This window comes from Brevibacillus sp. NSP2.1 (assembly GCF_000470975.2).
GTDB lineage: Bacteria > Bacillota > Bacilli > Brevibacillales > Brevibacillaceae > Brevibacillus > Brevibacillus agri.
Genome location: NZ_CP048274.1, coordinates 4,925,766 through 5,040,758 on the forward strand (window position 1 = coordinate 4,925,766; position 114,993 = coordinate 5,040,758).

The 114,993-nt window shown below is 47.8% G+C and carries 116 protein-coding genes and 5 pseudogenes (2 of these 121 running past the window's edge); 35 read left to right on the top strand and 86 right to left on the bottom strand.

The window, feature by feature from the left end; all coding sequences use genetic code 11:
* Positions 1-572: the end of an MFS transporter gene (locus tag M655_RS23990; RefSeq protein ID WP_007787208.1), read on the top strand. Its footprint begins 757 nt before the window's first position; only the last 572 of its 1,329 coding nucleotides appear in the window; its start codon lies beyond the left edge, outside the window; it ends in the stop codon at positions 570-572.
* 631 nt (positions 573-1,203) lie between these two features.
* On the opposite strand, the gene M655_RS23995 is transcribed toward M655_RS23990, so the two are convergent.
* The 7 genes and pseudogenes from M655_RS23995 to cas5c all read right to left on the bottom strand — a co-directional run bounded on the left by M655_RS23995 (position 1,204) and on the right by cas5c (position 8,641).
* Positions 1,204-2,354, bottom strand: a protein-coding gene (locus M655_RS23995) for an IS3 family transposase (protein ID WP_286085905.1) whose coding sequence is annotated in 2 segments (ribosomal slippage) — positions 1,204-2,099 and positions 2,099-2,354 — 1,152 coding nt in all. Because the reading frame shifts where the segments join, the coding sequence is not laid out codon by codon here.
* An 805-nt stretch (positions 2,355-3,159) separates the two neighbouring features.
* Positions 3,160-3,450: a CRISPR-associated endonuclease Cas2 gene (gene cas2 / locus M655_RS24000; protein WP_005835709.1), complete on the bottom strand. Its 291-nt coding sequence runs from the start codon at positions 3,448-3,450 to the stop codon at positions 3,160-3,162.
* A 9-nt stretch (positions 3,451-3,459) separates the two neighbouring features.
* A pseudogene (cas1c, locus tag M655_RS24005) lies at positions 3,460-4,490 on the bottom strand (type I-C CRISPR-associated endonuclease Cas1c).
* The gene (gene cas4 / locus M655_RS24010; protein ID WP_026558512.1) at positions 4,487-5,146 is read right to left on the bottom strand and encodes a CRISPR-associated protein Cas4; all 660 of its coding nucleotides are present in this window, start codon (positions 5,144-5,146) and stop codon (positions 4,487-4,489) included. The pseudogene cas1c and the gene cas4 overlap by 4 nt, the downstream one beginning before the upstream one ends.
* Positions 5,136-5,996: a type I-C CRISPR-associated protein Cas7/Csd2 gene (gene cas7c / locus M655_RS24015; protein ID WP_026558513.1), complete on the bottom strand. Its 861-nt coding sequence runs from the start codon at positions 5,994-5,996 to the stop codon at positions 5,136-5,138. The genes cas4 and cas7c overlap by 11 nt, the downstream gene beginning before the upstream one ends.
* 15 nt (positions 5,997-6,011) lie before the next feature.
* Positions 6,012-7,925: a type I-C CRISPR-associated protein Cas8c/Csd1 gene (gene cas8c / locus M655_RS24020; RefSeq protein ID WP_026558514.1), complete on the bottom strand. Its 1,914-nt coding sequence runs from the start codon at positions 7,923-7,925 to the stop codon at positions 6,012-6,014.
* Positions 7,922-8,641 carry a type I-C CRISPR-associated protein Cas5c gene (gene cas5c, locus M655_RS24025; RefSeq protein WP_026558515.1) on the bottom strand — a complete coding sequence of 240 codons (720 nt, stop codon included), beginning with the start codon at positions 8,639-8,641 and terminating at the stop codon, positions 7,922-7,924. The genes cas8c and cas5c overlap by 4 nt, the downstream gene beginning before the upstream one ends.
* Before the next feature lie 324 nt (positions 8,642-8,965).
* On the opposite strand from cas5c, the gene M655_RS24030 reads away from it, so the two are divergent.
* Positions 8,966-9,741 (top strand): IS5 family transposase gene (locus M655_RS24030; RefSeq protein ID WP_286085906.1). Its coding sequence is split into 2 segments (ribosomal slippage): positions 8,966-9,293 and positions 9,293-9,741, totalling 777 coding nucleotides; the frame shifts between segments, so codons are not numbered across the junction.
* A gap of 248 nt (positions 9,742-9,989) precedes the next feature.
* Here M655_RS24030 and M655_RS24035 read toward each other — a convergent pair.
* The 17 genes and pseudogenes from M655_RS24035 to M655_RS24115 form a co-directional block, all read right to left on the bottom strand.
* Positions 9,990-10,274, bottom strand: a pseudogene (locus M655_RS24035) (transposase); the annotation flags it as partial.
* A 231-nt stretch (positions 10,275-10,505) separates the two neighbouring features.
* A complete protein-coding gene (locus M655_RS24040; protein WP_026558516.1) occupies positions 10,506-12,926 on the bottom strand; it encodes a CRISPR-associated helicase/endonuclease Cas3 in 2,421 nt (806 codons plus the stop codon).
* A gap of 437 nt (positions 12,927-13,363) precedes the next feature.
* Complete coding sequence (mdh, locus tag M655_RS24045; protein ID WP_026558517.1) at positions 13,364-14,308, bottom strand: malate dehydrogenase; 945 nt, start codon at positions 14,306-14,308, stop codon at positions 13,364-13,366.
* A 68-nt stretch (positions 14,309-14,376) separates the two neighbouring features.
* On the bottom strand, positions 14,377-14,754 hold the full coding sequence (locus M655_RS24050) for a BMC domain-containing protein (protein WP_286085907.1): 378 nt from the start codon (positions 14,752-14,754) through the stop codon (positions 14,377-14,379).
* Positions 14,755-14,764: 10 nt separating this feature from the next.
* Entirely contained in the window at positions 14,765-15,397 is a 633-nt protein-coding gene (locus M655_RS24055) for a hypothetical protein (RefSeq protein ID WP_007786268.1), read from the bottom strand.
* Complete coding sequence (locus M655_RS24060) at positions 15,394-16,047, bottom strand: phosphate propanoyltransferase (RefSeq protein ID WP_026558519.1); 654 nt, start codon at positions 16,045-16,047, stop codon at positions 15,394-15,396. Before M655_RS24060 ends, M655_RS24055 begins: the two co-directional genes overlap by 4 nt.
* Positions 16,048-16,077: 30 nt before the next feature.
* Positions 16,078-16,371: an ethanolamine utilization microcompartment protein EutM gene (gene eutM, locus M655_RS24065; RefSeq protein ID WP_007786265.1), complete on the bottom strand. Its 294-nt coding sequence runs from the start codon at positions 16,369-16,371 to the stop codon at positions 16,078-16,080.
* Between the two features lie 49 nt (positions 16,372-16,420).
* On the bottom strand, positions 16,421-16,720 hold the full coding sequence (locus M655_RS24070) for a BMC domain-containing protein (protein ID WP_051353994.1): 300 nt from the start codon (positions 16,718-16,720) through the stop codon (positions 16,421-16,423).
* Positions 16,720-16,995, bottom strand: coding sequence for a EutN/CcmL family microcompartment protein (locus tag M655_RS24075; protein ID WP_007786263.1), 276 nt, complete (start codon positions 16,993-16,995; stop codon positions 16,720-16,722). The genes M655_RS24070 and M655_RS24075 overlap by 1 nt, the downstream gene beginning before the upstream one ends.
* Before the next feature lie 40 nt (positions 16,996-17,035).
* Complete coding sequence (locus M655_RS24080) at positions 17,036-17,314, bottom strand: BMC domain-containing protein (protein WP_005829009.1); 279 nt, start codon at positions 17,312-17,314, stop codon at positions 17,036-17,038.
* A gap of 16 nt (positions 17,315-17,330) precedes the next feature.
* A complete protein-coding gene (locus M655_RS24085; protein ID WP_081414812.1) occupies positions 17,331-18,827 on the bottom strand; it encodes an aldehyde dehydrogenase family protein in 1,497 nt (498 codons plus the stop codon).
* A gap of 74 nt (positions 18,828-18,901) precedes the next feature.
* On the bottom strand, positions 18,902-19,171 hold the full coding sequence (locus tag M655_RS24090) for a hypothetical protein (RefSeq protein WP_005829010.1): 270 nt from the start codon (positions 19,169-19,171) through the stop codon (positions 18,902-18,904).
* 4 nt (positions 19,172-19,175) lie between these two features.
* Entirely contained in the window at positions 19,176-19,976 is an 801-nt protein-coding gene (locus M655_RS24095; RefSeq protein WP_286085908.1) for an HAD family hydrolase, read from the bottom strand.
* On the bottom strand, positions 19,973-21,349 hold the full coding sequence (gene eat / locus M655_RS24100; protein WP_005829014.1) for an ethanolamine permease: 1,377 nt from the start codon (positions 21,347-21,349) through the stop codon (positions 19,973-19,975). The genes M655_RS24095 and eat overlap by 4 nt, the downstream gene beginning before the upstream one ends.
* A 61-nt stretch (positions 21,350-21,410) precedes the next feature.
* Positions 21,411-22,436 (bottom strand): phosphotransferase enzyme family protein, encoded by a 1,026-nt coding sequence (locus M655_RS24105; protein WP_026558521.1) that lies wholly within the window; start codon positions 22,434-22,436, stop codon positions 21,411-21,413.
* Between the two features lie 53 nt (positions 22,437-22,489).
* Positions 22,490-23,743 carry a class-III pyridoxal-phosphate-dependent aminotransferase gene (locus M655_RS24110; RefSeq protein WP_026558522.1) on the bottom strand — a complete coding sequence of 418 codons (1,254 nt, stop codon included), beginning with the start codon at positions 23,741-23,743 and terminating at the stop codon, positions 22,490-22,492.
* A 50-nt stretch (positions 23,744-23,793) separates the two neighbouring features.
* A complete protein-coding gene (locus tag M655_RS24115) occupies positions 23,794-24,570 on the bottom strand; it encodes a DeoR/GlpR family DNA-binding transcription regulator (protein WP_005829019.1) in 777 nt (258 codons plus the stop codon).
* Between the two features lie 520 nt (positions 24,571-25,090).
* On the opposite strand from M655_RS24115, the gene M655_RS24120 reads away from it, so the two are divergent.
* The 3 genes from M655_RS24120 (at position 25,091) to M655_RS24130 (ending at position 28,647) form a co-directional block, all read left to right on the top strand.
* Positions 25,091-26,236: an IS4 family transposase gene (locus tag M655_RS24120; RefSeq protein ID WP_005837477.1), complete on the top strand. Its 1,146-nt coding sequence runs from the start codon at positions 25,091-25,093 to the stop codon at positions 26,234-26,236.
* A gap of 413 nt (positions 26,237-26,649) precedes the next feature.
* Positions 26,650-27,486: a helix-turn-helix domain-containing protein gene (locus M655_RS24125; RefSeq protein WP_007786247.1), complete on the top strand. Its 837-nt coding sequence runs from the start codon at positions 26,650-26,652 to the stop codon at positions 27,484-27,486.
* Positions 27,487-27,594: 108 nt separating this feature from the next.
* Entirely contained in the window at positions 27,595-28,647 is a 1,053-nt protein-coding gene (locus M655_RS24130; protein ID WP_007786245.1) for an ABC transporter substrate-binding protein, read from the top strand.
* 300 nt (positions 28,648-28,947) lie between these two features.
* On the opposite strand, the gene M655_RS24135 is transcribed toward M655_RS24130, so the two are convergent.
* The 3 genes from M655_RS24135 to M655_RS24145 form a co-directional block, all read right to left on the bottom strand.
* Complete coding sequence (locus tag M655_RS24135; protein WP_197187167.1) at positions 28,948-29,118, bottom strand: hypothetical protein; 171 nt, start codon at positions 29,116-29,118, stop codon at positions 28,948-28,950.
* Positions 29,119-29,203: 85 nt separating this feature from the next.
* Entirely contained in the window at positions 29,204-29,698 is a 495-nt protein-coding gene (locus tag M655_RS24140) for a 2-phosphosulfolactate phosphatase (protein WP_286085909.1), read from the bottom strand.
* Positions 29,699-30,043: 345 nt separating this feature from the next.
* On the bottom strand, positions 30,044-31,066 hold the full coding sequence (locus M655_RS24145) for a hypothetical protein (RefSeq protein WP_005836871.1): 1,023 nt from the start codon (positions 31,064-31,066) through the stop codon (positions 30,044-30,046).
* 225 nt (positions 31,067-31,291) lie between these two features.
* Between M655_RS24145 and M655_RS24150 the strand changes: the two genes are divergently transcribed.
* Positions 31,292-32,437: an IS4 family transposase gene (locus M655_RS24150; RefSeq protein ID WP_025845287.1), complete on the top strand. Its 1,146-nt coding sequence runs from the start codon at positions 31,292-31,294 to the stop codon at positions 32,435-32,437.
* Positions 32,438-32,668: 231 nt separating this feature from the next.
* Here M655_RS24150 and M655_RS24155 read toward each other — a convergent pair whose 3' ends face one another.
* From M655_RS24155 to M655_RS24185, 7 genes are all read right to left on the bottom strand, one after another.
* Entirely contained in the window at positions 32,669-33,562 is an 894-nt protein-coding gene (locus tag M655_RS24155; protein ID WP_007786241.1) for a hypothetical protein, read from the bottom strand.
* Between the two features lie 1,298 nt (positions 33,563-34,860).
* The gene (locus M655_RS24160; protein WP_035423437.1) at positions 34,861-36,129 is read right to left on the bottom strand and encodes a cyclic GMP-AMP synthase DncV-like nucleotidyltransferase; all 1,269 of its coding nucleotides are present in this window, start codon (positions 36,127-36,129) and stop codon (positions 34,861-34,863) included.
* Positions 36,130-36,148: 19 nt separating this feature from the next.
* The gene (locus M655_RS24165; RefSeq protein WP_026558525.1) at positions 36,149-37,243 is read right to left on the bottom strand and encodes an SAVED domain-containing protein; all 1,095 of its coding nucleotides are present in this window, start codon (positions 37,241-37,243) and stop codon (positions 36,149-36,151) included.
* A gap of 202 nt (positions 37,244-37,445) precedes the next feature.
* Positions 37,446-37,856: a hypothetical protein gene (locus tag M655_RS24170; protein ID WP_005837032.1), complete on the bottom strand. Its 411-nt coding sequence runs from the start codon at positions 37,854-37,856 to the stop codon at positions 37,446-37,448.
* 228 nt (positions 37,857-38,084) lie between these two features.
* Complete coding sequence (locus M655_RS24175; RefSeq protein ID WP_286085884.1) at positions 38,085-38,333, bottom strand: hypothetical protein; 249 nt, start codon at positions 38,331-38,333, stop codon at positions 38,085-38,087.
* Between the two features lie 51 nt (positions 38,334-38,384).
* Entirely contained in the window at positions 38,385-38,666 is a 282-nt protein-coding gene (locus M655_RS24180) for a hypothetical protein (protein WP_286085910.1), read from the bottom strand.
* A gap of 14 nt (positions 38,667-38,680) precedes the next feature.
* Entirely contained in the window at positions 38,681-39,070 is a 390-nt protein-coding gene (locus tag M655_RS24185) for a DUF4372 domain-containing protein (RefSeq protein WP_286085911.1), read from the bottom strand.
* A gap of 780 nt (positions 39,071-39,850) precedes the next feature.
* On the opposite strand from M655_RS24185, the gene M655_RS24190 reads away from it, so the two are divergent.
* Both M655_RS24190 and M655_RS24195 read left to right on the top strand, forming a co-directional pair.
* The gene (locus M655_RS24190; RefSeq protein ID WP_005837034.1) at positions 39,851-40,426 is read left to right on the top strand and encodes an SMI1/KNR4 family protein; all 576 of its coding nucleotides are present in this window, start codon (positions 39,851-39,853) and stop codon (positions 40,424-40,426) included.
* Positions 40,427-40,619: 193 nt separating this feature from the next.
* Positions 40,620-41,834: an IS256 family transposase gene (locus M655_RS24195; RefSeq protein WP_286085912.1), complete on the top strand. Its 1,215-nt coding sequence runs from the start codon at positions 40,620-40,622 to the stop codon at positions 41,832-41,834.
* Positions 41,835-41,917: 83 nt separating this feature from the next.
* Here M655_RS24195 and M655_RS24200 read toward each other — a convergent pair whose 3' ends face one another.
* From M655_RS24200 to M655_RS28170, 3 genes are read right to left on the bottom strand one after another with little or no spacing between them, the layout of a single operon-like run.
* On the bottom strand, positions 41,918-43,453 hold the full coding sequence (locus tag M655_RS24200; protein ID WP_286085913.1) for an integrase catalytic domain-containing protein: 1,536 nt from the start codon (positions 43,451-43,453) through the stop codon (positions 41,918-41,920).
* Complete coding sequence (locus M655_RS24205) at positions 43,437-44,294, bottom strand: heteromeric transposase endonuclease subunit TnsA (protein ID WP_051353864.1); 858 nt, start codon at positions 44,292-44,294, stop codon at positions 43,437-43,439. The genes M655_RS24200 and M655_RS24205 overlap by 17 nt, the downstream gene beginning before the upstream one ends.
* A gap of 40 nt (positions 44,295-44,334) precedes the next feature.
* Positions 44,335-44,661, bottom strand: coding sequence for a tyrosine-type recombinase/integrase (locus tag M655_RS28170; protein ID WP_353505609.1), 327 nt, complete (start codon positions 44,659-44,661; stop codon positions 44,335-44,337).
* Between M655_RS28170 and istA the strand changes: the two genes are divergently transcribed.
* Positions 44,620-45,432 (top strand): IS21 family transposase, encoded by an 813-nt coding sequence (gene istA / locus M655_RS24210; RefSeq protein WP_221842538.1) that lies wholly within the window; start codon positions 44,620-44,622, stop codon positions 45,430-45,432. The genes M655_RS28170 and istA overlap by 42 nt on opposite strands.
* A gap of 389 nt (positions 45,433-45,821) precedes the next feature.
* On the opposite strand, the gene M655_RS24215 is transcribed toward istA, so the two are convergent.
* Positions 45,822-47,108 (bottom strand): IS110 family RNA-guided transposase, encoded by a 1,287-nt coding sequence (locus tag M655_RS24215; protein ID WP_221843694.1) that lies wholly within the window; start codon positions 47,106-47,108, stop codon positions 45,822-45,824.
* Positions 47,109-47,156: 48 nt separating this feature from the next.
* Here M655_RS24215 and M655_RS24220 point away from each other — a divergent pair, with 48 nt between their 5' ends.
* Together M655_RS24220 and istB are read left to right on the top strand one after the other, a co-directional pair.
* Complete coding sequence (locus M655_RS24220; protein ID WP_286085914.1) at positions 47,157-47,930, top strand: Mu transposase domain-containing protein; 774 nt, start codon at positions 47,157-47,159, stop codon at positions 47,928-47,930.
* Positions 47,927-48,670, top strand: a complete 744-nt coding sequence (gene istB / locus M655_RS24225; protein WP_197186756.1) for an IS21-like element helper ATPase IstB — start codon at positions 47,927-47,929, stop codon at positions 48,668-48,670. Before M655_RS24220 ends, istB begins: the two co-directional genes overlap by 4 nt.
* A gap of 228 nt (positions 48,671-48,898) precedes the next feature.
* On the opposite strand, the gene M655_RS24230 is transcribed toward istB, so the two are convergent.
* The 9 genes from M655_RS24230 to M655_RS24270 all read right to left on the bottom strand — a co-directional run bounded on the left by M655_RS24230 (position 48,899) and on the right by M655_RS24270 (position 55,144).
* Complete coding sequence (locus M655_RS24230; protein WP_035423398.1) at positions 48,899-49,390, bottom strand: helix-turn-helix domain-containing protein; 492 nt, start codon at positions 49,388-49,390, stop codon at positions 48,899-48,901.
* A 105-nt stretch (positions 49,391-49,495) separates the two neighbouring features.
* Positions 49,496-50,440 carry a PD-(D/E)XK nuclease family protein gene (locus M655_RS24235; protein WP_026558464.1) on the bottom strand — a complete coding sequence of 315 codons (945 nt, stop codon included), beginning with the start codon at positions 50,438-50,440 and terminating at the stop codon, positions 49,496-49,498.
* A gap of 17 nt (positions 50,441-50,457) precedes the next feature.
* Positions 50,458-50,670, bottom strand: coding sequence for a hypothetical protein (locus tag M655_RS24240; protein ID WP_026558465.1), 213 nt, complete (start codon positions 50,668-50,670; stop codon positions 50,458-50,460).
* A 1,750-nt stretch (positions 50,671-52,420) separates the two neighbouring features.
* Positions 52,421-52,651: a hypothetical protein gene (locus M655_RS24245; protein WP_005834438.1), complete on the bottom strand. Its 231-nt coding sequence runs from the start codon at positions 52,649-52,651 to the stop codon at positions 52,421-52,423.
* 58 nt (positions 52,652-52,709) lie between these two features.
* The gene (locus M655_RS24250; protein ID WP_026558467.1) at positions 52,710-53,246 is read right to left on the bottom strand and encodes a hypothetical protein; all 537 of its coding nucleotides are present in this window, start codon (positions 53,244-53,246) and stop codon (positions 52,710-52,712) included.
* Between the two features lie 29 nt (positions 53,247-53,275).
* A complete protein-coding gene (locus tag M655_RS24255) occupies positions 53,276-53,698 on the bottom strand; it encodes a Uma2 family endonuclease (protein ID WP_251255392.1) in 423 nt (140 codons plus the stop codon).
* Between the two features lie 426 nt (positions 53,699-54,124).
* Positions 54,125-54,295, bottom strand: a complete 171-nt coding sequence (locus tag M655_RS24260) for a hypothetical protein (RefSeq protein WP_238503224.1) — start codon at positions 54,293-54,295, stop codon at positions 54,125-54,127.
* Between the two features lie 58 nt (positions 54,296-54,353).
* Positions 54,354-54,485: a hypothetical protein gene (locus M655_RS24265; protein ID WP_274388598.1), complete on the bottom strand. Its 132-nt coding sequence runs from the start codon at positions 54,483-54,485 to the stop codon at positions 54,354-54,356.
* A gap of 266 nt (positions 54,486-54,751) precedes the next feature.
* Entirely contained in the window at positions 54,752-55,144 is a 393-nt protein-coding gene (locus tag M655_RS24270) for a hypothetical protein (protein WP_026558469.1), read from the bottom strand.
* A gap of 114 nt (positions 55,145-55,258) precedes the next feature.
* Here M655_RS24270 and M655_RS24275 point away from each other — a divergent pair, with 114 nt between their 5' ends.
* Entirely contained in the window at positions 55,259-55,693 is a 435-nt protein-coding gene (locus M655_RS24275) for a DUF3888 domain-containing protein (RefSeq protein ID WP_051353988.1), read from the top strand.
* Positions 55,694-55,750: 57 nt separating this feature from the next.
* Here the strand turns inward: M655_RS24275 and M655_RS24280 are convergent, their stop codons facing one another.
* The gene (locus M655_RS24280) at positions 55,751-56,272 is read right to left on the bottom strand and encodes an AbrB/MazE/SpoVT family DNA-binding domain-containing protein (protein ID WP_081414801.1); all 522 of its coding nucleotides are present in this window, start codon (positions 56,270-56,272) and stop codon (positions 55,751-55,753) included.
* Between the two features lie 134 nt (positions 56,273-56,406).
* Positions 56,407-56,661, bottom strand: a complete 255-nt coding sequence (locus M655_RS24285) for a helix-turn-helix domain-containing protein (protein ID WP_026558470.1) — start codon at positions 56,659-56,661, stop codon at positions 56,407-56,409.
* A 165-nt stretch (positions 56,662-56,826) separates the two neighbouring features.
* Between M655_RS24285 and M655_RS24290 the strand changes: the two genes are divergently transcribed.
* The 5 genes from M655_RS24290 to M655_RS28175 all read left to right on the top strand — a co-directional run bounded on the left by M655_RS24290 (position 56,827) and on the right by M655_RS28175 (position 58,626).
* Positions 56,827-57,477 (top strand): GGDEF domain-containing protein, encoded by a 651-nt coding sequence (locus M655_RS24290; protein ID WP_026558471.1) that lies wholly within the window; start codon positions 56,827-56,829, stop codon positions 57,475-57,477.
* 53 nt (positions 57,478-57,530) lie between these two features.
* Positions 57,531-57,734, top strand: a complete 204-nt coding sequence (locus M655_RS24295; RefSeq protein ID WP_026558472.1) for a hypothetical protein — start codon at positions 57,531-57,533, stop codon at positions 57,732-57,734.
* Positions 57,735-57,791: 57 nt separating this feature from the next.
* Entirely contained in the window at positions 57,792-58,127 is a 336-nt protein-coding gene (locus M655_RS24300) for a hypothetical protein (RefSeq protein ID WP_005834419.1), read from the top strand.
* Between the two features lie 106 nt (positions 58,128-58,233).
* Positions 58,234-58,392, top strand: coding sequence for a hypothetical protein (locus M655_RS24305; protein WP_165329014.1), 159 nt, complete (start codon positions 58,234-58,236; stop codon positions 58,390-58,392).
* 114 nt (positions 58,393-58,506) lie between these two features.
* Positions 58,507-58,626: a YgiT-type zinc finger protein gene (locus M655_RS28175; protein ID WP_353505646.1), complete on the top strand. Its 120-nt coding sequence runs from the start codon at positions 58,507-58,509 to the stop codon at positions 58,624-58,626.
* 45 nt (positions 58,627-58,671) lie between these two features.
* Here M655_RS28175 and M655_RS24310 read toward each other — a convergent pair whose 3' ends face one another.
* The 8 genes from M655_RS24310 to M655_RS24340 all read right to left on the bottom strand — a co-directional run bounded on the left by M655_RS24310 (position 58,672) and on the right by M655_RS24340 (position 64,306).
* Positions 58,672-59,034 (bottom strand): NUDIX hydrolase, encoded by a 363-nt coding sequence (locus tag M655_RS24310; RefSeq protein ID WP_005834415.1) that lies wholly within the window; start codon positions 59,032-59,034, stop codon positions 58,672-58,674.
* On the bottom strand, positions 59,003-59,278 hold the full coding sequence (locus M655_RS28415; RefSeq protein ID WP_420796657.1) for a DUF7669 domain-containing protein: 276 nt from the start codon (positions 59,276-59,278) through the stop codon (positions 59,003-59,005). Before M655_RS28415 ends, M655_RS24310 begins: the two co-directional genes overlap by 32 nt.
* Positions 59,279-59,311: 33 nt before the next feature.
* Positions 59,312-59,467: a hypothetical protein gene (locus tag M655_RS24315; protein ID WP_165329015.1), complete on the bottom strand. Its 156-nt coding sequence runs from the start codon at positions 59,465-59,467 to the stop codon at positions 59,312-59,314.
* 17 nt (positions 59,468-59,484) lie between these two features.
* Positions 59,485-60,183 (bottom strand): metallophosphoesterase, encoded by a 699-nt coding sequence (locus tag M655_RS24320; protein ID WP_026558473.1) that lies wholly within the window; start codon positions 60,181-60,183, stop codon positions 59,485-59,487.
* 48 nt (positions 60,184-60,231) lie between these two features.
* On the bottom strand, positions 60,232-60,483 hold the full coding sequence (locus tag M655_RS24325) for a hypothetical protein (RefSeq protein WP_100228563.1): 252 nt from the start codon (positions 60,481-60,483) through the stop codon (positions 60,232-60,234).
* A 217-nt stretch (positions 60,484-60,700) separates the two neighbouring features.
* A complete protein-coding gene (locus tag M655_RS24330) occupies positions 60,701-61,345 on the bottom strand; it encodes a hypothetical protein (RefSeq protein ID WP_005832245.1) in 645 nt (214 codons plus the stop codon).
* 242 nt (positions 61,346-61,587) lie between these two features.
* Positions 61,588-63,843 carry an ATP-dependent helicase gene (locus tag M655_RS24335; RefSeq protein ID WP_026558474.1) on the bottom strand — a complete coding sequence of 752 codons (2,256 nt, stop codon included), beginning with the start codon at positions 63,841-63,843 and terminating at the stop codon, positions 61,588-61,590.
* A gap of 94 nt (positions 63,844-63,937) precedes the next feature.
* Entirely contained in the window at positions 63,938-64,306 is a 369-nt protein-coding gene (locus M655_RS24340) for a DUF6075 family protein (RefSeq protein WP_051353989.1), read from the bottom strand.
* A 149-nt stretch (positions 64,307-64,455) separates the two neighbouring features.
* Between M655_RS24340 and M655_RS24345 the strand changes: the two genes are divergently transcribed.
* The 10 genes and pseudogenes from M655_RS24345 to M655_RS24390 all read left to right on the top strand — a co-directional run.
* The gene (locus M655_RS24345; RefSeq protein ID WP_286085915.1) at positions 64,456-65,229 is read left to right on the top strand and encodes a helix-turn-helix transcriptional regulator; all 774 of its coding nucleotides are present in this window, start codon (positions 64,456-64,458) and stop codon (positions 65,227-65,229) included.
* A 93-nt stretch (positions 65,230-65,322) separates the two neighbouring features.
* On the top strand, positions 65,323-66,468 hold the full coding sequence (locus M655_RS24350; RefSeq protein WP_005837477.1) for an IS4 family transposase: 1,146 nt from the start codon (positions 65,323-65,325) through the stop codon (positions 66,466-66,468).
* Between the two features lie 167 nt (positions 66,469-66,635).
* The gene (locus tag M655_RS24355; protein WP_026558475.1) at positions 66,636-66,896 is read left to right on the top strand and encodes a helix-turn-helix transcriptional regulator; all 261 of its coding nucleotides are present in this window, start codon (positions 66,636-66,638) and stop codon (positions 66,894-66,896) included.
* A 108-nt stretch (positions 66,897-67,004) separates the two neighbouring features.
* On the top strand, positions 67,005-67,409 hold the full coding sequence (locus M655_RS24360) for an SIR2 family NAD-dependent protein deacylase (RefSeq protein ID WP_026558476.1): 405 nt from the start codon (positions 67,005-67,007) through the stop codon (positions 67,407-67,409).
* 256 nt (positions 67,410-67,665) lie between these two features.
* Positions 67,666-68,004, top strand: a complete 339-nt coding sequence (locus M655_RS24365; RefSeq protein WP_081414803.1) for a Sir2 family NAD-dependent protein deacetylase — start codon at positions 67,666-67,668, stop codon at positions 68,002-68,004.
* An 87-nt stretch (positions 68,005-68,091) separates the two neighbouring features.
* Positions 68,092-68,484, top strand: coding sequence for a hypothetical protein (locus tag M655_RS24370; protein ID WP_026558478.1), 393 nt, complete (start codon positions 68,092-68,094; stop codon positions 68,482-68,484).
* Entirely contained in the window at positions 68,481-69,803 is a 1,323-nt protein-coding gene (locus tag M655_RS24375) for a hypothetical protein (RefSeq protein ID WP_242507413.1), read from the top strand. The genes M655_RS24370 and M655_RS24375 overlap by 4 nt, the downstream gene beginning before the upstream one ends.
* 12 nt (positions 69,804-69,815) lie before the next feature.
* Complete coding sequence (locus M655_RS24380; protein ID WP_026558479.1) at positions 69,816-70,325, top strand: hypothetical protein; 510 nt, start codon at positions 69,816-69,818, stop codon at positions 70,323-70,325.
* A gap of 13 nt (positions 70,326-70,338) precedes the next feature.
* The gene (locus tag M655_RS24385; protein WP_026558480.1) at positions 70,339-70,677 is read left to right on the top strand and encodes a hypothetical protein; all 339 of its coding nucleotides are present in this window, start codon (positions 70,339-70,341) and stop codon (positions 70,675-70,677) included.
* Positions 70,678-71,689: 1,012 nt separating this feature from the next.
* Positions 71,690-72,122: pseudogene (locus tag M655_RS24390) on the top strand (IS4 family transposase); the annotation flags it as partial.
* 275 nt (positions 72,123-72,397) lie between these two features.
* Here the strand turns inward: M655_RS24390 and M655_RS24395 are convergent.
* From M655_RS24395 to M655_RS24410, 4 genes are all read right to left on the bottom strand, one after another.
* Positions 72,398-72,562, bottom strand: coding sequence for a hypothetical protein (locus tag M655_RS24395; protein WP_286085917.1), 165 nt, complete (start codon positions 72,560-72,562; stop codon positions 72,398-72,400).
* Positions 72,563-72,588: 26 nt separating this feature from the next.
* Complete coding sequence (locus tag M655_RS24400) at positions 72,589-73,215, bottom strand: MarR family transcriptional regulator (protein WP_005837026.1); 627 nt, start codon at positions 73,213-73,215, stop codon at positions 72,589-72,591.
* A 1,990-nt stretch (positions 73,216-75,205) separates the two neighbouring features.
* Positions 75,206-76,657 (bottom strand): 23S rRNA (uracil(1939)-C(5))-methyltransferase RlmD, encoded by a 1,452-nt coding sequence (gene rlmD / locus M655_RS24405; RefSeq protein WP_026558482.1) that lies wholly within the window; start codon positions 76,655-76,657, stop codon positions 75,206-75,208.
* Positions 76,658-76,780: 123 nt separating this feature from the next.
* Positions 76,781-77,671: a diacylglycerol kinase gene (locus M655_RS24410; protein WP_005832529.1), complete on the bottom strand. Its 891-nt coding sequence runs from the start codon at positions 77,669-77,671 to the stop codon at positions 76,781-76,783.
* A 141-nt stretch (positions 77,672-77,812) separates the two neighbouring features.
* On the opposite strand from M655_RS24410, the gene M655_RS24415 reads away from it, so the two are divergent.
* Positions 77,813-78,784: an ROK family glucokinase gene (locus tag M655_RS24415; RefSeq protein WP_005832531.1), complete on the top strand. Its 972-nt coding sequence runs from the start codon at positions 77,813-77,815 to the stop codon at positions 78,782-78,784.
* Between the two features lie 411 nt (positions 78,785-79,195).
* On the opposite strand, the gene M655_RS24420 is transcribed toward M655_RS24415, so the two are convergent.
* The 5 genes from M655_RS24420 to M655_RS24440 all read right to left on the bottom strand — a co-directional run bounded on the left by M655_RS24420 (position 79,196) and on the right by M655_RS24440 (position 83,135).
* The gene (locus M655_RS24420; protein WP_374993165.1) at positions 79,196-80,128 is read right to left on the bottom strand and encodes a DMT family transporter; all 933 of its coding nucleotides are present in this window, start codon (positions 80,126-80,128) and stop codon (positions 79,196-79,198) included.
* A 60-nt stretch (positions 80,129-80,188) separates the two neighbouring features.
* Complete coding sequence (locus M655_RS24425) at positions 80,189-81,370, bottom strand: ABC transporter permease (protein WP_005832536.1); 1,182 nt, start codon at positions 81,368-81,370, stop codon at positions 80,189-80,191.
* Positions 81,370-82,098 (bottom strand): ABC transporter ATP-binding protein, encoded by a 729-nt coding sequence (locus M655_RS24430; RefSeq protein WP_025847326.1) that lies wholly within the window; start codon positions 82,096-82,098, stop codon positions 81,370-81,372. The genes M655_RS24425 and M655_RS24430 overlap by 1 nt, the downstream gene beginning before the upstream one ends.
* 95 nt (positions 82,099-82,193) lie before the next feature.
* On the bottom strand, positions 82,194-82,661 hold the full coding sequence (locus M655_RS24435; RefSeq protein ID WP_007778605.1) for a hypothetical protein: 468 nt from the start codon (positions 82,659-82,661) through the stop codon (positions 82,194-82,196).
* Positions 82,662-82,781: 120 nt separating this feature from the next.
* Positions 82,782-83,135, bottom strand: a complete 354-nt coding sequence (locus M655_RS24440) for a hypothetical protein (protein WP_005832542.1) — start codon at positions 83,133-83,135, stop codon at positions 82,782-82,784.
* Positions 83,136-83,346: 211 nt separating this feature from the next.
* Here M655_RS24440 and M655_RS24445 point away from each other — a divergent pair, with 211 nt between their 5' ends.
* The gene (locus M655_RS24445; RefSeq protein ID WP_026558484.1) at positions 83,347-85,092 is read left to right on the top strand and encodes an RNA polymerase sigma factor; all 1,746 of its coding nucleotides are present in this window, start codon (positions 83,347-83,349) and stop codon (positions 85,090-85,092) included.
* Positions 85,093-85,235: 143 nt separating this feature from the next.
* Here M655_RS24445 and gatB read toward each other — a convergent pair whose 3' ends face one another.
* From gatB to gatC, 3 genes are read right to left on the bottom strand one after another with little or no spacing between them, the layout of a single operon-like run.
* Positions 85,236-86,672 carry an Asp-tRNA(Asn)/Glu-tRNA(Gln) amidotransferase subunit GatB gene (gene gatB / locus M655_RS24450; RefSeq protein WP_005832547.1) on the bottom strand — a complete coding sequence of 479 codons (1,437 nt, stop codon included), beginning with the start codon at positions 86,670-86,672 and terminating at the stop codon, positions 85,236-85,238.
* A 5-nt stretch (positions 86,673-86,677) separates the two neighbouring features.
* Entirely contained in the window at positions 86,678-88,150 is a 1,473-nt protein-coding gene (gatA, locus tag M655_RS24455) for an Asp-tRNA(Asn)/Glu-tRNA(Gln) amidotransferase subunit GatA (RefSeq protein WP_007778616.1), read from the bottom strand.
* Between the two features lie 33 nt (positions 88,151-88,183).
* Entirely contained in the window at positions 88,184-88,474 is a 291-nt protein-coding gene (gene gatC, locus M655_RS24460; RefSeq protein WP_005836468.1) for an Asp-tRNA(Asn)/Glu-tRNA(Gln) amidotransferase subunit GatC, read from the bottom strand.
* Positions 88,475-88,799: 325 nt separating this feature from the next.
* Here gatC and M655_RS24465 point away from each other — a divergent pair, with 325 nt between their 5' ends.
* The gene (locus M655_RS24465) at positions 88,800-89,093 is read left to right on the top strand and encodes a hypothetical protein (RefSeq protein ID WP_005836470.1); all 294 of its coding nucleotides are present in this window, start codon (positions 88,800-88,802) and stop codon (positions 89,091-89,093) included.
* A gap of 114 nt (positions 89,094-89,207) precedes the next feature.
* On the opposite strand, the gene asd is transcribed toward M655_RS24465, so the two are convergent.
* On the bottom strand, positions 89,208-90,059 hold the full coding sequence (gene asd, locus M655_RS24470; protein ID WP_007778623.1) for an archaetidylserine decarboxylase: 852 nt from the start codon (positions 90,057-90,059) through the stop codon (positions 89,208-89,210).
* A gap of 173 nt (positions 90,060-90,232) precedes the next feature.
* On the opposite strand from asd, the gene M655_RS24475 reads away from it, so the two are divergent.
* Positions 90,233-91,156 carry a sensor domain-containing diguanylate cyclase gene (locus M655_RS24475; RefSeq protein WP_025847320.1) on the top strand — a complete coding sequence of 308 codons (924 nt, stop codon included), beginning with the start codon at positions 90,233-90,235 and terminating at the stop codon, positions 91,154-91,156.
* Between the two features lie 96 nt (positions 91,157-91,252).
* On the opposite strand, the gene M655_RS24480 is transcribed toward M655_RS24475, so the two are convergent.
* From M655_RS24480 to M655_RS24510, 7 genes are all read right to left on the bottom strand, one after another.
* The gene (locus M655_RS24480) at positions 91,253-92,113 is read right to left on the bottom strand and encodes an MraY family glycosyltransferase (RefSeq protein ID WP_237716585.1); all 861 of its coding nucleotides are present in this window, start codon (positions 92,111-92,113) and stop codon (positions 91,253-91,255) included.
* A 201-nt stretch (positions 92,114-92,314) separates the two neighbouring features.
* Positions 92,315-93,862, bottom strand: coding sequence for an L-glutamate gamma-semialdehyde dehydrogenase (pruA, locus tag M655_RS24485; RefSeq protein ID WP_026558486.1), 1,548 nt, complete (start codon positions 93,860-93,862; stop codon positions 92,315-92,317).
* 249 nt (positions 93,863-94,111) lie between these two features.
* A complete protein-coding gene (locus M655_RS24490; protein WP_005836483.1) occupies positions 94,112-95,179 on the bottom strand; it encodes a CamS family sex pheromone protein in 1,068 nt (355 codons plus the stop codon).
* A gap of 31 nt (positions 95,180-95,210) precedes the next feature.
* Complete coding sequence (locus tag M655_RS24495) at positions 95,211-96,065, bottom strand: WD40/YVTN/BNR-like repeat-containing protein (protein ID WP_005836485.1); 855 nt, start codon at positions 96,063-96,065, stop codon at positions 95,211-95,213.
* A gap of 94 nt (positions 96,066-96,159) precedes the next feature.
* Positions 96,160-98,166 (bottom strand): NAD-dependent DNA ligase LigA, encoded by a 2,007-nt coding sequence (ligA, locus tag M655_RS24500; protein WP_005836487.1) that lies wholly within the window; start codon positions 98,164-98,166, stop codon positions 96,160-96,162.
* A 33-nt stretch (positions 98,167-98,199) separates the two neighbouring features.
* Complete coding sequence (gene pcrA, locus M655_RS24505; RefSeq protein WP_005836492.1) at positions 98,200-100,545, bottom strand: DNA helicase PcrA; 2,346 nt, start codon at positions 100,543-100,545, stop codon at positions 98,200-98,202.
* A gap of 101 nt (positions 100,546-100,646) precedes the next feature.
* Complete coding sequence (locus M655_RS24510; protein WP_005836495.1) at positions 100,647-101,447, bottom strand: VanW family protein; 801 nt, start codon at positions 101,445-101,447, stop codon at positions 100,647-100,649.
* Positions 101,448-101,593: 146 nt separating this feature from the next.
* Between M655_RS24510 and M655_RS24515 the strand changes: the two genes are divergently transcribed.
* Positions 101,594-102,709, top strand: coding sequence for a DUF418 domain-containing protein (locus M655_RS24515; RefSeq protein ID WP_005836497.1), 1,116 nt, complete (start codon positions 101,594-101,596; stop codon positions 102,707-102,709).
* 424 nt (positions 102,710-103,133) lie between these two features.
* Here the strand turns inward: M655_RS24515 and kimA are convergent, their stop codons facing one another.
* The 4 genes from kimA to M655_RS24535 form a co-directional block, all read right to left on the bottom strand.
* On the bottom strand, positions 103,134-104,951 hold the full coding sequence (gene kimA, locus M655_RS24520; RefSeq protein ID WP_026558488.1) for a potassium transporter KimA: 1,818 nt from the start codon (positions 104,949-104,951) through the stop codon (positions 103,134-103,136).
* Positions 104,952-105,223: 272 nt separating this feature from the next.
* A complete protein-coding gene (gene pcrB, locus M655_RS24525) occupies positions 105,224-105,916 on the bottom strand; it encodes a heptaprenylglyceryl phosphate synthase (protein ID WP_005833465.1) in 693 nt (230 codons plus the stop codon).
* 17 nt (positions 105,917-105,933) lie between these two features.
* On the bottom strand, positions 105,934-106,224 hold the full coding sequence (locus tag M655_RS24530; protein WP_005833464.1) for a YerC/YecD family TrpR-related protein: 291 nt from the start codon (positions 106,222-106,224) through the stop codon (positions 105,934-105,936).
* A gap of 119 nt (positions 106,225-106,343) precedes the next feature.
* On the bottom strand, positions 106,344-107,408 hold the full coding sequence (locus tag M655_RS24535) for a DUF3048 domain-containing protein (RefSeq protein ID WP_026558489.1): 1,065 nt from the start codon (positions 107,406-107,408) through the stop codon (positions 106,344-106,346).
* 175 nt (positions 107,409-107,583) lie between these two features.
* Between M655_RS24535 and M655_RS24540 the strand changes: the two genes are divergently transcribed.
* Both M655_RS24540 and M655_RS24545 read left to right on the top strand, forming a co-directional pair.
* Complete coding sequence (locus M655_RS24540; protein ID WP_026558490.1) at positions 107,584-108,285, top strand: response regulator transcription factor; 702 nt, start codon at positions 107,584-107,586, stop codon at positions 108,283-108,285.
* Positions 108,282-109,685, top strand: coding sequence for a sensor histidine kinase (locus M655_RS24545; protein WP_005833460.1), 1,404 nt, complete (start codon positions 108,282-108,284; stop codon positions 109,683-109,685). Before M655_RS24540 ends, M655_RS24545 begins: the two co-directional genes overlap by 4 nt.
* A gap of 79 nt (positions 109,686-109,764) precedes the next feature.
* Here M655_RS24545 and M655_RS24550 read toward each other — a convergent pair whose 3' ends face one another.
* Positions 109,765-110,547 (bottom strand): GNAT family N-acetyltransferase, encoded by a 783-nt coding sequence (locus M655_RS24550; protein WP_005833459.1) that lies wholly within the window; start codon positions 110,545-110,547, stop codon positions 109,765-109,767.
* 102 nt (positions 110,548-110,649) lie between these two features.
* Between M655_RS24550 and M655_RS24555 the strand changes: the two genes are divergently transcribed.
* Positions 110,650-112,149, top strand: coding sequence for an IMP dehydrogenase (locus M655_RS24555; protein ID WP_005833458.1), 1,500 nt, complete (start codon positions 110,650-110,652; stop codon positions 112,147-112,149).
* Between the two features lie 67 nt (positions 112,150-112,216).
* Here the strand turns inward: M655_RS24555 and M655_RS24560 are convergent.
* The 4 genes and pseudogenes from M655_RS24560 to M655_RS24575 all read right to left on the bottom strand — a co-directional run.
* Positions 112,217-112,855 (bottom strand): annotated as a pseudogene (locus M655_RS24560) (aldo/keto reductase); the annotation flags it as partial.
* A 154-nt stretch (positions 112,856-113,009) separates the two neighbouring features.
* A complete protein-coding gene (locus tag M655_RS24565) occupies positions 113,010-114,017 on the bottom strand; it encodes an RNA-guided endonuclease TnpB family protein (protein ID WP_286086038.1) in 1,008 nt (335 codons plus the stop codon).
* Positions 114,018-114,091: 74 nt separating this feature from the next.
* Positions 114,092-114,374 (bottom strand): annotated as a pseudogene (gene tnpA, locus M655_RS24570) (IS200/IS605 family transposase).
* 249 nt (positions 114,375-114,623) lie between these two features.
* Positions 114,624-114,993, bottom strand: partial view of a M20 family metallopeptidase gene (locus M655_RS24575; protein ID WP_005836120.1) — the end only. The gene runs 767 nt beyond the window's last position; 370 of the gene's 1,137 nt are visible here — the last part of the coding sequence; the start codon falls outside the window, past its right edge — the gene reads right to left on this strand; the stop codon is at positions 114,624-114,626.

Consider the following 114,993-nt stretch of genomic DNA (forward strand, 5'->3'; position numbering starts at 1 on the left):
TTAACTGCCTGTTCTTCGTTTGCCTAGTTATCCCTTACTTCGCTATCTACACGTTTCTGCCCGCGATTTTGGAAACGATGGGCCTGAGCGAAAACTTCGGTACCGATTTGCTGCTGAACGCCTTGCTCGTCGTCGGTGCCATCCTGGGCATCTGGTTCACCATCAAGTTTTCCCGCCGCGGCTTTTTGATTAGTTCGTTTATCGTTTTGGCCGTGACGCTGTTCCTGTTGACTGTGCTGCCTGAGAGTATGACCTTCCTGATGATTCTCGTTTTTGCCGTCTTTACGTTAATCATGTCCGCCGTCAGCAACCTCGTCGGCGTCTTCCCGGCAGAGAGCTTCCCGACAGAAGTCCGCTCAAGCGGCGTAGGGCTGGCGACATCTTTCAGCCGCTTCGGCTCGGCCATCGGCACTTTCCTCTTGCCAATCGGCATCGACAGCTACGGGATTCACCCGACGATGCTCGCCCTGACAGCCGTTTTGGTGCTTGGCACACTGGTGTCCATCGCCTGGGCGCCTGAAACGAAAAACTTGTCGCTGAGCGAGGCGAGCGATATACAGAAATCTGCTTGATTCGGTCAGTAACGAAAAGAAAAGAGCCGCATCTTCTGCATTTCGCAGGTGATGCGGCTTGTTGTTGTTTGGGGTTGCTGTGCTGGGCAGAGGGTTTGGGGGTGGGGCGATTGTTTCTTGTGGGATGTCGATGGCTTCTTCTTCGGGTTCGCGCTACTTGGGATTTGGGTGAAATGGGGGTGCGAGTAATGAGGGGGCAGGTGGTGTGTTTTACATGCAGGCTTTTGTGCAGGTTATGGAGCATTCGGCTTTTGCTGCAATTTTGGGAAAAATTTTGTTGAGCTCTCCCATAAGTTGAGGCATGGGTGCATGAATCGGCTATTCTGACAAGTGGGGGAGAGGGTTTAGTGCTCTCGTTGCTCGGGTCCTTAATGTAACAAAGATAACAACAAGGGATGACATACAAAAAAACAAAGTTTCAGTCCCCTCGTACCTCGGGTCCTCAATGTAACCGACCTTGGTCGGCATGAACAACTCAGTAATGCCAAGGCTTTGCTTATAGTCAAAGCCCTCAACATTCCGCACTTTTTTCGAGGATTACCTTTCTGTCCAAAAACAGGCCCCATCCTCGAAAACACTTTCTCTCCACTTGAACCACTGTCAATAGATTGGACACATAAAATCGAGAGAATTACACCACGCATCGGTACATATGTTCGTATTGATTGGGCGTGAAGTACCCAATGGATGAATGGATGCGTTTTCCATTATAAAAGCAAGTGATATACTCAAATATCGCTCTTTTCGCTTGTTCTCTCGTTTTGAATTTTTCTAGATAAACGAGTTCTTTCTTCAGTACGCTGTGGAAAGACTCGATGCAGGCGTTATCGTAACAGTTTCCTTTGCGGCTCATGCTTCCGATCATCTGGTATTTCTCCAGACGCTTCTGGTACTCAGTCGAGGCATACTGGCTGCCGCGATCAGAGTGGTGTAAAAGCCCCGGAGCTGGTCGCTGGCGGTTGTAGGCTTGATCTAGCGCGGCGATCACGAGTTCTTTTGTCATCCGCTCCCCCATGTGAAAGCCTACGATCTTACGCGTATACAAGTCCATCACACTGGCTAAATACAACCAGCCTTCGTCTGTCGGGATATAAGTGATATCCGTCATCCAGGCCTTCCCCGGCGCGTTTGCGGTGAACGTTTGGTTTAGCACGTTTTCGGCCACAGGCAAATGGTGCTTCGAATTCGTTGTCACCTTGTATTTCATCACCGTACGGGATTTCAGCCCGAGCCTTTTCATCGTACGAGCGACGGTTTTCTCGGAAACCTGAACCCCTTCCTTTTTCAGTGCTTCCAAGACCTTCTTACTGCCGTACAAACGTCTCGAATCCAGGAAGACCCGCCGGATTTGTTGCTCCAGCTTTTCTCGACGCTTCGCCCGATCGTTCTTCTTACGCCGGGTCCAATCGTAATAACCGCTTCGAGAAACTTGAAACACCTCGCACATCTTCGCGACTCGGAGCTTGGAGCGGTGATCGTGGATGAAAGGGTAGATCAGCGCCGGTCTTTTGCGAAGTAGTGCATCGCCTTTTTTAAGATTTCGTTCTCCTCTTCCAGATCACGAATTCGCTTTTGAAGGTCGCATAGGGCTTTGTCTTCCGGCTTCAGTTGTCCACTGCCTGGAAAGGCTTGATTGACGTCTTGCTTGAATTCAGCGACCCACCGATAGATGGTATTTTCATGAAGCCCCATTTCCCGGGCTACCTGCGCCACCGATTTCCCTTCTTCTTGGATGAGTCGAACGGTTTGAAGTTTGAATTCCCTGTCGTACTTTTTCGTCATGTTGGACACCTCGATTATGAACGCTTTTATTGTCGCACTCTCGATTCTCCGTGTCCAATGTAAAGTCTAGCATCAACTTGCTTTCCGACTGTGTCCTATCATTAGTATTCACTTGCAGAAGTATAATCATGTCCTCTCACGACTATAATAAATCATTTGCCTCATTTTTATAATACCTCTCCCTCGTTTCCTGCCGAAATCACGACAAAATATCTTTTGTCCACCAAAAGACGCACCTCACTTCTCCCCCTCCCTTTCGGCAGACATCCCCATCGTCCTGCTTCCCGAGAGGTGGCTATTCGGGATGAAATTTTTGTCCTTGGAGTACCACATTTTCAAGAAAACGCACGGCAATGACTGAACGCGGCGTCTTTAAAGGGACATATGGGCAGACAGTCGGCGGAGATGCTGGGCACGTGATGTACGCGCTCGGTAGCGCTGTCTGGTTCGGCTCGCTGATCGCCTTTTTTGTGTCGTCCACGTTATGATCGAAGTGGAAGACGCACGCACAGTAAGAGGCAAAGAACAGTTATGAGAAAAACGGGAGGCACGCTGCAGGCCAGGTGTTACAATACATAAACTCATCCTCTGATGTTCTGAGATAACTTCCAATCCACGCATCCGCGTAGGATGCGACAGCGAATTTTCACCCCAAATATGCTTTCATTTTCATATTTGTAATCAAAATACGCTCAAATTCATTCATACGTTAAGATAATTTAGAGAAAGCAGACAAAAAACGGCATTTTAACCCGTTTTTCGGGTGCGAATCCCCCAGGGAATTCGTGTGCGCTTCACATTCGCACTAGAAAATCAATGGCCCCTCTAAATCAATTGATTCTTTCACACCCAAATGCTCTACCTTATTCTTGTAATGATTGCCTAATTGATAAATACGGAGGCTATCCTGATCCAGATCGATGATCGAGAGCAATTCCAGCTTCAATGAAGTAAGCTGTGTGGAATCGACAATGCATTCAAACACGGAATTTTGGACACGTTGACCGTAATTTTGGCATATTTTCGAGACGCGGCGAAGTCTTTTTTGCCCTGCACTGCTAACTGTGCTCACATCATACGTGATCAATACCAGCACACCATTCACCTACTTCCACAAAAAGGGAGGATACTCATCCAAATCATTACGTAAAAAACGGGCTAACAATAAAGCTTGTACGTGCGGAACTAGGCCCCAGGAAATTTTCTCCCCAAGAAATGGATGAGTAATTTTCTCCTGTTTTTTATTTTGCCATGCCGTTAGGAACTTCTTTCTCGCTTCATCTCCCATAATGACGGCACCATTCTCTTTTTGGAAAAAATCTTCCTTGCTCACAATCTTTTTGTTAATTAACGACAGCACAAATCTATCTGCAAAAACTCCTCGCAGCTCCTCCATCACATCTAGGGCCAGGGAAGCGCGCCCCGGCCGATCTCGATGCAAAAAACCAACATAGGCGTCTAATCCAACACCTTCCAGTGCCGCTGCCATATCAATCGCCAATAGAGAATATGCGAATGACAGCATCGCATTCACGTTATCCAGCGGCGGTCTTCGTGAGCGTGCACGAAAGTAAAAACTTTCCTTTTGTTGTAAAATCATGGAGTCAAATAGCCTATTGTAGCAAATAGCTGCCTGACCTTCTAGCCCCCTTAGCCTCTCCAGATTTTCGCAATCCCTCACGTCCAAAAGTAAAGAAGATAGCTGCTTGGATGCATCCTTAAATCGGTCTACATCGATCCGCAAAGGATAGTCTCTGGTCATTCTTTCAATCATCCATTTATGGTTGAAATCTTGCCTACTATAAAATTACGAGCAATTCTTGCGGAAAGAGCCTCATCCTCTGACACCACATACTGTTTTTTTCTCAGGACGACATTCCCCTTGCTTTCCCCAATCACTCTGGCAAGAAATCGCCCGTTCATGGTGAAGAATGTCAATGAAATGTTTCGCTCAGCGCAATATCCCATCAAAGCTGGACTGGCGCCGGTGTAGCCAAATGAGATGATCGATTCCAAATTGTGTAATGGCAGCCTCCCCAACTTCTCCTGATCCTTGAGGAGAACAATATTATCGCCATCAAGCGATAAATACACATCGGGCTGTGTAATAAACAACGTATTTAGCAGTTTCTTCATTCGTTGATTTTCCCTTCAACGTAACTTTTTACGGTTCGTTTGTTCATGAGCTCCGGCAAACAAATATTTTGAAGGGAACAACTTCGACAGAAGGACCCCGTCTTCACTCTAGGAGTATGTCTGCGATGATAGTAGTCTTGCATTTCAGCCACAATCAGCTTCACCTTATCTTTCAAATCAGCCGTTAGTGGGACCTCGACTCGATGCTTGATCTCATGGTAAAAAATATAGCCGAGGTCTATGTCGCACAACAGCATTTCCTCAAGACAAACCGCTTGGGCAGCTAATTGTACGACATCCTCTTCTCCGCTTTTCGGCTTTCCGCGTTTATATTCAATGGGATAGGCAGTGTATTTGCCGGAAGCCCCATTGATTTCAACGCCGTTATCGCTTTTCACAAACTCTACCACATCACAAACGCCTGTGATCTTGAGGCTTTCCGATTTTACAGGCATGGCTCGAACGATCAGTTTGTCTCCTCGCTTTTCTCTGGCAAACGGTTGATCTGCCTTCCGATGAAGGTGTACGCCCTCTATCGTTTTGACATTTTCCTCCCATTGCTGTTCAATGTGAATCAATGCCCACTGCCGTTTGCAAAACTTAAAATGCTGAATGCCGGACAAAAGTAAATAATGATCGTCTTCACTAAATTCCATCCAAAATCTCTACTTTCAACCCATCCAATGGTTGCACCGAGAACATGTAGTCGTCAAATTTCTTGGGTTCTTCTACAAGTCTTTCAATCAGCAACGAGCGATGTACCTTTGCAGAGGAATAGTGGCCCAACTTGGATGGATGCTCCCACCAATACACCCTGTGAACTTCCATACTTCCTTCCGGACGGGCAGAAGACGCATCGTTCTCAAACAAGGTCACTAACGCCCTCTTGATTTTCTCGGCGTCTTCGTTCGTAAATCCCGTTTTTTCGGCGAGCTGCGTATTGATACTACCGTAAAAGACATACACCCCTGAGTCGACTCGATGCTTCATTCCCATCGTATCTGAGCCGCGAGAGGCTCCAGGCTCCGAGTTCACGCTTTTGGTAATCTGGACGCTGGAGATGTCAATCGGATCTAAACTGGTCGCCGTATGAATGGAAACCGGCCCTCTTACGCCGACAGATACACCCGCTCCTTTTTCCGCTTTGAATGCAAATACTTGACCAAAGCTTCGAACATCGATCCATTCCTGGCAAGCAATTCTGGCAAACTCATCGCTTGATACGTTTTTGGACTTTAATACCTTCTCCAGCTCGGCATTCGCATCCGCACGCTCTCGAAGGCTTCCATATGAATCCGATTTGCGATCATTGGACTGTACAAATATGGATTCGCCCATATCTTGCAGACGATTTCGAATCTTCCGTTTCAATGCGACATCAGAAATTTCTCCATGGCCATCATAGTTTTGCCGTGGCCGATTGCCATTCAGCGGGTCCCCGTTCGGATTGGCTTTCGTCACAGATAAAACGACGGCAAAATCGATTTTATGATTGAGCGTTGTCATATGATTCTCTCCTTTTTAATGAGTTGCTTCCGTTTCCTCTGTATCGGTCGTGCTTTTTTTCGTATACAGGTCGTGCCTTTGACTGTAGAACCCTAGCAAAAATTTCCCAGACAATGGTTTGTTATTGAATTGTTCAATGGGAATCCGCGATCCGATTTCGTCAATCAGACGGTTGAAATAAAACGCTTGTCTGCCCAGCCTTGCCTGATAAGGCTGCAAGCACGCCTGAATCGTCCGCCAGGTTCGCTCGGGATGCCTTGCAAACTCATTCATGTAGCGAACCGCATTACTGGCACGGTCGTCAGCCCCCAACGCTCGTCGTTCCAAAACATCAGCCACGGCCAACAGACGACCAAACAAATAATCCCGGTCATTGATGCTTTCATCCAACGCCACTCTTAATCCCTCCTGTTCTTCCTGTTTGTTAACCAGGGCACACGCGATGCTCAACGTCTTCTCCCACTCCCATTTTTCCATGGAAACGGGATTGGCTGCGCGCCTGCAGGAACTCGTTATGATATCCAATGGAATGTTTCGACCATCCAGCACACAAGGCAACATTCGCTCCTTGACACCTTTGACCACTTCCTTGCTGGCCCGTGGTCCGTATGCAGCAAACGCAATATCCTTCCAGTCAGGTGCTCCAATAAACTGCACAAAGTCTCCGTTGTCATTTTTGCGGTATTTATGCAACCATGTGCAAGTCGAATGCCAGTTCACCAGCTTGTCCAAATACTGCTCTTTATCCATATTACGGTAATACAACACCGCCATGCGCCCCGTTGTTGCCGAATCGAGAACCAAAATATTTACATTTTCTTTTCTGTCGGGCAAACCTGCCAATTTGTTGCGATATCCTTCTAATGCTTTCGCTACCTCTACAGCCAATTCTTTATTGGTATATGCAATTTTGTCTTTGATAGAGTCCGAAGAAGTAGAATCAATCGAAAATAAATCCTCAGTAATATCGGGAATATCCAGTTCACGATTGCTCCAAATAAGAAACACTCTCTGATCGATAAATTTCCCTTGGCGATTGATTAGCCACTTCAGTGCATTATGCGCTTTCTGGGATACCTCGTAGCTGATGCTTGCCGCCTCATTGCTTTGCGTAAACCGCCCTCTGAATGTAAAGCCGCTGTTGTCATTCGCCGAGATCAGCTTGGCTTTGTCTGCTGCATTCCTGATTTTGTTGGCATGCTTGTCTGTTGCAGGCAGCTTCTTACCCGTTACATAGCAGAAATCTTCGCCACCTAGCTTGCTGCTGTAAAATTGAATGAAAGAATCGTATACCTGCTGATCGTTCCACACCTTCGTCAGTACCTTCGTGGGCGAGTAGACGTTAAATCTGACAAACGCGCTTGTCTGCTCACCAGCAACGACCGAAAAGATCGATGGCTTGGCTCCGTAGCGAGCTTCGGCATTTTTATCCCATTTGCTCAACAGTCGCTGATTTTCGTCTACATATAAAATCCCATGCGCAACTAAATCTTGAATCAACCGCCCCTTGCGCAGGTAGCGGTAGATGCTTTTCACCTTGTCGACAGCGTATGGAGAATTTGCCCACTCTTCCAATTGCTTGATATAGTGCGGAAAGGGCTCTTCCTTTTTGAATTCTCCACCATAGTCTTTGTAATCTCCCGCTACGTAGCTTAGTTTGTCATGCAATGGATAAGGGGCGATCTTTGTACCTGATCGACTGGCGGAATCTTCTGTACATGGGATGACTGTGCTTGCATCGTTTTTCTCAACTACTGTCGCAAAATGAAACTCTCCGTCTTCCGTTACATCCACTTCGATATGGGCATTTTGCGTAGTATGCGAAACAGGCAGTAGCATGTACTCCTGGTCGTTGGACTTTCTCTCAATCTTGCCGACAAACTCCAGATTTGCCTCGTATGTTTCGTACAAATTCAAAAGCCAGCTCATCGGTTATCCACCTCTTCCAGTTCGGCAAACAGATCGTCCACGGAGAGTAAGTTAGTAGAGTCGAAATGCTTTGGTTTCATGCTGGCAACCGGCCGGATTTGCGGACACTTCTCTGGTGGAAGAAAGCAGATAACTCCATTCTTCATTATAGGATTCCATAAGCGGACTTCCAGCTGATCCCGCCCTGTCTCGTCCGGGTAATTGATGCCATGCACCATCGTTCCCAGATGAATCTCCCCGTAGTTGTCATAGAATCCGTCTCCCTCGCCAAACACGCATGGCTCGACATATGCCTGACATTCCCGCGTGCCAAGGAAAATGTCTCTTCGCCCTCCAGCCTGAAGTGAGCGTTTCAAAATGTTGTGATGCTTATGCTCGTTGCGGTCATAGGCCAAATCCGGGCGATTCTTATTGAACTCGAAATGAGCTTGAACCTGGTAGCGCACATCTCTCAAATACGTGTAGTTTGCAAGCGTATTTCCTCCGCCGTATTCGATTGGACGAACACCCTTAGACTCCATGCGGATTGGGTTCATAATTCGCACTTTATCTACAATCATCACCAATGTTGGCTTCCAGTAAATGGACTCCACTATGCCCTTTAGAGCCTGGTAGGTGGGAACTTGGTAGGAAAGCTTTTCTCCGCCAAGTTTTGTTAATGGGTCGGTGAATAGTGCGTAAGACCCAAAAACTTCAAACTCGATTGCGTTTCGCATAGCATTACCTCCTCTCTTGTACTGACTTACTTAATAGTAAACTGTAAAGACAAAACCAGACAGATTTCTTAAGTGTCCTCTGATTGCAAACACGTGTACTTCGATACTTTCGATTGCATTAAACCCACTTGACGTATTTTCTTAGTTCCACCTTAAACTGTGTCAACGACTAATACTACCGATCTTTACGAACCCTACTCTGATTAACTTATTAGTAAGTAATCCACTCACTTGGAGTGTTTGGCAAATGAAAAATACCTAGGACGTGTCTGAAAACTAAAGAAAATGTGGTATGATTTAGGAAAAACGAATGGAGCAACGAGCATGATTCAAAGACGGTACGAAATAAACGATGAACAGTGGGAACAAATTCAGGACATGTTCCCCCCCTATCGAACAGGACGTCCGTCCAAATTAAGTAATCGTACCATGTTTAATGCCATTCTTTGGATTGCCCGAAGTGGTGCGGCTTGGCGAGATTTGCCGGAAGAACATTATGGTTCATGGAAAACGGTCTACAGTCGCTTCTGCAAGTGGAGAGATACCGGATTACTTGTCGCCATCTTCCAAGCTCTTCACGTAGAACCTGACTTTGAAAACTTGAGCATCGATTCTACATCGGTCAAAGCTCATCAACACAGTGCGGGTGCTAAAAAAACGCAGAAGGACACGAAGTAAATCAGCACATAGGCGTCAGCCGTGGCGGAAAGACAACCAAACTTCATACCGTCGTCGATGGATTAGGGAATCCCCTCGCTTTTCTTCTCACGGGGGGGCACGTCTATGATTCCGTTCCAGCGATCAATTTGCTTCAAGGGTTTGATCTTACGGGAAGCCATATTGTTGGTGACAAAGCCTACGGCTCAGAAGGCATTCGGCATTGGATTACGGCTAAGCAGGCAGCGTACACCATCCCGCCTAAAGCGAATAATAAAAATCCTTGGAAAGTGGATTGGTATCGCTATAAAGAACGGCACTTGGTGGAGTGCTTCTTCAATAAAATCAAACATTTTCGACGAATCGCTACTCGTTACGACAAGCTGGCCAAATCATTCCTAGCGTTTGTATATGTCGCGTCCATCTTTAAACTAACTCAATAATGAGTTTTCAGACACATCCTAATTTTACAATTATATTTTTATCAACACACATCGATAAGCAAATTTATGCAAAGATTTGACATGGGGTCTTTATGGTTATGAGCGGTTGTAATGACTAAAGCACCTATCATCCCCACCTCCCCATGTCAAACCCAGTTACTAATATGCATAAGTAATTGCTAGAACTTTAAGCACTTTACTATGCAATTTACACTTAGAGGATGGCTGACAAAGTGTACTCATTCTCGAATCACTGTTATTGCCGTCCGAAGATCAGCGCTGCTTACTTTAATCTCCATTTTTAGTCGCTGAACTTCCTTGCGTTGCGCAAGGAGTTCATTCTGTTCCTCCGCTCGGTTGTCTTTTTCTTTAAAAGAAACTGTGGTTCTACTCTGTTTGACCCAGCGTTCAAATACAGATGCACTCAGATCGTATTCTTCCAAAATATCTGCACGCGGTTTTCCATTCTCGTAGAGTTGAACCACCTGTTGCTTGAACTCGTCTGTAAATGACCGACGCTTACGTTTCCTCATGAACATCCTCTCCATTTCCTATCGATGTGATTGAAATATACTAACCATAGTTTTATGGTAATATTTCCCTCGAAACTTGTCAAACTTTATAATAAAGTATACGAACGTGTAATATACCATTTTTTTATGTTATAATTAACTGTCGCCAAAGGCGTGGATTGAAATGTATATTTTATGATACGAGAACCTATCTCTACATGCAGATAGGTTCTACTCCCATTCAAAACATACTCATTTCAAAAACTTGCTGTCATTCTCAACATCCAGACCATATTCCTCGCTGTACGCCGATTCCTTCAACGCCAGTATTTTTCCGTCCATCAAGCTTACGAGCCCATCGTTTTTACTCAGCTGCTCCCGTTCATTTGCAAACAGACTGATCGTATACTGCTGTGCCTTTCGCAGTAGCATCGACAGGTTCTCGATCGTTTCATCGCCATTTAGTTGCGCAATAATCTCTTTTCCTTCCTCTCCGTACGGAACAAGAACGGCTGTTGTCTGGTCATCGATCACCTGAAAGTAATCTGCTGCCATCCTGTAGCTGTTCACGATAAATAGCGGCAGACTCTCCCTTTTGGATTCTTTGTACGCAAGGTTATATGAGCTGTTGTTCCTGTTTGCCATTAACAGCTCTGTCATGTCCTTCTCTAGCCCGCGAATAAAATAGTTTAAAAGCGAACGCGAACCGAACTCCGTATAAAATTTTCTAAAATACTGCTCCATCGCGTGAACGGATAATAGATTGCCGCCGTGCTGATTGGGATCTTTTTGGAGGTCAATAAGAAATTGTTGCGCCAGTTTTTTACCTACCTTGATTTCCTGCAAACGATCCAAATTCTCCTCTGCATGATCTATGACATACACCTGCTGAATTTCCGTTTTCCCGTGGCGATTGCATCTGCCGGCCGCCTGTGCAATCGAATCCAGTCCGGCCAACGAACGTATCACACAATCAAAGCTGACATCCACACCTGCTTCTATTAGCTGCGTACTAATGCATATCACTTTTTCTTCACGCTGCAAATGTCCTCGCACTTGCTCAAGGATGTGATTTCGATGCGCCGCACACATCGACGTGCTCAGGTGATAGAGAGGAATATCGAGCGTCTCCACTCGCCGATACAATCTCTTAACAACCGTTTTTGTGTTTAAGACAACCAGAATACTTTGGACTTCTTCCGTTTTCTCGGTAATAAAATCAGCCAGCTTGTCCGTGTCAAATGTTTCACCTGTTGCTTTATCCACAATTTCCACCCGTTTGAAAGCTTCAATGACGTGATCCACGTTTTGAATCATTTCAGAGTCAGCACTGATTTCCAACCGGCGCTCTACAAAATCAAGGGCCGGCTGGGTAGCCGTGCAAAGAATAAGGCTGGAATGACCATGCGATTTCAAAAAGTTCAGCGCATGATTAAACAACGATACACATGAAACCGGAATTTTCTGTACCTCGTCAAAAATAATGACCGACTCGCATAAGTTGTGAAGCCTTCGTATATTTCTGCTTCCCCTGGCGTAGAACACATTCAGAAACTGAACCATCGTTGTAAAAATAATGGGTGAATCCCAGTTATCCTTGGCCAGCTTCAATTTTTGCCGTGCATTAATCATGCCATCCTGGGCCTCATCGTCATCGCTCATGTCGTCTATGACGTTGGAATGGTGCTCCAGAATATGTTCGTCGTCCATAAGGATTTTACGGACTTCCTCTGCATTCTGTTCGATAATTGTTGTAAACGGTACTACATAAATAATGTGCTTTTTGTTCTCCCGAATGGCATGCTTGAGCGCATACCGCAAACTCGCCAAAGTCTTTCCCCCACCAGTCGGAATGGACAACGTATAGATACCAGACGGCTTCTCCGCAAACTTGTCACACTGGTCTGACAATTCCTTTCTCAGTTCGTTGATCCGTGTTTTTGCCTCTTCCTTCTCTTGGTAAAATTGAAGCTTTTTCATCAGCCGCTCATAGTATGTATGAAACAGGTCTTGGCGACATGGAGTGGATTCCTCGTACTTGTTTTCCTCAAACAACCTGGTGTTCGTACGATCTGCATCAATTAATGCACTAAACACAAACTTGGTCAGAAACATCAATTTGCTTTCGCTATTCTCTACAGAAGGCTTGCCAAGATAAGCTTCCAGTTCATCGATTGCACGTAACACATATTGATGAAATGCTTGCTCGCTGATTACTTCGTCAAAAAAACGCTGGATCGACTTGTCGTATTCCTTCAACGGTTTATCCCGGACACGATGCAAGTAGGGAGAATCCAAATCCTTATTTAAAAAGTCATGGAGGTAGGAGTGGTGCGAAATGATCGCATTCCCGACAACCTCAGCTAAAATCCAGCTTCCCCTGGAAGGATTCCCGGTATGAAATTTCTGGTATAATAGTCTGCCCCCCGCAGTCGAATGATCGACACTCCCTCTTTTCGGCGGTTCTCCTGGATTTTCCACAGCTTTTATGATGTAGTCTTTAAACTCCTCGGTGTACTTTCCCATGTCATGAAGCATACCCGCCAGACCTGCGATATGCTCGACGCCTATCTTCTCGCCGATCGATTCCGCCAATGCTTTTACTCCCAGCAAATGCTCCGCGACACTTTGTATCTGTTTGTCGCTTTCACGAATATGCGCGATGAATTTCATGATTACCTCCTCCTCTTCATCATTCAGCGATTATCCATACCGAAACGCATCCTGTACCTAGTTTTTTGTAGAACGATGTCAAAATTAATCATATAACACTTTTGGTAAATAGTGTATAACGCTTGATCTATGCATTTCAGGACCAAGGCCGCTTATCTGTCTAGTCGACAAGATGTATTTTTATAGCAAAACTTCATTCAAAAGATAGCTGCAGCCATTTGAGGCCGGCAAAGAAAAGGCAGACCGCGACGACAGCGCTCTATAGGTGTAGTACACACGTCTTTCGTGTAGCCAGAGTAACCTACGAAGTTACGTACAGGGGCTGTCCTCGTTCATGATAACTTATACTGGATAAGAATCTTATCAATACTTATTAATACAAAAAAGACGCCGCCCTAAAAAATAAGGACAACGCCTTGAGCAAAGCTTCTTCTATTTCACACCCCCGCCAGCATGCCCAGCGTCCGTTTCACCGACTGGGCCGAGCGATCCAAAGCCGCTTTTTCTGTGGCAGAAAGCGGCAACTCGATCACGCATTCGACGCCATTGCCGCCGAGAATGGTCGGCACACCCAAATACATGTCCCGATAGCCGTATTCACCTTCCAGGTAGGCGATGGATGGCAGGATGCGCTTTTTGTCCTTGAGGATCGCTTCTGCCATTTGCACGACGGAAGCCGCAGGGGCGTAGTAGGCGCTTCCGGTTCCGAGCAGCTCGACGATTTCGCCTCCGCCTTTTCGCGTGCGCTCGACGATGGCCTCCAGCCGGTCGGCAGGGATGATTTTGTCCAGCGGAATGCCGCCTGCCGAGGAATACTGGATCAGCGGAACCATCTCATCCCCGTGTCCCCCGAGGACAAATGCGGAAATGTCTTCAACCGATACGTTCAGCTCCTGGGCCACAAACGTCTGGAAGCGCGCCGTATCCAAAACTCCCGACTGGCCGAGCACGCGATTTTTCGGAAAACCGGTCGTCTGATAGCAGACGTACGTCATGGCATCCACCGGGTTGCTCAACACAATGACGTAACTATCCGCTGCATAACGGGCAATTTTTTCGGATACGTCGCGGATGATCCCCGCGTTTGTCGCGACCAAATCGTCTCTTGTCATGCCGGGCTTTCTGGCAATTCCGGCTGTGATGATGACCAGATCGCAGCCGCGTATCTCTTCATAATCAGAGGTGCCTGTTATACGGACATTGAGCGCCTGCACCGGACTTGCTTGCAGCATATCAAGCGCTTTTCCTTTTGTCGCCTTTTCCATGGAGGGGATATCCACCAATACGATATCGCCAAGCTCCTTTTGCGCCAGCATCAGAGCAGTCGTCGCGCCGGTAAAGCCTGCCCCGATGACCGCTATTTTTCTGCGTGTAAAAGCCATGCCGTTTCCTCCCGCTTACCGCTCTGGCCGGAAATGGTTTATGCCCCCGACTCCGGCGGCGGCTCTTCCTACTCCTTTACCGCTTGCTGGTTGCCCGTTGCCTTTTTTCCTGCGGCTTTCTCCCTGGCTTCCCCTTTGGCCGGATTGCCCGACGGTTTCGCGCTTGTCTTGCTTTCTTCCGTTTGCAAAAGTTTTTTTATTCCGTCATCCGGGTGCGGAATCACATGGGACGCGATCAGTTCCCCTACTCGCGCTGCCGCCTCCCGCCCGGATTCGACGGCTGCCTGCACAGCACCGACATCGCCTTCCACATAGATCGTGACCAGCGCCGCATCTGCTTTCTCCTGTTTCACCAAACGGACATCTGCGGCTTTCAGCATGGCATCCGCCGCTTCGACCGAACCGATCAGTCCCCGTGTCTCAATCATTCCCAATGCCTTGGCCAAGCTTTTCACCTCATTTTTCGTCAGTTCCATCGATCACACAGATGCTCTTTCCCTTCTCGCGTGCGGCATCACGGGCCAACGGCGTGACAATCGTCGTTTTGCGAATCCAGATTTTCTCTTCCTTGATCTGCTCGATATCTCTTTGCGTCAACAGTTTTCCCCGAAAAGTGATCCGCTCGCGGGAGGCGCTCGCGGCGAGAGCAGCCAATGGAGCGATTCGCACCCCAAAGCCCTCCAGCGTCTTTTTATAGCTGCCAAGGTGATGGGCATACGCTGGATTCGCGGCCTTGTCCGCGGAAACATCCAGCATCCATTCCAACTCAGCGGAAGGGATGAGCGTGATGCGCAAGCCTCGTAAAAGGAGTGTCGACAACATTTGGCTCTCCGGCGTATCGGCAATGCCCAATGCGCCTTTGACAAGCAAATCTTGTGTTGCATCCAGGAAGACCGCATCGCGCACATTTTCCGGAATCGGGGTCGGCGTCAACGGCAGTTTGATGAGATTCCAGTGCTTTTCCAGTTGGTCCAGCCTGCCGTCAGCGGAAGCATTCAGCACGAGAAGGTCTGGTCTATTGGCAGACTCCGGCTCCCATTTGCGCAAAATCTCTCTGACTATCGCTTCGATTGTGGCATAGTCCATCATGCTAGACCCGCGTACTTTATCAATTTTCCCGTTGCTCCGGTTGCGATGAAACCGGCGTTTGCCTCATCGGTATCCAGATGCATCTCCAGCCGATAGTCAGGCGAAACGCGGATCAGCACATTTTCAAAAGAAAGCGCGCGTCCACTCTCCACTGTTATGCGCACGTATTCCCCGTCACTCACATGAAAAGCAGCCGCATCCGCCGGGCTCATATGCACGTGTGCTTGTGCGATAATCAGTCCCTCCTGCAAATAAATACTTCCTTTTGGGCCGATGATCGTAACCGGAGAAGACCCTTTAATATCGCCTGACTTCCGCAGGGGAGGCTGCAAGCCCAATTTGATGGAATCGGTTTTGCTGACTTCCACCTGCGTCAAGTTTCTTGCCGGACCAAGCACCCGCACGTTTTCGATGCCTCCCCTTGGCCCGGCAATCATGACGGTTTCCTGAGCGGCAAATTGCCCTGGCTGGGAGAGCGCTTTTTTCGGGGTTAATTCATACCCGCTTCCAAACAGCGCTTCCAGATCGCGTCTGCTCAAATGACAATGCCGCGCAGAAACGGCAAGCGGAATCCCTTTTTCCGCTGGCGGCTGTTTCGAAAACTGGCTGACCACTTCTTCCACGATGGATTGGATCACGTTTTCATTCATTTTGTCATCCCTCACTTGAAAAACCGCGGATTAAAGCTGCGGTTTTATTTGCGGCAAAATGCTTTCGATTTCCGCATGCGGGCGCGGGATGACGTGTACGGAAAGCAGCTCCCCTACGCGCTGGGCGGCGGCTGCTCCGGCATCTGTCGCCGCCTTGACCGCTCCCACGTCACCGCGAACCAACACCGTGACAATGCCGCCTCCGACGTGAACTTTGCCCACCAGATGCACATTTGCCGCCTTGACCATCGCATCCGCCGCCTCGACCGAAGCGACCAGTCCCCTAGTTTCAATCATTCCTAAAGCAGTCAACTCCATTGCCATCTGCTATTCCTCCCTGCCATTTTTGCATGTCCTGACGCCGCACTTGCCATCAGGACATCCGCCAATTTTTCACTTGTGTCTCCGCCAGCTTCCTTGTGCCGCTATCCGGACGGGGAACGACAGCACACGCGATCAACGCTCCCGTTTGTTTCGCCACCTGTGCGCCAGATTCGACTGCGATGCGGACGGCGCTGCTGTCTCCTTCGATGAAAACCGTCACCAGCGCCATATCGACTGTTTCCTGATTGACCAGCCGAACATCCGCCGCCTTCAGCATGGCATCCACGACTGCAACCGAGGTCGCCAGCCCCCGCGTTTCAATCATCCCCAATGATTTGGTCACTTGCATTACCCACTTCCTGTATCGACCGAATCAATAATGCCGATAATCAACGCATCAATCGGCAGTCGCTTCCCTTCCAGGATAGAAGCGGCAGAACTTCCCGTCGTCACCATGACGTGATCGCCGATCCCTGCCCCGATTCGATCAACGGCAACAAAAGCTGGTTGACCTGGCCGATCCGTCTCTGTTAATCCTGGTTGCACGATCAGAAGCTTCAATCCTGTCAACCCGTCTTCTTTACGCGTCGCCCAAACGCTTCCAATCACTTTGCCAACCAGCATTCACATGCCCTCCCGGATGTTTTTGCGAGCGCGCGATTTCCTATGGCAAAATGATTTCCAGTTCATTGTGGGGGCGCGGAATGACATGGGCGGAAAGCAGCTCGCCTACGCGTTGGGCGGCTGCGCTGCCTGCTTCTGTCGCCGCCTTGACAGCACCGACGTCGCCCGTGACCAAAACCGTGACAATGCCGCCACCGACATGGACTTTTCCTACCAGAGTAACGCTCGCTGCCTTTACCATCGCATCTGCCGCTTCCAGGGAAGCTACCAATCCTCTCGTTTCGATCATTCCGAGCGCGCCATTAATCGCTCCAGCCATGTGCTACTCCCCCTGTTCATTGTTTGGTCAAGATTTGGCCGACCATGTTTTCTACGATTTTGGAAACGTCAGCAGGATTCCAGGAATGAGCCGTCTTTTCGACTTCCTTGAGCACCTGGCGCACCAGCTTTTCCACATCGTTACTGTCAGCTTGCTCCGTGCGTCCCCTATGCGCTTGCTGTGGCACGGGGATGGCAACCTCTTTGATTCCGTACGCAATTCGTTTGATGTTGTACAAATGATGAGCCGTAATGTTGTCGGAGGAAATATTTCCGCCGTACGATCCGCACCCCAATGTCAGCGACGGGCGCAAACCAGTCGTCGCCCCTGCCGCCCCGATGGAAGCGAGCGTGTTCACCAAAATACGGGACACGGGCATATCCAGCCCAAACCGGTAACTGGCCTCTTCATCGCTTGTGTGGATCGAACAACTGTGGCCCCGCCCGCCCAGATTCAACAGTTGGATGCAAATCTGCTTCGCTTCTTCCTCGCTGTTTGCCGTATAGAGAGGCAAGATCGGGGCGAGCTTCTCAATCGAAAAGGGAACATCCTTTCCGACCCGATCTTCCTCTGCGACCAGCAGCCGGGTTCCCGCCGGCACCTGAATACCGGCCATTTCCGCAATCGCGTCCGCGGAGCGCCCTACAATCGCCGGGTTCAGCTTCCCCTTTGTCGGCGAAATGACGCTCTCCACCCTCGCTTTTTCTGCCGGGTTCAACATATACCCGCCGTTGTGCAAAAGCTCCCGGATCGTCATTTCCTTGATGTTCCGATGAACGACCATCGCTTGTTCCGACGAGCAGAGCGTGCCGTTATCGAATGTTTTGGAATCGACAATCAGCTTGACTGCCTGCTTCACATTCGCCGTCTTCTCCAGGTAGACGGGGCCGTTTCCCGGTCCTACCCCGTATGCCGGCTTACCGGAGCTATAGGCGGCTTTGACCAACGCCCCTCCCCCTGTTGCCAAAATCAGACTGACATCCCGATGCTTCATCAGTTGGAGCGTCGTTTCAATCGATGGCTGGGGAATCCAGCCGATCAGCCCTTCCGGGGCGCCGGCCTCGACAGCCGCGTCATGACAAATTTTCAACGCGGCAATCGTACACGTTACCGCTGAAGGATGGGGACTCGCCACGATTGCGTTTTGCGCTTTTAAGGCAATCAACGTTTTAAAAATCGCGGTCGAGGTAGGATTGGTCGTCGGGCAAATCGCGGCAATGACGCCAAACGGATAGGCGATTTCCACGATTTTGTCTTTGCTGTTTTTGCGGATGATTCCCACCGTCTTCTCATCCTTGATCGATTCGTACACGCCCATGGAGCCTAACTCGTTTTTGAGCTTTTTATGCTCGACAACGCCTATTCCCGTTTCTTCCACCGCGAGCCGGGCCAAAGACGCGGCTTCTTTGTAGGCGGCCTCCGCAATGCTTTTCACAATGCGATCAACCTGTTCCTGGGAAAACGCGCGAAACCTGGCGTGCGCTTCCTTTGCCCGGCTCACCGCTTCCCGCATCTCTTGTATCGACGCCAAATCACGATCAAATGCGCGAATAGGAAACCCTCCCTTCTTTCCACCTGCGAATCCGTCTACTGATTGTATCTGTAAAAAGTGACCTGTCCTCCCGCTTTTGTCCCTTGCATGGATGCTGTAATCTCGTTCCAGCGTTTGAGCTCTTCCCGCGAAAGCGGACGAGGCGCAGCGTCGGCAGCAGGGTTTGCCGCTTTTGTTCCCTGTATGGAAGCCGAGATGTCCTGCCAGCGTCTGAGCTCTTCCGGCGTAAGTGGCTGCGCAGTCGGGCGCTCTTCCAGCTTGGCAAGAACGAGCCTGGTGATCTTTTCTACCAAAACCGAATCCATCTCCTCACCTCCTCGTCCTCATCATGTCCAGCAATTCGCTATAGCTGGTAACAATCAAATCCGCCTCTGCCAAATGAGCGGTTTCGTTTCTGCTGTTCGCAGCAATTCCGATCGTCGCCTTTAAGCCTGCGCTCTTGCCCAGTTGCATGTCGGCATTCGTATCGCCTACGATTACCGTCTGGCCAAGCGCGATGCCATGACGATCTCTCGCCAGATACGCCATGTCCGGATACGGCTTTCCGTTCTGAACCTGATCGCTGCCGATCACAAAATCGAAGTATTCTGCCAGGCCCACTCGTTCTAGCTGCACCCGTGCTTTTTCCGTATCATCCGCCGTCACGACGCCAAGCACCCGCTCTGCTTTCTTCAACTCTGTCAAAAGCTCGCGTACGCCGTGGACGGGTCGGATCGCCGCCGAGCTGTTCTGCTTTTCGTCCGCATACTGGATGCTGTCCCGGGCGAAAAGCACGGCCGAATCCCAAGCCACTCCCTTTTCATACAGGAAGAACGCGATCACCGCCTGCATTTCCCCCAGGCTCGCAATCGCTAACGGACTTTTCGGGTCGACCTCATCCTCTCCCCAAATCCCTACGGCATCTCCAAATTCCGCCAGACTGAACGGGCAATTGGGCATGACCTCGGCGAGATGTCGGTGAATATCGTAAGCCCAAGGAATCCAAATCGACGGCAGGTCGATCAAGGTTCCGTCTTTATCGAACAAAAACGTCTGGATATCTTCCCCGAAAACGGGCATCGGTGCTCCCCTCCCTTCCTTGATTGAAACGAGTTCGATCTCTTTATTCATTTTTGCAGCTCCACATTCGCCGGATGTTGTCTGCTCTCCTGACTGAACTGTTCTTCCGGCGCGTTGACGTTAATATGATTTTTCGCCCAGGCAAAATAGTAAATGATCGCTACGCCAAACACCGAGATACTGACCCAGAAGAACGTCAAATTCGCAAAGAAGCTGGCAAACAAGGCAATGACAGCCAATACAAGCGAGACGATCGGAATGAATGGATACAACGGGGTTTTGTACGGACGGACGAGATCCGGCTCTTTTTTGCGCAGGATGATGACAGACAAGTTCATGGAAATGTAAGACACAAGCGCTCCGAAGGTAGAAATCAGAATCAGATCATTCGGGTTGAACAAGACGACCAGCAGCAAACCGATGATCCCTGGCAAAATGATCGCTGCATACGGAGTCCTGCGTGTAGGATGCAGGTGGGAGAGAAAAGCCGGAAGATATCCTGCTCTGGATAAGGCGAAAATTTGACGGGAATAAGCGAGAATGACACCGGAAAAGCTTGCGATCAATCCAACCAAACCAATCGAGGCTAAAATTTGCGCTAACCAATACGTATTGCCAAAGGTCGCGGCAACAGCAGTCGGCAACGGATCACTCGCGGTGCTCAACTGGTCGATTCCGCTCAAGCCGATCGCAACCGTAGTCGTCAAAACCGACAAAATCAGCAAAGTCACGATTCCTGACAAAATTCCTTTTGGCATATCTCTTTTGGCATCGCGGCATTCTTCAGACAGCATCGGCAACATTTCGATGGCGAGAAACAGCCACATCGCATACGGCAAAGCCGCCCAGACTCCCTCGATCCCGCCCGGAATCAGCGGCGTTCCTTCGGCGCCGAACAAGTTTTCCATAGAAATCTGCGGCAGGCCGACAAAATACATCAGGACAATCAAGCCCAGCGCAATAAAGACGAGGATCGTTTCCAGACTCGCATATTCCTTTACTCCGATAATGTGGACGATCATAAAAAATAAGTACATGAAGGCGGCTGCCAAAATCGGATTGATCGTCGGAAACAGGAAGTTGATATAAGCCCCAATCCCGATCGCCACTACGGGCGCGGCAATAAAATACTCCAAAATCACGCCGATGCCTGTCAAAAAGCCGGCGAATGGCCCCATGGCCCGCCTGGCAAACGAGTAAGGTCCGCCTGCATACGGCAAAGCCGTGGACAGCTCGGAGATGCCAAAGCACATGAACAAATACATCACAGCCATCACGCCAATCGCGATCAGCATTCCGATGTACCCCGAAGCCGCCAAACCGAAATTCCAGCCGAAATAGTTTCCGGAAATGACGATGCCGACCCCGATTACCCACAGATGAAAAGCGGACAACGTCTTTTTCAGTTCCAATTGATTGCTCATACCGTCATCTCCCTCACATTCTTGTTCAAGAAGTTGTTGCAAGGTTAATGTGACTCGAAAATCAAAAGAATCTTTTTGAATATTCCAAATATTGTCTCGCCAAAGCGTCCGTCTGCTCCGTGTATTCACCCCCCAGCTCCCTCGTCGTTTCATTTTCCCGACTGCCGATCCAGGCGATCAGTTGCAGTCTGCGCATCATGATAAACGTAGGGATTTCCAGCTCTTCTTCTTTCGACAGCGCTCGAACTTTGCGATATCCTTTGAGCCAGGCTTGAATCAGGTCAGGCACGTACGGTTTATGCTCGATAAAAGTCAAGGACGATGCCAAATCAAAAAGATACCACCCGAACCCGCTGTCGTCAAAATCAATCACTTTCACTTGTTCGTCCAGGACAAGCAGGTTCGTGTTGCGCAAATCGGCATGAATCAGGCCGAAACGGTTTGCGTCTTTTCCAAAACGGTCCAGCCGGTGCTTGATGATATCCGCTACTTGTTGAAACAGGTGCAGTCTTTCTGGCGTAATCGCTACCCCATCCTGCCATCTGCCCCAGATCGGCCTTTCTCCCAGAATTGTTTCGTAATCCCACGTAGGACGCTTGATCTCGCGAAATGCAGCCCAGTTGTCGATCGCATGCTGATGAAAATGCGCTGAAATTTCACCGATCAGCTCAAATTGTTTGACCAGCTCTGTCTCGTTATGCGCGTCCGGCGCCTCGCCTTCCAGAAAGGTAAACAGCACGCAGCAATATTCCTGGGAGTCGCTGTCCAGTTGCACCGTCTGAATGTATTCGCCGTTTTTTCCTGCGATCGGCAGAGATACCTCGACGGAAGTATCCTGATAGATCGAGCTGATCCAGTGAACCTCCCCCTCGATCTCTGCTTTCGTGTGGTAGCCGGGGCGACATACGCGCAATACGTATTTTTCGGCAGTGGGGACGTTTTTTACCAAATAGGTAGCGTTCTCTGAGTAATTCAACAGATCGACCGTCGCTTGCGACAAGTTTGGATAGGAGTGAATGGCATGTTTGGCAACCTGATGAAAAACTTCCACATGCTCTTTCCACATCTCTGCACTTGAATGGCTCATCTTCCTGCACTGCCCCTTCCTAAAATGGGATGATAACGGACAAACCAAATCTTTTACACCAAAGCACGCGCAGCTTGTCTGATGCTCAACTCGCAACGGGACAATAATTCATCGCAATAGTTCTGGTCGCACAGCAGCCCTGGCTTGAATTGCAGCACTTTCGTGTCGAGCATCGAGTAGATCGCCCATACGCCATTGTTATAGAGCGCGCGCATGACATGTTTTGCTCCCTCAGGCTGCGCAAACTCCAGCCCCATCACTACGCCCAACTGCCGAATCCCGACGAAAAAGTCGGCATTTTGCTTTTTGATCGTTTCCAGCCCTGCGCGCAAATACCGGGATACGTAGTCGACGTTTTCGATGACTTCTTTTCGCTGGGAGATTTCCAATACTTTCAACGCTACGATACAGCCCAGCTCGGAACCGCCGAATGTCGAGATGTGGGCAAAGCCGTCTTCGTTCATCCATTGTCCTGCTCTCTCGCTCACGACCGTAGCTGCAATCGGATAAATCCCGCCGCCAAACCCTTTTGCCGTGACCAAAATATCCGGCTCTACGCCATAGTGCTCGATCCCCCACAACTTTCCTGTACGCAGCAAGCCCGTCTGCACCTCGTCGGCTATGTACAAGGAGCCGTACTTTTCGCAGAGCTGCTTCACCGCATACAGATAGCCTTTTTCCGGCAGCGGGAAGCCGTATGTGGCCGGAATGGTTTCCATAATGACGCAGGCGACATCTTCACGGGAAAGCGCGGCTTCCATAGCCTGGACATCATTAAACGGCACATGGATAAATTCCCCCGGCGCTCCTTCTCCCAAAAACGGCCGGGAATAACGCTCATTCCCCAGCGACACAGCCAATCCGGTATGACCGTGATAAGCAAATTTGACGGAGACGATTTTTTTTCGTTTCGTCGCGTACCGGGCGCATTTCAAAGCTACATCAATCGCTTCCCCTCCTCCGCTGGAAAAAATCGAATACTTCAGACTATTTGGCGTGCACCCTCCGAGTTCTTCGGCGAGCTGCGCACGCGTGATCGCGGGAAAATGATGATTCCCGATATCAAATTCATCCAAAGCATTTTTTAAGGTAGAAATAATTTCGGGATTCCGGTGCCCAAGGTTAAATGTTCCGCCATTTAAATGAAGGTCCATCAGTTGCTTCCCGTTCATATCGTACAGGTAGTAACCTTCCCGCTTTCCGATGACCAGATCGATCCCGTCTTTTTGCCATTGCCTTGTTTTTCCCGGGTTCCACCACTGGACGGACTTTTTGAGCACAGCGTCTTTATCACCGAATCTAAGCATTCGTCTTCTCCCCATTTTCAGCAGTTTTTTACGGCCAAAAGCTGGCCTCTTTACATATCCTCGGCAATCAAAAGCTCGATCTCTTTCTCGGCCAATATTTTTTTCCATTCTTCCGAGCAGCTTTTGTCAGTGATAATCATGGACGCATCCACGAGAGGACAAATGTAGGCGAAATCGGTTTTTCCAAACTTCGTATGGTCAGCCAAAACAATGACCTCTTCCGCACGCTCCATCATTTTGCGGGAAATGTTGGCCCCGTCCAGGTCGTAGTCCGTAATGCCGTCGCTCATCGAGATCCCGCTTGCAGAAATAAATACTTTGTTGGTCTTCAGACGCTCCAGCATCCTTTCCGCGAGAGGGCCGACAGCCGATTTTTGAACGCGCTCCACTTCCCCGCCGATGAAAATAATTCTTCCCTTGAACACTTCGAGAGCCAGAAGCAAGACCGGGATGGATTGAGTAATGATGGTGACGTTCTGTTTGTCCGCCAAAAAACGCACGATCTCCAGCGTGGTCGTTCCATAGCCAATCATGATACTGTCGCCGTCCTCGACAAGCTCTGCTGCCGCTTTGCAAAGGGAGCGTTTCTCTTTTTCGTTCATGGCCGCTCGCTGTTCAAAAGGTTTATCCCAGGAAGAAGTTTTCTCTTTTACAGCGCCGCCATAAACTTTTCTCAGCATGCCTTCTTTTTCGAGCTTATCCAGATCGCGCCGAATCGTTTCGCCAGAGACTTGAAGGATTTCCGCCAGTTCACGGACCTGTACTTTCCCGTCTCTTTCCAATGTTTTTAAAATTGTTTTTTTACGATCCTCAAATGATAGAGACATGACTTCATCACCTGCTACGTTTTTTTCCACACGGCCACAGTTGGAGCATCCGCTTTATTCTTTGTTGATTAATGTGGAATTGCATTGATGATAACATTGTCTATTTATTACAGTCAACGTCTCTCGCTCTTGTTGTCCCCAACGCGTGTAGCTGCGCTGCCGTTCCAGTCTGCAACAACAACTGCCTCATCCGCCACGGATCATCCTCACGACTCCTTTTCCGTTTTTTCGCATGATTCCACTTCAGAAGATGATGATTCCACAAAAAGCGATTATGTTTTCCTGCGATTCAATGTTGTATGTTGATTATTCATGTGGTTTTGACAAGATAATATCACGCCCGTTTTACCTCGTCAATATTTTTAGAAAATTATAAATTATCACTAGCGTTGCATTAATCTTTTCATACCATTCAAAATCATCATAACTTTCAGCGTTCAAGTGTTCTCAGGCATAAAAAAATCCTTTACACTGGAAAGGTCAGGTAGTTCCTGTCCAAATCCAACGCAAAGGATAGACCATGGACAAGAATACCCTATTTTCTTCATTTGGTAAATACATTTCACCCATTAATATTGTGAAATTTCAACAACGGATAGACGAAACGGATCAGGACAAGTACGTGAAAAAGTTAACGACCAAAGCATATCTACTCCTGTTTTTGCATGCTCAACTTCAGCAACGAGAAGGACTCCGAGCCATTGCAGATGATGTTTTATCAAAGAAATTCCAGCGAGAGTTAGGACTGTCGTCGATTAGTCCCGCTCAGCTTAGTCGCAAAAACAATCGAGTAGATCCAGCTTTGCTTGAAGAAATATTTGTTGACCTTGTAGGGCAAATTCAGAGACACTCGGGCAACACGTATTCCCTTCGAAAAGACATGAAAATCATTGATTCTACAACGATTGGGCTGTGTTTGCAGAAGTACAAATGGGCAACTTTCCGTAAAACCAAGGCTGGCATCAAACTTCATCTTCGTCTCGTCTTTGCCGACCAGGGGGATGTGTATCCTGAAAAAATAACCATCACGGGTGCCAAGTCCAATGACCGCACTCAAATGGAATCGTTGATTGATGAGATCGGTATGATGTACGTCTTTGATCGAGGGTATGTGGATTATGAAAAATTTGATGAATACACGGACAAAGGCATCTTTTTCGCTTCTCGTCTAAAAGATAACGCCGAAATCCGTCATCTTTATGAATTCAAAATCCCCTTGGAAAGCTCCGTTTTATCGGATTCCATGATCCTTCTTGGAACGCCTCAAAAGCGGGTAGATAACGTGCTGCGACTCATTGAAACGCTTGATTCGAAGGGAAATCTCATTCGAATCATTACGAATCGGTTCGACCTGGAAGCAGAAGAACTCAGCGACATCTATCGTTGGCGTTGGCAAATTGAGCTGTTTTTCAAGTGGATAAAGCAGCATGTAAAGATCAAGAACTTCTATGGAACGAGTGAAAATGCGGTACGAAACCAAGTATTACTCGCACTCATTGCCTACTGCCTGTTGCTCCTTGTCAAACTGGAACAAAACAGTCAGCACAGCTTGTTGCAGATCAGGAGATGGCTAAAAGTGTTTCTTTGGCAAACGTTCGAACAATGGATAGGTAGAATGAATTACCAGTCCAAACGAACATCCAGAGGGCGACAGAAAAGGAATTAGGTATTGGTTGCTGTTATCACGATTGTAATAAATGTATAAAACTACCAAATGGACAGTGGCTACCTTTTGCTTGGTTGCTGCCGTTTTTGGTTGTGTAGCTGAAAATGTCATTCAGAATACTTCGACAAATTACGAACGCATTTTTTATGCAACGCTAGTGATAAATTATATAAAATATGTTGTTGCTCTCCTCTCTGACTCCTGGCAACCAACCAGTGACGGCAAGCAACAACCAGCCATCTCTATGACGTGAATACAGGCGCCTGGGTTCTTTACCGTTCAAAGACAGGCTTGCTGTTGCCTCGCAGACAAACGGGGATCATGAGCTTGCTTTACGCCCGACTTGTGAAAATGTATATTGGAAAGCGACGGTACAAGGCCGATCGCGTTGAAGAATGGTGGTGAATGATGGCATGGCGAATTTCTACGAAGAGCTGGCGCAGGACCTCGCGAAAGTAGCCTTGGAGGTGCACGGCGTCTACCGGACGAAGCTTGCGGGCGGGATGATCTACGACGGCCATGTCAACCAGCCGACAACCAAGTGCGCTGTCATCGTCTGCTTGCGGGGACAGGCCGAATTTCGCTTCGATGAAACCGAACGCTACACGCTGGAGCCGGGCAAGGTGCTGCTCGGCGGGCTGAACAAGCGGCTGGAAATTCAGACTGCCCCGGACGGATTCGAATACTGCCTCGTGCACTACTTGCCCGTCAGTCCGCATGGGGAAGATACGCGGCGATTGACAGACGTGTCCTTGCTCCATGCCCCGCTTGACCCCGAGTTGCATCAACTGCTGGAGCAACTGCTGAAGACGGCTTCTGCCCCAGACAGCATGGGCCTGCTGGGTAAAAAAACGCTGTTCTACCACCTGCTGAACAAGGTGTTGCAGTCCGAACGCCTTCATCAAAACAAAGACAGCCATGCGTTGATCGACGAGGCGATTTTATACATTCAGGAAAATTATGCGCAGCCGCTTTCGCTCGGCCATCTGGCCAACCGCTACGGCATGAAGGCGAAATACTTTTCCTACCTGTTTCACAAGTACGTGGGAATTGGCCCGATTGACTATTTGATCCAGTACCGGATGAATCGGGCGCACGAGTTGCTATTGACAGGACAATTTTCCGTATCCGCCGTCGCCAAAAGCGTTGGCTATCTTGACGCTTACTACTTCAGCAGGCTGTTCAAGAAGCACAAAGGCGTTTCACCAGGCCGCATAGGGCTGTACCTCAGAAGAAATCGTCCATCGTAAAGTCGGGAATTCCTCCATTTTCATGGGGCAAGGAACGTGGTACATTCATATTTGTCAATGAGAATCATTATCAAATGTGATGCACACAGAAAGGATGCCTGACGAGGAATGCGAATAAAGTCATGGGCTATGATGGTCAGTCTGTTATGTTTGATTTTGCTGCTTGGAGCTTGTTCCGGCGCGAACACCCCGAATCAGAACGCATCGGGCGGCGACCAGAGCGCGAAAACGAGCCCGTCTCAGGAGCAGCAAGCCCCGGCAGCGACGTCTGGGTCGACCTCCCCGGAGTCCGCTGCGTTCCCCCGTACGATCAAGGACGCGAACGGAGACGTGACGATTGAAAAGCAGCCGAAAAAGGTTGCCGTCGTCCATTGGGGGTATGCGGATTCCTTGCTGCTGTTCGACGTGCCGTCGGTCGCGCTCGCGCTGCCGTTTACCGAAAAACAGTCCGTGCTGCATTCGGAAAGCTACAAGCCGTACGTGGAGAAAGTGCAGGAGCTGAAAATCGTCGGCGAGAACACCCAGGTGAACATGGAGGCGCTGCTCGACTACGGTCCCGACCTGATTATCGCCGGAAATACCGTCAACAAGGAGATTTTGGCCTCCCTGCCGCAAATCGCGCAAACCGTCGTGATCGACGAGCAGACGACCAGCGTCTGGTCGGACTGGCAGTCGGTTGTCACCAAGTTCGGTGAAATTTTGGGCCAGGAAGAGACGGCGAAGCGCTATATTGCGGACTATCAGGCACAGTTGCAAAGCGCCAAGGAGAAGCTGACAGCCCTGGACGGCACGGTGGCCTTCGTGCAAGTTCGCGACAAAGCGGTGTGGCTGCAGGGCACGAATTATTTGAAGCCTTATTATGAAGGCATGGGCCTGAAGCCTCCGACCTCTGCCAATCTGGATATGCAGGAAGGGGCGCAAATCACCCTCGAAGGTTTGAGTGTGCTGAATCCCGACTATTTGTTCCTCGGCTATTTCAATTACAACGACAAGACCATCCCCGCCCTGACGGATGAATGGGACGACACAGCAGTGTGGAGCAAGTTAAAAGCCGTGCAAAACAAGCATGTGTACGGAATCAACGGCGAGCTTGCCCTTGGGTACGGCCCGATCGGGAATATGTATGGGGTTAAAGCGGTGCTTGAGGCGTTGGGGAGATAGAGAAATTGGGATGTAGGAGGTAGTAGGGAAAAGGCTGTGGCGTTTGCCGTGAGGGGGCGCTGCGGCCTTTTTTGCGTTGGTTCAAAGGCACGGAAGCGACAGCCGATAAGGGCATCCACTCTCGTAACTATTGGTCATAACCGGGAGATCATAGGCTACAGATGTAGAAACTTCATCAGCAGCTTCAATTACTCCTCCTTGCCCAAAACCAATCATAACCATGGATTCCTTTTCAGGAAAAACATAACCCTTCATTGGCAAATAACGTGCCGCTAGCTAGGTCAGCCTCCGAATCTATGCTTATTCATCTTTATTTGGATAAGGTGTAAACGCCCCATCTTGATTAAGAATGGGGACTATTTTGCTTACGTCAAATTCAGACGCGATCGTTACATCATCCTGGTAGCCCATTGCAATCAATTCCTGACCAGAGCCCGTTTTAACAAGCCACTGTGGAAGCTTGTCTTTCATTTGCATCAAATACTACGACAGCAGTTAAGGCTTCTGGAGACAATCGCTGCTCTTCCAATTGGCTTAAAAATTGCTCCTGCTGCCATCAAATCCTCAAATGCCGGGCGCAAGCTCCCGTCTGGGGCCATCTTTCGCCACAAGCAATTACCGACACAACCCCCTCACTTTGCCTTGCAAAACTGGCTACTGCCGATACATTCCTAAAGCATCCCGCCACGACTGTTGCTTTTGACTCTCTCGCAAGGAATGAACACGTCGCTCCATTTGGAGAAGGCAGTACAATCCGACTCCCAAACGGTATCGTTGAAAGCTCATACGGTGAAAGCGAGATCGGTTCGCCGCGTTTGCCTGCTACTATCGCATTGACTTGATCTGCGTACTCACCAGCTGCCTTTCCTTTTGACGGGTATGGAAAGACTGTTCCTCCTCGATTCAATACAACATCTACACATGTCGTAAAGGAAAGAACATCAATAATCACCACGATATCCGATAGAGCCGCTAGTGTCCTTACTCCTTCATACCCCCAATCAAAGCGCACATCTGCGCCAGTTTGTTGGAAAAAAGTTAAATCGTCCATTTTCCTCTCCTTTTTCCCCGAATATCAAATTACGGTAAACAAAATACACAGTAAAGATGGACAAGCTTTTTACTTGCTGCGTTGCCCATTGGATACGAAAGCCAACGCATAGTTGGACCAAGATTGATGGGCGATGACCTGCACTTCCGGTCACTCTGCAAAATGGCGGACTACGTTACACACCCTTCCATTCTCCGCTCAGATTAGCACGACTGTTCTGATTACTCAAGGAGTCGATGCTACATCCTTTTCTGAACGGCTAGGTCACTCTACAATTCCCCCCATGAACGTGTACGGACACGCTCAAAGTTTTGCCGATAAAGAAGCCTGCGCGCAATTCTCGATTCAATCCATACTGTATACAAAATCGACCAAACTGTGATGATCCTTAGGAAGCGGGTAATTTTCAAATACATTGCTTAGATTCTTTGTAGCCATATCATAATAAAAAAGTCCATACTGGTTATTGGCATCCCTTCCTAGAACAAACAAGCCTTCCGTATTATCCCTCGGGTAAAAAGTTTTCACTTCCTTAATACCCGGAACATCAAAATCTTCGACCTTTTGACTGTCGATATACAATATTTTTAGCGTCCTGGGTTTGGACGAACCCATAAATGGATCGTATGTCATTAAGATTCTATTTCGATCAAGCTGCCTGGTGAGTCTGATTTCAAATTGGTCCGTATGGTAGATCGGCTGATAATGTCCAAAATCCAAATCCATCAAATAGAGTGTTTTTGGTCGAATATGTGTAACTTCCGTAACTTTACGTGTTCTCATTTCGGAATCGGAAGCAGTAAGGCTTAATAACTTCTTCGTCGTATAATTATAGGACAACGAGAAACACCAGGTGTCATCGTCGTCTGGATTTAGATAAGTAAATTCTCTCGTCGTCCGATCAAAAATAGCCGGTTGAGTAACGGTAACGAATTGCGGTGCAACGTTTGTAATCATTTTGTTATCTACTATAAACAAATCATTGAAAAGAAACTTGCCAAAGGTTAATTGTTTTCTTTCTTTCGTTTTTAGATTATATTCATACAAATTATCAACTTCGTCACCTGTAACGCTATCGCTAAAATACACTTTATTGTTCCGAAGATCTGCAAAAGCCACCGGATACCCAGGATCTACAGGAACCCTCAAGATTTCCGACATTTTTTGATCCTGAATCGAATAAAGGTACAACACTAAAGAAACCCCGTCAGCATCATTTTTTCCATTATTATAAACTGTAGCTGTTATGTGCAAATATTCCTTTAATTCTCTTTTTGCATTACCCTCAAGTGTATGTTGATTTATAGCAATGATAGCTAAAATAATAACAACGATGATGCTGCCAAGCGTTATCATTCTCTTTTTCATATTCAAACGTTACTCCTAAGCTAAAGATTTTGAATGATATCTTGTTGGAGTGGTATACGCCATTACTTCTAAAAGAACAGCGTATATCACTAGCGTTGCATTAATCTTTTCCCATCATTCAAAATACACATAATCTTTGGTATTTGGTTGTCTAGGGAACAAAAAAATCCTTTACACTGGAAAGGTCAGGTAGTTCCTGTCCAAATCCAACGCAAAGGATAGCTCATGGACAAGAATACCCTATTTTCTTCATTTGGTAAATGGGTTGCACCCATCAATATTATGAAACTTCAACAACGAATTGACGAAACGGATCAAGACAAGTACGTGAAGAAGCTGACGACAAAAGCGTATCTTCTCCTATTTTTACATGCCCAACTTCAGCAACGCGAAGGGCTTCGAGCCATTGCTGACGATGTTCTATCAAAGAAATTTCAGCAAGAATTAGGACTGTCATCGATCAGCCCCGCACAGCTTAGTCGAAAAAACAATCGGGTAGAACCTGCTTTGCTTGAAGAAGTTTTTGTCGACCTTGTCCAGCAAATTCAACGCGTTTCTGGAAAAGCCTGCTCTCTTCGAAAACACATAAAGATCATTGATTCCACTACAATTGGATTATGTTTGCAAAAGTATAAGTGGGCAACCTTTCGCGAAACAAAGGCAGGAATCAAAATTCATCTTCGTCTCGTTTTCGCAAGCCAGGAGGATGTCTATCCTGAAAAGATTTCCCTAACTTGTGCCAAATCCAATGACCGCACCCAAATGGAGTCGCTGATTGATGAGATCGGAGCCATGTACGTCTTTGATCGAGGGTACGTGGATTATGAAAAGTTCGATGAGTATACCGATCAGGGCATCTTTTTTGCTTCACGTCTCAAGGATAACGCGGAAACTCGTCATTTGTATACTTTCAAAGTACCACCAGAAAGCTCCGTTTTATCTGACTCCATGATCCTTCTTGGAACGCCACAAAAACGGGTGGATAATGTGTTACGACTGATTGAAACGCATGATTCGAAAGGAAATCGTATTCGAATCATCACCAATCGGTTCGACTTAGAAGCAGAAGAATTGAGCGACATCTACCGTTGGCGCTGGCAAATAGAACTGTTTTTCAAATGGATGAAACAACACGCAAAGATCAAGACGTTCTATGGAACAAGTGAAAATGCGGTCTGGAATCAAGTTTTTCTCGCTCTCATTGCTTACTGCTTGTTGCTTCTTGTAAAGCTGGAAAGAAACAGTCAGCACAGTCTGCTGCAAATCAGTAGATGGCTCAAAGTGTTTCTCTGGCAGACCTTTGAACAATGGATAGGCAGAATGGATTACCAATCCAAACGAACATCCAGAGGGCGACAGAAAAGGAAGTAAGTGTTGTTTGTTGTTGTCGATGTTGTAATAAATGTATAAAACTACCAAATGGATAGTGGCTACCTTTTGCTTGGCTGTTCTCGTTTTTGGTTGTGAAGTTGAAAATGTCATTCAGAATAATTTGACAATAGATGGATTCATTTTTTATGCAACGCTAATGAGCGTATATCAATGAAAAAAATTAAATCTTAACAACATTAATGGGCATGTCGGCTCGCGGTTAATAAAAGACTATCTAGGTATGCTCTGATCCGAAAATCTCTTATGGTAATACCGTACATTAGGCACTGAAGTATCTCTTGTATTCCCCGCAACCGTTTGCAAATTGCTTAATCCCCAAATATCGATAATAGCATCAGGCAAAGTCCCTACAGATGCCTGATAAAAAGTAAAGGCTTTATCTGTATCTAAATTTCTTATTGTAATATCCTTATCTCCCTTTTTAGAATAATCATACTCTTTATGAGTAGCACAATCATAGTTTTTCAGCTTATTATCTCTATTGCCGATTGAACCAGTAAAATAAGTCGCTCTGCCTGTTCCTAGAAAACTGTCGTCACCAGCCTGATACGTCAATACGTTTCGATCATCCTTCCCCCATTTCCACTGAACATTGCTAGCAGCACTGGGAACCGCTTTTTTCGAATTGGCATTACGATTCAGTGCTGAAACCGGCTCATTATGAAGGGAATAACCAGAAGGATCGTTTTCATCCGCATAATAAATGTTGTTTAGTTCGCCCGTAACTTCATCGTAAACTACTTTCATTCCCGGATAAATTTCAGGTAGAGGTGCTTGAATATAATCGCCCGCCACACTCATTTGAAACGCTTTTATTGCCAATTCATTCTCAAGCTCAATCTGCCTGGCTTCTTCTTCTGTCGCATCTTCAGGAATTTTCGCAATATGCGGTCCATCCAAATTCCTGGAAACTTGTCTAACATCGAAATTGGGATACCCGCCTTTTTCTACGACAATCTGAAGATTATCATCATAAATCAATACTGTGCCAGGTAACATGTACTGCGGAATCGTATTGTCCTCACGAGCAGATACTTCAACCGAACTCAAAAATAACTCAGCCGACATGGCAACAACTAAAAATGCAGGTAACTTTCTTTTCATAAAATGATCCCCTTTCTAAAAAAATCCGCACTTACTGCTGCTTGAGTAGACAAAATGGTAAAGTCGCAGCGTCGATCAGCAAACGTTCCACCTCACTCCTTTCCTCCTTTTATGGTTCATGCAGAATTTTCTCCACTCTCTTCCAGCACTTCTGTCGCACTAGTTGCCAGTCATACAAGTTTTCGGAAGTTGACTGCCATTTTCGGAATAGCTGCAATCCTGTACCAAACGGTTTATAGATGACTTGTATATTTGTAAAATATTTATCTAAATTCATTTTATTGGAATTTAAATGAAGTGTAAATCTAATTTTTTGTTCAAGTCCATATTTGTGTGTAAATTCCCCTCCCTCGATTAGAGGTAATCGTAAAATAGTCCCCATTACACAGGTTAATTGACAAGGTTATTGTCTCTAAGGATGGTAGCATTACCATACAGTATACCTTCAAAAACCTAATAATGATGAAGGGAGCCTAGTTACTGGCTCCCTTTGTACAGACAAAATAAACCTCTGACATTTTACCCCACTCCAACCCGCATTCCACCGTTGTCCGTAAAAATAAAGTCCTGGTTCAACTCCCCCATTTTCTCCATTTTTGACTCCATTTTTTCAACCAAAACATTATTGTTGTGAGAATAAAATATTGATACAAAAACAGGGGAAAGGCTTGATCCGATTGGATTCTGCTTTTCCCCCGATTTTTTGCTCTGGTGTTCTGGCAAAGGTTTATTCTGATTTTGTCAGGTGTTTATTGTGAATGTCAAAGGTTTATTGCTTATCTACACCCTTGTCAAAAGCAAAAATAGTCATCTTACGCCCCGCCCATCTCCCCCACTGCCACTCCCGCTTACAGCCCCAAGGCTTCTCAGCCTTTTCTCCTCCATCATCCCAATTTTTTCCTGCAATTAATGTCGTGATAAGAAACGAGTAAAAATCGAGTTCAGGACGAGCAAAATCGGGGGCAAAAAAGCAATTAAAGTCGAACGAAGAGCAGGGGAAAAAACAGGAAGAGCCTGGGGATAGGACCAAAGATTATCGGAGAAAATGATCGAGAAAAAACAGGAGAAAAATGTTCGAAGTCCTTGCCCCACAAGGCTTTCCTTCTTCTCCCCTCATAATAAATCCTCTCCCCTGATTTACGAAAAAAGCCGAGGAAAAACAGGAGTGGATACCCGCATCTCGCTCGGCTGGTGGCACGACTATTTAAGCTTTCGTACGACTGTTTATGCTTTGAGATCACTGAAATTGCTTGTTACATAGTAGGAAAATATTCTGTAAGGGTATAGGAACTTCCCAATTATTTTATTACGACCTTTACCTCATCACTACACAATAGCGTGCCTCGCCGATACACACGACAAATCATTTTGTGAGTTCCCCGATAAAGTGTTGTTTCCTGTACGTTAAGCCCAGTTTGCGTATGCCCCTTATCTAATCCACATTCATCACCAGTGTTTACTACTTCCCATAATACGGCATCAAAGTCATGGAAATTTGGAACAGCGTTAAAATAAATCGTTCTGTTTTTCGGGACTCTACCCCCAATGGTCTTTAGATTGATTCGAATGCTTGGTTTCCACTCGACAACAGCTACGATGTCAACACGATATTGAGAGCTTGCACTTTTTGCAAGAGAACGACTTTCGGCGGTTTCCGTAACAAGCCCTCCCCAATAGGAATGATCAAAAAAGTCATTCCAAGCTGATATGGCTTGGTCTTCCGTGCATTCATCTTCAAAAAGTACATCTAACTTCTTTATGTAGTTCGTGAGCCGAACACTTAAATTTTTAACCTTTTGTTCATCTTTTGCTGTTAGCAATAAACTTGTGCTGGTGTCAGTTGGATTATTTACTGATTTATCTGTATTCAACCGATCACGAATCTCTTTGATTGTGTAGTAAAATGTTTCGTCGAGACGGTCTTTAGATTGGATGCATTCTTCTACCAAGACCGATTGCACCAACCCTCCTGGCATTAGCCAGCCGCTTCTTGATTTGCAGAACATCTTTAACAATCGAACAACTTTTCGGATGTTGCCATCAGATTCGGTATTTTTTGTGTTGAACCAATCCGTGATGGATCGAGGATTTCTTAAACGCCACTGGCTTCCGCAATGTTCATACTCATATTCATCTTCTTCGTTTTTATATCTTCGGTAAATCGCAAAATCGACATGATAGCCGTCTGCATATTCAACACGAACTGCGTTGGTCAACGCTTCAGGTTCAGTTTTGAATTGCTTACATTTTCTTTTCAAAGCATCTACTACGATATTTTTTACTGAAGTAGTTCTCTCTGGAATGCTATCTTTATCAAAGACGATGGCAACGTCAATATCATACTCGCTTTGATCATTCTGAGTAATGGTACTCATAGCCATGCTTCCTTGCTCAATTATTTCAACAACGGAATAGCTGGTTTCATTTTCAGTATTGTATTCCTGCAATCCAGACTTTAATCGGCTTATATTTAAGTCTTTCTTGTCTCTAAGGTTGTTCTGCTCATCTCTTGAAAGAACAACATGATCGTTGTAAAAGGTGTTAAATTTAGAGCTTAAATTATACATGATCATTTCCCCTCTCTTTCTATGCCGAAACTAAAAATGTATCCCTTGTTACTAATGAACCTTTTTGAGTTCCGTTTAATACGATCCCCCAAGGATATTTAATTGTTCGTTGACGATCATATTGGTACGATATGATCTGTACCATACGATTGTCATCCATCAGTTTCCCTAATTCAAAAGCCAAGCAACTTTGTCCAGAGTAAAGAAGGTGTATCTTCTTTATATTAGGGTAAGCTTGCTGTGTATCCATCAACACCATATACACCGCATTGCAATAATCCTTTAGCTGTTCCTTGTACTTGATTGCATAATCCATCGGCTGTGGTAGTGATAGGTAAATTTTTGGACATGAAAACTGAGCGGTGTCCTCGTCTGTAATTTGAGAAGTTACGCTAACTGCGATAACAATTTCTTCTTCCTGCGTTCCTCCTAATGAATCCAAGGGAGGATTTTGCACTAATTGAGGATATGGTCTGCTTGTCCAACCTGTTTTACAGTTTGTCAATTCATAGTAGACATCATTTAGTTTGTTGTATTCAAAATACTCATCTAATACATGTCTTTCAAAAAATTTACCTGCCAACATGATGAATGGAATCGGTGCAATCCCCGTGTAAGCTCTTTTTTTGTCTCTACTCTCCACTTTAAAAGCTTCGATTTTATCAGATAGCTCTTCTTGTATCTCCTGAGCTATTGCTTCATTGATACCTTTTCGATACAGTCTGATAAAATCTATTTCTTTTTCCTTAAATTCAAATGGACTCAAATTCAAATCATTTTGATGATGTTCAATTCGTTTGTCAAAATATCCATTGATGTTAAGGATATACATTTTGTTTTTAATGTAGAAATGAAAGTATATTCCTCCAATAAGCAGAATGAACCCAGTAATAAGTTGAAGATAGTTGGTATCCACTTGTTGATTAGACAAAAATGCAAACAATTTATCATCGAACGTCCCAAATGATCCAAATATTAACTCGATACCCATTGTAATGAGAAGACCTGAAACAGCTTCTTCTCTTCTTTTCTTCACAAAGTTATTTATTGCAAAAAATAGCCCCACAATAAATATTAGAACTGAAACAATTGAAAAAATCATTGTTACGCTCATATAAGCTCCCCTCCGTCAGTAAATAAACAATTATCTTATTTATCTTATTACCAACTAATTTGAAATAGTATTCGAATCGATTAGATACCTTTCAAAAAGGAATGGTAATAAAAAATCAGGTTCACTCCACCTCTTCTCACCTTAATGGTAACTTATAAGCATAACCACATTATAGCACATACGTTCGCGTTTGGTGCTTTACTTACTTTTCTGTTTTAAATTGAAACTCCCCACACCCCAATTTATCTGCCTGCTCACTTTTGTTTAATTGATTCCAGACTGAATCCGCTTTACTCTTTTCATTCACACCATTTATCGTTTGATACTTCTCAATTTCCTCCTTAACTTCCATGTAATGGGTTTTCCTTCCCAAACGTCGAAGAGCTTCTATCGCCGCATCTCTAATCTCTGCCCCCCTAAGCGGAACTTGCCTTACAATAACTTTATCGCCAGTAAATTTTTCCAACTCGTTTTGAAATGCATTGATTGAAATATCTATTTGCTTTATTTCGATCTGGATTGCTTCTAATTTATCCTTTAGTAAATCCCTCTCTCTAACTTTCTCCTGAAGCATTTGACGGATTACCTCTATTTTTTGTTGTTGATTAGTCATTTACATTGCCTCTATTCCATCATTTTTTCACTACAATCCCATGCTATTATAGTTACTTCAATAGAAATCATTAGCGTTGCATAAAAAATGAATCCATCTATTGTCAAATTATTCTGAATGACATTTTCAACTTCACAACCAAAAACGAGAACAGCCAAGCAAAAGGTAGCCACTATCCATTTGGTAGTTTTATACATTTATTACAACATCGACAACAACAAACAACACTTACTTCCTTTTCTGTCGCCCTCTGGATGTTCGTTTGGATTGGTAATCCATTCTGCCTATCCATTGTTCAAAGGTCTGCCAGAGAAACACTTTGAGCCATCTACTGATTTGCAGCAGACTGTGCTGACTGTTTCTTTCCAGCTTTACAAGAAGCAACAAGCAGTAAGCAATGAGAGCGAGAAAAACTTGATTCCAGACCGCATTTTCACTTGTTCCATAGAACGTCTTAATCTTTGCGTGTTGTTTCATCCATTTGAAAAACAGTTCTATTTGCCAACGCCAACGGTAGATGTCGCTCAATTATTCTGCTTCTAAGTCGAACCGATTGGTGATGACTCGAATACGATTTCCTTTCGAATCATGCGTCTCAATCAGTCGTAACACATTATCCACACGTTTTTGTGGCGTTCCAAGAAGGATAATGGAGTCAGATAAAACGGAGCTTTCTGGTGGTACTTTGAAAGTAAACAAATGACGAGTTTCCGCGTTATCCTTGAGACGTGAAGCAAAAAAGATGCCCTGATCGGTATACTCATCAAATTTTTCATAATCCACATACCCTCGATCAAAGACGTACATCATACCGATCTCATCAATCAAATGGAATCGTTGATTGATGTCTTTATGTGTTTTCGAAGAGAGCAGGCTTTTCCGGAAACGCGTTGAATTTGCTGGACAAGGTCGACAAAAACTTCTTCAAGCAAAGCAGGTTCTACCCGATTGTTTTTTCGACTAAGCTGTGCGGGGCTGATCGATGACAGTCCTAATTCTTGCTGAAATTTCTTTGATAGAACATCGTCAGCAATGGCTCGAAGCCCTTCGCGTTGCTGAAGTTGGGCATGTAAAAATAGGAGAAGATACGCTTTTGTCGTCAGCTTCTTCACGTACTTGTCTTGATCCGTTTCGTCAATTCGTTGTTGAAGTTTCATAATATTGATGGGTGCAACCCATTTACCAAATGAAGAAAATAGGGTATTCTTGTCCATGAGCTATCCTTTGCGTTGGATTTGGACAGGAACTACCTGACCTTTCCAGTGTAAAGGATTTTTTTGTTCCCTAGACAACCAAATACCAAAGATTATGTGTATTTTGAATGATGGGAAAAGATTAATGCAACGCTAGTGAATAGAAATACTATTTAGAGATCTCTCCAACAGTAGTAGAACTGTATTTGGCAAACGGAAAATGCAGAGTTTGGCAACGAACGACATTCACGGATATACATGGTTTGACATGGAGCCTCTACAGGCACAATTTCTTGCAAAAGAGCGAGACAACAGTATTTTACAAGACATGGGAGCCTATTATGCCCGCCTCTCCATGTAAAACCAAATGAATGGCAACTGTATCAAAAACGGTTGCCAAACTATGCACTTTTATTTTGCCGTATACACAGAAAACAAAGAATCTGTCCTTATCTCCTAATACCACGTTTACTTTTCTTAATCCGATGATCACTCCTAACAAACATATTAAATGCATCCGAATATTAATACGCACCTTCCTTCCAATGTACAGCCTTCAACACTATTGTTCATAGTGATGAGGCGTTCGCCAATTCTTTGATCGAGTTGTAAAGCCCCATTCTGAGCCGATAATTCAAAAGGTTCTCCATCCCTTTTAAGAACCTTTTTCTAAATTCCTATTCCGTTGTTTTTCCAGATATTGTATCATGTAACCGTAACGATCTCTCCCAAATAAAGACTACCTGCATATAGCTTTTCGAATTATTTTGTAAAGATGATAACTTTCTGAGGAGGCACAGAATGAGCTTTCACAAAGAAAAAAACATTAAAGTAGGGAATATCGTTGAGAAATCATTAAATGGATTGAAAAGTCGCCTCGAAAATGATGGAATTTTATTAATCCAAAACGAAGAAGGGTACGTCGAACCGAACAAGTTCTCTTTTAACCCTCCTGCTTCTCTATCTCAAATTAAGCGTTTTAAAGATGAAACTGGCCTAATCCTCCCTGCCGATTACCAATCATTTTTATTGCTTCACAATGGAGCACGGCTCTTTGTTCATCCCTATTACGGAGGCGGAGTGGAATTACTGAGTTTAGAACAAATGTTAGAGTATAGATTTGACTATTTGCCTGATGGATGTTTTATCATTGCTTATCTTTTCGATGGATGCCAAGTCATTATTGACACCAATAGATATCAGGAAGGAAATAAAACAAGTTATCTATGGTATCTTGATAGTTGCTGTCCATTCGATGATGCACTGGATTTGCACATGAATTTTGAGTTATGGTTAGATAGATTGATTATCGCTCAGGGGTGTGGTTACTGGCATTGGCCATCATCGACTGGTAATTCCTACTACAAGCAACGATAGAACCTTGTTTTATGTGCAACTTAGTTATTGGAGAATTTCAGGAGATTTATATTTTCTTAAATAGTCCCATCTCAAATTACACAAACCTAAACGCAGACAAAAAAGTACCCTCTAAACGGGACTGTAAAATATTTTGTGTAAACTCTCATTCCACATTCCATTACAATGAAACAAAGTGAGGTTGAGAGAACACATGGGACTCATTCCAAAAGACCAGCTGCGCCAACTTATCAAAGAACACAACTTGCAAACCATGGGGGATGTTCAAAAAGCCCTGAAGGACATTTTTGCAGAAACACTGCAAGAAATGTTGGAGGCCGAATTGGATACCGAATTGGGCTATGCCAAGCATGACAGCAAGCAGAAGCAGACGAAAAACAGTCGGAACGGCTATAGCAAAAAAACGGTTACGTCTGAGTATGGGGAGTTGGATCTCACGATTCCCCGTGATCGTCTTGGAGAATTTGAACCTGCGATTGTCAAGAAACACCAGAGACATGTAACGGGTATTGAAGATCAAATCGTCTCTATGTACGCCAAAGGCATGAGCACACGGGATATTCAGGATCATTTGCACAATCTGTATGGACTTGAGGTATCCCCGACCCTTATCTCCAACGTAACAGCTAAACTGTTACCTCTTATCAAGGAATGGCAAAATCGCCCGCTGCAAAGCGTGTATTCCGTTGTTTTCATGGATGCCATTCATTTTAAGGTAAAACAGGACGGGCAAATTATCAGCAAAGCCGCCTATATGGTCATTGGCATTGATTTGGAAGGTTATAAGGACGTTCTTGGCATCTGGATCGGAGAAAACGAGTCAGCCAAGTTCTGGCTACATGTGTTGACGGATCTGAAAAATCGTGGCGTTCAGGACATTTTGATTATCTGTGTAGACAATTTAAAAGGCTTCAGCGAAGCCATTGCAGCCAGCTATCCGCAAACGGAGGTTCAAAAATGTATCATCCACCAGATCCGCAATTCCATCAAATATGTGTCGTACAAGGATTTGAAGAAGATTACTACGGCCTTGCGTCCGATCTATACGGCCCCAACGGAAGAGGCGGCTCTCCTGGAATTGGATCAATTTGAGGAGACCTGGGGAAAACAGTATCCCCTGATTGTCCGGTCGTGGCGGAGTAACTGGGATGAACTGGCGACCTTTTTCAAGTACTCCCCTGAGTTGCGCAAGCTCATCTATACAACGAATATGATCGAAAGCTACCATCGACAACTCCGGAAGGTGACAAAGGGAAAAAGTATCTTTCCGACGGATGAATCGCTACTCAAAATGCTATATTTGGCGACGATGGATGTCATTCGGAAGTGGACAGGGCGGGTCCAAAATTGGGGGCAAATCCTTCTCCAGTTGACTGTACATTTCCCAGAACGGGTACAGATTCGATGAAGGGCTTTACATGGAGGGGCGGGCATGATAGGCTACTTTGCCTTGCGATGGTGTGAACTTCTCCATCGCCCAATCGCAAGAACTCATGCCCGCCAGTGGCTCCATGTCAAGCCCGACATATGAAGCATCGTTTTCACGTTTACACAAAAATCTTGACAGACTCCGATTTGATGGGCATCTCTCTCATAATCAGATAGATGGTGATGGTTGTTGTAGTGAAGTACGCATTTAATGAGAACCTTTATGACTTCCTCAACTGTGAGCGATGCATTTAGTCGTGTGTCTCGTTCTCCTCTTTCCTTTGCATTTTTATTCACTGCACCAGGTATAAACGGCTTTGCATGTTGTTGAACCAAGCCCAGATATCTTTCTACCAGTGGTTTCCAGTCTGGACGGAACGGAGGGGTGTTCTTTACTGCTATCTGTAAATGCTCAATCGTTGACAATGCCTTTGAAGATAACATTTCCCCTCGGTCTGCCAAAATAGATTCAGGTATAACACCTGATACTGGCCACTCTTCTTCTCGTATCTCGATTCCAAATCGCTTGCAAAACTCCACCTTATCTTCGGAGGCATTCAATAACGCCATCATTGCTCCACCTGCCCAACTTGGTGACTCCAACGAGACATGAAGCCCCACGATTAAGTGACTATATCCATCCACAACCAGGTAACAAACTGGTCTTGACAATATTTTACTCCTCTTATAAGCAGACACGACATTCAAATCTAAAATAGTTGCATCGATCTGATACACCGCCGCTGGAGCGTAAACATCTTGTTGCGTTGACCCCAACACAGGGCGGTATTGCTGTTGAAACTTCCTTGCCCCTTCTCGACTCGAAACCTCTCTCTTTGGATCTCTCCATTTATTGAACCAATATCGAAATTGTCCGAATGTAGGAATAGCCGATCCTTCTTCTACGATAGGTATCAAAATTCCACTTGCCGTTTTTTGTTCTATGGCAAAATAGTCTTTAATCATCTGCTCATACGCCCATCGCAATGAAGGTTTATTGGGTTTAGCTGTGTAGTAATATTTATCCAAGGTAATGCGAAAAATCCGCTTCACTTCGTCCGAAATCACCATTTCCCCATGCATGGAAGCATATTTGCTACGACGACCAACTTTTTTACTTAGCTTTCGCTCTTGTCCAGATCCTCCGCAGGAATCGAGATCCGATAGCAAAGCGTAGAAGTTTTTCCCCCGTTTCCAATATCGTTTGAGATACTTGGCAATTGTGGATGGACTTAAACCCAATTGTTCGGATGCTTTTTGAATCAGTTTTGCACGTTCAATGGGTAGAAAAATATTGGGTTCAAATCCGCTGGTCGCTATCGTTCGGATGACTTCCTTAGCCTGATTCCAACGCTTTTGTTCCTTTTCTGACATCGTTTCAAGGTCAACAATTCGAAACCATGGGTCTGTTTCTTCTATTATATATGTCCCATCTTTGATCCCCTCTTCAATGTCCAGCACTTGCCTTGGATATGGATAGGAGTTGTTATAAATATCCACTACAAAGCAAGCTTGCCGATCCGAACTAACCCATACGATTCGTTCGATCCGATTCGGATCATCCGCATACCGATAAAGTGTATTAACCGCCAACAACATGCTTTGTCCCCCTTCCTTCGCTCCTCTGAACTATGACCCCGATCTCCGATGGAGTTTTATCTAACTTTATCTCCATGTCCATATTGATTTGAATCCTTCGACTGGCAATCAGGTAACGAAATACGAGTAAGCCCGTCCCAACTTCAACTTTCATATGCCGATCAAAAGAAGTCAGAACAGAATTTAGGGAATTATCCGTTGAGGAAATGCCGTCTAATAGTTCATCCGCATAATGAGTCATTTCAGTCTCCTTCAATCCATAATCCTCTATGTTTAAAGCTGGTAACACCCACTCTATGTTCTTGCTTCTTTGAATAGGGATTTCATTTGGAGTCACGATTCCGAAATCGATATTGCGAGACTTCCAAAACAATCTCTGCAATTCCAGCCGCTCAATCGTTGCCTTCTTCTCTAATTCACCAGCATCTTTTATCGATCTGGCAAACTGATATTCCTTTCCCTGTTTATTGATCGCTGTCACCAGAAATGTCGTAATCATGATATGGGGAAGGTTTGTATTTCTATCCTTCAACCGATTTACTAATGGCTCATCCAGTTGATCGAGTATCGATTCCATATCCAACAAGGGATACTGTTCATTGATATCAATCAAGTTCCCATCATGATTCCATTCGAGCAGATAGAAATACCTTAGCTGTGAATCAGTAAGAAGATGGACAACTCGATTGGCTATCCTTGAGAAGATTCGAGTTGACCTTCCTCTGCTGGGGAGATCCGATACCATCAACCAAGGGCGGTATAACTCATTCTTACCTTGTCCTCTTCCTTCAGCCAAAAATCTCTTTAACTTGGCTTCTGTCCAATCTGAACGTCGTGCCATCTGTCATTCCCTCCAATTCGGCTCAGTGACTACCCCCCCATCAAATTTGCAACCCATCGACAGCTCGTTGTTTATCTTCGGAACTCGAAGAAACATACCAGTTATAAATCACATCCACCGAAGAATGCCCAGTCAAAAGAGCAACAGTTTTGGGGTCAACACCCGACTTAATAAGCTGTGTACAGAATGAATGTCTGGCAGCTGTGAATGCTAATCTAATAATTGACCACCTAGTGGTACATCGCTCATAAAAAAGTTGACCACCTGAGCACCTCTTTCCTGTATCTTGTAGTTGTCTAGACAACAAGATATAGGAGGAAAGGAAATGCTTCAGATGGCTAATTATGAGTTTATCAGGAAACAACACTTTCTGCTAGGGAAGTCGATTCGTCAAATTTCTCGCGAAACTGGCTACTCGCGTCAAGTGATACGAAAAGCCTTGACATCAACGGAAATCCCTGTATACCAGCTTTCAAAACCGAAGCCGAAGCCAGTCATTGATTTTGTCAAGCCCATCATCTTGGAATGGCTGCGTCAAGATGAACAGGCTCCCCCGAAGCAGCGTCATACTGCCAAACGTATTTACCAGAGACTCGTTGACGAACATGGATTCACCGGCGGTGAATCTACTGTACGACGCTACGTCAGAGAGTTGCGGGTTTCTCCTCCTAAAGCATTTGTCCCTCTTGATTTCCCGCCAGGGCGATTTGCCCAATTTGACTGGGGTGAGGTTACGGTTCATTTACAAGGGAAACAAGTGAAGGTTCAAGTCTTTTGTATGCGTTGCACATACAGCAGAAAGATTTTCATCAAGACATTTGCTCATCAGAAGCAAGAGGCTCTTCTCCAAGGTCATGTAGATGCTTTTGAATTTTTCGGTGCTGTTCCCCAAGTCATCACATACGACAACCTGACAACAGCCGTTAAGAAGGTATTGGAAGGCAAAAATCGCGAGGAACAAGAGCGATTTATTCAGCTACGTGCCCACTACCTGTTTGAAAGCTATTTCTGTGATCCGGGAAAAGGGCATCAAAAAGGCCAAGTGGAAAACCTCGTACAGTTTGCCCAGAGGCAATTTTTTACACCTGTGCCTAGTGTTTCTTCTCTGGAGGAGCTAAATCAAATCCTCCCACTATAAAGTAATGTTTTCTCCTGTTTTCTCGCTCATTCTCTGTTTTTTAACTTTGACATCTTAAAGCTCTTGTCGGAAGATTGAAGGAGATACAAATATTTCTGTAAGGGCTGTGGCGGGAATAGAGCCTGCAATCACCAGTTTCCAGACTGTGGATAAAAAGGTATGATCGCACAGTGGATCTCCACATCCGCCCTCGGGGTTTACCCTCCCATGTCACGCTGGGTCTATGCCCTTACATTCCTTCGTTCTACCTCTCAAGGGGTGGAGGCCGATTCTAGCTCCTCGACTGGGTCGTTGCCCTTATGGATTATAATTCTTCGGCTTCTCCGGTGCTTCCGTTGTCATGGTTGTACACATGTGAATAAGCGAGATGACAGGTTTGTTGATAAGCTTTATGCAGCACTTTGTTGTAGCTGGGCTTGTCGAATCGGCCCCAATACTTCGTTTGCGTTATACTCTTTCTGCTTTGTCCCCAGTGCATAGAGGACGCGAACCAGTTTTCCACATAAGGCGATAATCGATTGCTTCTTCTTGAGCGGATTTTGACTACGCGTTGTATAATACTCGTGGAGCGCTTTAAACTCTTTGTTTTTGGCTACCATCGGCAGCATGCAGCGGAACAAGATGCCTCTTAGGCGAGAGCGCCCCCGCTTGCTGATTCCGGTCTTTCCCTTACGTTTTCCAGAGCTGTTCTCCGTCAGATTCAGCCCAGCCAGACGGATGATCTGCTGTCCATGGTCGTAGTTGTTCAGATCGCCAACCTCCGCCAAGAAGCCGGCGACGGTCAGAATGCCAATCCCTGGGATGCTCAGCATTTGCTTCGTTCCGGGGATCTTCTCCAGAATCTGCAGGACTTCCGTCATAATGCTTTCTTCTTGCTTGCAGTACAGATCGTACTGCTGCAGCAAGGCGGCAAGCTCGATTCGGGCAGCTGTCAGCCCCTCGGTAAGCCCGATAGAGACCGTAGCGGCAGCATAGAGCTGCTCCGCTCTCTTGATGCCCACCCCACGCTTGATTTCCGTCTTCCAATGTGTGAGAACGCCTCTGGCGCCTATCGAGACAATCTCCTCTGGAGTGGGAAACTGGCGCATGGTCATCAGTGATGCCTTGCCTTCCCAGTCCTTAAACACTTGTGGATACTCCGGAAAGTAGCGGTCAAACCAGTTTGTAATCCGAGCTTTCACTTGATTCAAGCTCACCATGACCTTCTCCCGAAAATTCATCAGAATGCGTAGCTCTGCATATTCCTTGGTCGGCAAATTGGGCTCTGAATATTTCCCGCTCCGAATCAGGTCGGCAATGACCTTCGCATCCTTGTAGTCGCTCTTGGTCTGCGAGTTGTCCTCAAGTTCTTTGCTCTTGTTCACATGGTGCGGATTCACGACGACGACCCTGATGTCTTGCTCCTTCAAAAATGCCGCTAACGGGAACCAGTAGTGTCCGGTAGGCTCGATGCCAAATACGATGTCGGTTTTCTCATGTATCCGGCCAAGCTCCTTCATCCACGCAGCCAGTTTCGTTAGCCCCTCCTGATCGTTGTGGAACACACATTCTTTCCCAAGCTCAATGCCTCGGAAATCCACGGCTCGAGCTACATGAATCTTTTTGGCGATGTCCGCGCCAACAACCAGTGTTTTTTCGGTAATTCGTGTAATCCGTTGATTCTGTTTCTGTTTCAGCTTATACTTCATGTAGAGCGTCCTCCTTTTCATTAGGGCAGTGTGAATGTGACCATTCCAAGACCCAGCATACAGGAGGCGCTTTTTTCTTTCAAAGCTCAAATTTCTTCATTACAGGAATGGCTCCTCGAAAAATGTATCTCTTACGAGAATACAACCGTTCCCCGGTCTTCCCTAACGGTTGGAGAAGCATTTGTTCAAGAGTTGCCCATCATGCTTCCATTGCCTCCACGGCCATTGGATTGTTTCCGTGTTGTACCCGTGAAAAGCAATACGCTATCCATGATCCACATTGAAAAAAATGCCTATTCCGTCCCGGTTTCCTATGCATCGACCCAACTTATTTGCCGAGTATTTGCTGAAAAAATTGAGGTGTATCACGGAAAAAGCCTGATTGCGACGCATGAGCGGTGCTTGGAAAAAGGAAAGGAGATTTTGCAATACGATCATTATCTGGATTTACTTCTTATTCGCCCAGGAGCAGTTCTTTATGCTAGACCATTGCATCAGGCAGGATTACCCGCCATTTACCAAAAGTTCTTGGACAAGTGCCGTGGAGGGATGAAGGAGTTCGTTCGACTCTTGCTTTTGCACCGTGAATTCGATACTTCTCTCGTCGAAGAAGCACTGGGGGAGGCCTGCCAAAAAGGGATGTTCCAGTATGATGCCGTAAGGCAATTATTGCTTCAGCGAACATTGCCGGAACACCGTTTGCCCCAACTCTCGTTGGCGGAGGATAGCTCTGTTCCACGTATTCAGGTAAAGGCCCCAGATCTTAGCCAGTATAATCGTTTGTTACAGAAAAGGAGTGTGGTTCATTGAGTACGAGTTTCCTGCTTGAAACCTACGCGAAACGCCTTCGTTTACCTGCGATTAAACGTGTCTATAAGGAAATCGCCCATGATGCTGCTGAACGGCAAATTCCCTACGAGGAGTTCCTCTTAGCCCTACTAGAGCAAGAAGTTCAGCAAAGGGATGCTAACCAAATTGCGAGTCGCATCAAGCACGCTAAATTCCCTTCTATGAAAACGCTCGATCAATTTCAATTCTCGGCGATTCCGTCTCTCAATAAGCCCAAATTGCTTCAACTGGCTCGTTGTGAGTACATCGAAAAAGCAGAGAACATCATGTTTATCGGAAACTCTGGCACTGGAAAAACTCATCTCTCCATTGCACTCGGGAAGGAAGCTTGCCATCAAGGCTATTCCGTCCAGTTTTGGACTGCTGCTAAAATATGTAACGAGCTTATGGAAGCTCAGTCCCAAAAGCGAATCCTCCAGTTAGAGAGGCAATGGTTGAAAACAGATTTGATTATTTTGGATGAAGTCGGGTTTGTCCCTCTGAGTCGGACCGGGGCGGAGTTATTATTCCAATTTTGTGCGGCTCGCTATGAGAAAGGAAGCATGATCATTACCAGCAATCTGGATTTTACGGAATGGACACAGATTTTCAAAGATGAGCAAATGACGTCAGCCTTGGTTGATCGGCTTACCCATCGTGCCCATATCTTTGCAATGAATGGAGACAGTTATCGCTTTAAGCAGAGCATTCAAAGATCGTGATCATGAAAAAGTTACCCACCCGACGGGTGGATTGATTTTTGCCATGGTGGTCAATTTTTTGATGAGCACGGTGGTCAACATTTTGATTGACATTCACAAACAGAAACAAGGACAAAATAAACTCTTTCTCTGACCCTCTATAACTCACGACTCTTCCCACCTTCATAATACATAATAATAGAGAGGCGAGATCCCCCGCCCCCTACCTTTATTAGTCTTCCAGTATAATCAGATGGCTTCCTTGAACTCGTCCACCATCTCAGATAATGTGTACAAATCCTTAACCTTGCTCCGTGGACTCCAGTCACATTGCACGATATATTCGTTGATTTTCACAAGCAATGCCTTTGCCTCTTTACTCAATGTCCGCTCATTGATCACGTAGTTGTTTTGAATTAACACGTCCGCTAATGTCATAGGAGCGTTGTTTTCAACGGACTGAAAGGTTGTCGCCATCAAGACGGAATGTGGAATGTCAAGTGCATCCGCCAGCCGCAGTACAGTTGGAACAGAGGGTCTCACTTTCTCGCCACGCTCTAAACGGTTTATATACGACTCGGAAAGTTGCGATGCCTCAGCTAACTCTTTTAGAGTCATATCCTTAACCTTGACCCTATAATGGCGTAACATAATTCCGAAATTCTGAGATACCGCAAAAACTCCACCCTTTTCCTCCTCTTCATCCAAGCTGATTAGACTCTGATTCATAACGTCTGTCATGTTTCATTTCTCCTTTCGATTGTTTCCCGTGATGAGAATCCTTTGTTCATTAGGAACCATTTATTTTAAGCAGTTGACCTTCCCGCTATAACTTGATCCATCAACTCATACAACGTTGCATAATTCACGAAATGAGCAACGCTCACAAGCTCTCCTATTCTTGGTCGGCTGAAATTGTTCAAGTTCGGTCGGTACATTTCGCTCCACATCCTTCAAGTAGGAATGCATCCGTTCAATGCTTGTGTGAAGCAGGTATTCAACTTTTTCAAAATCAAAGGATGTCGGGGTGTAGGTTAGAGTTCTTCCGTCTGCCAAATATTCGTTCCTCAATTCAATCTGTTCCAAACAATCGATGCCGAATAATTCTCTTACAAACCAAGCGTACAACATGAGCTGTGTTACATCGTCTCCATTAGCAGATGGTTTGCCCGTCTTAAAATCAACGATGACATACTTCCTGTTCCTCAAGTCTTGATAAAGCAAATCCAGAACGCCCCAGACCTTGACACCTTTGAATTCGATGCAACGGAATCTTTCAGCAGTTATGAGCTTCAATTCATTCCGCCGCTGGAGAAGATCATGATGAATTGTCGGACATGAGAGCAGATATTGGGCAGTTACAGGCAGTTTTGTTTGATAATCTGCTATCACCTCAAAAGGCAACTCACCGTCATAGTAGATTTCCATGAGCATCTGGGTATTACTGGGGTTCTCGTACCAAGATGCGTGCCGATATTTTGAGTCCTGATACGCTTTGTTTAGATCCGCCCTAACATTTGTCATAATCTCCGACTCTGTAGGCATCTTTTTCCATGAATCAGGTTGTCCAACGATCCGATGAATTTGACTATGAACCGCTGAACCGAAAGCCATATTAATGGACTGAAGCGTTTTGAGTCGATAAATGTGCCTGGAACGATTGGATGCATCCTGCCGCCATCCTCCATATGAGTAATAATAGGATAGGGCGTACCGAAGCTCACATTCCAGGAGTATTTTATGCTTAGTGAAACTCCAGCTAAATTCAGGATAGTCTTTCACTTGAACCATCTATTTCACCTTCTTCATTATTCCTTAGCCATATCTCTTTCCTCCGACTCACGTAGGCATCCCTGTTCTTTAGGATCCAATGGAAGAAGCCCTCTCCTCGTTTTCTTTCCTTGCTTCCTCTTTTTAGCCCCGATCACCGTGATCACCAAGATGCTTGAATTGTCTTTCAAAACAACGGCTTGATGCCCATTTTTGAGTGACCATTGATACTCTCCATAAAAATTGGGCATCTTTCGCAGTTGACTCCTAACCCACCTATAATCGATTCTTTGTTCATCACATCGCTTCAAGGCGTGTTTCGTAAACCGTACTTTCACGCAATTCACCTGCCCATTCATAACGATTCAATAGAGTTCACACCATATTTTTATTGAAAAGTTAAAGGGCATCGCCTCCACGTATTGTCATGGATTCGATGCCCTTGTTTGGTTCATATATTGATTTTTGCTATTCCATTTCTTTCTTCGCATAATGCGTCATCCCTCTATTCAGAACAAATGTTTGGTGCGATTAATTTGGATTATAACATGCTAAAGTGGGCTTGTGTGTAATTGCCTTAATAAAATTTTCCAGACACAATTGCTCAGCAGACAAAGGTAGAACAGGTGGAGTGGGCAACTGGCACTTGGGGATAAGTCGTGTTTATCCAGATATTGTTCACAAATAACTTTGTGAATATTGTGGATATTTTAAAATTGTTATGTGAATAACTGAAAAAATTCGGGACTCAATTATGCACAATTATGCAACTTTTTCATACATCTTTAGTAAAATCTTCATGAGAGTTATGATCTACTGCATTACTTTCAGACCTGTTCTTCGATCATTCACCTATTTTTCTCTTACAACTTTCATACATTGTGCATAACTTTTCAGCAATTCCCACTGAACATATATGCAAGTTTATAAAACCTGTCGATGGATTTGCAAGAAAAGAGGCGATCTGCAATGATTAGCATTATTTTTTGGGGTTCAACCATTGTTTCTATCCTGTTTGCTGTAATCGCTATTCTCACTTTGAATTGGCGATACATGATCCTTAGTGCATTTTTGTATTATCCTCTGGTTTGGTATCTGAACGCTACACCTCGTTTCGAAGGAACTTTGCTTCTGTACGCCTTCCATTTTCTGATCGCTTTTTCCGTCCAGAGTAATCGTAAACTGATTTGGTTAGCTTGGGTTTCGTTAGTCCCGATTATTGCATTCCCACTTTGGATTGTATTCTTGGTGATAAATCAGTAAACTGGCCAAAATAAAAAGACTTAGGAGTGAGGTTTAATGATCCGTTTCCAGCACAACCTCACTGCTTCCTTCATGCTCAGCCTGTAAGGGATTAAAAAGCCCCTTGGACTCTCTTGCAGGCTGAGCCTCTGCCAAGGGAGCGTGGAGAATTTGAAACCATTTCGTACCAATCGAAATCGAGCTTATTACCGACATCATCGGAAGAGAGTCATTAATCGTAAACGCAAGATCATCAAGCATTTTCTATGGAATGTCAAGAATTACGAATATGGTCGATTAGCAAAAGGTAAAATCCATTGTTCTTGTTGGATGTGCAGTAGAAAGAGTCGGACACTTGGTTTACCTGTATCGGAGAAAGCCAGACTCGATGGTCTTCGACACCATATTGCAGAGTTTTTTGTAGAAAATCAGTAAATGATCGAATAAAGGGCATTCTGCTTTGGATTGCCCTTTTCGTTTGTGTCTAAATAACAAAGAACCACCCTAAAGCATCCCAACGCCCAGGCAGTTCTCGTTCGAAACGCAAAAATGCTATTAAGAGCGAGCCGACCAACAAGGGCAAAGCTACATCTCCAAGTTCCATTTTATCTCTTTTTTTGTTAGTAACAAGCGATAAAACAGTTTCGAAACCCTTTGTTTCGCATTCCTAAGTATCTCACCTAACTATCAAGGTTCGTTTTCCTTCCACTATCCTTCTTTCAAAGAAACAGGCAAATGGACCGAGGATCATAGGCCCTATTACCCAGACCCCAACAGATCCCTCAAGGCTTGTTTGCTCTCGTCTGGCAAAAGCTTTGTGAAAGCCTCCAGCCCCATATTGTACACGAGCATCAGAGCCATTCGATCCCGCCCCTCGCCACCCCACAAGCATTCTCCATCAACAAGTTCGAGCTTGTATTCACCAGGTGTATGCGACTCCCAAATTTGGTAATCAACTTTCTGAGGTTCCTTTTTTGGAACTAACTGCATGTTCAATTCATCCTTTCCAAAATGCAGGTTTAAAGGGATGAGGTTGTTCCTTCTGTTATTAATCAATGAAACAACCAAATGCTCCGCAAATTGACCATTGTTTGCTCGTCTCCCGTACAATATTGGTTAGATACTTTAGGAATGAATCGTAACATTCCATGAAGATTTTTCCTTCAACGAAAAGTACAAGCAGCGATATTTCCACTCTCAGTGATTTCCAGTGGGACACCTGGATATTATGGACAATTAGATTATTTTGAAAGCAGGCGAACCGCTTTTCTTCTGCCAGCTCAAAAATTTGTTCTGGATTAGACATCTCAGAAATTGCTTGAACCACTGATTCAAAATGACTATCTCCATTCTGGTCGTACAATGAATACTGATACCGCAAAAAGCTACCCAATTGTTCCATGACTATTGAATCTTTGAGCACGAAGTTAACCAGAACATCATTCTCATCAAGGTCATACAGTGCCATATCTACTTCCTTGTTCAGTTCATCCTTTACCCTTTCAACACTCAGCCCCATGCTATTCATTTTTTCTTTAGAAACCGACAGTCTATGCACGATTCCGAGTTGGAGATATTGTCCCATCCATTCTCACTCTCCCGCTTCCCTTACTTTCATAGATGCAATTTTATGTTCGGAAATAAGTTTGACTCGTTACCTTCTAAGTATGTGCCATCACTCAACACATGTTTATGAATGAATTTGTGATTCAAAGGATCAGCAATCCAAAGCTCTTTCACGCCTACCTCTGCATAAATCTCCTTCTTTTTTATCATGAGCCTTTCATAATTCCTCAGACTACCTGTGAAGATTTCTGCTATAAAGTCGGGAGAACCGTAAATACCATTGTCTTTGATAATTTCAGATCTCTCTTTGGTTACAAACAAAATGTCTGGTACAAGTACGGTAGATCTATTGTCCAAAAACACTGCTGTTCGCTGAAGCACCTTCCCCATTTTATTCTCTTTTGCATAGACATGAAGATCGGTTAGGAGATTAGCAAAAGTCTTTGCCCGAAGTAATCTGCTTTCACTCATCATCTCACCTCGCTTTCCAAATTAGGAGACGATAAAGGGTTAGAAGTTTTTTTGTTGGACTCGTTCTTTATTTCCATTTCAACCAAGTTCCCTTCATCAATATCAATTGGTTCGTAAGCTATTCATTCATGCATCATTTCATTTGGCAGGTATCTTATTTCGCCAGCTCTCTATCATTGTTACCTGAATATTAATGGCACAACCTTTAAATCACTTAAATATTTCCAATTTCTGAAGCCGATGTGTAATGTCACCGACACCGCCGCTTACTAAGCAGTTCCAGTGTCCGATCAATCTGCTCAAAAAGACTTTGATATGCCCAGTTCCCCATGTTTGTTTTTGGCCAAGTATTGTTTCGACGAGATTTCATCCTACGCTTCAGGCCAGCTCTCCTTTTGTATGTTTTACTTTCATCCATTTTCGTGCTCATCCTTTCCTGATGACCAGTTCATTCTTCCTCGCTTCAATCATCACATTATCTCCGATCTCAATCCCTACCTTACGAAGCATATTAGCTGATAGTACGAGAACCACTTCATCTTCATCGTCATCAATGGCTCGAATGACTTTCTCATAGTAATCTGCTCTCTGATCCATGACAGCCCCTCCATTCTGTTCTTTCAAACCCCATCCCCTCCAAAACCTTATCCTGGCTTTAAAACATCATCGTCTTGATATAATAGGCAATCACGATGCCCATTGCGACCATTAACAAATCGGCAGTAGTCTCAATAAGAATGTTTTGAACCACTTGCTTCGATTTCAACTTTGCTACCAACGCTTTCACTGTCGTCACCCCCCCTCAAGGACAATGGAGTTGCTTTGAAAACCATATAAAAACACCCAGCCTGCGGCTGAGTGCTCATTGGTTACCTTTGAAATTATATTTGAAAAAGAGCTTATTCAGATCCAGTATCATTTCATTCTCTTCCCTTCACTGACTACTTGGACTCCAATATAACATACTGACCTATAAACTTCCATAAAAATACAATTTCGTTTTGAATATAACGGCATTGAATCAGGAGTAATGACAGCGGGAATGAAATTACTCTAAGGATAATCTGATGTAACGTTTATTATCTCGTTTGAAATCGTTTCATCCCCCAAAGCCTGCACATGGATATGATCATGAAATTTTCGATCTCCAAATTTCCATGTGATCGAACATCCGTCACTGCCGTCTTTATCGTATCCGATTAGTTCTCTTTCCTTCCACATTTGAGTCCCTGTTGGAATAACCCAGAACAGAACCGTCTCTGCGTTTTTAGCTTCCACCTTAATTGTCATCTGTTTGACTCCTTTGGGAACTTGCCACCAATTTCCTTCTTTCGGTAAATCAGTGGATACAGAGGTAATTACTGTCCGTCTGAGTTCTTCACCCTGTTGACCAAACAAGCCAGTAAGAAGGCTCAGTACAACAAACCAATTGCTTATTATTGTCATGTTTATCACCACCACAGCGTTAAGATGTCCTGATTTTCTATCCAATTTTCATTTCTGGAGTTAAGAAAGGGAAAGGTATGAACAGGAATGGCTACGACATGACTGGAGGCTCTTATGTCAAAAGTATATCAACTTCTTCTCTCCTTGATGTTTTTTCACATATTCACATACAATGGTGTTAACGCCGCTCATCATGTGTCATCATCTAATCAAACAGATTCAGTGCTTTATCAAGATGTCATCCTTACCTTGCTGTCTCCACAAATTGAGAAAGAGGTTCACCAGTATTACAGCAAATTATTAACTGAACCTCCTACGTTCTCTCCTTACTACGGTACAGAGATGACGATTGATCGTCCAGGCGGGTATCGAACTTCTCAGTTTATTGTTAAGGTGAAAGTTACACCCTACGTTGGTCCTCACATCGCTGTTGGCGAAGATCTTATTACCTTTAGCATCAATGGTGGAGGGCAAGTGAAAGTATTGGGCTACAAGCATCTTGAAGATCATAAACTGCCACCGCATTGGAAGCATATCAAGAGACAGTGAAATAAAGAATGCAGGGGGATAGGAATCTGTTCTATATGTCCTGTTTCAATCCTTCCCTTACATCTGCTTTTTATTGGTAATAAGCCCTGACTCCCGTAACTTTTTCATCAAAATACAAACGTATCCTTGTGAAATACCCAATTCTTTTGCCAATTCCACTTGAGATGCTTTCGGATTTACCAGGAACGCCTCATGTAGCTGATTCAGTAACTCGGCAGATTTGTTTCCTTTATGTTTTTTCCTCTTCTTTGTATCCATGACGGGCTCAGAGATTATAATCTCATTATGTTCGGTAATAATGCTCCTATCCCCTGCGTCCACCTCCGATGATGGCACTATTTCTCCTATGCATGTATGGCAAACCAAATATTTTTTGAAGTACACCATTTCATCGCTAAACTGACCACAAAATATACAAGTGTTCCCTTGATATTTTTTCAGGATGATCGTTTCGTTTTCTGTATCAATGAAAATTTCTAAAGGATCTTTGATCTGGACATCGAGTACATCACGAAGTTCCTTTGGTATAACGACCCTTCCAAGTTCGTCCACTTGTCTGACAATTCCAATGCTTTTCAAGAAAAGTCCCCCAATTCCAAACTGCTCTTTCCCACAACATCTACGATTACCACTATTTTACTTGTCATGTTTCCATTACTCAATAAAAACAAAAGACCAGAGGAGTCACTCCACTGATCTACTTTGCCCAGGAATTAGTCATCAGATAAATGATGCGTTTCACGGTTATGTTCATATTCTTCTTCCACTTCTCGTATCAAATCTGATGGCTTTATTTGAAGTGCATAGCATAAAGCAAAGACGGTGTTTATGGTGGGCTTCCTAATTCCACGCTCTACTTCCGATAGAAAGCTTCTGTCAATATCAGCGTTTAGTGCCAAGTCTTCCTGTGACAGTTTCCGATTCTTTCTATGGTTGCGTAATATCTCACCAAAAATGTTCTCAATCAAGGTTTTACTCCTTTTTGAGAACATTAGAAGATAAACTACACCACAACTCTATAGGCTATAGCCTACAAAACCAATTTATTTCATGAAATCCCCATCCATTTGTGCTATTATGCTTTATAGCAATGCTAAATTATACCTTCTTTAGTAAAATAGGCGGGATTCAGCATGAAATATACTGGTAGAATCGTTTTGACTATTTTTGCTTTTTTATTACATTCGATGTATATCGTCTATTATTTTTGTCGAGACGGAAAAGTTGAACCATTCGATGTATATACCTATCCTCTCTTGATAATTTGGGGATATTGGACTGGCAAACAGTATGATAAGGTCAAATTTTTTTCTGAGAAAGATGAATTGACAGGGCTGTTCAATCGAAGATTCGTGATAAAAAGTTTTGAAAAGATCGCATCATTAGCTGAACGAGCAAATAGCAAGCTATTTTTATTGGTTATTGATTGTGACAATTTCAAACATATTAACGACGACTATGGTCATGATAAAGGTGATTTGATTCTAACTCAGATAGCTGAAACACTGGTTAGATCAACACGAAAAAGCGATATCTCCGCTCGCTGGGGAGGGGACGAATTCCTGGTAATTGGTCATTACAAAGATGAGGCTGGACTACAAACTCTTATCATGAGGCTGCATAATGATTTAGAAAATCTTTCGAATCAAGTCAGCATAGAAGTTAAAGTTTCGATTGGTTCAGCGATCTTCCCTGATCAAAGTCGGGAATTAGACGAACTAATCAAATCAGCCGACCAAAATATGTACATGTATAAGGAACAGAAGAAAACGGGGGTCAAGTGAAAAATAGTTCGCTTGTCCCTTTCTATTTAACCACCAAAATGGAGGTATGGAGGATGAATCAAAATCAGAACATCCGTGATGTAAAGCTAATCAATAAGGCAGGGAAAACAGGGCTGACAAGAGAGGAAAAGGAGATCATGAAGCAGATGAAAGGGTCTGTTACATCTCCTTTTGATCTTGACTCGATCCGTGAGCGGATAAAATACGGTGATCAGGAGGAAAGCAGGGATTGGAAGGCAGAAAACAGAACGGAGTAGGATTTCGATAAGGGGATATTTCCTCAGCTCTGTTACACGAAAGGTAGGTGGTACTTCATGAAAAGAAAGCTGAATCAAGCAGATTTATGGCTCATAAATGAAATCACCAGCGAATTACAAGAACATTTCAACATTTCCTTAGAGAAAGCCCAAGAATGCATTCAGAATTCTAACTTACTGCCAATGCTTTATTCTGACCCTGAATTCGTCCACCATGAAGGTTCCCGTTGGGTGCAAACAATAGCAATGCATAACAAACTTATTGGTCAAACGAAAAATAAGCATATGGACCCTGAGAAAAAACGAGCGGCTCTATTGGCTGGTGGCTCTGTTAAAACCAAGCATCAAATTAATTCCCTTGAAATTTGCCGACAAGTGCGAGGAAATGAATAGTTCGTTCAACACTTCGTAGACATTATTACGAGACAAAACAAATTGAGATAGGTGATTAGTTCAAAAAGGGCAAAGCAACTCAAGCTCGTAAGGGAGGTATATTATTATGAATGATGCACGTCAAGACAGCTCGGCTACCAATCATACTACCAAACAGCAATCTAACCAAGAGAAGGCAATCAGTCTTGCTCGACTTGCTGGATCTGCCAAACTAAATGAGTATGTTGACCTTATTGCTATCATGAGAACGGCTAAGGGAAAATGAGGAGCAGGAATTCATTAGAAAACAAAACTTGAGGAGTGAACTGTTTTGACGAGTATTAAGCAATGTGTTTTTTGCGGCTGTACAAATGTCCCTCCTGCCGAACTGGAAATCGCCGTGGAATCCAAACACATTATAAGTGTGAAAGTTAATGGGTTCAAATGTTCTCAATGTGGAGAAGAGTATTTCCATTCAGACGCAATTAAAATTATAGAGGAGATTGAAAAGCTAAAGTGATCTATCAAGAAGGGATTAATAACTAACAGTAGCATTTTCCCTTATCTACACTTCCAAAAGTATACGCAACAATGGCAATGTATACGAATCAAATTTTTCATGATCGTCTAATCGAATCCATGCAACTTCTATAATATCTTGGTTCGACTCATTTTGGTTATCAAGATAGAGTTCCCCGCCTAAGAGTTCGGCTACAAAGGTGAATTTTCCACTTTCTTCATGTAATTGCTTTGTGATTCGAATGTCGTATCCAGTTTCTTCTTTCACTTCCCTGATACAAGCTTGCTCTGGAGTTTCGTTTTCTTCCATTTTTCCACCTGGGAAATTCCAAACAATATCCCCTCGTTCGACATACTGCTTGACCATTAATACTCGATCATCTCGAATGATGATTCCTTGAGCAATCATAAGACGACTCTCCCCTTTCCTCGACCTTGGATCCTGTTTGGAATAAACGATAAATCCCTCGTCCAATTCGCTCAAAATCATTATACGTAACAGCATGGTTAGCGACGGCATTTATACAACATCTTGAAGTGATATGCGTGCAAATGGTCGAAACGTTCAAATTGGGATTCTTGCCGAGCATGTATTCCACGATCTCACCAACTTCAAACTCATTAATGCCTTTTCGCTTTATGATCTCACGCACAGCGGCTAAGATTTCATCTCGATAGTTTTTTGATTATTGCTTTTTCTGCTCTTGAATGTACTGCTCGGTCATTTTATCATACGCCTTTCGCTCGGAGTCTGAAATTTCATCTGGAGAAACAACGAAAATACCATTTGCCTCATCTTCAAGCTCCTCAACTTTTCGATCTGACAGAAAGCCATCTTTCATTTACTCCAACCTCATTCCTATATTTTCCCGACTTTCCGCTTCTCGATCTTCTTCTGAGCAGACTTGTAAACCCAATAGATCATTTCGGTCAGATTGACCAAAGCCAATCCCCTTTCCTCTACGATTGAGTAGGTGTTAGATCCAAGGTCACAGTTTATGCGGACTCCATCGAAGTAGATTCTTTCAACTGGAGTATGTCCATGGACAATTGGTTTGCCTTTGGTAGCAGATAAAAGCAGGTCTTTAGAGATGCTGTAAAAATCCATCTCCTCCATCCAAAGAATTTCCCTATTCTGGCCGTCTAACGGTTCGTATGGGTTAAACCCTGCATGGGTGTAAACAAACTCATCGTCTTCGAAAAACAGGGGTAGGGAACAAGCCCAGGATATATGCTCTTGCCTACGCTTCTCATCTGGAAACGCCTTTTGGAAGCTTTGTACTGTTTCGTTTCCTCCATGGCTGAGCCACAACCTGTCGCCACGTTCAAAATACCAACTCATCATCTCCTCGTGATTGCCGATGATCGCTTGAACGTTATCAGGATGCTTTTCCATTAATGCTTTTACTTCCTTAACTACTCCTGCACTGTCCTTGCCTCTGTTTATCATGTCCCCGCCAATCACAAGCTGGTCTTTCGTCAAATCGACTCCGACATGCTTCAGTAATAATCTCATTCCTTTTAGATCGCCATGGATATCCGTAATGAAATATTTCAACTCTTCATCCCCTTCTGCTTACCAATATCCCACTTTTCAACATCACACCTATTTTGGACGACAATTCTTACATTTTTCCGCTCGAAATGTTTCTCTTCCTTCTACAAGATCATCAGTAAAATAATAACGCCCATTTTTTCCTGTATTCTCCAACACCTTCACTCGGAAGCTTGAGATATTCACATCTGAACATCCTGTAGTATGTATCAGCCTTCTCGTTGTGTCGATTATGACGAAATATCCATCTCGGATCGCTTTATAATGCTTAAAATCTTCCTCACCGAGAATCTCAATGTTCATTTTGTCTTCCCCCACTTCTTTGCCATTTCCCTTATTTCCATTATGATTGGATATCCCGTATATTTCCATATATCCTCTCACTTTCAATGAATTTCAATTGCCTAAGTTCCAACTATGTTGTCTCAATTGAACAATAACTGCACCAACGTTCCCTTTTTAAACACAAAGGGATCGGATTTTGGCATTCAACCGATTTTTCCGATCCCCTACATATCATCTAAATTTTCTCAAAGGATTGTACAATTTGTTCAAAGTCATCGCCTATAAGCAACTTCCCAGTCATCGCCTTCATGAGCTTTAATACCAAATCCCTTTTTCCGTGATCAACCAACTGATTGGCGATCTCTATTGCCTCCACCACCCTCTCATAACGAGAAAGATTTGTCTGTAAAAAGGGAAGAAGAACAAACCTGGACAATTCCTCGTCCGTAAGTTCACCAGTATGTCTCACTTTTCTGGCGAGATCTTCGGAAATTTCATCACCATCAATTCGGCTCATCCATATAGCATCCGAGATCCTGTATTTGATAGCACCGAGATCTATGGAAGTTTTTGCATTGGATATCGCTGGTCCAAATACGACAACGGTATTTATCAATTTCTCGTACTTTTCATAGATCTTCAAATTATGTTCCATTAATTGAACCATCAATTCATCCAAATCTTTTGGATTCGGCGAGGCGTGAAGCACAAAATAAAGCAGGCTATCATCTTCTAATCGGAATAGTTCCTCAATCATGACTCTCTCTTTTCGAAGATTTACAATCTCAGTCGGAACATGCTCAACAATTCGCCCCAATTGAATGCCAAACGCCGAAAGAAAATCATTACCGAATGCTTGAATAACTGAGCTACTACTCATGTAGCCAAATCCCCCTTTACTTTCCTCCCGCAACTATTCATTTCAATCCAACCTTTTTTCAACTTCAGACCTGAATCCCCTGTTCTTCCACCTCCTACATATTGAGCATTTACCTCTCATCCTGTTTTATTGGTAACTTTGTATTATATGTCGATGCGAGGGAGAAATAACTTTAGAGGCTGGGTTTAATAAAAACAGGGATCATGGGTTCGAATAATAATGTCTTCCCTCTGATCCCGAGTCTAAACTGGCTCTAACAAGCCCCGCTCCAAACAAGCCATAACCGAAAGTGTTTTTCCATTTGACCCAAACTGAATCTGGATCTGTTCCTCGTTTACACGAACGATCGATCCCGTTCCGAAAACTCTATGTTTTACCGTCCTTCCAACAATCAGCTCCGACCTATTACGGATCGCATTCGGATTAAATGCTATCTCAGCCGTTCTCTGCTTTTGTCTATCAACCTGTCTCTTACTTTTCCCTTGTCCCAGCTTGCTAAGTGTGTCTGATGACTTTCGCTCATCTTCCCCCTGTTTTTCAGGCGGATTCATGATGTTTCGAACAGCCGCCACAAATTCTGATTCTGAAACCTCTTCCCCATCTCTTTTCCTATAGACAATCAGCTCCAGGTGCTTTTTTGCTCGTGTCATTCCAACATAGAACAGACGGGTTGCCTCTTCCATGGCATTGCCCTCGGCCGCTCCTATTTTGTAATCCTCCGAGGATGGAATAATCCCATCGATTAGGTCAATCATGTATACTCGCTCAAACTCCAGCCCTTTTGCACTATGAAAAGTGGAGAACGTTACAACATTTTGACCCTTTCTGGATTTTGCCGTCTTTAACACCGATGCCAGATGCTTGAGACGACTCGCAAATTCCTCCATTGTCTCCAACCCAACCGCAATCTCTTCCAGCGTGTTAAGGATGCCAAGCAAGTATTCTTTTCGGAATCCAAGACGCTCACACATCTTTTCAATAGCCTTTTCGTAGCCTAACCGATCACGAATAACACGAATGGCATGTAGCGGTGGCATCCCCCTCATTTGTTGGAACGTCTCTTTGTTTGCCTTTACCAGTTTGACTTGATAATCCTGCAACTCAACATATTTCAGCAAGTTATCAAAGACCGATTCATTATTATGGATTTCCTTCAATGCCGCCATTTGCTGTTTGCTTATATACCCATTTAGTTTTAAATGGATTTTTTCAAATATGTCGGCTCTCTTGTCGGTAAATGTCATGCGCATAAAGTTCAGAATATCTTCGACTACCCAATGCGAAAAGAAACGATTATCGGCATCTTTCATGTAAAATGGGATGCCCGCCCTATCGAACTCATTCATTAATGCGATAGAAGATGAATTGTTTCGATACAGTACCGCTACTTCAGACAAATTCTCGATCTTTTGAATTTCCTGCACCAGATACTTCGACTGATAAATGTAATCCGCAAAGCTCCTGATTTTGATCGGCTTACCTGCTGGATTCTTGGTAAACATATTCTTGTCGTACCGATTCTTGTTTCGCTTAATGAATTGGTTTGCAACGCTCACGATATCCTTGGTTGATCGATAATTCTGCTCCATAAATAGGGTCAGGGAATCAGGGTAAACCTCCTTAAAATTCAGAAGGTAGGAAGGCTCTGCACCTCGCCAACTATAGATGGACTGATCGTCGTCGGCAACTACACAAAGGTTGCCGTGTTTCTGAACCAGTTTTTCGATAATGGCATGTTGCACCGTAGAAGTATCCTGGCTCTCGTCCGTTAACACATAATCATAACGATCTTGATACTTCCGAAGAAGCTCCCTATCCCTCTCCAAAACCACATTCCCAATGGTCAGCATATCGTCATAATCGAGCAAGAGCTTACTATGTCCCGACTTCTTAAACGCCTCGTATTCCCGCAATATCCGCTCAGCTTCAGGAACACCCACTTTGACCGATGACCATTTCTCTTGTGGAATCATTTTGTTCTTTATAAAACTGATATAAGTCGTCAGCTCATCCATTTGATCATCGGTAATGTTCTCACCGATAATTGACTTGAACAAGTTTCGCAAAATGATCTTTTTATGTAGCGGCAGATGATTTGAATCTAATGCGTTCTGTTCCTCTGAATCAAGATCACCCTCAATAATCTGGTAAGCAGTCCCCGTTTTACGGAAATGATCCCGTACCACTTCAAAGGCAAGGCTATGAATCGTAGAAAAATCAATTGGTGGAAGAGAAGGAAAGAAGCGTTTGAACCGCTCCTTCATATCACTCGCCGATGCTCGGCTAAACGTAACTGCCTTTATCCTTGCAGGGTTTATCCCCTTTTCTTCGATCAAATACCCAATCCTCATAATGATCGTCGTTGTCTTACCCGATCCTGGCGATGCCAGCAAGAGCAAGGGACCTTCCGTCTGAAGTACAGCCTTTCTCTGAACCTCGTTTAAGATAACACTTAATTCACGGCTCTTGCGGACAAAGAAATCTTCCTTTACCTTCATTCCGACTTTCCCTTTCATTTTTTCCGTACCATCAAATACTCCAATTATATCACGACATCATATGGGAATGGGACGAATACAAAAAGCCAGAGGATTAGATAATCCCATCCCCTGACTCATTCACTCCAAATCTGATCTTTATCGCCTTTATCGCCAACTGCCTATTCCTCTCATCCAAATTTGCAAACAGATCGACTACCGTACCACACGGATAGTTATTGTACAAGTTGAATGCAAGCTCCACCATCGCTCTCGAACTGCTCGTCAAATTAACCTCTTCAAATGCTTCTGATCGGATCATACGCCCTTCAAAATCGTAGAAGTGCTCAATTCTATCTCCCAAATCTCTGAAGCCCGCAAAGACGTATAATAACGCCTGCCGCTCCCTGTCTTTTGGATGAGTCCCATCCTGCCTTATGAACTGTTCATACCTCTCTTGATGCTCTGGAAACAAAAAGATCATAGAAGTCCCCTCCTGTTTTTTTGAACTTCTATGTCTTATGCGGAAGGGCAGGGAAAAATAAATCATGTACTTTGAAGGAAACTGCGTATGCTGGAAAAGGAAGCATTCACATCCTTGAAGAACCCATCATGAAAGGAGTTGGAACCTTAATGAATAACGTAAGCAACACAGGACGAATCATGAAAATAAGAGAAATCTTATTTAACCATACGGATGAAAATCACGAACTATCTATCTTGGAAATCATAGACCATCTAAAAATTCACTTCGGAAGCGATTACAAAGTCTCGAAAAATACTGTAAGAAGTACAATTCAAGAACTACGAGAATGCGGATTCAGCATCGAGGAAAGCGTTAAGGACAATAACACCGTTTTCTATAGTCACCAGTATCGAAAATTTGAAACTCATGAGCTTAGAATGCTAATTGATGCGGTATCATCTGCCAGATTCATCACTTCTGATGAGTCAAAACAGCTCATCGAAAAAATAAAAACTTTATCAAGCAAACATCTGGCAAAAAAGCTTCATCATCAGATTTCAGTCGATCCAGCAATCAGAGCACAAAATAAAGAAGTACGATATCATATCGACAAAATCCATACATCCATCATCGAGCAAAAAATGCTTCATTTCCAATATGGAAATTTCAATATCAAAAAGGAATTTGTGCTTCGGCATCACGGTAAACTTTATACAGTTATTCCATTGGGATTGGTATGGAATCACGACTACTACTATCTCGTAGCAAAGAATCCCCAGGAGAATAAAATCAAACATTATCGGGTTGACCGAATGAAAAATGTGTCTGTCTCTGAAGAGAGATTTATCGGAACAGACTTTTCAATCTCCGACCATATGAAACAAACATTTAATATCACTAGCGTTGCATTAATCTTTTCATACCATTCAAAATCATCATAACTTTCAGCGTTCAAGTGTTCTCAGGCATAAAAAAATCCTTTACACTGGAAAGGTCAGGTAGTTCCTGTCCAAATCCAACGCAAAGGATAGACCATGGACAAGAATACCCTATTTTCTTCATTTGGTAAATACATTTCACCCATTAATATTGTGAAATTTCAACAACGGATAGACGAAACGGATCAGGACAAGTACGTGAAAAAGTTAACGACCAAAGCATATCTACTCCTGTTTTTGCATGCTCAACTTCAGCAACGAGAAGGACTCCGAGCCATTGCAGATGATGTTTTATCAAAGAAATTCCAGCGAGAGTTAGGACTGTCGTCGATTAGTCCCGCTCAGCTTAGTCGCAAAAACAATCGAGTAGATCCAGCTTTGCTTGAAGAAATATTTGTTGACCTTGTAGGGCAAATTCAGAGACACTCGGGCAACACGTATTCCCTTCGAAAAGACATGAAAATCATTGATTCTACAACGATTGGGCTGTGTTTGCAGAAGTACAAATGGGCAACTTTCCGTAAAACCAAGGCTGGCATCAAACTTCATCTTCGTCTCGTCTTTGCCGACCAGGGGGATGTGTATCCTGAAAAAATAACCATCACGGGTGCCAAGTCCAATGACCGCACTCAAATGGAATCGTTGATTGATGAGATCGGTATGATGTACGTCTTTGATCGAGGGTATGTGGATTATGAAAAATTTGATGAATACACGGACAAAGGCATCTTTTTCGCTTCTCGTCTAAAAGATAACGCCGAAATCCGTCATCTTTATGAATTCAAAATCCCCTTGGAAAGCTCCGTTTTATCGGATTCCATGATCCTTCTTGGAACGCCTCAAAAGCGGGTAGATAACGTGCTGCGACTCATTGAAACGCTTGATTCGAAGGGAAATCTCATTCGAATCATTACGAATCGGTTCGACCTGGAAGCAGAAGAACTCAGCGACATCTATCGTTGGCGTTGGCAAATTGAGCTGTTTTTCAAGTGGATAAAGCAGCATGTAAAGATCAAGAACTTCTATGGAACGAGTGAAAATGCGGTACGAAACCAAGTATTACTCGCACTCATTGCCTACTGCCTGTTGCTCCTTGTCAAACTGGAACAAAACAGTCAGCACAGCTTGTTGCAGATCAGGAGATGGCTAAAAGTGTTTCTTTGGCAAACGTTCGAACAATGGATAGGTAGAATGAATTACCAGTCCAAACGAACATCCAGAGGGCGACAGAAAAGGAATTAGGTATTGGTTGCTGTTATCACGATTGTAATAAATGTATAAAACTACCAAATGGACAGTGGCTACCTTTTGCTTGGTTGCTGCCGTTTTTGGTTGTGTAGCTGAAAATGTCATTCAGAATACTTCGACAAATTACGAACGCATTTTTTATGCAACGCTAGTGATTTAATATGTATCCTGGAAATGTCGAATATGTTGAAATTCTGTTCGACAATCACCTTGTTAATGTGGTAATTGACCGTTTTGGAAAAGATGTCTCCATTCGAAGTGTCGATGATCGGACTTTTTCGATCAAGATTAAAGCCGCTATTAGCGAAGGCTTTATTCGCTGGTTACTTATGTGGGGAAGTGATGCGAAAGTAATCTCACCTCAGCACCTTGTTGAAAAAATAAAGGCTGAAGCTGAAAAAATGAACAAACTCTATTCTTGAGGGATCTTTGCAGATGCCTCATTTTTCTTATAAAAAGAAGCGATCAAATTTTTTACCACTGTTCTGGTAATATGAAACCATAAAGAACATGTAGCGGAGGTGTCATGAATGATTGCAAAATGGCTGAAGGAATCAAGATATACCGTAATTTTTTCGGGTGCAGGCATGAGTACGGAAAGTGGGGTTCCCGACTTTCGATCCCAAAGTGGACTTTGGCATGGAAAAGACCCTCAATCCTTAGCCAGTGTGGAAGCGATGAAATATAACCAGAAAGAATTCATTGATTTTTATCGCATGAGGATTCAAACATTGCAAAACGTCAAACCTCACATTGGATATCGTATTTTGTCATCCTGGGGACAACAGTTTCAAGTAAAATCCATCATTACGCAAAACACGGATGGATTGCATGAACAAGCAGGAAACATTAATGTCATCCCCCTGCACGGGACAATTGTGAATGCTAATCAAAAAGTTGACCATTTTTGGAGCAAACGCTCATCTTCGAGTTGACCACCTACGATGCTTTTTTTCACACAAAGTAGCATTTTATTTCCTGCACCAAGGATCGTCAAGGATAAAGGGTAAACCCCTTGCTACGCAAGCCCTTGACGATCCTTGGCTCAGTAAAAACATTTGCAATTAGGTGTGAAAATGATGACGTGTGCTCAAACTGTCAGGTGGGTAACTTTATGATGAGCAAAGTGGTCAACATTTTGGTGAGCGTTCACAGACAATTCAAAAATTGCACTGCCATTCATGCGGGACTATGTACTCAACAGACCGATACGTTGAAAATCATTTGTACTGTACGTGTGGTGGGTTTATCCGCCCCTCTGTCGTGTTGTTTGGAGAGTCATTAGACCCCCACATGTTAGCGGCGGCAGAGAAAGAGACAAAACAATCCGATTTGTTTATTGTTCTTGGCTCTTCACTGGTTGTCTCTCCTGCTAACTCATTTCCAATGATCGCAAAAGAACACGGTGCAAGAGTGGTAATTATCAATCACGATCCGACTCCCTTAGACTCTATCGCTGATGCTGTAATAAACAACCGAAATATCGGTGAAGTATTGAGACTCATTACCGAGGAGTTGTCACTGAACTAAAAAACCCAACTTGGTGATTAATTATTTGATCGGGTCCCTTGATACTTTTTGGTGGAAGACATAAAACGGAAAGGGTGGGGGTGGCTTATGATTTGGATCCTATTCCTATTTATTCTGTTCTTATACCTTTTGTTGAGGCAAGGAAATCAAGCAGTTGATAAATCCTCCTATGTACCAAATCCAAACGGACATTGGGTTAATAAGGGTACGGATTTAGATGAAGAATGGGCATGGTGGGGGCCAGAAACCAATAAGATATCCTTGTATGTGAGTGTCCTTGAAGAAGATGGAGGTTATAAAATTCTCATTAACGATGAATCTCCAAAAAACGCAATTGATTTCATGGATTGCGATGACAAACGAGAAGCAGAGATAGCCGTATCGGTTTTAACTATTTACTATACCGCATTTGGCAATGTTACCGTTTCAGATCTCGTCGGGGTAGATATCAATAAAAATTTGAATGGAGAATGTATATGAACCAACCAAGAGCATATGGAACATTCATCAAACGTGGAGATCATACTTATCGAACAACAGCTTACATCCAGTGGGGGCAGTCTGAGATGTCTATTGGGGCATGTCTTTTGCTTAACCCAGGATCAGCCGATTTCAATAAAATCAATCCTGACTTGATAGAAAAGCTGAATATATCATTCAAAGCGGAAGGTGAAATAACTCCTGATCCGACAATGGATCAATTAATCCTTTTGGTTGAAGAAATCTATGGCAAAGATAAGCCCGTGTCGGGAAGGTTCCATATTTACAACCTTTTCAATCTTCAAAACTCCAAGTCTACGAACGCCGTCGATCAGTTTGAATCTCTCGTCACTTCAGGAGAGTATGACATCACTGCATCATTGATTTCACTACAAGAATTACAAATGCATCCCTGGCTACTTCTCGGTTGGGGCGTTGATCACAAAGCAGGTTGGAAGAACCTTAAACGTATTAAGGAAAAATGGCTAAGCTTAATCGGTCAATCAAAGGTTCCTACTTTCGGAAAAAAACATAAGGATTCCAATAATTATTATCATCCTTGCCCTCTTATCCCTACTCACCGACCAACAATGTTGAACGAACTGCTCTCGTTATATAAACAAAAATTCGGCAAGCAACGTTTTCCAGTCTACGCAACGAAACCAAACCTGTTTGTAGATTCTCAACCTGTTGAAGAATGTGATGATTTTGATTTTGGCTGGTTCAGAACTGCCGCCAATCCAGAATCCATAGTAAGGGCATTTTCCCATCTTCGGATCAAAGAGGGATATAAATTAAGGGCTTATCAGTATACGGACGGAGCAAATGGAAACGGAATCGTTTGGGCTTTACCAGTCGATACTGAACTTCCAGACCCAAATGAGTGCCAACGTTTAGAAGAGCATTTCCTATCTGCACCGAAACCCTCCTTTGCATTAGCCGATTTCATGCAAGCCATCGATGGCGACCGAACCCCTTTATCATATTTGCAAGCATCCATCGTGTTTCATGAACTTCATGAGTTTGGTGCGATGTGGCACGGAACCTCATGGGGGAGAGATATAATCTTACCACTGACGGATGATCAAAAATCACATTATGGCCATTATGAATGGGAAATGATTGAGGATGAACCCGAAATCATTGAGCCTCACTTTTATTACGATGTTGAAGGTAATCCTGTCATTGTCTTCCACACCATAAATGATATCGGAACCACAACCTTTAATCGTTATGTTCATACCTTTAGTAAAAATGACTATACAGCACATGTTGAACGAACCTGTATCGCAACCGCAGGTGGTGGAATTATCTTCTAAAGAGGTGAACGTATGATTGAATTTACCCATAAGAGCGGGCACGGTCAAATTGAGCTAATTGAGGATGGAAGCGTTCGATTTAATATGATGGGAGATGATCATCTTCTCCAGACGTTACAATTAGAGTTTTCGAAAGGCATTCCTTCATTAAAGGCATTTCAACAGAAAGGTATACCTGGGAAAATGAGAGGGTATAGGAAGATCGAGAGGACAGAGGATCTCCTTACTCTACTTAAATCGTTTCAGGAGCACTATCCCCAATTTGATATCATGATCAAGCATAAAGTTGATAGTCAAGAATTCAAAAAGAGGTACACCCTACTGAAGTGGAATGGGGAATATGGAGCTGATGCCATCTTTATCGTCAGGGATAATTGGAAGGCAAAACAAAGCTTGTTTACACCAGGTCGATGTGAAGATTTGTTTTGGTTTCATGCAGATTTGGCAAATGATCCGTCTGTTTCAAGTTGGGAAGATTTTGGCGAGGAAAGTTTTGACGATTTAGAACCGATCGCTTTTTAATGGGGATGATGGAATGCGACAGTATTGGGAAGATATTATCGTGCTTTCTGGTGAAGGTGGCAGAATCACTTTAATCGGTTCAAAAACATCAAACGGATCATGGATTTTCAAAAAGCAAACTGACGAAACTGCTTTAGCTGACTTTTTCGATGATGAAGATTTGTCTCTACTTGTCCATCAACAATCAAGCTTTGTAACTGGTTTGGATCAAGTATTCACACTATTGGGGCGTTTTTGGTTTAGATTACGCCCCCTCTACATTCATCCTGAGTTCAAAAAGCTGATTTGGGAAACAGTTGCTCCAAAAATCGAGGCTCACCAATTAAGGTATTGGGAAAAGGTCATTCAATAATTCAGTACAATATTCAGCTTTTTCCTTTCAAACTGAGACATACTATTATTCACGGATCCTAATCATCACTTTTGATCAACGTCTCGCTTTGCGATACTTACGGCTTCGAAATATAAATGCCTCATCTCATCCTCTTGATTCTCTGGACACATTTCTTTAAACCAATCTTCTTCCATGTACTCTTCTTTAAATATAATGGGTCTCCAGAGTGATAATCCGAGTTCTGGAAAAAAGTATGTGTAACCTAACTCCCAATGATTCCGATCATATTCTGAAATACGATCAATGCGGGTTACCAAGTCATCTGCTTTTGTATTGAATACATCGATATCATAAAATAAGCAGTTGAATTCATCCTTTAAGGACGATGGAATTTCAATAAAGTCAACTCTTCTATTCGCATCATACTCTACCCTGAATCACTAGCGTTGCATTAATCTTTTCCCATCATTCAAAATACACATAATCTTTGGTATTTGGTTGTCTAGGGAACAAAAAAATCCTTTACACTGGAAAGGTCAGGTAGTTCCTGTCCAAATCCAACGCAAAGGATAGCTCATGGACAAGAATACCCTATTTTCTTCATTTGGTAAATGGGTTGCACCCATCAATATTATGAAACTTCAACAACGAATTGACGAAACGGATCAAGACAAGTACGTGAAGAAGCTGACGACAAAAGCGTATATTCTCCTATGTGAACGCTCACCAAAAAGTTGACCACTTTGCTCATCATAAAGTTACCCACCTGACAGTTTGAGCACACGTCATCATTTTCACACCTAATTGCAAATGTTTTTACTGAGCCAAGGATCGTCAAGGGCTTGCGTAGCAAGGGGTTTACCCTTTATCCTACGATGCTTTTTTTCACACAAAGTAGCATTTTATTTCCTGCACCAAGGATCGTCAAGGATAAAGGGTAAACCCCTTGCTACGCAAGCCCTTGACGATCCTTGGCTCAGTAAAAACATTTGCAATTAGGTGTGAAAATGATGACGTGTGCTCAAACTATCGAGGGTACGTGGATTATGAAAAGTTCGATGAGTATACCGATCAGGGCATCTTTTTTGCTTCACGTCTCAAGGATAACGCGGAAACTCGTCATTTGTATACTTTCAAAGTACCACCAGAAAGCTCCGTTTTATCCGACTCCATGATCCTTCTTGGAACGCCACAAAAACGGGTGGATAATGTGTTACGACTGATTGAAACGCATGATTCGAAAGCAAATCGTATTCGAATCATCACCAATCGGTTCGACTTAGAAGCAGAAGAATTGAGCGACATCTACCGTTGGCGCTGGCAAATAGAACTGTTTTTCAAATGGATGAAACAACACGCAAAGATCAAGACGTTCTATGGAACAAGTGAAAATGCGGTCTGGAATCAAGTTTTTCTCGCTCTCATTGCTTACTGCTTGTTGCTTCTTGTAAAGCTGGAAAGAAACAGTCAGCACAGTCTGCTGCAAATCAGTAGATGGCTCAAAGTGTTTCTCTGGCAGACCTTTGAACAATGGATAGGCAGAATGGATTACCAATCCAAACGAACATCCAGAGGGCGACAGAAAAGGAAGTAAGTGTTGTTTGTTGTTGTCGATGTTGTAATAAATGTATAAAACTACCAAATGGATAGTGGCTACCTTTTGCTTGGCTGTTCTCGTTTTTGGTTGTGAAGTTGAAAATGTCATTCAGAATAATTTGACAATAGATGGATTCATTTTTTATGCAACGCTAATGACCCTGAATACATTCTTAAAATAATTTCGAGTATGGTATTCCTTTTGGTATTTCCTTGCGTATTCTTGAATGCAGGCTTCCACTTCATCCTTGCTCATACCGATTTTAATCGTACCAATTGCACCTGGTTCTATGATTAAGTTATCCACCATCATCATCCTTACATATTAATCTTCTATGAAACCTCTTCTATTCCCCCATTCTCGTCTATGAATACCGCTGTAATTCTTGTCCTCTTCTTAGCCAATAGAGGAAACTTGCCCCATAGATTACGAAACTGCTTTACATCGGGTAATGCTATGCTGTATTTTGCATTTGGATCATCCATTCTTTGAAGTGTTTCTGCCAAGACCCCCAAGAAGTAGTTTACGTTCATTGGATTAGAAGACCCTAAGCCTTTAACTTCAATGATCCACCTTTCCGTACCTCTATACGCATTGATGTCAATTCCAGGAGTTTTCCCCCATGCTATCTGCGTCTCCCAATCATTCGATTGTAGATGTTTTTTCAGTATCTCTTTTAAGTTATCCTCTGCAAAAACAGAAGCATCCTTTTCCAAGTTCTCAGGCTTATGACTCATAATCGGTTCAGTTTTTGGTCTGTCAGAAACGATGTAATTTCCCAATAATCCGTCATTTCTATTAATTCTTTTGATTATCCCTTTCGCTTCCAAAGATCTGCATGCCTGATTGACAGACTGTTGTGGCATTCCTTTCCCTAACAGTAAATCGGTAATTTCTCTATCTGTTAAGCCCTCTCGGTCGCTTAATATATCAATGATTTTATCTTTTAAGGTTTTCACTGAACATTCTCCTCATGTTATTCTTTTCTGCTTATTTTACACTTTTTTTCAAGATCTTCGATACCGAGACAATTCCACACCCCTACTCAATTGAAAAACCGAGGAAAAATAGGAGTGGATACCTGATTTCGCTCGGCTCGTAACATTTGTTCCAATTGCATAGATAAGTTACTTTAAAAAGATTGTCTAAAAAACCTCTTTGTTTCTTCGCTCTTTTTGATTTACTTGGCAATATTGCAATTCGCATTGACGACAGGCAATCTGTAGATTATACATAGTCTTCGCAAGACAGTATGTATCCAATTTTATATGGTGTACGAAAGACGCATTCACTTAACGCCTACGCTTTTGAAATTTAACAAAATCAGCCTGGTGTGCTACCTCTAAAAACATTTGAGTATAGCACAAGCATTCTGAGCAATATGACAAATGGGATTACACCGAATACAGAGAGCGAATAATCCTGCACTTTAATACGATAATTAATTAAAGTCAATCAACAAACATTAACAAAGTGATTATACTTCTTCGAAATATGAACAATCTCCAGCATGTTTTGTGTTCAAACAGTTCAGATAGACCTGAACACCTCGTTTTGCAGGTTTTTGAATGTTTATAGCCATTTTTTTGCGGTTTCAACCAGTTAATATTGCTGTATTACCCGAATTTCTTTAGCGAAGGCGTTTAGTGAATTCCTTTTCGCAATGATATTGCCAACTTCACTTTACGACATTGAAGCCCATTAGTTACTGGATCAATACTCTCCAGGTTGCTAAAACTCAGCGATATTGCGACATTCCTTTGCGATTTGTGATGCGATTCCACCAAGCGAAACTTTTGATCGCTAATATAAAGGTATATGTATTCCGAAAGTTGCAAACTCCCCTTTATGTTTTTTCAATAGACCAGTGATTCTGCTGTATCACCAATGATTTTCAGCGAAGGCGTTTAGTGAATTCCATTACGCAATGGTTTTGCAATCCCATCTGGCGACATTGCAACCGATTAGATTTTGGATCAATATCTTCAATGATGATGAACCCCAGCGATATTGTGGCACTGCTTTGTGCGATGTCAAGCGGATTCCACCGAGCAACACTTTTATCGCTATATAAAGGAATTATGTATTCCGAAAGTTGCTGAAACACCATCATGAGCCTTCTTCATCAGACCAGTGATTTTGCGGCATCACCAATGTGTTCAGAGCAGGGGAAATATAGAGTCAAGCATTGAGGCTTGAATAATCGAGAAACGATTGAAAAGGGCATTGTGGCGGCTTGAGAAAAGCGATTGTTGTGTGCCTTTCCGAGTTACTTGAGAGGCATACAGGAGCAAATGACGGGCGTAGTGAGAGTTTTATAAGTGGAGCTATGTAGTGTCTCGATCCGCCGCTCGCTTATCAGTTTACTTTATTGAGGCTACACTCGCTGAAGAGGAGCATAATTGTTCACTTCGCCCTCTCTGCTTCCGTAAGGAAGCAACCCTTTCCCCATTGCAACCAGACTCGTTCAAGTCCAAAATTTGCTTTTACAATCCCTACTATGTCAAAAGCAAAAATAGTCATCTTACGCCCCGCCCATCTCCCCCACTGCCACTCCCGCTTACAGCCCCAAGGCTTCTCAGCCTTTTCTCCTCCATCATCCCAATTTTTTCCTGCAATTAATGTCGTGATAAGAAACGAGTAAAAATCGAGTTCAGGACGAGCAAAATCGGGGGCAAAAAAGCAATTAAAGTCGAACGAAGAGCAGGGGAAAAAACAGGAAGAGCCTGGGGATAGGACCAAAGATTATCGGAGAAAATGATCGAGAAAAAACAGGAGAAAAATGTTCGAAGTCCTTGCCCCACAAGGCTTTCCTTCTTCTCCCCTCATAATAAATCCTCTCCCCTGATTTACGAAAAAAGCCGAGGAAAAACAGGAGTGGATACCCGCATCTCGCTCGGCTGGTGGCACGACTATTTAAGCTTTCGTACGACTGTTTATGCTTTGAGATCACTGAAATTGCTTGTTACAACCCTTTAGATTCATCAATATTACACACTCCACATGCCCCGTATGCGGAAACATATCCACCGGCTGCACTTCCTTCACCTCATACCGCTCCGCCAATACCTTCAAATCCCTTGCCAGCGTCGACGGGTTACACGACACGTACACCACGCGCTCCGGCTGCATTTCCAAAATTGTCGTCAACAGCGCCTCATCGCAGCCCTTGCGCGGCGGGTCGACCACGATTACATCGGCGCGGATCCCCTGCTCCTTCCACGCCGGAATTACGACCTCTGCCGGGCCTGCCTCGAATGTCGCGTTCTCCACGCCGTTCAACCGGGCGTTGCGGTTCGCATCCGCGATCGCTTCCGGGACGATTTCCACGCCGTACACATGCTTCGACTTCTGCGCCAAAAACAGCGAGATCGTGCCGATGCCGCAATAGGCGTCGATGACCGTTTCCGTCCCTGTCGCGCCGGCGTACTCCAACGTTTTGTTGTACAGCACTTCCGTCTGTGCCGGGTTGACCTGGTAGAACGACCGCGCCGAGATCGCGAATTTGATCGGGCCGATGTAATCGTAAATGACGTCGCTGCCCCAGAGTGTCACAGTCTTTTTGCCGAAAATGACGTTGGTCTTGTCCGGGTTGATGTTTTGCACGATGCTGGTGACGCCCGCCACCTCGGTGCGGATCGCTTCCACGAGCTTGTCTCGCTGCGGAATCGCCTCCGCGGTCGTCACGAGCACGACCATGACTTCGCCCGTCTTTACCCCCACCTTGACGACTACGTGGCGCAGCAAGCCTGTGCCGCGCACTTCGTCGTACGGCTTGATGCCGAGAGCAGCAGCGGCTCTCTTCACGGTGGCGACCCCCTCGTCGTTCTTTTGGTGCTGGATGAGGCATTCGTTCATGTCGATGATGGAGTGGGATTTTTCCGCGTAAAAGCCGCCAACCAAGGCGCCGTTTTCCTCGCCGATTGGCACCTGTGCCTTGTTGCGGTAGCGCCATGGATCGCTCATGCCGAGCGTCGGGTGCACCGTGATTGCTCCTTCTCCCTCCACCTGAAAGCCGCCGATGCGGCGCAGGTTGTCGCGGACGATTTGCTGTTTGTGCCGCAGTTGTTCCTCGTAGGCGAGGTGCTGCAGCGAACAGCCGCCGCAACGGTCGTACAGCGGACAGGGTGGGTGCGCGCGGTATGTGCTGGCTTCCACCACTTTCGTCAGCTTGGCGAAGCCGAAGTTCTTTTTGACATGGTCGACGCGCGCGTGGACTCGCTCGCCTGCGAGTGCGCCGTCTACGAACAGCGTATATCCTTCAATCCGGCCGACTCCAGCGCCCTCGTGGTTCAGTCCGGTTATCTCCACTTCCACGGTTTGGCCGACACGTACCGGGACGTCCAGCTCCACCTTGGCGGTCTGCTGCGGTCCGCGCCGCTTTTTTGTTGTTTTTGCCACGTTTCTTTTGCTCCTTTTGTCTTGCGCTCTGGCTTCCCGGCTGCTTTTTGCTCAAGGAAGCAGGCAGGGATGCACAGCGAACGCGGCATCCCTACGGCTATTGCTATTCATTTTACTATCTTCCTACGGGACGAACAACTCGATATGTCCTGGCAAAGCTTCCACGACGCACGGCAACTGTCCGCCAAGCTCGCCGTCCAGATTGAGCTGGACCACCTCGCCTGTGGGAGAGGTCGCTTTGATGTAGTCTGCCTGGAAATACAGGATGTTAGGGTCGCGCAAATGCTCGCCGCGAACCGCTTGTGTCGCGAGTCGGATAAATTCGGCGATGTTCGTCTTTTTCACGACGATGACATCCAGCTTGCCGTCTGACAAATCTGCTTCCGGGGCGAGCTTGTCGAAGCCGCCGACCGCATGGCTGTTGGCGATGAGAAAAACCATGATCTCCTCGTCCAGCAGCACTTCCTTGCGATTTTCCAGGCGGACCCGGATCGGGTGCAGGGAGGGCAGCTTCTCCAACCCTTTGACGTAGTACGCCATCTGGCCCAGCAGCGTTTTCAGCTTGCTCGGGACCTCATAGGTCAGGTTGGTGAGGGAGCCTCCTCCCGCAATATTCATGAAATAACGGTTGTTGATCCGGCCCAGGTCGATGCGCTTCTTCTTGCCTTTGGCGATGATTTCCGTGGCGCGCGTGATCGACTTCGGTATGCCTACCGCCCGGGCAAAATCGTTGCTGGTTCCGCAGGGAATAATTCCAAGGGTGGGGCGTGCTTTTTGCTCCGCCATCCCGTTCACAACTTCGTATATGGTTCCGTCTCCGCCAGCAGCCAGGATGACGTCGAAGCCGCGGGCCACGGCGCGGGCAGCTTCCTCGGTCGCATCATCTTCCCCTCTGGTTGCATGGCAGGAGGTTTCGTATCCGGCCGATTCCATCAAATCGAGAATATCCGGCAATCGTCGCCGCACGATTTCCCGGCCGGAGCTCGGATTGTAGATCAATCTGGCTCGTTTCAAGGCAGATCCCTTCTTCCTTCCCTCGCTCACGGGTGTACTTCCTTCCATCATATCCTGTATAGCCATTTTTGGGAATCGCTATGCGGGTAACAGCGTGATAATATAGAAAAAGATGGCAAAAAGGAGAGCGAGGGGACAGTTGTGAACAAAATCATCGTTGGTGTTGACGTGGGCGGAACGGCAATCAAAATAGCGTTGATTACCCCGGATGGTGAGCTGGTAGCGAAAACGCACGAGCCGACACCTGTCGCAGATGGAGAAGATGGCGTACTGCGAAAAATCGCGGAGATGACCCGCGTTCTTCTGCACAAACACGGCTATGCGCCGGAGCAAGTGAGCGGAATCGGCGTAGGAATCCCCGGACCTATTGATGCCCAAAACGGAATCGTCATGCAAGCCGTCAACCTGCACTGGACCAAGCCTGTCTTATTGAAGCAAAAGCTGGAAGCACTTACAGGGCGGCCAGTCGCAGTCGACAACGACGCCAATGCGGCGGCACTGGGCGAAATGTGGCAGGGCGCAGGCCAAGGCGCACAAGACCTCGTGCTGATTACGATTGGCACAGGAGTCGGCGGCGGCGTCATCCTGAACGGAAAAGTCGTTCACGGCATGAACGGAGTCGGCGGCGAAATCGGGCACATCACCATGACGCCAGACAGCGGCGCTCTCTGCAATTGCGGCAAAACAGGCTGTCTGGAAACGTACACCTCCGCCACCGCCATTATCCGCGAAGGGCACCTCGCTGCCGAAAACGGAACGAGCCCGTACCTCGCTTCCGTGCTGGCCGAAAAAGGCAAGCTCGGGGCAAAGGACGTGTTCGAAGCAGCCGTAGCAGGCGACGTCGCTGCTCTTGCCATCGCCGACCAGGTGGCGCTCTACCTGGGCCTTGCCCTCTCGCATCTGGCGATTGTTTTGAATCCGGCCAAATTTGTTATCGGGGGCGGCGTGGCGGCGGCAGGCGACTTCCTCTTTTCCCGCATTCGCGATGCGTTTGCGCGGTTTGTTCCGTTCGCTTACGTCGTGGAAACAACCAAGATTGTGGCTGCCACACTGGGCAACGACGCAGGCGTGTACGGAGCGGGCTGGCTGATCCGCTCGCAGATGGAAGAGTAGCCGTCAGTTTTCTGTTGCCGCCTCGCGATTTGAGGGCTTCTCCAAACAAGCGGAGAAACACATTTACCGAGACAGGAACGGCAAAATGAGCGCGTTTTGGCAGGCTGTTTGCTTGCAAAAAGCTTGCTGCCGACGGCAAGGGCAACGGAACTTCTGCTTTTTCATTCGCTCACGCTAAGAAATCCATAAGCTACGGCCCAGTTCTTTTCCGATACGATAAACGATACAAAAAAGCGCTCCTGCCAGCAGCCTCAATGCCGCCGCACAGAAGCGCTTTTTCTCTACGATTCAATCACCCGCGCCACATACGCTTCCCTTCCTCCGCCCGATCTGGCTTCGGTTCCTTGCCCGCGACGATCAACTCCGCTCCTGCCAGCACCGCCACTACCGCCACACAGAAGCGCTTTTCCTCTACGATTCAATCACCCGCGCCGCAGACGCTTCCCCTTCCTCCGCCCGACCAGGCTTCGGCTCCTTGCCTGTGACGATCAGGGCCGCGCCCGCCAGCACCGCGCAGCCGCCGAGCAGTTGGAGCAGGCTGAACGCTTCGCCAAACAGCAGGGCCGAGAACACGATCGTCACGACTGGCTCGAACGTACTCAGTACGGAAGCTTTGGTCGAGCCGGTCAACTGCAGGCCGCGGAAGAAAAAGCTGATCGCCATGACTGTAGAAAAAACGACGATCCCGCCCAAGGCCCACCAGCCCGCCAGAGCAAAGGCCAGGTCGACGCCTCCTTCTTTTTGCGCGATCAAAAAGGTCGACGCGGCTGCAAACAACGAGATGTAACCCGACGTCACATACGGGGACAAACCTTTTACGACCCGGTTGCCCACGATGATGTACACCGAGTAAAACAGCGCTGCCGCGAGCGCCAACACGACTCCGAGCGGCTGAATGCCGCCAAACGACAGCCCAAGCACCAGCCCCAGGCCCAGCAAAGACAGCAGCATGGCGAAAACGGTCTTTTTCGTCAGCGGCTCTTTTTCCACAAAATAGCTCAGGACCGCCACAAACACGGGAAACGTGTACAGCAGCAACGCCGCCATCGAGGTCGGAATGTACTGAACTGCGGAAAAAAAGCTGAGCGATTGCAGCGTGTACAAAATGCCGCCCAGAAAAAACAGGGCGAGCACCTGGCGACGATTGAGCCGCAGCGACTCCTTGCGCCAGGCCAAGAGGCCGAAAAACAGCACAGCAGCAAACAAAAAGCGCAAAAACAAGAGCGTAGATACCGAAACGCCTGCTCCATAGGCATACACGGCAAAAATGGACATGACGCCAAAGCCCGCAGCCGAAGCAAGCACGTACAGCACACCGATGTACAGCGGATTCACGACATTCACCAGCCTTCTCACAATGGCAGCGACATGGGCAACAGACAGCCTGGATTTACTCCCTCCCGATCAGTTTTTCAATCCAGCCCCTTCTCTGCGGAACAGTCGCGAGGCGAAAAAAATCGTGATCGCCACGTACACCAGCGAAGAACCGATGCCGACCAGCGCATGCAGCGGGTCGACCTTGCCGTAAAACACTTCCTTGCACAGCGCCACGCCATTGAACACGGGCAGCGCGTAGTAATGCTCCGCGATGTCCACCGGGCTTTGCGGCATCAGCATGTACGACGGCACCATCGCCAGGAAAATGACTCCGCTCATGTACGTCTGTCCTTCTTTAAAAGACTTTGCAATCGTGCTGAGCATCAGCTCCAGTCCGGCAAACGTCGCCGCCATGAGCAGGATGACGACGATCAGCACGAGCAAGGTAACAGGCGAGAAAAACGCGAGCGAAAAATGGTCGCCTGCCCCTCCAAACGGCCCCATGCTCATCACCAGCGATACCGAGATGAGCGAGGCTCCCGCACTCATGATACTCATCACCATGACCGCCAAAAGCTTCGCCGTCAGAATGTGGTTGGCGGCAATCGGCGCCGTCAGAAGCGACTCCAGCGTCCCTCGCTCTTTTTCCCCCGCGACGAGGTCGTTGGCGGAGGCGATTCCTCCAGAGGCGAGCGACACGACGAGCATGAGCGGAATGATGCCTGCGAGCATCCCGCCCGACTGCCTTTCTTCCGACGCTACGTTTTGAAAGTCAGGCGCGATCGGCTGAATCGTCTGCTCGGACAAGCCTGCCTGCTTGAGCCGCTTCGCCACAATCTCCTTGCTGTACGCCTCTACGGTCCGCTCGATCAGATCGCGGGCGTAGACTGACTTGGAATTGGTCGAGTCAAAAGCGACGTGCAGTGTGGCCGTTTTCCCCGCCTGAATCTGCTCGTCAAACGATTCCGGGATCGTAATGATCGCGCGCAGTTGCCCCGCCTGCAGCGCTTGCTCGGGATCAGGCGGCTGAAGAATTTTGACCCCTTGGTTTTCTTGCAGGGACTTAATCAGCTTGGAGGAGCCGTGAACAGCCAGCGGCACGTATTCCCGCGCTTCCTTTTCCACGTTGCTGTAGGAGTTGCCCAATAAAAAAAACACAAACGGAATAATCACCAAGGGCACGAGAAACGTCCCCAGCCACGCCTTCCGGTCGCGAAACAGGTCGAGCAGCTCCTTTTTGAAAACGGTCCAGATGATTTGCCAGTCCATCAGTGCTCGCCCCCTTCCACAACCGCCATGAAGATGTCGTCCAGATCGTCAGTCCCAAACTGCTTGCGCAAGGCGTCCAATCCCCCGGAAAAGCGCAGCCGGCCTTTGTGGATCAGGGCCACCCGCTTGCACAGCTTGTTGATTTCGCCCATGTTGTGGCTGGAAAACAGGATCGTCTTGCCTTCCTCCTGCAGCCTTGTCACCATCCGGCGAAAAATGGTAGCAGCCGTCACGTCGAGCCCTGTCGTCGGCTCATCCAGCAAAATGACGTCAGGATCGTGGACAAGCGTGCGGGCGATTGCCACTTTTTGCTTCATTCCCCGGGAAAAAGCGCCGACGCGCCTGTCGATAAACGGCTCCATCTCCAAAATGCGGCTCAGGCTGTCGATCCGCTCCTGCACCCGCGACGGCGGCAAGCCATAGAGGCTACCGAAGTAGGCGATGTTTTCCCTGGCTGTCAGCCGACTGTACAAGCCGACTTCCCCGCCAAACAGGATGCCGATTCTGCGCCGCACCTCCAAAGGCTCGTGCCGCACCGAAAATCCGCTGATCTCGATGTCTCCCGCAGTCGGCGCGAGAATCGTCGCCATCATGCGCATCGTCGTCGTCTTCCCGGCGCCGTTTTCGCCCAACAGGCCGTACACCTCGCCCTCTTCCACGCGAAACGTCAAATCGCGGACCGCTGTGATCGTCCCGAACTGTTTGCTGACTTCTTTTACCTCAATCAACAGCAGCCCTCCTCTCCTTCTCCCTTCGAACCGAACGGCCAGCACTTGGTCCACGGCCAGCCGCCCCACAGCAGTTGACGCCTGGCGTCCCGCCGTCAAAATCGGACTTTTAGCAAATAGGAAGCTCTTTTCTCCCCGGAAAACGTCACCTGTACAACCCCTGTGCGGCCTTGCAGCACTCGCGGTATCGCCGCCGCCACGTGGAACTGCCTGTGCCTGTCATCGACGCGCGCGACAGTCACTGTGCCCGGCGGAGAGTATATCCTGTCTCCGTCCAGCGAATAAAACACGAGCGAGATTTCCCCTGCGGCACCGTGCGCCTCCCCGGAAAACACGATCGTATTCACAGCTCCGCTGACACCGCCGGATACCCTTGTCAGATCAAACAGCGGATGGCGCAGCGAAGCAAGCGCAAGCCCGCCCCTCCAATCTTGCAAAAAAGCGTCGAACTCCTGAACCGCCGCAGGCAAAGCGATCACAGTGGCCTGCGGCGATGCTGCGCCAAGCGAGCCTGCCGGGCTGGCGGAAGCCATGAGCAGAAGCGTCATCCATACAGAAAGCATGCTAATCATCTCCAGTAAATGGTTGTCCTTAGCATGCCCTCCGCAAAGTTTGAGCTATGTGTCTGATGCTGGCTCAGAATCTTTTGACTTTTACACACGGGCGCTATAGCTGCGCTCTCCTCATGCCGAGGTCAGGGCACTCGCGTAGCGTTCCTTCCATTTGGGCAGGGAAAAGCCTTCAAACAGGGCCACAAAGCTTTCCGTATCGTTAATGTAGTGACGCGTTTCTTTTTGCCCGGGGTACTTTTCTTCAAACAGCGGAGCGACCAGATGCGTGACCGGAATCCCTTCCGCCTCCTGGTCGTAGATGCCCCGCTCGGCCAGCACTTTGCCGAAGTAGCGACAGTAGGTCACGGTCACCGTTTTTTGCTGCCCATTGTCTTCCCACGTCGCAATCGAACGGTCAAATGTATCGGATGGCGAGCCGCCCTTGCCCGGCGCTACACTCTCTCCTGTGACAGAAATCAGCTTCATGTACTTTCCTTCCCCCTTTTTGTTCGTGTATGTTCATTATAGGGTAGAGTGGAATTTCTTACAAATCCGGCCAACCCGCAGCAAATCAGGCCGGAGTCTATGTCCGCCGCTTGCAAATAAATTTTTTACAAAAAGTTTTTACGCATCTGTCAGAAAATCCTGCGCCCGGTAGTCTATGCAGTAAGTTAACTAACAACGAGGAGTTTTGGCAATGGATCATTTGGTTATCAAGCCTGCCAGTCAAAGAGAAGAGGAGCAGGACGAGACTTTGGTAGAACGGGCAAAAGCCGGAGATCAGGAGGCGTTTGGCGAGCTGGTCAGACGCCACCGCTCCAAAGTGTACGGCTACGCCCGTTCGTACACCCAGGAAGCCTATCTCGCGGAAGACATCGTCCAGGACGCGCTCATTCGCGCCTTCCTCCACCTGGGTACGCTGGTCGACAGCCGCCGCTTCCTGCCCTGGCTGCACCGGATTGTGCGCAATCAGGCGTACACGCGTCTGAAAAAGGGACCGCAAGCACGGGAGCAGGTCTTTTCCGGGCTAACCAGGCAAACGGGTGAGGCAGAGCCGACCGACTGGGAGGATCTCGACAGCATTTTGCACAGGCTTGGGGGTAGCTGGTCGACCGCAGCCGAGAGCAACGGCAACCCCGAGGAGGTCTTGATGCGCCGCGAGCTGTTTACGACGATCAAAAGCTTGCTGCACTGCCTCAGCCCGCGCGAACGGCGGATCGTCGAATCTCACTTTTTTGACCATCTGGCCCCTCACGAGATTGCGCGCATGTTCGAGATGACCCAGGCAAATGTGTACCAGGTGCTGTCTCGCTCACGCAAAAAGCTCGTGCAGGAAAAAATTCGCCTCGTTGTTGACCACTATGTGCAAATGCGAAAGGATGCGGGAATTATGAAAAAAGTCGTTTTGAAAAAGCCGGAAGCCATGAAGCTGAAAACATGGATTACATGCGGGGCAGCGTTGCACGGATTAGTCGAGTGTACGGAACGAAAGCTGTCCCTGCCGCTGGTTCTCGGTTTGAGCGGGCACGCCTTCCGCCTGACGATCGTTCCAGAGAGCATTCATATTGCGGGGCCAACCATGTTTTACTTCCAGCCCGTTCTGGAGCAAGGCTTGCGGAACATGGGCTTCAAGCCTCGTTCCGTCTGCCAGGAGCAGTTGGACGGCACGCCTGGCCCGAATGCGAACCAGGTCGATCCCGCGCTGCTCAGCCTTGCCGCGCGCGAAAAGCGGCAGCTTCCTGCCTTGCTGCCTCAGGCACTGGAGCTGATTCACCACGCGGTTGACAAAGGAAATCCGGTGCTCGCCTGGGACTTGTTCATGCCTGAATTTGGCCTGATCTACGGTTACGAGGATGAAGCCAAGCTGCTGCACGCCGGAGACAACTGCGGTAACGACGGCACGGTGCCGTATGAGCATCTGGGGCGCGGACTGGTGGCAGAGCTGTTTGTGCTCGCCATCGAAGAGACGCTCCCCATCGACCAGCGCACGATGCTGGCTAACGCTCTGGATTCAGCCCTGGCGCATTACCGCGGCCAGGAAGGGCAAAACGCCAACTTCATCTACGGCCTGGCTGCCTATCCTGCCTGGCAGGCGGCTTTTGCCAAAGGAACCATCGAGCCAAACGGAAACGCCTACACCACAGCGGTCGCACACGACGCCCGCTGCAACGCCTACCGGTTCTTTACGGAAATCGCCGACACGTGGACTGACCCTTCACTGGATGAAGCGCGCCCGCTGCTCAAGGAAGCAGCCGCGCTTTACGCCGCTATCGCGGACGACTTCGGCAAGCTGACCAGACTGTTTCCTTTCCCGGCTGGCGGCGAACCAAATGCAGACGAGCCAGGCAAAAAAGCTGTACAGCTTTTGCAGGCCATCGAGCAAAACGAAATTCAGGCTGTCTCCTTGCTGAAAAAACTGCAAACTGCTCTCGCCGCCAACTAGATGCGCGTCAAACCGCTTCAAAGCCATTGGCACTTGCTGCCAATGCCGTTCCTCGCCATGTCCCCCTCTTCTGCTTTGTGCCTCTCTCTTGCCAAAAGAAACAGCACTTTCCCTGGTCGGAAAGTGCTGCTTGTTGTTGTGCCTTACAGGCTGCTCAATACTTCCTGAATCAGCTTGTTCACCAACGGCGGGTTTGCTTTGCCTTTGGTTTGCTTCATGACCTGGCCGACGAAGAAAGCGGCTGCTTTTTCGTTTCCGGCCTTGTAGTCCGCTACTGCCTGCGGGTTGGCATTGACGGCGTCGATGACGATTTGGCGCAGGGCGCCCTCGTCGCTGATTTGCACCAGTCCTTTTTCCTCGACGATCTTCTTCGGATCTTTTCCGGTCTCCACCATCTCCTTGAAGACGGTTTTGGCGATTTTCGAGGAGATCGTGCCGTCTGCGATCAGCTTAATCATGTCACCCAAGCCCTGCGGCGTCATTTTCACATCGGCAAACGTCAGGTTGTTGGCGTTCAGATGGGCGAGCAGGTCTACCATCAGCCAGTTGGCGACTGCTTTCGCATCTGCGCCTGTCTTGACGGTTTCGTCGAAGAAATCCGCCGTTTCCTTGGAAATGGTGATGACCTCCGCATCCGCTTGCGACAGGCCGAACTCGTTGACGTAGCGAGCCTTGCGGGCATCCGGCAGCTCCGGAATCGTGGCGCGGACCGCTTCAATCCACTCTTCGGAGATTTGCATACGCACCAGGTCAGGGTCCGGGAAGTACCGATAGTCGTGCGCCTCTTCTTTGGAGCGCATGCTGACCGTCTTTTTGTTCGCCTCATCCCAGCGGCGGGTTTCCTGCACGATCGTACCGCCGGAGTTCAACACCTCTGTCTGGCGCTGAACTTCGTATTCCAGCCCCATTTGCACGTTGCGGAAAGAGTTCATATTTTTCAGCTCGGTCTTGGTGCCGAACTCTTTTTGCCCATATGGACGAATCGACACGTTGGCATCGCAGCGCAGCGAGCCTTGCTCCATGCGCACGTCGGATACTTCGGTGTACTGGATGATCGCTTTCAGCTTTTCCAGATAGGCGCGTGCTTCTTCCGGCGAGCGGATGTCCGGCTCGGACACGATCTCGATGAGCGGTACGCCCACGCGGTTGAAGTCTACGAGCGATTCTCCACCGAAGTCGCTGTGCGTCAGCTTGCCCGCGTCTTCCTCCAGGTGGAGGCGGGTGATCCCGATGCGCTTCGTCTCCCCGTTGACCTCAATGTCGATCCAGCCGTTGTAGCCGATCGGCTGGTCGTACTGGGAGATTTGGTACGCTTTTGGCGAATCCGGGTAAAAGTAGTTTTTGCGGTCGAATTTCGTCTCGCGGGAAATCTCGCAGTTGAGCGCGAGCGCTGCTTTCATCGCAAACTCTACCGCTTGCTTGTTCGTTACGGGAAGCACGCCCGGATGTCCCAGACAAATCGGGCATGTATGTGTATTCGGTGGCGCGCCGAACTCAGTCGGGCAGCCGCAGAAAATTTTGCTCTTGGTCGAAAGCTCGGCGTGGACCTCCAGGCCGATGACGGTTTCGTACTTGCTCATGCCTCTTACCCCCTCACCCATTCCGGCTTGCGCTTGCTGTAGCCTGTTGCCTGCTCGTAGGCATGTGCTACGCGCAATACGGTGGATTCGTCAAACGCGCGCCCGACGATCTGCAAGCCGATCGGCAAACCGTTTTGGGCGAAGCCGCACGGTACGCTGATCGCTGGCAGCCCTGCCAGGTTGACAGGCACGGTGCAAATATCTTCCAGATACATTTTGACCGGATCGTTGACGTTTTCGCCGATCTTGAACGCGGTCGACGGCGTAGTCGGATGCAAAATGACATCGAAGTCGGCGAAAATGTTGTTGAAGTCCTGGATAATCAGCGTGCGCACCTGCTGCGCTTTTTTGTAGTAGGCGTCGTAGTAGCCGGACGAAAGCGCATAGGTTCCGAGCATGATCCGGCGTTTCACTTCCGGTCCGAAGCCTTGGCTGCGCGATTCCTTGTACAGCTCGATCAAGTTGGACGCATTGTCTGCGCGCACGCCGTAGCGCACGCCGTCGAAGCGGGCCAGGTTGGACGATGCTTCCGAGGAAGACAGCAGGTAGTAGGCGGGAACCGCATATTCGGTATGCGGCATGGAGACCTCGCTCCAAGTTGCGCCCATGCTCTCAAGCTGCTTCAAGGCGGCGAGCACAGCCTCGCGCACCTCGGCATCAATGCCTTCGCCGATCAGCTCTTTTGGCACTCCAATGCGCAGACCTTTGACATCGCCAGTGAGCGCGGAGAGGTAATCCGGCACTTCCACATTGGCAGAGGTGGAGTCGAACTCGTCATGTCCGGCAATCGCTTGCAGCACGTATGCTGCGTCTTCTACGCTCTTGGTCACAGGTCCGATCTGGTCGAGAGAAGAAGCGAAAGCCACCAGACCGAAGCGGGACACGCGGCCGTACGTAGGCTTCAGACCGACGACACCGCAAAAAGCGGCAGGCTGGCGAATGGAGCCGCCCGTATCCGAGCCGAGCGTGAAATAGAAGTGACGGGCAGCCATCGCTGCGGCAGAACCGCCGGACGAGCCGCCTGGCACGTAATCGGTGTTCCACGGGTTTTTGGCCGGGAAGAAACCGGAGTTTTCATTGGAGCCGCCCATGGCGAACTCGTCCATGTTCAGCTTCGCCACGATCACGGCGTCCGCTTCCTTCACCTTTTTCGAAGCAGTTCCGTCATGGACAGGATCGTAGTTCGCCAAAAATTTGCTGGCGCAGGTCGTCCGTACGTCTTTTGTAATCAGGTTGTCCTTGAGCCCCGCCGGCAGACCGAAGAGAAGGCCAAGCTCCCCGTTCTCCTTAACCAGACGCTCGTCCAACTGGCGAGCATGGGCGAGCGCTCCCTCCTCATCCACGTGCAGGACGGACTTGATTTTTTCATCGTGCTCCTTGATGCTTGCGATGGAAGCCTGCACCAGGTCTGTGACCGAAAGCTCTTTTGCGCGCAAGGCGCTATGTATTTCCGACAATCGCTTGTCAAACAGCGACACAGTGGGTTCCTCCTTTCTCGTTCTCCTGACAGATTATTCGAATACAGCCGGTACCTTGAATTGCCCGTCTTCGTGATCCGGTGCGTTTTTCAGCACTTCTTCGCGCGGCAGCGACGGTCTGTTCACGTCTTCGCGCATCACGTTTTTCACATCGGTCGCGTGGCTGGTCGGCTCAATGTTGGACGTATCGAGCTCGTTCAGCTTCGCGGCAAACTCCAGAATGGCGTTCAGGTCCTTTGTGTATTGCAAAGCCTCGTCCTCCGTCAGTTGCAAACGGGCCAGATTGGCTACATGCTCTACTTCTTTGCGAGTGATGGCACTCATCTCTTCCACCTCCGAATCGTATCACATAACTTTGATCTTACTTGAAAACAGCAGGTTCAGTCAATTTTCGCGCGGATTCGGCAGTATAGAAACAAAATTTTTTCGAGTAAAAATGATTGGCTGGATGATTTGAGAGGCGAAGCTGTTTCGAAAACAAGAGCGAATCCGATCGCTCCAGCTCTGGCATGCGGCCTGGCATGTCTCGGAGCCGGGCATCGTCCTGGCAATGTCTTGACTTGGAACGGTACCGCGTGAAGCGTATAATGAAAGACAAGCACCTAAAAAATGGATATTTCTAAAAATAAGGAGGATGCCCTTGAACTCAATGATCGTGCTGCTGCTGGCTGCCATCCTTTCTACGCATCATGCGCTTCCCATGTCCAACCTGCTACTTTCAGTCCCCCGGCAGCAAATGCTTACCCCGGAGGAAGCCACGCAAGTACTGACCGCCATTTTGAGCAAAAACCCCGCTCTTGGCCCGGTAAAAATCACCTCTGTCACATACGCAAACGGGCAGTATTATATCCGTTACATTCGCGAAACCAACTGCGAGAGCGGGACACATATCATAGATGCCTATACAGGCGAGACAGTAGGCGGGACGCGGTCCCAGTGTTAAAATCAGCTTTTTGTCTGCAACCAGCGAAACATCTTTTTATAGCAAAAAGGAGTCCCTTTTCTCCAAAAGCGGACTCCATTTTCATTCGGATTCTATTTTTCAGGCAACAAGCCGCTATGCTTGTTCCTTTTGCAACGTCGCCAGCAACTGCCCCATGAGCAGCGACTTCCCTTTTTCCACGCCTGCCGCCCATGTTAGCTGCGAAGATTCCAGGAGCAGGATGACGGTCGAGCCGAACTCGAACCAGCCGAGCTCGTCGCCCTTTGCGTAGTGCGGCGTGCCTTCGATCGGCTCGTCTGTTTGCCGGCCGTGCTTGATATTGGTCGTGGCGGTATTGTACACGACTTTGACGCTGCCGACGAACAGGGCGCCGACTTTTACCAGTGCGATCTCGCCCAGGCCATCCGACTCGATGTAGGTGACGAGCCGTTCGTTGCGGGCAAACAGTCTGTCCACATTTTCAATCCCGAGCCGGTTCACCGGATAGAGACGGCCCGGCAAATAGCTGTAGCGCACCAACTCGCCTGCCACCGGCATATGGATGCGGTGATAGTCGCGCGGGCTCAAGTAGATCGTGATGAACTTTCCGCCGTAGTAGCGCTTTGCTTCTTCCTCGGAACCGCCCAGCAGCTCTGTCACGCTGAACTCCTTGCCTTTTGCCTGAATCAGCGTGCCCTCGCATATGTCGCCGAGCTGGGAGACGGTCCCGTCTACCGGGCTGACGATAACGTCGTTGCCGGGAGCGATCGGCCTTGCTCCCGGCTTCAGACGGCGCGTAAAAAATTCCTTGAGCGTCCGGTATTCCGTTACCGGCTTTTCTATGATGGAGGCATCAATTTTATAGTGACGGATGTAGTGTTGGATCGCTAATCGACTGAAGCGAGAAGCGGTAATTTTGCCCATGGTCCGTGACATTGCGTTTTGCGGCAGTCGATGAATCAGACCTGGCAGCAGCTTTTTGCGCATAAGTGGAACTCCTTAATCGTTTTCGATTAGACAGCAAGTAGCGAATACCCTTACTTTACCACCTCCACTTACAGCCAGTAAACCCTGCACTATTACCAACGTCTCATCATTTTCTTGCCCGGACTTGCTATACTATAATAATGGGACAAGCCTACAATCAGGAGACTACAGATATGGCGAAGCTTGATATCACAACTCTCATCAGTCAGCACGGCGACATCTTGACCAGCTTATTTCATCACATGTCGGACATGTTTTTCCTTATGGCTGTGGAAAAAAACGCCGACGGGGCCTACCAGTTCCGGTATGTCCTGATGAATCCCGCCGCTATGAAAGGAGCAGGTCTTACTGAGGACACTTACGGAAAGCTGATTGAGGAAGTGTATCCGTCGGAAAAAGCAGACCTGCTCAACAGCATGTACAGACAGACGGTGGAAGACGCAAGCCCCACTCACTTCACGACAAACGGCAACATGATCGGAGAGTCGATCCTCTCTCCCGTCTTCAACTGTGAAGGGGTTTGCACCCATGTTTTTTCCGTGACCCGGGACATTACCGAGCGCAAAAAGCTGGAAAGGCAGCTCGAATACATGGCCTACCACGATGTGCTCACAGGCTTGCCGAACAGACGCCTGCTTTACGCCAATCTCCAGCAAGCTTTGGAAAAGGCTAAAGCGTCCGGCGAAATGGTCGCGGCCCTCTATCTCGATTGCGACCATTTCAAGCAAATAAACGATACTTGGGGCCATGACGCCGGCGACGTTTTTTTGCAAATGCTCGCCCAGCGCCTCCAGGCTTGTGTCCGCGAACAGGATACGGTCGCGCGTCTGGGGGGAGACGAGTTCGTCGTCATTCTCACTGGCATCCAGAACGAGCGTCAGGCGGAAAAAGTCGCGACCCGGATTTTGCATTCGCTGCAGCAACCGTGGAGCTTTCAGGGCCAGACTTTTTCATTTACGTCCAGCATCGGCATCGCGCTTTACCCTGTTTCCGCAAGCGAGGCGGACCAGTTGTTGAGCAATGCGGACAAGGCTCTGTACAAAGCGAAAGCGACGGGACGCAACCAGTTCTTTTTCTTCGATCCCGCTCAAAACTGAGCCGTTCGCCGTTCTATGGATAGATTTCGGCTGCGCCAACTCATTTGGCGGCCGCTCTTTTGTCAATGGCTTCACCACGTTAAGGCAATAACGATCTCACCCGTATAAAAACAGGAACACAGACAGGACGGAAAACAGCAAGCTCACCAAGTACAGGACGACGACTGTCTGCTTGGCCGACAGCCCGAACGACATCAGCCGATGGTGAACGTGCCTGCGATCTGCCTGGTACATGGGTGATCCGGCCAACAGCCGACTAATCATCACCTGTATCGTGTCCACGACGGGCAAGCCCAGCGCCAGCACCGTCACGACCAACGAAATGAGCGTCGCCCCTTTCATTGTGCCCTCTAACGAGATTACCCCGAGCGCAAACCCCAGAAACATCGACCCGGCATCCCCCATGAAAATTTTTGCGGGATAAAAATTAAAGCGCAAAAACGCAAGCGCAGCACCTGCCAGCGCCACCGCAAGCAGAGCGGTCACCTCCTGGCCCCGGGCCATGGACAGAAAAAACAAGGTGATCGCGGAAAACGATGTCGCCCCAGCCGCCAGCCCGTCCACTCCATCCAAAAAATTCACCATGTTGATAAGTCCGACAATCCACAGCACCGTCGCCAGCAACGAAACGAGCAACGGAAACGATACGTACGCGCCTTCCTCCGCCCCGAGCCACGTCAAGCTGATGCCGCGAAACCGGATATCCAAAAGAAAAGCGAGAACGGCCACCGCCAGTTGCACCAGCAGCTTTGGGAATGCCGGAAAATCTTTTTGCCGGGCTTTGAAGGTGTCGTCCACCCAGCCGATCGCCACCAGCAGCAAACCGCCGACTGCCAAAACTGCCACCGTTTTTTGCGCCCCTGCAAAAAAAGTTGTCACCAACAGCAGCCCGACAAACATCGCCAGCCCGCCGGACAAAGGCATCGGTCTGCTGTGTCCTTTTCTTCCTCTGGGCATGTCCAGCAGCTTCGTTTTCCAGGCCAGACGGTACGCTAACGGCATCAGCAAGTAGACGAGAAAAAACGTCGAGAGTCCTGAAGCAATGTAAGTAAACAGCTACCCTCACCTGCCCGCACATCATTTTCTTACCCATTAGTGTGGACAAAAGGAGCGCAAAAAAGCCGCCCCCGTTTGGAGGCAGCTTTGTCGTGCGTTTTCTTACATTTTTTCGGAAACCATTTTTGCTTGAGTGAACAGGAGCAGGTAGTCTGGTCCGCCCGCTTTGGAGTCCGTACCGGACATGTTGAAGCCGCCGAACGGATGCACGCCAACCAGTGCGCCTGTGCACTTGCGGTTGAAGTACAGGTTGCCCACGTGGAACTCTTCGCGAGCGCGCTCCAGGTGTGCACGGTTGCGGCTGATAACAGCGCCAGTCAAGCCGTACTCAGTGTTGTTTGCGATTTCCAGTGCATGGTCAAAATCGTTGGCTTTGCAGAACGCTACGACTGGACCAAAGATTTCTTCCTGCATGATGCGAGCTTGCGGATCTACGTCAGCAAATACGGTTGGCTTGATGAAGTAGCCGGTTTCTGGGCCTTTTTCGCCACCTGCAACCAGTTTGCCTTCTGTTTTACCGATCTCGATGTATTCGAGGATTTTGTTGTAAGCTTTTTCATCGACAACCGGACCTGTGTAGAACTCGTTGGATCTTACGTCGCCTACAGTCAGTTGGTTGGTCAGCTCGACTACGCGGTCCAGCACTTGATCGTACACGTCTTGGTGAACGATCGCACGGGAGCAAGCGGAACATTTTTGACCGGAGAAGCCGAATGCGGAAGCAACGATGGATTGTGCAGCCAACTCGATGTCGCAATCGCTGTCAACCACGATGGAGTCTTTCCCGCCCATTTCTGCTACCAGGCGCTTCATCCATTTTTGGCCTGGGCGATGTTTCGCAGCCAGCTCGTTGATGCGCAGACCTACGTCACGGGAGCCTGTGAAGCTGATGAAGCGAGTCAGCGTATGTTCTACGAGGAAGTCGCCGATTTCGCTGCCGGAACCTGGCACGAAGTTTACTACGCCTGCTGGTACGCCAGCGTCTTCGAGAATTTCCATGAATTTCGCTGCGATTACTGGTGTAGTGGAAGCAGGCTTCAGCACAACGGTGTTACCCGCTACGAGAGCTGCTGTTGTCATACCGACCATGATTGCCAGAGGGAAGTTCCATGGCGGGATTACTACGCCTACGCCGAGCGGGATGTAGTACAGCTCGTTGTCTTCATCCGGAATGCGCGGCAGGTCATGGCGCTGGGACAGCTTATCCATTTGACGGCCGTAGTATTCCATGAAGTCGATTGCTTCTGCTGTGTCAGCGTCCGCTTCTGGCCAGCTTTTTCCTGCTTCTTTTACGAGCCAAGCGGAAAATTCATGCTTGCGGCGGCGCAGAATCGCTGCTGCTTTATAGAGATAACGGGAGCGCGCCTGTGCAGGTACCTTTTTCCATGTTTCGAAAGTGCTCGCTGCTGTCTGGATTGCTTTTTCAGCCAGCGCCTGGTCTGCTTGGGAAACGACGCCCACTACTTGTTCTTTGTTGGAAGGGTTGATGGAGCGGGATTTTTTCTCGGTTGTAATGCGCTCTCCACCAATGATGAGAGGGTACTCGCGGCCAAGCTCGCTTTCTACTTTGGCGAGTGCTTCTTCAAATGCCTTTTTATTTTCCGGCAGGCTAAAATTGGTAAACGCCTCGTTTTTGAATTCAACTTGCATTCGGTGACGCCTCCTTATCGATTTCTTCCTGAGATCACTCATAAAATATATGCAAGGATCATACCAACTAATACTGAGTTGCTCGACCACGATAGTGTTTGCATTTTTCGCGAAAAACAACAGCCAAGTTCAAAAAACGAAATCTGACACTTATGTTTATAAACTGCTCAATGATATACACTTTTGTTCATTCACTGCACAAAAAGCCCGATTCACACCTTGGCTGGTGCAAATCGGGCTTCTGTCCGTTTATTGACGATAAAGATGCATGTACGGTTCGCCGGATGTCGGGCGAATATAAATCGCCAGCGGTTTGTTCATCGACTGGACGTACAGGTTGACGTGAACACTTTTGTCGAACAGTTGGTTGATGCTTCCGGCGGCATACTGGGTAAACTGCAGAACCTCTGTCCGCGAGTCGTACTCCGCTGTTGCCGTGATCGTCAGCTCGGTCAGCCTGCCATCCATAAAGCGTCCCACGCCTGTCATGCCGACGTACTCCCCGAAGTAAGCCTGCGCTTGCCGCATCAGCTTGTCGTACTGCAACGACTGCTGGGCGTATTTTTTCTCGACGTCCGCGCTCGGGAAGAGGAAAAACTCCTCGTCGATCGGCTGCCACTTCGAAACGGCCGAATCGTTGGCCGCCACTGTGCCGGACATGATGAAATGGCCCGGCACGAGCGAAGAATTTGCCTCTGGGACCTGATACAGCAAAATCAGCATCGGCACGTTCGGCGTGCTCACCCGCAACGTCGAAACGATGGTGGCGGCAAGTTGCTGGCCTTTTGCTTGCAGCTCCTGCCGGGTGTAGACCATTTCCTTGCCCGTTGCATCCTGATAGTTCGGCGAAACAGACAAGCCCAGCACCATCCCGGCGAGCTGTTTGTCTTTTTTGTTCAGGTAGTCATGCTCCAGTACGTGCACCAGAATGCCGTTTTTCTGCTGCCCGTTCGTTCCGCTCGCCTTTTCCTGGGCAATCCATTGGGCTACCTGTTCTTTTTTCACCACTTGACCTTCCTGGAAATAATACTCGGAGGTCGGGAACGTATCGCGGGCAAACTCCATCAAGCCCAGCTCCAGGTGGCTGAAATCAATCCGGTATCTCGTGCTGCTGAGCATGCCGCGCGTCAAATTCGGCTTGTACGGCGTGATGCTGCCGTAGTAATCCTCGGACACTTCCACTACTTCAGACAAGGATGGCGCGGTAGGCTCGGGCGCTTGATCCTTGCCCCCTGGCAGCAACGAGCAGCCAGCGGTTGCAATCGCGAGCACAATCGCGGCTGCGTACCTGCATCCTGTCAAAAACTTCGCTTTCATACGCTACTCCTTTTGTCTTGAAAAAATGGGACTAATTCCATTTGGTCCAGCGATTGTCGCTGAGCTTGTAGATCAGCGCCGATTCGCCGATTCCCACCCATTTTGTATCGCCGTCGCCCGAGGCGATGACGATCAGCTTTTCCGGTGAGCGCGCATCGAGCAAACGCCACTCTCCCTCAATTTTTTCATAGACGCCTTTTTCAGTTGCGACAGCGAGAACGCCAGTACGCCTGTTGACGGAGAGAGAATAGATTTGTTCTGCTTCCGGAATCTCCTCTGTCTTCCACTGCCCCTCTTCATTATAGAGCAAGCTGAATTGTGCCGCTACATAGAGACGGTTCTCGTTCGGGTCAAAATCCATGGCATATACTTCCTGGTCCATCGGCTGCCAGAGAGTCCACGACCCTCCCTTGTCTGTCGACTGGTAGATGCCTTCGCCCGACACGAAGGCGAACAAGCGAACCTTTTCCCCCTGGCGCGTACCTGCAAAGCTGCGAATCTGAGCAGGCTCAGGCAATCCGTTGCTCGCCGGGGTCCAGTTTTTCCCGCCGTCCGCAGAGCGTCGCACCCCTTCGCTTCCACCGACATAAATGTGTGCGGTATCTTCCGGGTCCACAAACCAGCCGACGGTGTCAAACTGCTCCAACTGCGTCGACAACAGCCCCCACAAGCCTCCGCCAGTGGAGCTGTACAGTCCCGCATGCGTGCCCACCCATACATGTGCAGCATCCGGCGTCATCGCCAGCGTATGAATCGTCTCTCCCTTTTCCAAAACGTCCTGATAGGTCAAGTCACCTTGCAGAGCAGCCGCCATAACCGAAGAGGGAGCTGGCTTCTCCTGTACGTCGCCGCCATCGCTGCAACCGCCCAAGAGCAGCACTGCCATTGCTCCTATTCCCCATCGCTTAAAGCTACCCATGCTCTTCACGTCCCTTCCCTTGCTCATCCGTCTGTCGCCGCTGTTTTCTCTTTCGGCGCTGTTATTTGAGAATCTCCAAAAATCCGGCTTCGTCCATGACAGCTACGCCCAGTTTTTCGGCCTTTTCCAGCTTGGAGCCGGCTTTTTCTCCCGCAATGACCAGATCGGTCTTTTTGCTGACGCTGCTCGTCACCTTGCCGCCCAGGCGGACAATCGCTTCCTCTGCCTCCTGGCGGGACATTTGCGTCAGCGTCCCCGTGAGTACAATCGTCTTGCCGGAAAACGGCAAATCTGCCCCCGCTTCGACGCGAACGCCTTTGTACTCCATGTTCACACCGGCCGCCTTCAGCCGCTCGATGACGGCCTGTGCCTGCGGCTGGGCGAAGTAGTTGATGAGACTCGCTGCCATTTTCGGCCCGATCTCGTTAATTTGCGTCAGCTCTTCCTCGGAAGCTTGCATGATCGCGTCCATATGGCCAAAATGCTCCGCCAGCACACGCGCTGCCTTGGCTCCGACCAGGCGAATGCCAAGGCCGAACAGCACGCGCTCCAGCGAGTTTTCCTTGCTCGCTTCAATCGCTGCCAGCAGGTTGTCTACAGACTTCTCGCCCATGCGCTCCATGCCGAGCAACACATCGCGCTGCTGGTGCAGGTAGTACAGGTCTGCCACGCTGTGAATGATGCCGTCGCGGTACAGTTGCGCCACCACTTTTTCACCCAGTCCGTCGATGTTCATCGCTGTGCGGGACACAAAGTGAATCATGCCTTCGCGAATCAGCGCCGGACACATCGGATTGATGCAGCGCAGGGCGACTTCTTCCTCCAGCCGCACCAGCTCGCTGCCGCACTCCGGACAATGCGTCGGCATGGCAAACGGCGTCTCGTTCCCGGTGCGGCGCTCCGGCAGTACCGCAATGATCTCGGGAATGATGTCGCCCGCTTTTTTCACGACGACGTGGTCGCCAATCAGCAAGCCTTTTTCCCGGATAATGTCTTCGTTGTGCAAGGAAGCGCGCTTGACCGTCGTGCCCGCCAGGCTGACCGGCTTCAAGAGGGCCGTTGGCGTCACGCTCCCGGTTCGTCCTACCGACACCTCAATGCCTTCGAGAATCGTGATCGCTTCCTCCGCAGGAAACTTGTAGGCGATGGCCCAGCGCGGGCTTTTGGCTGTATAGCCCAGCTCTTCCTGCTGCGCGTAGCTGTCTACCTTGATGACCATGCCGTCGATTTCGTAAGGCAGGCTCGGGCGTTTTTGCGTCCAGCTTTCGATAAAAGCGAGCAGTTCCCCGACGTCCTCGAAGACGCGGCGCTCCTTATTCACCTTGAACCCGAGCGATTCGAGCAGGTCCAGCCCCTCGCTGTGGGACTCGACAGTCTCGCCGTGCAGCTCGCCGATGCCGTAGATGAAGATGTCGAGCTGACGGGAGGCGGCAATTTTCGGATCGAGCTGGCGCAGCGAGCCTGCCGCCGAGTTGCGCGGATTGGCAAACAACGGTTCCCCGCGTTCTTCCCGCTCCCGGTTCAGCTTTTCAAAGGCAGCCTTTGGCATGTATGCCTCGCCGCGCACTTCCAATGTCAGCGGCCTGGTCAACCTGAGCGGAATCGAGCGGATGGTTTTCAGGTTTTGCGTAATATCCTCGCCGATCGTTCCGTCCCCGCGCGTCGCTCCGCGGACAAACACCCCGTTTTCGTAGTGAAGGGAAACGGCCAGCCCGTCGATTTTCAGCTCTGCCACGTAACGCACGGCCTGGCTGCCCACTGCCTGGCGGACGCGGCGGTCAAAATCTCTGATGTCCGCTTCGCCAAAGGCGTTGCCAAGGCTGAGCATCGGCGTCTTGTGCACGACCTTTTCAAAGAATGGCAAAGGTTCCCCCCCAACGCGCTGAGTAGGAGAATCCGGGGAAGCCAGCTCTGGAAACTGGGTTTCCAGCTCGATAAGCTCCCGCATCAATTGATCGTATTCCTGGTCGGTAATCTCAGGCCGATCTTCTTCGTAGTAAAGACGATTATGCCGCTCAATTCGTTTCGCCAATTCCTTGATTTTTGTTTCCGCCGTCAATCGATCCATCTCGTTCATCCTTTACTTTAGCGATAGTTCTGCTTATGTCCGCTGTATCGGTGCGAATTTCGCGAGCAGCTTCTTGATGCCTGTCGGGCTTGGAAACGCGATATCAAGCTCCATGTCGTCTCCCGTGCCTTTGACCTTGACGACAGTGCCTGTGCCCCACTTGCCATGCTGCACCCTGTCCCCGACTTTCCAATCCACTCCGGCTCCCTGGCCGTGTCCGGGTAGCTTGTCGCCAGCCTGCATGCCTGGGCGGGAAAACGTTGCCTGAGAGCCTCCGGCAAAGCGCTGCGCCATGCCCGGCTTTGTCGCGCCGAAGCCACCGCCGCCTGCTTGCGAAGTCGTGGAGCCAAACGCTCTCGCCCCCGGATCGCGCTGGCCGAATGCTCCGCCGCGACTGCCGCCAAAGCTCCGCTCCGCAGCAGCAGGGTTTCCTTCCAACAGCTCTGGCGGGATTTCCTGCAAAAAGCGCGATGGCACGCTCACATTCGTCCGGCCGAACAGCGTCCGCATCCGTGCGCACGTCATGTACAGCCGCTCCTCTGCCCGGGTAATGCCTACATACGCGAGGCGGCGCTCCTCCTCCATCTCGGCATCGTCAAACAACGAACGGCTGTGCGGGAACACGCCTTCCTCCAGGCCGACGAGGAACACGACAGGAAACTCCAAACCTTTGGCGCTGTGCAGCGTCATCAGGACAACCTGCCCATTTTCCGCTACCTCTTCTTTTTCCCCGTCTTCTCCGAGCGAGTCGATGTCCGCGACCAGTGCCAGATCGGTCAAAAACGCGAGCAAGCTCTTGTCTTCGTTTTTGCGCTCAAACTCCTGCGTCACAGACAGAAACTCCTCGATGTTCTCCAGTCTGGCCTGCGCTTCGATCGTTTTATCCTCTTTGAGCGATTCGCGGTAGCCGGAGCGCTTCAGCACTTCCTCTACCAACTCGGTCACGCTCAAGTAGTCGGTCATCTGCATCAGGTTGGTAATCAGGTCGTTAAACGACAAAATCGCATTCGTCGTGCGCGACGGCAGCCCCATGTAGGCGGCCTCCTGAATCGCCTGATACAGCGACTGGCCGTTTGCATTGGCGTACGCTTGCAGCTTTTCAACCGTCGTGTCCCCGATATTGCGCTTGGGCACGTTGATGATGCGCTGCAGGCTGATGTCGTCGTCCGGGTTGGAAATGAGGCGCAGGTAAGCCAGGATGTCCTTGATCTCTTTGCGGTCGTAGAACTTCGTTCCGCCGACGATCGTGTACGGAATGTTCGACTTGATGAACACATCCTCCACCACACGGGACTGGGCGTTTGTCCGGTACAGGACGGCAAACTTGTCGTAGCGCTTGTACTGCGGCAGTTGCTTGCGGATCGTATCGACGATGAAGTACGCCTCGTCGTGCTCGGAGTCGCCCTGAAAACACATGATTTTGTCGCCGCCCGGATTTTCCGTCCACAGCTTCTTTTCCTTGCGCAGCTTGTTGTTGGCGATCACCTCGTTGGCTGCCTGCAAAATCGTTTTTGTCGAGCGGTAGTTTTGCTCCAGCTTGATGAGCTTCGCTTCCGGATAGTCTTTTTCAAAGTTGAGGATGATGGAAATATCCGCGCCCCGCCATTTGTAAATACTTTGGTCGGCGTCCCCCACGCAGCATACGTTGCGGTATTTGTCCGCGAGCATGGAGATCAACAGGTACTGGGCCCGGTTCGTATCCTGATACTCGTCCACGTGAATGTAGCGGAATTTTTTCTGGTAAAACTCGAGCACTTCCGGCACTTCTTTGAACAGGCGAACAGTCGTCATAATCAAGTCGTCGAAGTCCAACGACTGGTTGCTTTTCAGCTTTTTCTGGTACGCCTCGTACACCTTCGCGGCGACCTGCGCAAACGGATCTCCGGCAAGTCTGGCGAAAGTGTCCGGGTCTGTCAGTTCGTTTTTCGCTCCGCTGATGGCAGCCAAAATCGAGCGCGGCTCATACTGCTTGGGATCAATGTTTAGCTCCTTCAGGCATTGCTTGACGACCGACAACTGATCGCCCGCGTCGAGAATCGTAAAGCTGCGGCTGATGCCGAGTCGGTCAATGTCTCTGCGCAAAATTCGCACACACAGGGAGTGAAACGTCGACAGCCACGTATCCTGCGCCGCCGCGCCGCCAATGATCGCCGCCACGCGGTTTTGCATCTCCCGCGCCGCCTTGTTGGTGAAGGTGATGGCGAGAATGCTCCACGGCGCCACCTGTTTCACGCTGATGAGGTACGCGATGCGCTGCGTCAGCACTTTGGTCTTGCCGCTGCCCGCACCGGCCAAAATCAGGACAGGGCCTTCTGTAGTCAGTACGGCTTCCCGCTGCTGCGGGTTCAAGCCTGCTGTAATTCGTTCTGCTAAAACCATATGTATAAGTCCACCTTTCCACGTTCCCTAGACGAGTGCATATGTTCCTATTTTCGCACAGATCGCACTTGAGTTCCAGTTCGTAAACGGGCGAGGAAAGATCATCCTTTTGGCAAAAGCGGCTCGTACATCATATAGGCGCGATTCTCCGTCAGCCACTCCTGTTCCAGCCAGGTCCCGTCCTGCGCATACACATTGCGGTAAAGCTGATTGCTCCGTTCGTAGCCGCCCCAGATCGACGGGGTGATGGCGTGTTCTTTTTCGATAATCTCATACGTTCGTGTCGGGGGCATGTCGGAGCGCCACTCTCCGACCAGATGCGTGTCGGTCAGGTAGACGTGAAGCTGGAACGTTTGCTTCGTCCGGTTTTCGATCTGCAAGTCGAGGTAGTTGTAAAAACAGGTCGCACCGCTTCCGAACGGCTGCGTCCGGTTGGCGTCGGGAAAAACGTCGTAGCTGTGGCGGTGGCGCTCGGTGACCGTCAAGGGCGTATGCAGCGTCATCCAGTACAGCAAATTCGAGAGCTGACACAACCCGCCGCCGATTCCGGCTGTGACGCGCCCGTGCGAGAGCAGCATCCCCTCCACGTAGCCTTTTCCTTTTGTCGGCTTGCCAATCAGCTTCCAATAGGAAAAGGTTTCACCCGGCCGCAGCATTACTTTGTCCAGGCGAGCTGTCGCCAGTCGCAAATTGATGACTTTGTTGTGCTGCATCCACATCTCGACGTTTTGCAACCGCCGCAGCAATATCGTCTGGTGGGAAAAATGCACATGCGAAAGCAGCTCGCTTTTTTTCTCGCGGGCGAATCTCGTTCGTCCCACCAGCCACTGAATCCGTCTTTTCCCGCGGTAATAGACGATGCCTGCCGCGAGCCTCCACCTTCCCCGCGCAATCGGCTTCATCCTCGCGCCTCCTCTTTTTTCCTGATTTATAACATGTAGACGACGCGTCAGGCCCGTTAGTTGCGAAAAAGGCTCCTTCCGATTTTGTAAGGGCGTCGTAAGCCAATTCTCTTTCCTCGCCCCTCCCTGTGCGGTAGGATGAAGAGGTGTCTGTTTTTGTTTGGACATTCATCTATGGAAAAAAGGAAGTGATCGGCTTGTCAGCCTTTGCTCCCATCGGGAACCAACGGATCAACACATTGGACACCGTGCGCGGGTTCGCCCTGCTCGGCATCGTCCTGGTCAACATATTGCCGCTTCTCTCCGTGCAGACACCTGCTCCCGGCAGCGTTGACGCCTGGCTGTTCCAGTTTTTCAACTTTGCCGTGGAATCGCGCTTTTTCGTGATTTTCTCGTTTTTGTTTGGCGTCGGCTTCCATCTGTTTGTCAGCCGGGCAAAAGAAAAAGGCGCAAACAGCACCGCCCTGTTCATTCGCCGATTGATTGCGCTTCTGGCCTTCGGCTTCGTGCACAAAATGTTTCATCCGGGAGAAGCGTTGTTCATTTACGCCATCTTCGGCTTTATGCTGATGCCTTTTTACCGCCTGCGCGCTAAAACAAATCTGGCAATCGGTCTTATTCTCTCCATCCTGGTTTGCGCCACAGGCGTGAAGCCGTTTCTCGTGCTGCCGCTGTTCATTCTCGGCCTGTCCGTCGGGCAATTCGGGGTTTTTCAGGACATTCCCCGCTTCCTGCCCGCGATCAAAAAGGTGCAAGGAATCGCCTTCGCGCTCACGCTGCTCGGCTTGTACGCCCAGTATCAATTCCTGCCATCCGATCCGTTCATGTCGGCCCAGACGATCGTCGTGGACGATATCTCGGAGCAACAACTGCTGGAGCTTACGTATTACACGATCGCCCTGACCTCGACAGGCTTTGTCATGTCGGCGTTTTACACAACGACGCTGATCCGGCTGTTGGAGCACCGCAGCGTGCAAAAGGCGCTGGCGCCGCTGACCAGCTACGGGCGGATGGCGCTGACGAACTACGTGGGACAGACGGTGCTGATTTTGGCTGGCGGCTATTTGTTTGGCTGGTACGGCACGCTCAGCTACTGGCAGTCCACGCTCATTTGTCTCGGCATTTACGCGCTGCAAATGGCGTGCAGCATGCTGTGGCTGTCGGTCTTTCGCATGGGGCCGCTGGAATGGGTGTGGCGCGTATGCACGTATATGCGGGTGACGCCTCTTTTGAAGGGCAGCAAGGAGCGGGGGCGCGCCTGATAGCTTGCTAGGGCTTGCATTTAACAGTATTGACCCTTCTGGCCCTTCCTCTTCGAAGTGAATTTGGAAAAAATGAGCAATCCGTTCTTTTGATGGATTGCTCGTTTCACCTATACCCGATATCCTACTTATTGAGATGAAGATGATGACTATTTTGGAAGTCTTCTACATGCCTGAAATAGTGACTCTTCTGTTAGCTGCTGCGTTTAATTTAAGGAGCATAGCCAAACAAAACGACAAAATCATAAAGTTGCTAGAGGAATTAAAAAAATAAAGATAGCAGCCTAAAAACCGCCAGAATGTACAAATTCGGCGGTTTCTTTTCGACAATCGAATTAAGCCTTTCGTTGGAGGTTTCACGCTGATCGCGACTGCCATTCTAGTGCGGAAGGTGTTTGGACAACTGCAACAAAAATGCAACGCCTCACTTCTTCAACCGATACGGCACCGTAGCGATTTTCACATCCTGCCTGGCAAATAAATACGCCCGAATCAGCAAACTCGTCTGGTTATGCAGCAGGTTATGCCACCAGCGCTTTGTAATAAACTGTGGAATCATGACCGTAACATGGTCGGTTTCGGCCTTTTTCCATTCCACCGTGTCAATAAACTTAAACAACGGCCTGATGATACTACGGTAGTGCGAACGCAAAACAATCAAGCGCACTCCCGGATTCCACTGCGCCCATTTTTCCTCCATTTTTTTCATGTCCTCATCACTGAATCCTACATAGACAGCCACGATGTCGTCCGTCAATGATTGCGCATAACTGATCGTGTTTTTTACCACCTGCGATATGCCCGCCACCGGGATCACAATGACACTGCCTTTTGGCTCCGGCTTATCGGTTTCAACATCCAGCCGCAGCTCATCGGCCAAATCTCTGTAGTGCCTGTTAATTTTGCGGAAGATAAAAATGACGATGGGCAGGAAAATAAAAATCGACCACACCTGCGTGAACTTGGTAAGCAAGAAGATCAGGCAAATCGTCAAGGTCGTGAGCATGCCCAACGTATTAATCAGAAAAGGCGTGAGCCAGCCTGGCGGTTTTTTCGTGATCCATCGCTTCATCATCCCTGCCTGTGACAGCGTAAACGGGATAAACACACCAAGCGCGTATAACGGGATCAGATTTTCTGTTTCTCCTTGAAACGCAATAATTAAGATTCCTGAAAGAATCGCCAAAAAAATGATTCCGTTCGAAAACCCCAGACGATCTCCCCGGACCATAAACATGTTGGGCATGAATCTGTCCTTCGACAGCATAAAGGCAAGCAAAGGAAAGGCCGCAAAAGCCGTATTGGCTGCAAGGAACAAAATAAGCGCTGTAACAGCCTGAATGAAGTAGTACAGGATTCCGCGCCCAAAAACCGTTGAAGCGATTTGCGACACTACTGTTTCCTTTGGACTCGGCGCAATCCCGTACGCGTAAGCCAGCAGGCTGATTCCCATGAACATAATGCCAAGGATCAATCCCATGGTGATAAGCGTCAAAGCTGCGTTTTTCGGTGCTGGCTCCCTGAAATTCGGAATGGCGTTGGAGACAGCTTCTACCCCTGTCAATGCCGAGCAGCCTGAACTAAAAGCCCGCAAAAGCAGGAATAACGTAATGCCTGGAACAACTGCGCCGTATTCGGGAGATGGCGTGTGAACGTTCCCGGCTATCCATTGATACACGCCGCCAATGATTAAGGCGAGAATGGCTACGACAAAAAAATACACGGGGTACATTAAAATCGTAGCCGACTCCGTGATGCCCCGTAAATTCAAGAGCGTGACAATGAAAATCATCAGAAGGGCAACCAGCACGCGATGTTCATGCAGAGCCGGAAATGCCGATGTAATCGCGTCTGTGGAAGCGGACATACTCACCGCCACAGTCAAAATGTAATCCACGAGCAAGGAACCGCCTGCAACCAGCCCTGTCGTGGTTCCCAAATTGTCCTTTGCCACAATGTATGCTCCGCCGCCTGTCGTATAAGCGAATATCGTTTGGCGGTAGGACAAAATCAGGATAGTTAACAGGCCGACAACGGCAATCGAGATCGGGATGGAATACCATAGCGCTGCAGCTCCCACCGTTATTAATACGAGAAGAATCTGCTCGGTTCCGTAAGCTACGGAAGATAGCGCATCAGATGAAAGGACCGCTAACGCTTTTACTTTGCTTAATTTTTCTGCTGCAAGCTCGTTTGTTTTCATCGGTCTTCCGATCAGGAAGCGCTTGAAATCGGATATCATCTATATTCTGCCCCTTACCAGATTTTCGGTTAGTTTCCCCGCCGTTTCCAAAATTAAACGAACCGGTCCACCTGCTGCTAATCATGCACGGCTGCTCATTTTTTCTTATGTCAGACTACCCGAACCTTGCTCGCTTCCAGCTAAACAAGGCAACAAAAAAGCAGCCTGCACGATCTGTCACGCGGCTGCGCCCCAACCCATTTTCTTCCAAAATATATGCTTTCGCAAAAAAAAGAGAGCCTTCCATCATTCTGGCTCTCGTCTTCTGTCTGCTATTGTTCACCCTTCACGGCAGCCACTGTCGCCAAAGCTGCTTGCAGGTCGTCATAAATCACGTTGCCCACGACTACCGTGTCGGCAATCGCCGCCATTTCCGCCGCTTGCTGCGGAGTGCGAATGCCGCCCCCGTAAAAGACGTGGGCTTCGTCGGCCCCTGCCTTGCACGCCTTGACGATAGCAGGATCGCCGTAGGTGCCGCTGTACTCCAAATAGACGACAGGCAAACGGCAGATTTTGGTCGCGACTTGCGCGTATGCCTTCGCTTCTGCGGCGTCTGCGATCGGCCGCGCGCGCGTCAGCTCGGCCACTCCTGCTGCGGGATTGGCGATGAGATACCCTTCCGTAATGATCTCGTCCCAGTGAATATAGGCGCCATATGCTTTCAGCCCGGTGACGTGCGGCGTAAACGTCCAGTCAGGATCACCCGCATTCAGCACGAGCGGGATCAAATACGAATCAAATCCGGGCACAACCGCATCGAGCGAAGAAATCTCCAGCACAGCCGGAACCGCGTAGCGGCGAATGCGGGACATCAGATCGAGCGTGTTGTCGAATGTCACGCCGTACGTGCCGCCGACAATAATCGCATCGGTACCGGACTCGCAAATCAGTTCCAGCGCCTCGTCGTCGATCGTTTTGTCCGGGTCCAGTTTAAACGTATGGCGCCAACTGCGATAGTCAATCAACGTTGCCTGCCTCCTAGCTATTTTCCAATGCGCTCCAGCGCCATCTGATATCCGTCGTTGCCGTAGTTCAGGCAGCGTTTGACGCGGGAGATGGTGGCTGTGCTGGCCCCGGTCTCCGCTTCGATCTGGTTGTAGGTAAAGCCTTTGCGAAGCATGCGCGCTACTTCCAGCCGCTGCGCCAGCGACTGCATTTCGTTTACCGTGCACAAATCGTCAAAAAATTGATAGCACTCTTCCATTGTTTCCAGAGACAGAATCGCTTCAAAAAGCTGTTCAATCCCTTTCCCCTTCAGTTTTTCCAGTTGCATGTTCGTCACCCCGATTATGGTCTCCGTCTTCCGGACGGTTTCTCGCTGTACAATTTTTAAGCACTAAAGCCTTACAATTAATCTTAGAAGAAACCGCCTTCATCCGCAAGCCCCAATCCCTACTGGAACTTCAACGATTGCGACAGATCCGGGGTAGTCGGGAGGATTTCCACCCATGTATTTCCCGGCAAAAGCGGCGCCTCCTGCGTCAGCGCAACGTCCTCGTAGGCACGAATGACGCCGTTGCTGCGCTTCCACTTGATTTTGCGGGCTTTGCCCTGCTGGAACAAATAACCGTCTCCCGGGCCGACTACATCGACCTGTCTGCGGCCCTCGCTGTCGAGGACGCGGTGCTTGGCCGAGATGACCAGCAAATTCGTCGTCGAAAGCTGCTTGTTGTCGCTCAGATCGACATGTGGCTTGCCAGCCGTGAAGCGCATGTATTTCTTTTGTTCGGCATCGTATGTAAAGGCAGCCTTGTTCAACGAGTGAAACGTCAAATCCACCTGTGTCGCCGGCTCGCCTTCCTTGATCTTTGCATCTGCGGGCAGGAACGTGAAGTGAGGCACTTCAGCGGTTGAGCGCATGCCTTTGTCCTCCATCGCCTGCTGGATCAGCTCTGGCTTGGTGTAGAGGTTGTGCGGCATTTTGCGGAAGTTCTCCCTCCAGAAGTAGCGGCCGTTCGGGATTTCGTCCAGATGGCTGTAGTCGGACCGCGCCAGCGTTTCCAGCGCTTCCTGGCTGCCGCCTGCATGGACGAGCACAGCGTCAAAGCCGATGCCGAGCTGAATGAAATACGGGCGAATGCTGCGAACAGGCCCGATGACGTCCGGCTGCTGGCTTTGGTAAATCGTCAAAAAGCGAGTCATCTCGCCCTCGGCCAGCACTTCGTAGATAATGTCCGCCTTGTTCAGCCCTGTCTGCGGCCGCGCTGGCGGCGCGTTGTTAATCATGACCATGATCGGGCGCTTGCTGTCCAGTCGTTCCTGACTGCCGAGTCCTGTCAACGGGGCAGTGTACGGGTATTGGATCGGTTGGTTCGCCTCCGGCGGCGTTTGCACGGTAGGAGCGGTCGGCTGCTCTGGAGCCGGAGTAGGCTGCGTATCCACCGACTGCGTGGCGCAAGCCGTAACAAATAGCAGCAAGGATAGTAGCATGAGTGACGTTTTCGTCTGTCGTTTCATGAAAATCGCTCCTTTCCATCTGTCGGTGCCGTTTTTTCCCTTCTTCATTTTTCGCGAGAGCGGAGGGGATTCCTGCTTCCACACGTTTTCCACGATTCTCTTACGCGCCTCCCACACATCTCGTTTTTGGCTATGCTATAATAATGGAAAACAGATGCAAAGCGAGGGCAAAACCATGAACACCCCCTACCTTGTCTATCTGGTGGACGATGAAACCAACCTGCTAGAATTGCTGCAATCGTACTTGCAAAGCGCCGGATTGCAGGTCAAGGCATTTTCCAGCGGCACCGAGGTGCTGCCGCTGCTTGATGAAGAAACTCAGCCCCATTTGTGGATATTGGACATCATGATGCCGGATATCGACGGCTACGAGCTGCTCCGGCTCATCCGCCAAAAATCGAACGTCCCGATCATTTTCATCTCGGCCCGCGACCAGGACGTGGATAAAATCATCGGTCTGGAGTTGGGCAGCGACGACTATCTCGCCAAGCCGTTTTTGCCTCGCGAGCTGGTCATTCGCGCGAAAAAGCTTTTGCAGCGCACCTATGAAAAGCCAGGTGTTGCCGTCGTGTCGCCGCAGACTATCCAGGATTGGGTAACGGTCGGTCCTTATATGATCTCAGAAAAAGGACGGCAAGTAAAAGAAGGCGACGAACTGATTGATTTGACGACCAAAGAGTTCGAGCTGATCGTCTACCTTTTGCACAACCAGGGACTGGCGCTGAATCGCGAGCAAATCCTGACCTCGATCTGGGGCGAGGATTACATCGGCTCCGACCGTGCCGTCGATGACCTGGTCAAGCGAATCCGCAAAAAAATGCCCAAGTTTCCACTCGAAACGGTCTATGGCTTCGGCTACCGGATGACGCGCGTATGAGCAAATTTCGGCTGAAAAACTTGCCGCTCTCCCGGCAAATTCTCATTTTGTTCATGCTGTTGACGAGTGTGCTGGGCATTGGACTTGGCATCGGCTATCCGCTGGCCGTCAAACAATACCTCGTCTCCAACACGTACGCGCTGCTGGAGGACGAGTTTTACACGTTGTCCGAGCATATTTCCTTCAATGAACACAACGAGCTTTTGCCCGTTCCGGCTGCGGCTCCTTACTTTTTGCAATTGCTGCTTTCCCGCTACGAATACTCGTTTGACATGATCGTCTACGCCGAAAACGGACGAGAGCTAGGCAGCCGCAGCAGCAGCGGGCGGATTCCGTATGAGGAAGCGCGGGAATTGTTCCTCAAGGCTGCCGCGCACCCGAACGGCCAACTGCAACACGGCACGTTGAGTCGCGGCGACGAAAACTACCTGTTCGTCAGCAAGCGCATGGACTATCACGGCTTTCCGTACTACATGGTGCTGTTCTCCAAGGAAAAAGAGCTGAATCAGATCAACGCGATCCTCACCCGGCAGTTTTTGCTGATTTTCAGCCTGCTTTTGCTCGTTAGCTGGCTGCTCGCTGTCTGGTTCAGCGGATATTTGAGCAGGCCGCTGCGCAGTCTGGACGAGCTGTGCAAAAAGATCGCCCGCCGCCAGTTCGACATTCCGCTCGTGATGGATCGCGGCGACGAGATCGGCCAGCTCGCCCGCTCATTTGATACGATGAAAAACCAGTTGAAGGAATACGACGAATCACAGCGCCATTTTGTGCAAAACATTTCCCATGAGCTGAAAACGCCGATCATGGCGATTCAGGGCTATACCCAAGGCTTGATCGAGGGCGTCTTCCAGGGACCGCAAGCGGAAAAAGGGCTGGCGATCATCATGGAAGAGAGCAAACGGCTGGAAAAGGTCGTCGGCCAGTTGTTGTATTTGACCAAAATCGAATCCGTCTCCCAAATAATGCAGGTAGGACGCGTCGACCTGTCGGAGATGATGCATTTGCTGCGGCAACGGCTCTCCGTGCTCAATCCGCAAGTAGAGTGGCAAGTGAACGTGCCCCCCGACTTGATCGTGGAAGGCGACGGCGAGCAGCTCAGCACCGCTTTTGTCAACATCATGGAAAACCAACTGCGCTATGCCAAAAGCCGGCTGACCATCACCGGCCGACAGCTTGGGCAAAACGTAGTCGTGAGCATCTCCAACGACGGTCCGCCTATCGAGGAGGCGCTGCTGCCGAACTTGTTCCAGCGCTTCCGCAAAGGCAAATCCGGCAAGCACGGCCTTGGACTGGCGATTGCCCGCGCCGTCTTCGAAGCCCACAAAGGCACGATTGATGCCCGCAATGACGCGGACGGGCCTTGCTTCACCATGACGATTCCCGTCTCGTTCAAAGGCTGACAGAGCCAGTAGCAAAAAGAGCGATTCGCCCGATGCAACCAACCATCGAGGCCAAATCGCTCTTTTTTTGCGCGCTTGCCTATAAAGCAAATTCGACAAAAGCATAGCTAGACACTGTCTCGTAGCCGAGCTTTTCATAGACCCGAATCGCTTGCGGATTGTCGGCAAACACCATCAAATAGACGTTTGGCGACTTTTCCAGGCCCAGTCGGCTGACGTCGGACGTAATCTGCGTCCCCAGCCCTTTTTGCCGATGCTTTTCGCTCGTTCCGATGTTTCCGATCTCCACAAACGCCTCTTCGTACACGTGAAAGCCTGCCAAGGCCATCGGCTCGTCCTGCTCGGAAAAAAGCGCGATGTGCGGCATCTCGACCACTTCCTCGGCGCGAAAGCTAATCATGCCGATTCTTTGCGCCAGCTCCACGGCGACCTCGGCCTCAGCCGATGCGAGCAGGCGAGAATCCCCCGGCGCAAGCAACTTCTCCGGCCGGACCAGCTTCATCAGTTGCATTTCCCTTTGCGACAGCGTCCCTGGAATCGTCACCCGCTTGAGGCAAGCGTGAGGCACAGCGAACACCCCTGTCTGCCCGGCAGCCAGATCGACAGCAGGATGCTCGCGAAAATAATTCAGCATCTCCGTCACCTCGTAGTCTCTTTCAGCGGCAAAAAGCTGCAAGGAAAACGCATGGAACGGCATCCCCTGCAAATACGAGCCAACCGCCCGCAGCTCTCCCTCCTCCACATCTGCCGCAAATAAGCTCCGCTCCGCCCGCAACGCCACATTGCCGTACAATATGTACGACTGCTCCAGCGAAATGGGCGCGAGCGAACGAACTTGTTCACGATTCATCGGCAAAATCACGGCAAAAACACCCCTTCTTTCGATTCCCTATTGACGTTCTTACGCTTGGCGGTTACCATGATAAAAATTTCTCTAATAAAGATCATACAGGAGGAGAGACTTGTGGCTTTTTATTACACAGAACCATCTCGGACGTTTAACGAGTTTTTGCTGCTTCCGAACCTGACCACAAAAGAATGCACCCCAAACAATGTGGACTTATCCACTCCGATTACCAAGTTTAAAAAAGGCGAAAAACCAGCGATCAAACTCAACATACCGTTCTCATCCGCAGTCATGCAAGCAGTTTCCGACCATCATATGGCGGTCGCATTGGCTAGATGTGGCGGTATTTCCTTTATTTTTGGCTCCCAGTCGATCGAGAGCCAGGCGACCATGGTTCGCAAAGCGAAAAACCACAAGGCAGGCTTCGTCGTGAGCCGCTCCAACCTGACGCCAAGCCACACATTGAAAGATATTTTGGAACTGAAAGAACAGACAGGCCACTCCACAGTAGCGGTGACCGAAGACGGCTCCGCCAAAGGCAAGCTGCTCGGAATCGTTACCGGACGCGACTACCGCATCAGCCGCGACTCGCTGGACAAGCCTGTGAGCGATATCATGACGCCGTTCTCCTCCCTGATCTACGGCAAATCCGGCATCACGCTCTCCGAAGCAAACGACCTGATCTGGGAGCACAAGCTCAACTGCCTCCCGATCGTGGACGACAACCAAAATCTCGACTTCCTCGTTTTCCGCAAGGACTACGACTCCCGCAAAAACAACCCGCTGTCGCTTTTGGACGCCAATAAAAGCTATATCGTAGGAGCGGGCATCAATACGAAAGACTATCAGGAGCGCGTTCCTGCCCTGGTGGAAGCAGGCGTCGACATCCTCGTGATCGACTCCTCCGACGGCTTCTCCGAATGGCAGCGCGACACGGTTCAGTTTGTCAAACAAAACTTCAACGTGCCAATCGGCGCTGGTAACGTCGTCGACAAGGAAGGCTTCCGCTACCTCGTAGAAGCGGGCGCAGACTTCGTAAAAGTCGGCATCGGCGGCGGCTCCATCTGCATCACCCGCGAGCAAAAAGGGATCGGACGCGGCCAGGCTTCCGCTGTAATCGAAGTGGCGGCAGCGCGCGACGAATACTTCAAGGAAACCGGCATTTACGTACCGATTTGCTCCGACGGCGGCATCGTGCACGACTACCATGTGACGCTCGCGCTGGCAATGGGCGCAGACTTCGTCATGCTGGGCCGTTACTTCGCCCGTTTCGACGAAAGCCCGACCAAAAAAGTGAAGATCGGCAACAACTTCGTGAAAGAATATTGGGGAGAAGGCTCCAACCGCGCGCGCAACTGGCAGCGCTACGACACAGGCGGCAAAAGCAGCCTCGTCTTTGAGGAAGGCGTGGACTCCTACGTGCCATACGCGGGTAGCCTGCGCGAAAACTTGGACCGCACGCTGAGCAAAATCAAGTCGACCATGTGCAACTGCGGCTCCCTGTCCATCTCCGAGCTGCAGCAAAAAGCGCGCATCACGCTGATCTCCGCTACCAGCCTCGTCGAAGGCGGAGCGCACGACGTCATCCTCAAAGAAAGCACCATGGCAGCCGAATAATAAATATCCAGGCAGGAAAAAAACGACGCGTAAGCTGTTCTCGTCGTTTTTTTCTATTTCAGACAAGCTACGACAGGCAGTACGCCGCAAACGGCTCCCCGTGACGGTTCGGGTCGCTCAGGCGGTCCAGCTTTTTCATCGTCGCCGCATCGAGCGCAAGCGAAGCGCTCTGCAAGTTATCCGTGAGCTGGTCAACGCGAGTCGCCCCCACGATCACGGTCGAGACAGCAGGCTTGTGCATCAGCCAGGCGAGCGACAGCACGCTCGGAGAAACGCCCAGCTCGGCTGCTGCCGCACTTACTTGCTGCCCGAACGCCAAGTTTTCCGCACTCAGCTTCTGGACGAAGCGCGGCTCTTTATCGGCGCGAGAGCCTGCCGGAGCTTTGTCTGCGCTCGTATATTTTCCGGTCAAAATGCCTCCCGCCAGCGGGAAGTACGGGATGATGCCCACGCCCTGATCGAGACACATCGGCACCAGCTCGCGCTCCGGCGTGCGATCCGCGAGCGAATAGCTGACTTGCGTCGAGACGTAGCGGTTCAAGCCTTCCTTTTCGCTGATCCCGATCGCCTTCATCAGCTCCCACGCCGCGTAGTTCGACGCCCCGATATAGCGCACTTTGCCGGAGCGCACCATGTCATCCAGGGCGCGTAGCGTCTCTTCCAGCGGCGTCTCCGGGTCGAAGGTGTGAATCTGGTACAAGTCCACTTGAGACTCCCACGGCTAAAGCCGCAAGCCTTCCACCTTGCGGTGTACGGGTGGGATTCTTGAATGACTAAGCGTTCGCAGTCCATTTCTGTTTTGAACAGCCTTCAAGATGAGGGCATCTCATTGCCCCTCCTAAGACAGTGCATATAGCATCTTAGGCTGATTGACTGTTACCATCAATCACAGGTGCATATCGAATGTTCATAGCACCGACTAAATCACGATGTTTTTCGAATCCACATTTGCATTTATACTTACGGTCTTGTGCCTTATTCTTCTCAGAGCATTTAGGGCATGTCTGACTTGTGTATGCAGGATTCACATGCTCAACTCTAATACCAACTAAATTCGCTTTATATTCAATGAACTGAGACAGGCGATAAAATGACCAAGTATGCAGATTCTTTTCGTTTTTACGGCTTGTTCTTGCCGTCTGTCTAATATTCGCCAGTTGTTCCAAGCGAATGACAGAAATTTTATTGTCTTTTGCAAAATTTACGATAGCACGACTAACCTTATGGTCTTGGTCTTTCATCCAACGTTGTTCTTTATCTTTTGAACTACGAATCGCATTTACCATTTTCTTTTTGCCTAATGCTTTGCGTTCAGAACGAAACTTACGCTTCATGTACTTATTTTGTCTGCCATTCCCAAAGAAACGTACCTTTTCATCATCTGTTACAACAACGGCAGGAACTTTTAAACCCAAATCAACCCCCATGACTTTTACTCCTGTTCCTTCCATAGTAGGTATGGTGACAGAAATTTGGGCAATCCATTTATTTGCTTTCTGTGTGATTCGAAGCGTACCTAATTTGTGTTTTAGCAAAGCAAAGTTACGGTTGTCTTTATCAACTAACAAAGCACGGATAGATGTTTTAGTTACCTTGCCGTCAATCATAATCGGCATGGAAATGTGCGTGAAATCAAACGAATAATTTTGATTGTTCCAAATGCAGACAGGTTTCTTCAAAACAGGAACAGTAGTGAATTTGCTTTTCTTCACTTTCTTAAACACACTTATAGCGTCCTTGATAGCTTGATTTTTAACGGCACTTGGCAAAGAAGCAGAAATATCCTTACTCGACTTCTTTGTGCTTTTCTTTTCAGCAACCATTTCGGAAACGAGAGAATTGATAGTGGAGAGGTACGTTTGACTCATATCACGCAAAATAGAAGCCTGTTCTTATGTTGGAAGCAATTTCACTTTGACTGTGATGGTCTGCGACATGATTTTCACCCCCTTGTTTTCTGTTGTTCGACATATCGCTTTATAGTTTCACTTGATACATTTCCTGCGGTAGAATGGGAGTGCGTTGAGAAACATATGCGTATGGTCTTTGTCGCATTCAAGAGCAACAATCACAATTTGCAGTTCCTCACATCCTTCATGTACCAACTCTTTGAAGCGTTGTTCTACATCTGCTTGCAGAAAAATCTTTCTTCTGTACCGAGGGCAGAACACAAAATGGTAGTTTAATAATGAAAGGGTTGTGCTTGTTCTTCTGTATTCGTTCATACACCCATCGTATCAGTTTGTTTTATATACTACAACAGATGAACAACAAAAAAGAGTGGAATTTTCAAATACTTGAAGTACCACAAACCTTCGGTTTATTCGTGGTACTCCGTATTTGACCTCACTCTCATCCCGCCCCTAAAGGGGGTGCTATCGCACCGTAGCGGGCTTTCTCGTTCGGAAAATCTGTAAAGGCACCTGTACCGCTGCGCACTTCGCACAGCCGTCAGGTGCCTCTTTGCTTTTTCTCTATACTTCTTCGATCAGGCGCGCCAGCAAAGTCGCGCGTGTCGATATTTCCCCCAGTTCGATCCATTCCTCCGGCGAGTGGGCAAATCCGCCCTTTGCCCCAAGTCCGTCCAGCGTCGGAACCCCGCAGGCAGCGGCGAAGTTGCCGTCGCTTACGCCACCTGTCCCGGATTCCTCCAGCTCCATCCCCAGCTCATGACGGCTGATGGATTTTGCCAGCGCAAACAACACGCCTGTATCCTTGGTACGCTCCATCGGCGGACGGCGAATGCCGCCCGTCACGTTGATGCTCGTGCCCGAAAGTAGCGGCTTGCGCTCGCGGATTACGTTTTCGATGCGTTGCGCCTCTTCCATGGAAACGACGCGCACA

What these genes read in the sequence shown, in the direction of transcription:
- cas4 (WP_026558512.1), bottom strand. Translation starts at nt 5,146, where the DNA reads ATGGAATTTAGTGAAGACGATCATTATTTACTTTTGTCCGGCATTCAG.
- cas7c (WP_026558513.1), bottom strand. Translation starts at nt 5,996, where the DNA reads ATGACAACGCTCAATCATAAAATCGATTTTGCCGTCGTTTTATCTGTG.
- cas8c (WP_026558514.1), bottom strand. Translation starts at nt 7,925, where the DNA reads ATGAGCTGGCTTTTGAATTTGTACGAAACATACGAGGCAAATCTGGAG.
- cas5c (WP_026558515.1), bottom strand. Translation starts at nt 8,641, where the DNA reads ATGCGAAACGCAATCGAGTTTGAAGTTTTTGGGTCTTACGCACTATTC.
- M655_RS24040 (WP_026558516.1), bottom strand. Translation starts at nt 12,926, where the DNA reads ATGAAATTCATCGCGCATATTCGTGAAAGCGACAAACAGATACAAAGT.
- mdh (WP_026558517.1), bottom strand. Translation starts at nt 14,308, where the DNA reads ATGGCTTTTACACGCAGAAAAATAGCGGTCATCGGGGCAGGCTTTACC.
- M655_RS24055 (WP_007786268.1), bottom strand. Translation starts at nt 15,397, where the DNA reads ATGATGGACTATGCCACAATCGAAGCGATAGTCAGAGAGATTTTGCGC.
- M655_RS24060 (WP_026558519.1), bottom strand. Translation starts at nt 16,047, where the DNA reads ATGAATGAAAACGTGATCCAATCCATCGTGGAAGAAGTGGTCAGCCAG.
- eutM (WP_007786265.1), bottom strand. Translation starts at nt 16,371, where the DNA reads ATGGCAATGGAGTTGACTGCTTTAGGAATGATTGAAACTAGGGGACTG.
- M655_RS24070 (WP_051353994.1), bottom strand. Translation starts at nt 16,720, where the DNA reads ATGCAAGTGACCAAATCATTGGGGATGATTGAAACGCGGGGGCTGGCG.
- M655_RS24075 (WP_007786263.1), bottom strand. Translation starts at nt 16,995, where the DNA reads ATGCTGGTTGGCAAAGTGATTGGAAGCGTTTGGGCGACGCGTAAAGAA.
- M655_RS24080 (WP_005829009.1), bottom strand. Translation starts at nt 17,314, where the DNA reads ATGGCTGGAGCGATTAATGGCGCGCTCGGAATGATCGAAACGAGAGGA.
- M655_RS24085 (WP_081414812.1), bottom strand. Translation starts at nt 18,827, where the DNA reads ATGCGGGAAGCGGTGAGCCGGGCAAAGGAAGCGCACGCCAGGTTTCGC.
- M655_RS24090 (WP_005829010.1), bottom strand. Translation starts at nt 19,171, where the DNA reads ATGGATTCGGTTTTGGTAGAAAAGATCACCAGGCTCGTTCTTGCCAAG.
- M655_RS24095 (WP_286085908.1), bottom strand. Translation starts at nt 19,976, where the DNA reads ATGAATAAAGAGATCGAACTCGTTTCAATCAAGGAAGGGAGGGGAGCA.
- eat (WP_005829014.1), bottom strand. Translation starts at nt 21,349, where the DNA reads ATGAGCAATCAATTGGAACTGAAAAAGACGTTGTCCGCTTTTCATCTG.
- M655_RS24105 (WP_026558521.1), bottom strand. Translation starts at nt 22,436, where the DNA reads ATGAGCCATTCAAGTGCAGAGATGTGGAAAGAGCATGTGGAAGTTTTT.
- M655_RS24110 (WP_026558522.1), bottom strand. Translation starts at nt 23,743, where the DNA reads ATGCTTAGATTCGGTGATAAAGACGCTGTGCTCAAAAAGTCCGTCCAG.
- M655_RS24115 (WP_005829019.1), bottom strand. Translation starts at nt 24,570, where the DNA reads ATGTCTCTATCATTTGAGGATCGTAAAAAAACAATTTTAAAAACATTG.
- M655_RS24120 (WP_005837477.1), top strand. Translation starts at nt 25,091, where the DNA reads ATGGACAAGAATACCCTATTTTCTTCATTTGGTAAATACATTTCACCC.
- M655_RS24125 (WP_007786247.1), top strand. Translation starts at nt 26,650, where the DNA reads ATGGCGAATTTCTACGAAGAGCTGGCGCAGGACCTCGCGAAAGTAGCC.
- M655_RS24130 (WP_007786245.1), top strand. Translation starts at nt 27,595, where the DNA reads ATGCGAATAAAGTCATGGGCTATGATGGTCAGTCTGTTATGTTTGATT.
- M655_RS24135 (WP_197187167.1), bottom strand. Translation starts at nt 29,118, where the DNA reads ATGAAAGACAAGCTTCCACAGTGGCTTGTTAAAACGGGCTCTGGTCAG.
- M655_RS24140 (WP_286085909.1), bottom strand. Translation starts at nt 29,698, where the DNA reads ATGGACGATTTAACTTTTTTCCAACAAACTGGCGCAGATGTGCGCTTT.
- M655_RS24145 (WP_005836871.1), bottom strand. Translation starts at nt 31,066, where the DNA reads ATGAAAAAGAGAATGATAACGCTTGGCAGCATCATCGTTGTTATTATT.
- M655_RS24150 (WP_025845287.1), top strand. Translation starts at nt 31,292, where the DNA reads ATGGACAAGAATACCCTATTTTCTTCATTTGGTAAATGGGTTGCACCC.
- M655_RS24155 (WP_007786241.1), bottom strand. Translation starts at nt 33,562, where the DNA reads ATGAAAAGAAAGTTACCTGCATTTTTAGTTGTTGCCATGTCGGCTGAG.
- M655_RS24160 (WP_035423437.1), bottom strand. Translation starts at nt 36,129, where the DNA reads ATGTATAATTTAAGCTCTAAATTTAACACCTTTTACAACGATCATGTT.
- M655_RS24165 (WP_026558525.1), bottom strand. Translation starts at nt 37,243, where the DNA reads ATGAGCGTAACAATGATTTTTTCAATTGTTTCAGTTCTAATATTTATT.
- M655_RS24170 (WP_005837032.1), bottom strand. Translation starts at nt 37,856, where the DNA reads ATGACTAATCAACAACAAAAAATAGAGGTAATCCGTCAAATGCTTCAG.
- M655_RS24175 (WP_286085884.1), bottom strand. Translation starts at nt 38,333, where the DNA reads ATGAAACAACACGCAAAGATTAAGACGTTCTATGGAACAAGTGAAAAT.
- M655_RS24180 (WP_286085910.1), bottom strand. Translation starts at nt 38,666, where the DNA reads ATGATGTACGTCTTTGATCGAGGGTATGTGGATTATGAAAAATTTGAT.
- M655_RS24185 (WP_286085911.1), bottom strand. Translation starts at nt 39,070, where the DNA reads ATGGACAAGAATACCCTATTTTCTTCATTTGGTAAATGGGTTGCACCC.
- M655_RS24190 (WP_005837034.1), top strand. Translation starts at nt 39,851, where the DNA reads ATGAGCTTTCACAAAGAAAAAAACATTAAAGTAGGGAATATCGTTGAG.
- M655_RS24195 (WP_286085912.1), top strand. Translation starts at nt 40,620, where the DNA reads ATGGGACTCATTCCAAAAGACCAGCTGCGCCAACTTATCAAAGAACAC.
- M655_RS24200 (WP_286085913.1), bottom strand. Translation starts at nt 43,453, where the DNA reads ATGTTGTTGGCGGTTAATACACTTTATCGGTATGCGGATGATCCGAAT.
- M655_RS24205 (WP_051353864.1), bottom strand. Translation starts at nt 44,294, where the DNA reads ATGGCACGACGTTCAGATTGGACAGAAGCCAAGTTAAAGAGATTTTTG.
- istA (WP_221842538.1), top strand. Translation starts at nt 44,620, where the DNA reads ATGCTTCAGATGGCTAATTATGAGTTTATCAGGAAACAACACTTTCTG.
- M655_RS24230 (WP_035423398.1), bottom strand. Translation starts at nt 49,390, where the DNA reads ATGACAGACGTTATGAATCAGAGTCTAATCAGCTTGGATGAAGAGGAG.
- M655_RS24235 (WP_026558464.1), bottom strand. Translation starts at nt 50,440, where the DNA reads ATGGTTCAAGTGAAAGACTATCCTGAATTTAGCTGGAGTTTCACTAAG.
- M655_RS24240 (WP_026558465.1), bottom strand. Translation starts at nt 50,670, where the DNA reads ATGCCCAATTTTTATGGAGAGTATCAATGGTCACTCAAAAATGGGCAT.
- M655_RS24245 (WP_005834438.1), bottom strand. Translation starts at nt 52,651, where the DNA reads ATGCAGTTAGTTCCAAAAAAGGAACCTCAGAAAGTTGATTACCAAATT.
- M655_RS24250 (WP_026558467.1), bottom strand. Translation starts at nt 53,246, where the DNA reads ATGGGACAATATCTCCAACTCGGAATCGTGCATAGACTGTCGGTTTCT.
- M655_RS24255 (WP_251255392.1), bottom strand. Translation starts at nt 53,698, where the DNA reads ATGAGTGAAAGCAGATTACTTCGGGCAAAGACTTTTGCTAATCTCCTA.
- M655_RS24260 (WP_238503224.1), bottom strand. Translation starts at nt 54,295, where the DNA reads ATGGATCAGAGAGCAGATTACTATGAGAAAGTCATTCGAGCCATTGAT.
- M655_RS24270 (WP_026558469.1), bottom strand. Translation starts at nt 55,144, where the DNA reads ATGACAATAATAAGCAATTGGTTTGTTGTACTGAGCCTTCTTACTGGC.
- M655_RS24275 (WP_051353988.1), top strand. Translation starts at nt 55,259, where the DNA reads ATGTCAAAAGTATATCAACTTCTTCTCTCCTTGATGTTTTTTCACATA.
- M655_RS24290 (WP_026558471.1), top strand. Translation starts at nt 56,827, where the DNA reads ATGAAATATACTGGTAGAATCGTTTTGACTATTTTTGCTTTTTTATTA.
- M655_RS24295 (WP_026558472.1), top strand. Translation starts at nt 57,531, where the DNA reads ATGAATCAAAATCAGAACATCCGTGATGTAAAGCTAATCAATAAGGCA.
- M655_RS24300 (WP_005834419.1), top strand. Translation starts at nt 57,792, where the DNA reads ATGAAAAGAAAGCTGAATCAAGCAGATTTATGGCTCATAAATGAAATC.
- M655_RS24305 (WP_165329014.1), top strand. Translation starts at nt 58,234, where the DNA reads ATGAATGATGCACGTCAAGACAGCTCGGCTACCAATCATACTACCAAA.
- M655_RS24310 (WP_005834415.1), bottom strand. Translation starts at nt 59,034, where the DNA reads ATGATTGCTCAAGGAATCATCATTCGAGATGATCGAGTATTAATGGTC.
- M655_RS24315 (WP_165329015.1), bottom strand. Translation starts at nt 59,467, where the DNA reads ATGAAAGATGGCTTTCTGTCAGATCGAAAAGTTGAGGAGCTTGAAGAT.
- M655_RS24325 (WP_100228563.1), bottom strand. Translation starts at nt 60,483, where the DNA reads ATGAACATTGAGATTCTCGGTGAGGAAGATTTTAAGCATTATAAAGCG.
- M655_RS24330 (WP_005832245.1), bottom strand. Translation starts at nt 61,345, where the DNA reads ATGAGTAGTAGCTCAGTTATTCAAGCATTCGGTAATGATTTTCTTTCG.
- M655_RS24335 (WP_026558474.1), bottom strand. Translation starts at nt 63,843, where the DNA reads ATGAAGGTAAAGGAAGATTTCTTTGTCCGCAAGAGCCGTGAATTAAGT.
- M655_RS24340 (WP_051353989.1), bottom strand. Translation starts at nt 64,306, where the DNA reads ATGATCTTTTTGTTTCCAGAGCATCAAGAGAGGTATGAACAGTTCATA.
- M655_RS24345 (WP_286085915.1), top strand. Translation starts at nt 64,456, where the DNA reads ATGAATAACGTAAGCAACACAGGACGAATCATGAAAATAAGAGAAATC.
- M655_RS24350 (WP_005837477.1), top strand. Translation starts at nt 65,323, where the DNA reads ATGGACAAGAATACCCTATTTTCTTCATTTGGTAAATACATTTCACCC.
- M655_RS24355 (WP_026558475.1), top strand. Translation starts at nt 66,636, where the DNA reads ATGTATCCTGGAAATGTCGAATATGTTGAAATTCTGTTCGACAATCAC.
- M655_RS24360 (WP_026558476.1), top strand. Translation starts at nt 67,005, where the DNA reads ATGATTGCAAAATGGCTGAAGGAATCAAGATATACCGTAATTTTTTCG.
- M655_RS24365 (WP_081414803.1), top strand. Translation starts at nt 67,666, where the DNA reads ATGTACTCAACAGACCGATACGTTGAAAATCATTTGTACTGTACGTGT.
- M655_RS24370 (WP_026558478.1), top strand. Translation starts at nt 68,092, where the DNA reads ATGATTTGGATCCTATTCCTATTTATTCTGTTCTTATACCTTTTGTTG.
- M655_RS24375 (WP_242507413.1), top strand. Translation starts at nt 68,481, where the DNA reads ATGAACCAACCAAGAGCATATGGAACATTCATCAAACGTGGAGATCAT.
- M655_RS24380 (WP_026558479.1), top strand. Translation starts at nt 69,816, where the DNA reads ATGATTGAATTTACCCATAAGAGCGGGCACGGTCAAATTGAGCTAATT.
- M655_RS24385 (WP_026558480.1), top strand. Translation starts at nt 70,339, where the DNA reads ATGCGACAGTATTGGGAAGATATTATCGTGCTTTCTGGTGAAGGTGGC.
- M655_RS24425 (WP_005832536.1), bottom strand. Translation starts at nt 81,370, where the DNA reads ATGGACTGGCAAATCATCTGGACCGTTTTCAAAAAGGAGCTGCTCGAC.
- M655_RS24435 (WP_007778605.1), bottom strand. Translation starts at nt 82,661, where the DNA reads ATGCTTTCTGTATGGATGACGCTTCTGCTCATGGCTTCCGCCAGCCCG.
- M655_RS24440 (WP_005832542.1), bottom strand. Translation starts at nt 83,135, where the DNA reads ATGAAGCTGATTTCTGTCACAGGAGAGAGTGTAGCGCCGGGCAAGGGC.
- M655_RS24445 (WP_026558484.1), top strand. Translation starts at nt 83,347, where the DNA reads ATGGATCATTTGGTTATCAAGCCTGCCAGTCAAAGAGAAGAGGAGCAG.
- gatB (WP_005832547.1), bottom strand. Translation starts at nt 86,672, where the DNA reads ATGAGCAAGTACGAAACCGTCATCGGCCTGGAGGTCCACGCCGAGCTT.
- gatC (WP_005836468.1), bottom strand. Translation starts at nt 88,474, where the DNA reads ATGAGTGCCATCACTCGCAAAGAAGTAGAGCATGTAGCCAATCTGGCC.
- M655_RS24465 (WP_005836470.1), top strand. Translation starts at nt 88,800, where the DNA reads ATGATCGTGCTGCTGCTGGCTGCCATCCTTTCTACGCATCATGCGCTT.
- asd (WP_007778623.1), bottom strand. Translation starts at nt 90,059, where the DNA reads ATGCGCAAAAAGCTGCTGCCAGGTCTGATTCATCGACTGCCGCAAAAC.
- M655_RS24475 (WP_025847320.1), top strand. Translation starts at nt 90,233, where the DNA reads ATGGCGAAGCTTGATATCACAACTCTCATCAGTCAGCACGGCGACATC.
- M655_RS24480 (WP_237716585.1), bottom strand. Translation starts at nt 92,113, where the DNA reads ATGCCCAGAGGAAGAAAAGGACACAGCAGACCGATGCCTTTGTCCGGC.
- pruA (WP_026558486.1), bottom strand. Translation starts at nt 93,862, where the DNA reads ATGCAAGTTGAATTCAAAAACGAGGCGTTTACCAATTTTAGCCTGCCG.
- M655_RS24490 (WP_005836483.1), bottom strand. Translation starts at nt 95,179, where the DNA reads ATGAAAGCGAAGTTTTTGACAGGATGCAGGTACGCAGCCGCGATTGTG.
- M655_RS24495 (WP_005836485.1), bottom strand. Translation starts at nt 96,065, where the DNA reads ATGGCAGTGCTGCTCTTGGGCGGTTGCAGCGATGGCGGCGACGTACAG.
- ligA (WP_005836487.1), bottom strand. Translation starts at nt 98,166, where the DNA reads ATGGATCGATTGACGGCGGAAACAAAAATCAAGGAATTGGCGAAACGA.
- pcrA (WP_005836492.1), bottom strand. Translation starts at nt 100,545, where the DNA reads ATGGTTTTAGCAGAACGAATTACAGCAGGCTTGAACCCGCAGCAGCGG.
- M655_RS24510 (WP_005836495.1), bottom strand. Translation starts at nt 101,447, where the DNA reads ATGAAGCCGATTGCGCGGGGAAGGTGGAGGCTCGCGGCAGGCATCGTC.
- kimA (WP_026558488.1), bottom strand. Translation starts at nt 104,951, where the DNA reads ATGATATCCGATTTCAAGCGCTTCCTGATCGGAAGACCGATGAAAACA.
- M655_RS24530 (WP_005833464.1), bottom strand. Translation starts at nt 106,224, where the DNA reads ATGCAACTGGAAAAACTGAAGGGGAAAGGGATTGAACAGCTTTTTGAA.
- M655_RS24535 (WP_026558489.1), bottom strand. Translation starts at nt 107,408, where the DNA reads ATGAAACGACAGACGAAAACGTCACTCATGCTACTATCCTTGCTGCTA.
- M655_RS24540 (WP_026558490.1), top strand. Translation starts at nt 107,584, where the DNA reads ATGAACACCCCCTACCTTGTCTATCTGGTGGACGATGAAACCAACCTG.
- M655_RS24545 (WP_005833460.1), top strand. Translation starts at nt 108,282, where the DNA reads ATGAGCAAATTTCGGCTGAAAAACTTGCCGCTCTCCCGGCAAATTCTC.
- M655_RS24565 (WP_286086038.1), bottom strand. Translation starts at nt 114,017, where the DNA reads ATGAGTCAAACGTACCTCTCCACTATCAATTCTCTCGTTTCCGAAATG.